We start from the raw sequence: 112,621 nt of genomic DNA, 5'->3' as shown, positions 1-112,621 counted from the left end.
ACGGTCATTCTCTGTAATTTCGCCATCATGCTTGTCAGTTTGTAAATAATAAACTGTCAACCTATATCAGGACAAGACATTACCCCAGACCTGTCCTTGAAAACCTGTTCCTTCAACCCCTTTCCATTCGTGGATTACGCGATAAATTCGGTTCTTATTTACATGGTACTGATCGTATGAAAGTTCATCGAGAATATATAGGGTAATCAATAGACAGCAAGCCATCCCAATAGATAAACCCGCAATATTAATGGTCGCGTATCCTTTGTTTCGCCACAAGTTCCGCCAAGCGATAGTGAAATAGTTCTTCAGCATATTAAGGCAATTCTCAACAAGGTTGCCAAATTTATAACTTGTTTATAATAAGTTTGTTGCATGTTTATTGTTTTGAGAAGTGTTCATATTCGAACACCTGTCGTTCATATACGGGCAATGTTTATTTGGGAAATATATTGACACCTCCCCGATTTCAACCTTGTTCTGTGCATAAAGATCAACCATTGATATGATCAAGGTAGGTAACAGGAAGTATTTATACATATGGATAAGCACTTATTTAGGAAAGATAAGTAATTTAGGAGACTTTGATAGCGCTGGGCTATTTACTCAGAAGCAGATGGTAAGGCTCCTTAATGGCGCGGCTTTAGAAGTGGAGTATTACGTATGTTTACGAAATTTTGGTGATGCAGTTGAAACCATATAATACGTATAAATCGGCCACCATGTGATGTAAACAAAAGACGAAATATGCTAACGATTAGACAATGGACAAATCAAACGGTTATGATAGTATAGCGAGAACTTTCATCGAAGTTCGGGGACAAGCCGTCGACGGTATCGGTACATCGTCCGTGCGTAAATGGGCACAGACATTTGCTAAAGGATCTACCGTGTTGGACTTGGGTTGTGGAACGGGTATGCCGATTTCCAACGTCCTGCTAGACGAAGGTCTGACGGTTTATGGCATTGATGCATCCGCTACTATGATTGAAGCTTTCAAGGAGAACTTTCCCGATTCTTCCGCTGCCTGCGAAGCGGCGGAAGAATCGACCTTCTTTAATCGCCAATTTGATGGAATTATTGCTTGGGGATTACTGTTTCTGTTGTCAGCTGAAGTGCAAAAAGCGCTAATACCAAAGGTAGCCAAGGCTTTGCAAATTCGCGGTAAATTTTTGTTTACCGCACCATCGGTCGTTGCCGAGTGGGAAGACACGCTGACGGGGCGACGGTCTGTGTCACTTGGAGCAAAGGCATATCGGGAAATATTAACGTCATCCGGATTATCCTTGATAGACGAGTTTGAAGACGAACGTAATAATCACTATTATCATGCTGTTAAAAAGTATTAACAGAAGTCAGTTTTTATCTTTCTTTTCTAAGTACGAGCATTATACAATAAGGCCCTTACCGTCTCGGTATATTTCAAGTCAACTGAACCCTTTTTGGATAGGCAGTCTAAGCCTTCTATGCATGTATGAAGAAAAGCTGTAGAAAATCCGTTCTCTTTTCTATGTATTCCTCTTTTTTCTTGGAACGCTGTAATGGCAGTGGTTTCTGCTCTAGCCACACCGGTCGCCGTTGTTTGCCGCAGGAAAGTAAGGGGCAAGAGAGAACCATTAAAGTTAATTATTCAACTTGGGTTGCACAAGAAGAAAGCATATTATAATGGCATTTGGCGTTTTGAATTTTGCGAATTGTGAAACGCAAAAATATTTGCAGCTGTCCGAAACCGTACAACCGTTGTTCGGTTTCGGACAGCTGTCTTTGTCGAATCATGGAAAACAACCGCGTAAACTGCTTTTTGTTGCTGGCCGGTTTATTGTCGTGATGATCCTATCTAAATAGACCGTATTATGATCAAAGCATATCTGACCATTTTTTGGCGAAATTTTAAGAAGAATAAAGTTTTCTCCCTCATTAACATATTAGGACTTGCTATTGGCATGGGCGCCTGCCTCCTTATCTACACCTATATTCAATTTGAATGGAGTTATGACAACTTTCATGAACGAGGAAAGCGGATTTACCGGCTAGCAACCGATTTGAAACTTCCAATGGAGACCATTCATGAAAGTGCTACGCCTGCTGCACCTGCCTATCAACTGGCACAGGATTTTCCCGAGGTTGAGCAGTTTGTCCGCCTAATGCCCTTTAGTTTACTGGTACGTAAAGATGATCTGAAGTTTCAGGAGTCCAATACGTTGTTTGTCGATTCTTCTTTTTTCTTGGTCTTTAGTTTCCCCTTAATAAAAGGAAATCCTACAACGGCATTGAAAGAGCCGTTTAGTTTAGTACTTTCTGAAACGGCGGCCAAAAAATATTTTGGTGAAGAGGACCCGATCGGCCAGACGTTGCATGTTATGGCCGACGGCAAACCGGTAAAGGTCACTGCGGTGATGAAAGATATACCTGGTAATTCGAGTATATCATGTGATCTTTTAGTTTCCATGAATACTTATGAGCCCATTTTCAATACGTCATTAAATGACGAATGGGGAAACTTTGGTATGACTTCTTTTCTTCTCGTAAAGGATGGCGCTAATGCGCAGCAATTGGCAGCTAAATTCCCTGCGTTTTTGAAGGAGCGTTTGCCGCCCTACATCCGGCAAACCAATATGTCTTATTCGTTCTTTTTAGAACCTTTGCAGGATCTCTATTTACGGTCGGACCGCGTGGTAAATAAGGCTTTTCGAACCGGGAATGTTCAGAATATCTATATTTTTTCTGCAGTGGTACTGTTTCTCCTAATTATTGCAGGTATTAACTTTATCAACTTAAGTACGGCAAGGGCGATAGAACGGGCGAGGGAAGTAGGTATAAGAAAAGTGGCCGGAGCCCACCGCTTTCAGTTGATGGGGCAGTTTTTGGGTGAAGCTTTGATTATTAGTGTGTTGGCTTATGTGTTGAGTGCCTGTTTGGCGCAATTGCTGTTTCCCGTGTTTAATCAGTTGGCCGGTAAAGTGATCGGAAAATCCATTTTTGATGAGCCGATATATCTCCTTAAACTTTTTGTGGTTGCGGTTTCTGTTGGGTTGTTGGCCGGTCTGTACCCTGCTTTGGTGCTTTCGGGCTTTAGCCCGATCGGCACGTTAAAAGGGCGGTTTTCATCGGCCGGTAGAGGCTTATGGTTGCGAAAAGCCTTGGTGGTTGGGCAATTTACCGTTTCGGTTGTATTGATTACCGTAACTATCGTGGTGTATAAGCAATTAAATTACATGCGCGGGCAACAGCTGGGGTTTGATAAATCGCGGACCTTGGTGGTCGAAACCCGGTTCGACAATAAGCAGGAGGCGTTTAAGCAAGCACTGGCCGATATTCCCGCCGTTTCGTCTACCACACTTTCCAGTAGTGTGCCGGGTGGTGAAAATGGTAATCTCTACAGTGAGTTTGAAAACAGAAGTGGAGATAAGCAAACCGGAACGATCGATCAATATATGGTTGATTATGATTTTATTCCGCAATATGGCATTAAGGTTCTGGCCGGAAGAAATTTCTCCAAAGATTTTCGTACAGATAGTGCCCATGCCTTATTGGTGAACGAAACCATGGTGAAATCGCTTGGCTATAAAAGCCCTGAAGAGGCGATAGGTAAGCGTTATACGTTAGGGAATGGTGCTCATGGTGCAATTATTGGTGTCATCGCGGATTTTCATTTTCAGTCGCTCCAACAAGAGATAAGCCCCCTAGGCTTACAATTGCGTGCCGATGGTTTTTTTGCCAATTATATTTCGATCAAAATAGCCGGTGGAGACCTTCGGACTACCATAAAAGCGATCGAAGACAAATGGCAACAGACCATTCCAAACAGGCCGTTTAATTACTTTTTTGCCGATGAATATTTTGATCGGCAATATAAAGCAGAAGGCCAGTTTGGCAAGCTGTTCTTAACCTTTACCTTGCTTACCATTTTTATCTCCTGTCTTGGTTTGTTAGCCCTTACCGCTTATAGCACTTTACAGCGCCAAAAAGAAATTGGTATCAGAAAGGTACTTGGGGCCAGGGTAACCGGTATTGTTCGCTTGCTCACTGCCGATTTTCTCCGACTGGTTTTTATCGCTTTTATTTTGGCGTCGCCAATTGCCTGGATAAGTATGAAACATTGGCTGTCGGAATTTGCCTATCATATTCGACTGGAATGGTGGATCTTTATGATTGCGGGTAGCACGGCCGTGATGATTGCTTTTTTAACTGTTTCCTTTCATGCGATACGCGCTGCCATAGCCAATCCCGTTAATAGCTTAAGGGATGAGTAACTTTTAAGCTGAGCTCTATTACGGCTCTTTTAAAACAAAGGCCTGAAAAAATCAGGATATCCTTGGTCAGTAACCGCGCTGTTTCATGGCGGTGAAGTGACCTCCTACGAGCATGTCTGTCCAACGTTCTCTTCGCGGCCGTATAAGAGAGGACGGCGTTTTTATAATGTGTCAGTGTGTTCCACCAATTCTTTATTGATTATCGCTCCGGTAAAATTTCCGCTGGCCACCGCATTGGCAACCGAACGCATCGGCGATACATTATCGCCACAAGCGAAGACACCTGTCACGGAAGTTTTTTGAAGCTGATCGACCTGAATATGGCCCTGCTCCGTTAAAATGCATCCCAAGGATTCGGGAATAGGGCAGTGCTGAACGAAAGGAACCGAAGCGTATAGCGCATCCAGCTCGAGCATGTTTCCATCCTGTAAAAGCAAACTGTCTAAGTGGCCGTTCTGATGCAGGATTTCGCTGACTGGCTGTTCGATAATTGCAATTTGCCGTGCTTTTAAACGGTGCAACTGGTCGTCAGTAAAATCGGCATCACCATTGGTGAAAATGGTGAGATCGGCCGTCAGATTGCGGATCAGGGAAGCCATATGAAGAGCACGTTCGCCATTAGCCATTAAGCCGGTCTTCCTGTTACGGAACTCATAGCCGTGGCAATAAGGACAATGGACAACGGAGATACCCCAACAGGCAGCAAAGCCAGGAATATCGGGCATTTCATCTTTTATTCCGCTTGCAAAAAGCAGCTTTTTCCCCCAGAAGCTTGCTCCCGACCCCACAGTAATTTCGAAGCCGCCATTTTTTTGCGTTCCCAACACAGCCAATCCATCATGAAATTGAACGCTGGGATATTGTTCTACCTGTCGTCTGCCCGTCAAAGCAATTTCTGCGGGACGTTTCCCGTCCTGCGTCAAAAAATTATGCGAATGGGGCGTCTGCCTGTTGCATGGTTGACCGCTATCGATCACCAAGGTGCTCCTTAAGGAACGCCCCAAAGCCATTGCAGCAGAAAGTCCGGCGTAACTGCCGCCTATAATAATCACGTCAAAAATTTTTTGTTCTGTCATTGTCGTTACTTTTTCGGTAGACAAATATATGCATCTTTATTATTAATGTAACTGTGTTGCACTTAAAAGTAACGCCAATTAGCAAAAAACACTTATCGATATATCATTTTTTCTATACTTTTTGACGGGCACCATACCGAGATGCGTCATGATTTTTGCTTAGTGATCATTCAGACACAGATGATGTTGCAACACTTGGCACAATTTCGTTTTTTGGATGTTCCGACGCTTGCGTCTGAGCGATTTTGGTTTTCTTTTTCAATTGATTGTGGAAGTCTACAAATAATTTGGCATTTGGAAATTGATCATTCGGAAGGATTTTGATGATTCGTTCCGACCAACGCAACACATCTGCCAAAGCGGGGTCTTCCGGGTCTAAAACCTGATCGAGTATATGGGACGCTTCATAGAGATGGGTTACAATCTCGCCGGTGTACTGGTTGACGATAAATGCTTTCTCTTCCTGGAAGTCTGCCTGTGTACTGTCTAGCTCGCCGGTACGGAAAGGCTGCATGATTTTCTCGTAACGCCGTTTATCTTCTGCACGAATACTGTCCAAGGAGATGGAAAGAAACGGTTGTACATACGCATAAGCCGCTTTCTTGGCTTCCTCTTTATTTTTAGTCTTTTGCGCGTGATGCAATTGCAATCGATAGAAATAGGTTTTTTGTTTTTCCGCGATGTAAGGGATAAAGACCGATGCCTGCTGAAATAAGTCTTTTACTCTGGAAGGGTCGGCTTGTTGACAGGCAGTCTCTATATCCGTTAAAAGTACGGCGTACAGCTTGGGCGCAGCCTCCTGCTTTTGTTTGGTATTTAGTAACGGATATTGGTTCTGCATGAAACGGAAAGCCTTCGCCTGCGTGCTACTAAGATTTTGAATAAAGAAATGTTGGGTAGCGCTGTCCGTGCGCTCCTGTGGTGTGCTGCTTTCAAAATATAGATCTAAAGCAGGACTGGTTTCCAATTCCAGTGATTTTTTGACTTCAATATAGTGTTTTAAGAAGGCCTTATCGTTCTTTTTTTGTTCGTATTGCTTTTCTAGGCCAGACAATAGCCCGGTCTTATTCTTTTCGAGCGCTTCTTGTGCGATATCGATAAAGCGGGACGGTTCTTGGTAATCCAATATTCTTTGCAACAAATTGCCATTTGGGTCGAAGTAAAGGTAGGTGGGATAAGAGTGGATCTTGTATTGCTTCACCAAAGCGGGGCCTTCCTCTTTCTCGGCATCCAGCTTATAATTGATGAAGGCGTTATTATACGCTTCACTAACGTGTGGCAGCGGAAATACTTCCTGATCCATCCTTTTACAGGGTGGGCACCAGTCGGTATATACGTCTACAAAGATGGGTTTGTTCTCCTGCTTTGCTTTTTGTAGTAATGCGGTCCAGCTTCCCTCGAAAAACTGAATCCCTTCTTTGGGCTTTTCTTGGGCGAATAGGTATATAGGTAATGCGACTACGAGTGTGATAGTCAGGAACTTTTTCATAATCACTAACGAAATTGGTCGCCTAAATATACAATATTTAACTGAATAACAGTTTCTTATTTGTAATACAACGCTGCCGCTGCCTCATCGGTATACGCTTTTTGTCGCGATGGCGATTTGCGTATATTTGAGGGTGCGCTAAAGTCTTACAGTAGTAAGAAAAATAACAGGTAGGTGTCCCCGTTTTGCCGTTTCAGTCGTCAATGGGATAAACAATAAAAACGCTAAAAATGAAAGAATTTGCATTAATTTTCAGACTGAAAGACATTGCGGACTTCCAGCCGTCGCCAGAACAGATGCAGGAACGGATGAATTGGTTAGGAAGCATTGCTGCACAGAATAAGCTGGTAGACAAAGGGAATACATTGCTGCCGGCCACCGGAAGTGCCAAAACCGTAAAGCCAGACAACGTGGTAACAGATGGGCCTTATACCGAAATCAAAGAGTTTATCAGTGGCTATATTGTGGTAAGAGCGGAAAGCATTGATGAAGCGGTAGCAATGGCTAAAGGAAACCCGATTTTTAAAATCGGCGGGAACATTGAAGTTCGCGAAGTTTTAAATCGCGGTTAGTTTTGAAGGACGCGCAATCATATCACGAACTTTTACCGCATTTATTCCGACAGGAATATGCGAAAATGACGGCTGTTTTATGCCGTCATTTCGGTTTAAAGCATATAGAAATCGCCGAAGATATCGCCAGCGACACCTTTCTGAAAGCATCCGAACATTGGGCCATTAACGGCGTTCCGGAAAACCCAACGGCTTGGCTTTATACGGTTGCTAAAAATAGGGCCAAAGATTATTTTAAACGCTTATCGGTGTATGAGCGACAAGTCATTAATGAAATTGTTGCCGATAACATTCAAGGCGAGTACGATTTCGAACTTGATGGCCCTGCTTTAGCTGATAGCCAGTTGGCGATGATTTTTGCCGTTTGCAACCCGGCAAATTCAAGCGCATCCCAAATCTCTTTAGCACTTCAAATTCTTTGTGGTTTCAGCGTAGAAGAAATTGCGAACGCGTTTTTGGCCAAACCCGAAACCATAAAAAAGCGCTTACTTAGAGCAAGAGCCAATCTTCGGAATGACAATTTTCGACTAACCATAGGGAATGAAACGGACATCCACCCAAGAATGGACAACGTTTTAAAAACTTTGTATCTACTGTTTAATGAAGGTTATTTTTCTAAAACTAATAACCAGCATATCCGAAAAGAGCTCTGTTCGGAAGCCATAAGGCTTACTTTACTGTTAACGGAACACCCTTTAACCCATACTGCTCAAACGTATGCCCTCCTTGCGCTTATGTGTTTTCAAAGCTCCAGGTTGCAGGCAAGGGCAAGCGATAAGGGCGAAACGATCCTTTTTGAGGCGCAAGACAGAAATCTATGGGACCAGTCGCTCATTCAGCGAGGCAATTACTATCTCATAAAGGCTACTGATGGAAACGAGGTCTCCAAATATCATTTGGAAGCGGGTATTGCTTATTGGCATACAACACCTATAGACGAAAACAAGTGGCAACACATTTTACAGTTGTATAATCAGCTTATGCTTATTGAGTACGCTCCGATGACCGCATTAAACCGGGCCTTTGCTTTTGCAAAAGTTTATGGAAACGAAAAAGGAATCCACGAAGCCGAAAAACTAAAGTTAACCGAAAATGCTTATTACCATGGCTTGTTAGGCTATTTATACGCTCCTATTAAAACCGACCAAGCGATTCATCACTATCGACGAGCTGTACAATTGACTAAATCCAAAATGGAAAAACTGACGATCGAGAAAGAATTACAGCGTCTGATTAGTTAAAGCCTTCAATTTTTTTTCTGCTTGAAGGCTTTATTATGCTAATCAACGTTGTAGCATCGCTTAAGACATCCTTACTTAGTATTAATCCTTTTTTTTCCCGAGATTCAGTGGGATTGAGGTTCCCGCCTGGGTAAATATCCCTTCAATGGAATCTTGTTGAACAACTTTGCCTTCGTAAACGCAACGGAGGTTCACGAGAACAAAACGCAATTGGTCGTTTTCAAATGTCAAGGTGTCAACTGGCAGCCCAAACTTCTGCTGCTTCGGACTGTCGACAGTCGCTTGATAGGCACCATCCGCGCCATTTACATGTAAAACCAAGGGAAGTTCGACTTGCGGGACCTGGATCAATCCGGACCACGTGCCGTTTATTTCTTGTGCTCCAGACGTTAACGTGCTGCCCGCTAATAGGGCAATAATAAACGATGCAGTCTTGGTAAATTTTTTAATGTACATAATGTTTGATTAAAGTGGATAATATGAATAGTTTAATTGTTCTTTTATCAAATAGCTGTAATCGGCTTCCGAATGACGTCAATTCAACCAAAGTGGCTTCGATAGGGTATATGATGAGGCATTTCGGTTTCAATAAAAATAAGTTTTATTGCGCTATTTTTAAAATGTTATTGAGGGAAAAACGATAATTCAGAAATAATGACGTTAATGTCAAAAAATTGAAATCATATTTGCCAGGAGTTTGGATTTAAATCTATTCCCACGTCATTGATTTGATCCATCTACTTAAATCGTGATAAATCAGGTAATGCTGCCTCGATTTTGATCCGAACGTTTTGTTGCGTGCGAATATAGCCGGTTACGAGAAAAATAAGCTGAACGACCTTGCTAGGGTTTATCTCGGCAGTATCCTGCCAACGATAGCATTTGAAAAAAAATAATAAAAAATTTTGCAAGTGTGTATTTATTACACTATCTTTGTGTCATCATAATTTAGGTTTATAATTGGTTAGTTAAAAGACTTCAATCTCCCCGGTTGAAGTCTTTTTTTTTGTCACTAAATGAAGTGGCGTGAGAATGTCGATATTGTTTAATGATTGTGATATATTGCGGGCAAGTGCAGTAAATCGCTTCCGATCAGGATGTGTGAATTTTTAGTTAAGTTTGCAATAACTATGGAAAAAGCGGTTAATGCGGATGAATTTGTAGCACGATTTATGGTGGGCAATATGGACCACCTTCGCTATAAGCGTTCGCCGGTGAAGGTTTTCCGGCTCAGCGATATCGCGCCTTATCTCAAAATCCCCATACCACCCATCCTCTTTGGCTATAATTTATTGATCCATATAACGGAAGGCTCTTTTGAACATCAGATAGGTACAAAGGTCTATACGGTGGAAGCACCCGCTGTACTCATCAGCCCTTTCGGTAATATTTCGGCCATCAAATCGGTAGATAAATCGGCTAAAGGGCATTGTGTGTTGATAAACGACAGTGCCATGACGTCTATCTTTCGGGAGCAAGAGATTCTAAACATCTTTACAATCTCTCCGCTCCTTAATTTATCAGCAGCGGTAAGTGATGGCCTCGATCAACTCCTTCGGCTGCTTTATGAGGAGCTTCATACAGCCGAGCCTTATAAAGAATTGGCCGAAAGTTTGCTCAAATCTTTGTTGTTGAAGATTATTAAGCTTTCGGCATCTAACCATACGCTTTCCAGGACGCAAGAGATTGCCACGCTATTTAGGCAGTTGGTGCATAAGCATTGCCGGGAACACAAGCATATCGGTTTCTATACGGACAAACTCGCTATATCGGCGAACTATTTAAACAGATGTGTATCGGCGGTTTATAATAAATCATCCAAACAACTCGTTTTGGAAGTGTTGGTGATGCACGCACAGCTGATGTTGGCCGAATCGAGTAAAAGTGTTTCCGATATTTGCTATGAGCTCGATTTTCCGGATCCATCTTACTTCTCGCGTGTTTTTAAAAAGCTGGTGGGTGTGTCGCCTACGGCCTATCGCCTGAAGGCCATGTAGCTAATTTTGGTCTATGCACGATTTGTCCTAGTCTCTGCACAGAATCAAACAGCTTCTTACGCTTTTGCCAATTAGATTTGTGAAAGTTGATTGCAAATATAACATGTAACTATGATGAATATAGAACTGCCCGCAAGTGAGGTCCAGAATTTTGATCTCTTTATTAACTCGTTTAGGAAAAAATTAGCAAGCCTGTTTCGTACTGAATACGACTATAATACCCTTAGCTTAAATAGGGGCCTGCCGCCCAGTTTCTTGAGTGAAATTATGGATATGAAGCCGCTTTCGGTGGCTATCCCCGAAAGCTATGGAGGGCGCGGCGCAATTGTGAAGGAATGCTTAAGCGTGTTATCGGCGGCTTCTTATGAGTCATTATCACTTTCGCTCATTTTTGGAATTAATATCGCCCTCTTTCTGGAACCTTTTGCCAAATATGGGCAGGTGGGAATAAAGGATGACATCTTTAAACAGTTTTTGGAGAACAAGGCGATGGGGGGACTGATGATTACCGAGCCGGATTATGGAAGTGATGCACTCAACATGCAAAGCTATTATACCGAACAAGCCAATAGCTACCGGATTAAGGGAGAGAAGCATTGGCAGGGCCTAACGGGAGCGGCCGACTTTTGGCTGGTAGCGGCACGGAGGAAGAATGAGCAGGGTGAACTGGTGCGCGATATTGACTTTTTCTTAACGGATAACAGTCGTGCCGAACAGCAAATCGAAGTAAAAGAACGTTATAATAGTTTGGGGCTTTATGCCATTCCTTATGGCCTGAATCATATTGATGTGGAAGTGCCGGCCGCACAGCGCCTGTTGCCCGAGAGTACAGGACTCAAATTGATGTTGGATATGTTACATCGCAGCAGGCTGCAGTTTCCGGGAATGGGTATGGGCTTTATTAAACGATTGTTGGATGAGTCCTTGCAGCACTGTAAAACAAGGCAGGTTGGTGGTTTGCCTTTGCGTGAAATGGATGCCGTGCAGTTTCAGTTATCGCGCATTCAGGCCGCTTATACCATCTGCTCGGCGATGTGTTCTTACGGCTCGAAGGTCAGCTCCATCGAACAGGATGTGTCTGGAAACGGCATTGATGCGAACAGTGTAAAGGCTTTGGTGACCGATTTAATGCACGAATCGGCGCAGATAGCGCTACAGCTGTCGGGTGCCAATGGCTATCGCTTAGATCATATAGCGGGTAGGGCGGTAGTGGATAGTCGGCCTTTCCAGATTTTTGAAGGTTCGAATGAAATGCTCTACACACAAGTGGCGGAATCGGTGGCTAAGCTCATGCGGAAACGCAAGGAGCGAAATCTATTGCGCTATTTGAAAACTTATGCACTGACGGCACATGCTGCACCTTATTTTGCCAAAAGTTTGGATTTCGATTTTCCGGAGCAACCGAAGAAGCGTGATCTGGTAACCCTGGGGAGAATCATCGCCCGGATCATCTGTTTTGATATGGTGTTGGTATTGCAGGATGCCGGATTTAACCGCGAGCTGGTTGATATTACCTGTCAACATGTACGTATGGACGTGGATATGCTGATGGGGCAACTTGTTAGCAATAATGGGGCGGTAGCGCTGATGGACTATGAGGAAGGTGCCCTTTGGGCGGATTTCGTTTAGGCACCATCAGCGGGTTTATCCGGTGTGATGGTGTCCCTGTGTACAGTGCTTTCTTAAAAAGATGCACGAAGGCTGAAAACAAGGTTTCTTCCTGCTGAAACGATACCCGACGAATAGGTGCGGTACATCCGATCTGTTAAATTTTCCAAGGCTGCATGTAGTCCAAAGGTTTTATTGAACTGATAGGAGGTTTGGATGTTCCAGGTTGTCCAAGCGGGCGAGAAAGGATTGCCTTCTTCATCTACAGCATACATATAATCCTTCTCACGTTCAGTAGGAGCAAGGTCTTTGTACGGAACTGACGCGTTGTATATCACGTATAAATCTCCACGAAGGCCTTTGTACTGATAGCTTAAACGGGTATTGCCAAACCACGAAGGACCGACATGTCTGAGCGGAGCCGTTGTTTCATCATCCAATTCTTCTTTACCATGCTGGTAAGTGAAACGACTACTTAGCTGTAGGTGAAACGGTAGTTGATACTTTAAACCTGCAGTAACGCCATAAACATCGGCGTAAGCTGCGTTCTGTATGGCCTCCACTGTACTGAGCTCTCCGCTATATTCAATCTCGCTTTGTCCGTTCAGGGTAAAGGGGCGCCGTACCATGGCTTGATCGAGGTAGGTATAATAACCGGTCAGCTCAGCCTCTAGCCTTCCTATACGCTTTGCGGCTCCCAGCTCGACATTTGTGGCATGCTCTGCGGCCAGCGCCGGATTCGGTACCACCACAGCGCCGGGAGTGGATTCGAACACTTTACCAATATCATCGATGTTCGGTGCGCGGAAGCCGGTGGAAACATTAAACCGGGTTTGCCATGAGTCGGTCGGGAGGTAAACAAAGCCAATGCTTCCTGTCAAAGCGCCATCGTTCAACTTTATTTGACTGAAGGGAAAGGGGTAAAAGCTTTGGTCTAGTTTTCCGCGGATATTGAAAAAGTTGTAGCGCAAACCGGATTGTAATACAAAGCGCGTGCTTGGCTGAAATTGATGGGTCAGAAAAAGTGCTTGCGAGGTCCAGGACGAGCCATCAGGATAGCGGCTTGGGCCGTTATCTTCTTCCCCGGTGCTGATGTCTTCAACCGATCCGAAAGAACGCACTTTATTATAGATGCTCTCTAAACCGTAGTTTAAACTGTTTTTGGTGCCGAGAGATTTATAAAAATCAACATTGAGGGAATAAGCATGTACCTTTTCGGTGTTGTGAATTTTATTCGTTTGATTTAAGTCGCGATCATGCCGGCTTTCTTTAAAGTATTGATAAGCGAGGTTGATCTTCATACGGTCAAAAAGCGCCTTTGGTGCCTCATGTACGAGAGCGAGATGGTTCATCATCCATTCTTGTGGGCCATAATACCATTCTGCAGAACGCGGCAACCCGTTTCGGTAACGTAGGTGCCGATCGTATCGCGCGTTGTCTGAACTGGTGGAATAATGAAATGCATATTGGAGGGTCCAGGCTTCGCTGGGCTTATAGTAAATTTTTTGCAGCAGGTTTAATTGCTGATAACCGGTTGGTATTTGTTTGTAGGGGTCGGTGTTTTGTACAACCACATCTTGTTGGTTTTCACGGATGACATATACTGGCCGAAGGTAGGATGGTTGGCCGCCGTGTTTGCCCATTTTTAAGTCGTCAAAATCGGTTGCAGTAATACTGGTAACGCTTGCCCATTTTCGCCAGCCGAGTCGGAGATCAATATGTCCTGTTTTTTCTTGATTGGCGGAAGACCAGCGGGTTAATATATTGCCTTTTGCCAATGTAGTGCCCGATTCACTGAAATAGGGGGTTAAGGTGTGGAAATTCATCACCCCGCCGATCGCATCACTGCCGTAAATCACTGATCCGGGACCGAAAAGCACCGAGACGTCTTGCGTTGACAGCGCGTCTAAGCTGATTATGTTCTGTAAATTTCCGCTTCGGAAAATCGCGGTATTCATCCGTATATCATCTACGGTGATCAAGACCCTATTGGTTGCAAATCCTCTGATCATGGGACTTCCTCCAGAAAGCTGGCTTTTTTGTATGAGTAGCTCGCCTGTGTGCCCTAAAAGGTCGGCCGTAGTCTGTGGTTGAAGAAAGTTTATGTCATTTTGATTAATACGTGTGATTTTTATCGGTAAGTTTTTGTCAAGCTGTTGCAATCTGGTTGCGCCAATGAGTACCGGATCTAAATAAATGGAATCTGTTTTATTTGTTTTTTCGTCCTTCTCACGGGATAAGACGGGTTTTTTTCCGATGGTGAGTAGTGATATAGCTGTTATTATGATATTCAATGTGATTTTGCAATCTATTTTTCGGTTTATGTTGTTTTTGATTCTCATAATTTTATTATAAAAGCAAATTTGTATGTTATTCTCAATGCAAAAGACGTTAATTTTTGTTTAAAAAAATGCTTTTATGTGTTTAATACTTGGTTTATGATATAAATATTATGGTGTATATGTGCTTTTTTGAAAAATTTTACTACAAACACAAATCTTTTGTCGATTAAAAAAGAATATATTGTTGTTTATTTCAATAAAATTGATAAAAATTACTGAATTAATACTATTTTTCGATAAAAAATAAAATATATCTAATATTGTGCAGTACAAATTATGAAATAATCAATACTGACAATATTTGCCGCACTGTTGTTGGTTTTGGTTCTAGCAAATATTTTTAACCATACATTAATATGCTTTTTATGAAACCGAAACTAACTCTCCTCTGCTTCTTGCTGCTATTCGGCCAACTGGCGCGCGGCCAAATGAAAACCATTACAGGAATCGTTGTCGATGGAGGCGATAATAGCGCCTTGTCCGGTGTGAGCGTCCTGATAAAGGGGACGACGCAGGGAACGAAAACAGGAACTGATGGCAAGTTCCAATTACAGACCAACGTAGCAAACGCAGTGCTGGTATTCAAATTCCTCGGTTATGAAACAAAAGAGCTAAGCGTAGACAATCAAAGCCAAATAAGTGTTCAGCTACATGCTACAGAGAATTTAATGGAAGAAGTGGTGATTACGGGTTACGGAGGTGCCCAAAGTCGACGGACGGTTACCAGTGCCATCTCGCAGGTTAAAGCAGAGGAAATTGCCAATATTCCGGCATCCAGTAGCGACCAACTTTTACAGGGCCGCGCTTCGGGGGTACAGGTGAGTTCTAACTCGGGTACACCCGGAGGGGGCGTTTCTGTCCGTATTCGCGGTACGTCATCTATCAATGCGTCCAGTGAACCTCTGTATATTATTGACGGAATCCCGATGCAGTCAAACAACCTTTCAGGCCTAAGCATTGGCGGCGGTATTACGAATCCGATGGCCGATATTAATCCAGCGGACATCGAGTCAATGGAAGTGTTAAAAGACGCCTCGGCAACAGCAATTTACGGTGCAAGGGCGGCCAACGGCGTAGTGCTGATTACGACTAAGCGGGGAGCGAACAAGAAGGCTGTAATCAACATCGGTGCCTACATGGGCGGGCAGGAAATCACCAAGAAGCCAGGAGTAGTGGATGGTCCTTCTTTTGAAATGTTGATGAACGAGGTGGCTGAGAATGCCGGAAATCCGGCGCCTTATAGTAATCCGGCCAGCGCGTTGAATACCGATTGGGCTTCGCCGATCTTAAGGACAGGGCAGCTCCGAAACGTCGATCTATCCATCAGCGGTGGAGGAGAGAAAGTACGCTATATGATTTCCGGTAATAATTTTTTGCAAGAGGGAATCATGAAGAATTCAGATTTTAGCAGAACAACAACCAGGGTAAATCTCGACTTTACACCGATCGATAAACTTAATATGGGAACGAGTATACTTTATTCCCATAACTCTCGGAAGCGACTACGAAACGACGATAATATCTCAGGGGGCTTAGAGGGAACCTTCTTTTATCCGCCCAACCATGGTATTTATAATGAAGACGGGTCGTATTTTAAGATTCCTACTTTTGAGAATCCACTCGCGGCGATCAATGAAACCACCATTGGTATGCTTACCAATCGATTCTTGGGTACCGTGTTTGCCGAATATGAGTTTATTCCTAATTTGAAATTGAAATCGAATTTCAGTTTCGATTATAGCAATGTAGCCGAAAGCGTATACGATAACTCCAAAACCAATAATGGTTCGGCGGTGGGAGGCGTTGCGCAAAGGCTGGGTACCAATAATAGCAACTGGATTCAAGAAAACGTGCTGAGTTATCGTTTTACTGCTGCCGGGCATAACCTGAATGCCTTGATAGGAACGACCTTTCAGCAGTCGCGGACTGATGTGGCAACATCTACCGGACAAGGTTTTCCGTCCGATGCCTTTCAAGAGATCGTAGCTGCTGCTGTGCTGCGCTCCTCCTCAACCAGTACAAGCTATGGCATCGCTTCTTTCTTTTCGCGTGTCGACTACAACTACCAATCTAAATATTTGTTTACGATGAACTTACGCCGAGACGGTTCTTCCCGCTTTGGTTCGGAGAATAAGTGGGGCACCTTTCCGTCAGTCGGACTGGGTTGGGTGCTTAGTGAAGAGTCGTTTATGCAAAACCTTGGTTTCCTAAGTACCGTTAAACTTAGGGGAAGTTACGGTGTTACCGGAAATCAGAGCGGCATCAACGATTTCCAGTCACTGGGTCTATGGGGAGGGGGCGCTTACGCGGATTTGGCGGGTATCGCCCCTACCCAATTGGCCAATCCCAACCTGAAATGGGAAACGACGAACCAGTTGGATCTGGGAATTGAGTTTGGCCTGTTTAAAGACCGCATGCACATCGATATTGATTATTATAACAAACATACCAAAGATTTATTGCTAGCCGTATCGATTCCGCGTACGACAGGTTTCGATCAACTTGTTCAAAATTTTGGCGAAATGCGAAATAGAGGCGTAGAGCTGGGTATTAATGCCGATGTTCTAGGGCCTAGCAGCGCGTTGAAATGGGATTTAGGTTTTAACATTGCCACTAATAAGAATAGAATTTTAAAACTGGCGGCACCATTCAATGTGTATAACCGGGATATCTATCGTTATGAAGAGGGAGGTGAAATGTTCTCTTTTTACCTACACCCGCAAACAGGGGTGAACCCGCAAACGGGAGCGATCGAGTTCGAAGACGTCAACGGCGACGGCGAATTCGATGTAAATAATGATCGTCGTATTGTGGGGTCGGCCAACCCCGATTTCTTCGGCGGTATTACCAATAGCTTTAAGTGGAAGGGCTTCGATCTGAGCGCTTTCTTGCAATATACCTATGGAAATGATCAACTGAATTGGAATCGATTCTTTCAGGAACATGGAGGAACCAGAAGCACTAATTTTTCTACGAGTCAGCTCGACCGCTGGCAGCAACCTGGTGATATAACAATGATTCCGCGGATGACGGCTGATAATTATGCTTCGGATATACGTCCTTCTCGTTTCCTGGAAGATGGTTCGTATATGCGACTGAAAAACATCACTGTCGGTTATAGCCTGCCTGCTTCTTTTGCCAAGAAGATCGGTATGTCGACCGCGAGGGTGTATGTGTCTGGACAGAACGTGTTCACGATAACGAATTACACGGGTTTAGACCCCGAATTAACAGGTACTGCCTCGAATACGCTAACACAAGGTATCGAGTTTTACAGTATGCCTCAACCACGTACGTTTATGGCCGGTGTTAACCTTAATTTTTAAAGAGATGAAAATGATCAATCATAAAATTGCTAAGTGCATGGTGCTTTTAATCTGCACCGCTAGTAGTGTTTTGACCGCTTGCGATGGTGTCTTGAATCAAGATCCCCGTAATGAATTGAGTGAAGGAATTGCTATTTCTGATGCCCGGAGTGCACAGGCGGCCGTAGCCGGTTTGTATAACCAGCTACAGGGCGGGAATTATTATGGACGGAATTTTTTGATCATGAGCGATGTGTCCAGCGATCAGGGACAGAGTATCGGTACCTGGGATTTCTATCGTGAAATGGATACCTACCAAAATTCTACCGGAAATACAGAAATCGGTTATTTCTATAGCCGCGCTTATCGCACCATCTATGTGGCAAATACCATTTTAAATTTAGCGCCGGGAGTTAGCGACTTGACAGAGACACAACGGAGCACCATGCTGGGCGAGGCCTATTTTGTACGGGCTTTGGCGTATTTCGACTTGCTGCGTACATTTGGCGGGTACCCTGACGTGGTAGGAACTTTGGGTTTTGCGCCGGCCAGCCAGGATGAAAGAGGCCAAGTGACCAATCCCGCGCGATTGCCGTTGATGGAGAGCTACGCGATGGTGGAAGCTGATTTGCTTCAGGCGGAAAATTTGCTGCCTCGCTCGGCCGATCGCTCCAGGGCCTCGAAAGCGGCAGCGCAAGCCTTATTGTCGCGTTTATATCTTTATACAAGGGATTTTGCTTCTTGTATTCGTTATGCCGACCTGGTAATAGACGACGGTAATTATGCTTTGAACCCATCGTATACCGATATTTTTGCCACCAAATTAAGTACTGAATCTGTTTTTGAGTTGAGCTTCAACAACGCAGATCAGAGTGGTGTCCGGAACTGGTATTTTCCAACACCGCAGGGAGGACGTGGCGACTTAGCTTGCCATAATAGCTTCGTTGAAAAAGCACAGGCAGATGCCAATGATATTCGAGGTACGCTCTATGCCGTGGAACCGAGCCAAGGAGTCTATTATCCTACCAAATACAATAAAACAGGCAATATCGATAATATTCACGTCATCCGCATCGCCGAAATGTACCTTAACCGAGCGGAAGCGAAGGCTCGAAGTGAGAGCGATCTGGCTGGTGCTTTGGCCGATCTCAATCTGATTCGTAGCCGTGCGGGGGTGTCTCAATTAGCGCTGACTGACGCAGCGGCGCTTACCGAAGCAATCTGGGCGGAACAGCAACTCGAATTCGCTTTTGAAGGGCACAGTTTCTTTGATTTGGTGCGTACTGAAAAGATAGTTGAAAGGGTGCAAAACGTCCCCCGTCTCAATTCCCCGACCACTATCAGCTTCACGGATATTGAACGGGCATTATTTCCAATACCTTTATTTGAAATGAACGCCAATAGCAATATGGTGCAAAATCCGGCTTATCAATAAACCCTTAAATCTAATATATATGAAACCAAGCGTAAAAAAGCAACAGCCTAACGGATGGCTAAGGGGAAGCAGTCTCTTAACACTGTCTATATCCCTGTGCCTAATGACGGGCTTTTTCTCTGTCCAAGGGCAGGATATTCCCGCCGCTAAGCAGGAACTGCTGAAATCCATGGAATGGCGAAATATCGGCCCTAATAGAGGTGGACGCTCCCTCGGGATAGCGGGAAGTACGAAACGTAAAAATGAGTATTACTTTGGTGCTGTCGGGGGTGGGCTCTGGAAGACCCTTGATGGAGGAATTACTTGGAAGCCGGTGACGGATGGGCAGCTTAACAGCTCTTCGGTGGGTGCGGTTGCGGTTTCGGAAACGAATCCGGACATTGTTTATATAGGTACAGGTGAAACGCAATTCCGGGGTAATATCATGCAGGGCGATGGTGTTTATAAATCGACCGACGCAGGTAAAACCTGGCAGCATGTCGGCCTTAAGAATACACAGGCTATTGCCAGAGTACGGATTCATCCAATGAATCCGGATATCGTGTATGTTGCTGCTTTAGGGCATCCGTATGGGCCGAATGAAGAACGGGGTGTCTTTAAAACAATAGATGGTGGTAAAAGCTGGAAAAAGGTTTTGTATAAAGGGGATAAAGCAGGAGGTGTTGATTTGATTATCGATCCCCAAAACCCGGAAACCGTGTACGCTTCTATTTGGCAGGTGTACCGTACGCCATATAAAATGTGGGGTGGGGGTGGCGCCTCCGGGCTTTTTAAATCGACCGATGGAGGGGAAACATGGGAAGAGCTGACCCGGAAACCTGGTATGCCGCAAGGGACAGTAGGTAAAATTGGGGTTACGGTGTCTCCAGTGGATGCCAAACGCGTATGGGCAGTTGTGGAAGCAGATAATGGGGGGGTATACCGCTCGGATGATGCGGGCGCAACTTGGAAGTTGGTGAACAACGAAAGAAAATTGCGGCAACGCGCTTTTTATTATTCGAGGTTGGTGGCCGACCCAAAAGATCGCGACGGGGTATATGGTTTAAACGTAGGCTTTTATAAATCTACAGATGGAGGAGTGACCTTTGATAAGACCATTAAACCGCCGCACGGAGATAACCACGATCTTTGGATCGCGACGGATGATCCGAATCGCTTGGCAGAAGCCAACGATGGAGGAGGCACGATCTCTGTGAATGGAGGCGATACGTGGACGGATGAGGATTTTCCGACGGCTCAGCTTTACCACATCACCGTGACAAAGGATTTTCCTTATCATGTTGCAGGTGCGCAACAGGATAATACCACGATTGCAGTACCGAGTGAGGATTGGACCCATATGACCACGCGTACGAATTCTATTAAGCCGGGTATTGGTTACGCCTATTCGGTTGGCGGTGGTGAAAGTGGCTATATTGCACAGGATCCAAAAAATCCGGATATCTTTTATGCGGGAAGCCAGGGTGCGCTTTTGACGCGAATCGATCGGACTACCGGCCAAACGCGCGATGTGCAGGTGTACCCACGTTTCTTTTCGGGGGAAGAAGCTAAAGTGTTGCCCGAACGCTGGCAATGGACCTTTCCTATCGTTTTCTCACCGAAAGATCCGGACCGACTGTATACCTGTTCGCAGCATGTTTGGTTTACAGAAAATGAAGGGCAATCTTGGACAAAAATTAGTCCCGATCTGACGTATGCAGATACGGCGACCTTGGGCGTAAGCGGCGGTGTGATTACGCGCGACATGAACGGACCGGAAATTTATGCAACGGTGTTTGCCCTGGCACCTTCTAATCACGACGTCAATACAATCTGGGCCGGATCGGACGACGGGCTGGTGCATATTACACGCGATCACGGCAAGAACTGGGAAAACATTACGCCTCCGGATATGCCCAAAGACACCCGGGTAAGTATCATTGACGAGTCGCCCCATCACGCAGGTACGGCATATGTTGCGGCTAAACGTTATCAAATGGACGATCGTGCCCCTTATATTTGGAAAACCAAAGATTATGGTAAGACTTGGACGAAGATAGTGAATGGTATTCGTAGTGACGATTATGTGCATAGTGTTCGGGAAGATATCAAGGTGCCCGGCCTGCTTTATGCGGGAACGGAGCATGGTATCTGGGTGTCATACGACGACGGCGTGAATTGGCATTCTCTTCGGTTAAATATGCCAGATACGCAGGTGGCCGATTTGATCGTAACAGAAAAAGATTTGGTGGCCGGTACGCACGGGCGGTCGATCTATGTGCTGGATGATATAGCACCCATCCGTCAACTGGCGTCGCTTTCTGCCGATAAAACGTATCTTTTTGAGCCTTATGCAGCCATCCGGCGTGTAGAGGATGCCTTAATTCAGTATTACCTGCCTAGCGCTCCGGCTGATTTGACCATCGAGATTCATGACGATAAAGGTGAGCTTGTGGCGTCTTATGCGGGAGAAAAAGAGGAGAAAGCGGATAATGATGAATATGCCGCTTATTTCCGGACACAGAAAATGCCCAGCATGAAAGCCGGACTGAACGAATTTAAATGGAATCTTCGGTACCCCGGTGCAACGGCCTTCGAGGGGATGATCATTTGGAGCGGACGACCACAGTTAGGCCCTTTTGCGCCGCCGGGAAGGTATCAGATTACGCTTAAGACGGGAGAACAGCGCTTTACCAAAACCTTGGAAATCAAGCTCGATCCGCGTCTAAAAGGCGTTACCGAAGCGGATGTTAAGGAGCAATTTGCCCTTGCGATGGATTTGCGTAATAAAACGAGCCAGGCAAATGAAGCAGTTATCAAAATCCGTAAAATCAAGAAAGCGATAACCGATGCGAAGGCAAAAGATAGTAAGACGATGGCTAAATTGAGCGAAATAGAAGAAAATCTATACCAAGTTAAGAACCAAAGTTCGCAAGACCCGCTCAATTTTCCGATCAAACTTAATAACCGTTTGGCGTCTTTATGGCGTAGCGTAGAAACGGGCGATGCTAAACCTACTGCCGGTGCTTACCTGGTGGCGGAGGAGCTTACAAAAGAGCTGCAGGCCCATTTAGCTGCACTGGACGTTTTATTGGATTCCAAGGAATTGAAACCATTTATACAACAATTATAAGATGAGATATTCTGCAAAAAGCTATAAAAAAACACTTGTTTTCTCGCTTATGCTCTTGCTGCTTCTTACCGGCAGCAGGCAGGAAAGTGCTGCACAACAAGGATTTCCCGTACATTTTTTCGATAGCCTGAAATTTCGCAATGTAGGGCCCAACCGCGGAGGGCGGTCCTTAGCTATCGCCGGAAGTCCACAACGACGTAACGAGTATTATTTCGGTGCAACCGGAGGCGGCTTGTGGAAAACTGCCGACGGAGGCGAAACATGGAAACCGGTAACGGATGGGCAGATAAAATCGTCGTCCGTTGGGGCGGTTGCGGTTGCTGTCAGCAACCCGGATATCGTGTATATCGGAATGGGTGAATCAGAGTTCCGCGGTAATATTATGCAGGGTGATGGCGTGTATAAGTCGACGGACGCGGGTAAAACCTGGCAGCATATGGGGCTTACCGAGACACAAACCATTGCCCGGATTCGTATACACCCAGCCAATCCGGACGTTGTTTATGCTGCCGCCTTAGGCCATCCTTTTGACAAGGATGAAAATCGCGGGGTTTATAAAAGTGTGGATGGGGGAAAATCGTGGAAGAAGATTTTATATAAAGGCGATCAAGCCGGAGCGCAGGATTTAATACTGGACCCGAAAGATCCAAATACGCTCTATGCTTCGCTTTGGGAAGTTTACCGCACTCCTTGGAAAATGTGGGGGGGCGGGGGTGCTTCTGGCTTTTACAAATCTACCGATGGGGGCGAAACTTGGGAGGAGCTAACGCATAAGCCGGGTATGCCCGAAGGTCCTATCGGAAAAATCGGCGTAACGGTTTCGCCAGTGAATAATCAACGGGTTTGGGCCATTGTGGAGGCCTATGAGGGGGGCGTTTTCCGTTCGGATGATGGCGGAAAGAGCTGGGAAAAAACCAATGGCGATCGAAAGCTACGGCAACGTGCTTTTTATTATACCCGTATTTATGCAGATCCAAAGGATGTCGATGGTGTTTATGTGTTAAATGTGGGCTTCTTTAAGTCGCTAGATGGTGGGAAAAAATTTGATAAGACAATCACTGTGCCGCATGGGGACAATCATGACTTATGGATCGATCCGAATGATCCGTTACGTATGGCGCAGGCTAATGATGGTGGCGGTACTATCTCTGTTAACGGCGGGGAGACCTGGACAGACGAAGATTTTCCAACGGCTCAGCTTTATCATATCATTGCGACCAATGACTTTCCTTATCATGTTGCGGGCGCGCAGCAGGACAACTCGACTATTGCCGTGCCGAGTGAAGATTGGGAGCATATGGTGTCGCGAACGAACTCTATTCAGGACGGAATGGGCTATGCTTATGAAGTGGGAGGCGGTGAAAGCGGTTATATTGCACAAGATCCGTTAAACCCGGATATTTTCTACGCGGGCAGTTATTCGAACACTTTAACGCGAATTAACCGCCGTACGGGAGAACGTCGGAGAGTAGAACCCTATCCGCGCTATTTTATGGGCGAGGCGGCTAAGACCCTGCCTGAACGGGTACATTGGACTTTTCCGATTGTCTTTTCGCCGGTTAACAAGAAGCGACTCTATGTTACCTCGCAACACGTTTGGGTAACGGAAAATGAAGGACAAAGCTGGAAGAAAATCAGTCCGGATTTGACGCTGGCAGATACAAGTACCTTGGGGGAAAGTGGCGGGGTGATCACTAAGGACATGAGCGGGCCGGAACTTTACGGTACGGTGTATACCTTGGCTCCTTCGTTTCAGGATGGAAACGTTCTATGGGCCGGATCGGACGATGGCTTGGTCCATATCACCCGGAATCATGGCGGCGAATGGCAAAATATTACACCTAAGGATATGCCTAAATATACGAGAGTGAGTATGATCGAGGCTTCGCATTTTAACGACGGCACTGCTTATGTAGCTGGTAAGCTCTACCAATTGGGTGACCGCCGGCCTTATATTTGGAGGACCACCGACTACGGAAAAAGCTGGACAAAAATTGTGACGGGTATCCCCGGCGACGATTTTGTTCATGTGGTAAGAGAGGATATCACTAGGCCCGGTTTGCTATATGCAGGTACGGAGCATGGTTTATATGTTTCTTTTGACGATGGCGACCATTGGAGTAGCTTACAGCTCAATTTGCCGGATACGCAGGTGCCGGATATCGCTGTAACTGAGAAGGATCTGGCTATTGCTACGCACGGTCGTTCCATGTATATCCTGGACGATATTGCACCTATACGTGAATTTCAGGATGAACTATTGAACAAGCCTGTACATTTGTTTAAACCTTATTATGCCGTGCGCCGTGTACAACAGGCAACTTTTCAATATTACTTGCAGCAAGACGTTGATTCGCTGTCCTTGGACGTGCTGGATAGTAAAGGGGCTCTTGTTCAGCATTTCGTGGGTTCGAGCGATACGACCGCTAAAAGCAAGCTTTCTGCCAAGGCAGGTTTGAATACCTTTAGCTGGGACTTGAGGCATCCGGGCGCGACGCTCTTCAAAGGGATTATCTTGTGGGCCGCAAGACCGCAAATGGGGCCGATGGCCTTGCCGGGAACTTATACCGTACGCTTGACTGTGGGCGATCAAATCCAAGAGCAAATGTTTGAGGTGCGGCTAGACCCAAGGTTGACAGACATCACAGAAGCGGATATCCAAAAGCAATTTGAGCTGGCTATGCAGATACGCAATGAGGTAAGCAAGGCGAACCAAGCGGTTATCGATATCCGTGCCATCAAGGATAAAATAAAAAAGCAAAGCAATGAGAAAAGATACGCTACGACGGTAGAAGAATTATCACGGATAGAATCAACTATCTATCAGGTGAAGAATCAAAGTAATCAAGATCCCTTGAACTTTCCTATTAAACTCAACAATAAACTGGCATCCTTGCAAGGAATCGTAGAAAGTGGGGAGGCACGGCCAACGGATGACAGTTACGTTGTTTTTGAAGAGCTCAAAACCGAGCTGGGACAACTACTGAATGCTTTGGATGAAATCAAAGCGAATCGCGGTATAAAAAAACTTTTAATGCAATAACAAAGGAGGATGTCTTCTATAAAGCGCTGAATTTTATCATTTCAGGCGAAGACATCCTTTTATTCAACCCTTTAATCTGTTTACCCTTCATTCAAATCTATATTAAACCATGGGAAAAGACGTCGTATTAGTTATCGGGGCAAACGGCCAAGTGGGCTCGGCCTTAATACCACGACTCATTGAAATTTATGGAAATTATGCTGTTATCGCATCCGATATCCGGCCGAATATTGACAACTTGTCGTGCCGTTTTTTGCTGTTAGACGCCACGGATCCAAAAAGGGTATATGAAGCTGTCAACCACTATAATGTGACGATCGTTTATCATCTGGCTGCTGTTCTTTCGGCAAATGCGGAAAGAAGCCCGGTGGCGGGGTGGGATCTCAATATACGAACGGTGTTAAATGTGTTAGAAGTAGCAAAGACCAGGAGGTTGGCGAAAGTGTTTATTCCAAGCTCTATCGCTGTTTTTGGCCCCAGTACTGCACAGCAAGAAGCGCAGCAATTCAGCTACCTAGACCCGACTACAGTTTATGGAATTAGCAAGGTGGCGACCGAAAACTGGATATTTTACTATAATAGAAAACATCAGCTTGATGTCCGATCCATCCGGTATCCGGGTGTTATTGGCAGTGAGACGATTCCAAGTGGAGGCACTACGGATTATGCGGTAGAGATGTTCTACAAGGGGTTGGCAAATGATGTTTATACATGCTATCTGAAAGCAGACACCGCGTTACCTATGATCTACATGGAGGATGCGATACGGGCAACAATCGAGTTGATGGATGCACCAAAAAAAGACTTAAATATTCAGAGCTCCTATAACGTAGAAGGTATAAGTTTTACTCCTTCTGAGCTCGCACAGGCCATAAAAAGTCACATACCGAAGCTTAAGGTTTATTATGAACCCGATTTTCGGCAACATATAGCTCAATCTTGGCCTTGTGCTATCAACGATCAATATGCAGCAGCCGACTGGAATTGGAAACCGAACTTCGACTTATTCAATACCGTAAAGCGCATGATTGAAAAAGTGATACTTGAGCTGGAAAAAAAGACAAATTAAAAAGCTAATGGTGTGTGTGTACTTGATTTCTTTTAAAACAAAGGTACTGTTGAGTGTCCCGATGTTGTCTAAACGGCTTAATTTGTATTTTACGAAATCATGGTAGGCATCTAAACTGTCAATGTTAATCTTGAGCAAAAAGTCGACGCTTCCCGCCATATGATAACACTCTTGTATCTCCTCGAAACCTAAAATCTCACGCTCGAACATCTCTATGTAAGCTTCATTATGGTAACGCATCGATACTTGACACAATGCAGTAATCGGCTTATTCAGTAGTTTTTTATCCAAAATGGCAACATATTGCTTTATATACTTAAGATTTTCCAACCGTCGTATACGTTCATATACGGGTGAGATTGTTAAATGCAATATATTAGCCAACTCTTTTGTAGTAATTTTGGCATTTTCCTGTAGTTTTTTTAAAATGATTTTATCGATGTCATCTAATTCTTCCATAATTGGCTATAGTAAGAACAACGTTTGTTTGTTTGGCATCTACGGTTAAGTCTTTATTGGTAAATTTACTGAATTTTAACCATTTTTTTAATGCATTATGATATTTTTTTTATTAATTTTAAGAAAAACGTGAAATATATAGTATAATAAAAATAGATTCATGGTGAAATTGCCTAAAGGAAAACTTCTTAACCGAAAAATACATAACTGGGGCTCAGTTATTATCGGCTTACCCTTGTTTGTTTTGCTAGTTACTGGGATTTTATTGCTTTTAAAGAAGGATATTTCGTGGATTCAACCGCAAACGAAGCAGGGGCGTAGTACTGTTCCGTCTATAAGCTTCGCTGAGTTGCTCACTTCGCTTCAACAGATTGAACAATTGCATGTGAAATCTTGGGAAGATATTGCTCGTATTGATATACAGCCGGAGAAGGGGATTGCAAAGGTGAGTACGCAAAATTCGTATGAAGCGCAGGTTGATTTGGAAAATGCTGCGGTTTTGCAAGTCGCTTACCGACGTTCTGACTTGATTGAATCGATCCATGATGGCACTTTTTTTCATAAAAAGGCGAAGTACTTCTATAGTATGCCGGTAGCGGTCACCCTGTTGCTCTCTTTGGTAACGGGTATTATTTTGTTTGTCCAGCCCTATATGGTAAAAAAGAAGCGAAGGGCAAAACAAAGGGGTTTAATTCGGTGAGGAAAACCGTTTTACTTCGATTTTTTTCTCTTGGGCCTTCAGCACGAACAGCGGTCCGGGGTTCAGTTTGCTGGCCACCACCCTGAGCGGCTGTACCGGTGTTTCGACTATTACATAACGTGGCAAACTGCGCTCGGCGACGCGGATTTCGTAATCACCCGGCGGAAGAAATAACACATAATTGCCTTCGGCATCGGTAACGGTTTCCGTTACCTGGCCGCGCTCGTTGGTGGCTTCGATGGTTAAGCCAGCGAGCGTCTTGTCGATCTCGCGGCTTAACCGTTCGTTGTATTGATATTGGACGTGGCCATTAACAGTGCCGGAACGTTGTAAAGGGACGGCGTACTTCAGCTGCTTGCTGTTTAACTGCAAGACGGATTCATCAGCATGCCAGCCGCCCTGTGCCGGCACGCTGATTTTATACGTGCCATGGGGCACGTGGCTATACTTTACCGTTCCGTCGCTTGCGGTTACGAACGCGGTTTGGCCAACTAAGAGCATGATATTACCGGCGGGACTGTCGCCTTCATCGTAAATGCCGTTGTGGTTGTGGTCATAATAAACCGTAAGCTCAATATTACCTTCTTTTGGACGGTTCGGTCCGCGGCTATCGGGTAAGGCCATTTGTATTCCCAATTGCACATTGACGTTAGCTATACGCCCGGCATAGGGCGTGTTGTACTGGTAGTACTGGCCCGTAAACAGGAAAGCTGCTTTTTTGGTGAAGGCATAACGTAGTCGGCCACTAGCTGTCCGGTTCTCGCCCGAAAAGCTGTCTTTATAATAGCTTAGACTAATTTCTGCCTGGGCTTTTTTGCGTAAAAAATAGCGTTGTGCCGAAGCCGAAGCACCTATGCGGTAGGGGTGTTCGCGTCCGAAATACAGATTGTTTGCTGCTTCCATCAACGACATGTTTCCTCTTTGTGCATTGATATTGGCATTGAACCAAGCGTAGCTATAGGAAAGGCTGGCCCGTAGCTGTGTGCGAGAACCTCCGGCGAGCGATGGGCGGAATTGCCCAAGCCCCGATTCCAACAGCAAATAGCCTTGTTGTTTATAGTCGCTGCTGCGCCAGTTGATGGTGGTATTCAAACGATAGGAGTTGAGACGCATTCCGTCGTCATCGGCGGTGGCGCCGAATGTATAGGAGCCGCGCTCGTATTCATGAAGGGGCACAAACGATAAGCTCAGTGAAGTTGTTAAAGGAAAAAGCAGGCCCGCTTCGGCGCGCGACACCAAAAAATAGCTGCGGTATTCGCGTTGATTTTCGAGGTATTTCGGTGCATACTCATTCAGGCTATATTGCATCCATAAATTTGTCCGCTTAATAGAGCGGCTAATGCGTTGGTTTAACTGCAATACACCTCGGCGGGCGCCGGGATAGTAGCCGGTACTGTAAAAGTTATTGCTGGTGAGGGTGTAAGAAGGACGAATGAATTGCAGTTGCAAGCCGGCCGCCATGGCGGGAAAAAAGGTTGCACCACCCGCTGCGGAAGTGTCGAGCTGGCGAGTGGCCGCAGGGGCGATATCGGCAACCAACCGCAAGCTGTCGCTCGAAGATTTAAGTAGGTCAACCGTATGCATATATAAAAAGCTCTCCCGGTTTTCGATGGGCTTGCGCTCATAAATGGCGGTGCCGGTATAGTTCCTTTTCTCTGGCTGCCCTATGCTACCTGTGGTTTTCAGATAAGCGGTGAAGCCATCGGCATAGCCCGCTGAGCCGCTGTTGCCCAGCAGATCAAAGGAGTGATCTACAAGCCCTCCCTCGAAGCTTCGGTTATGTAAAGAGTCGTTGAAGTGCACCTTGACGCCCCGCCCGTTTACAAAGGTCTCGAGGCTTTCGGAAATGTTTCCGGCCGTTACATCGATCTGCTTTGAGCCATAGCGTATCCAGGTGTTATATAGGACAGGCCGGCCATCCAAACCGCCCCATTGGTACGCGTCGGCATTGAAATCCAGCGATCCATTGCCCAGTGCATAGCTCCCGCGGCCATTAAGCTGCCACCATTGTTGATCGGATAGCGGGTTACGCACCTGCAGCGACACGCTGTTGCGCGGTTGATATCCGCGGTTCACGCTCGCTGTGGTAGGATCCATATACCGCCTGTTGGCGGCGGCGTTCTGGACGTTCACTGCGGTGTTGCCGAACAGCTCGTTGTTGGCGTAGAGGCCGGTCACGTTAACGGTGAAATGGCCCAGCTCCATCATCGAGCGGTCGACGACATAGCCGAATACCACGGTGGTATCGACGGCAGCCTGCAAATCGACGTCGCGACTCGTGAAAAGCCTACCTCGTTGCGGGTCAGGAATGGATGCAACAAGTTTAATGCGCTCGTGGGTATTGCCGGCATTGCGCACCGCGACCCGAACTAGCAGTGAGTCTCCTGCATGCCTGATCAGTTCGGTTGGCTTGGTTGCTTGTAGCCAGACCGCTCGTTTCGGCAGGATGGTAAGCCTTGTGTCGGCTTGTTGTAATCGTCTTCCGGTACTGTCTATCCATTGCAGGGAAATCGGATAGGTGCCCGCCCTGGCGCTCGCTGAAACATGGACTTTTAAAGGTAAGAATTGTTTGCTTTTGGCAGCTAAATGTACCGTGGGCGTGGCTGTGCCAAGTAGCTTCAGTTCCGGAGGCGAGGTGATTTTTAGCCATCCCCGACTGGGTTCTTCCGTATGGTTGTACAGGGCCACGGTTGTACTGACGATTTCGGTATTTGTGCCATTTAATACGGAGTCTACCGTCAAAACATGAGGCGCTAGCGTTTCATGTTTTTCCTGCGCTTCACTATAGGTCGGATCCAAGCATAGGACGAGCAGACCCGCTAAGGAAATCGGACAAAAAACGAACCGTATGTCTAAGGGTATATTCACGAATAGGGTACATTACAACATCACCGTGGCATCAACTGATAGATGATGGTGGTAGTATAGACGCCTTGCACGGCATTTAGCAACCTATTGTCGTTGCCGTCTATACGGTACACGATATCAAAAAGACGCGCTGAACTGTGGCCGCTGTTGGCTCCAAAGAGTGACTGATTAGAGACAGACAAGGGGATTTCCTGATAAGCGCCACCGGACGGAGCTAAACTGCCGGGCTGCAGACGTAGCTTGATCGCGCCAACGGGGATGCTGGCCTGGCCACCGGTGGTTTGTGTCAGCTCTGGACCAATGGTACGGGCCGTAATGGCGTAGGCGGTGCTGGAATTCACCCGCAGTCCATCATCGTTAACCAAAGAAATCCCTTCGGTATAATGCCTGGGACTGCCCAACTCCAACGTGCAGTTGCGTGCGTTGCCAAGTACTTCAAGACTAAACTCGGTCACCGTGGGGCCACCAGACAGCGTTTGGTTCACCTGAATATAATACATGGCGTCCTGATATCCCAGTATAGTGCCGTCTGCCCGATATAGTGTAAACGTGAGCGGCACTGCATAGACAATCATTTGGTACGCTTCGCTGTTTCGCATACGGTTGAGGTAATCGCCCCCCTCAATATCGACGGCGAAATAGAGGTGAAACTGCATGTGGCTATGGTACTGACTTCGATGGGAAATAGCCGCATTCGATTTTGGGATGAGCGGGGTCTCAGCGGCTGCGTTTAGCGGAATATTGGCCATGCTCGCGCCGATAGCCGCCAGCGTTGGATGGTTTCCGTCGTCGTGCGTAAAACGGAAGCGGATCTTTTCGGCTGGAAAAGACTGTCCCGATACATTATTGCCCGATATGGGACGGATCGGTCCATTTAATCGAGCTTTGATGCCCCAATGGTGCTCTTCAATAAATGTACCGTCATACTGAATGTGAAATTGATGACTGCCCTCAGGACTGATGTATCCGCTATAGTCGGTAATATTGAAATAACCCGCACTGTACACGTTAAACCGAAGCTGTGCTCCAACTACGAAGGGTAACGCAGAAACAAATAATAGGATGAGCGTAAAACGATTAGCTTTCACCATGGCCAAATTCAAGCTCCGCGATTTTTACGATGTCGGCATCGCCATAATTGATGATGGCTGTGGCGATATAGCGTGACGGCCGGAGGTCTGCTGGCAAGCTGATAGCTTGCAACCTGCGATCGCCGGGTAAGGTGTAGAATAATCTGTCAGGCAACTCGATTTTAGTTCCTGTTGACTGATCGAGTAGTTCAATATTGAGATTCCCGTCGGCCCAAGTAGTACCGGTATTGTCGAAAGCGAGTACCAGTTCAGGCGTTTCCGACTTTTTATAGTAGAAGTTGGTGATTTCAATGTCAGGGTGCGGCGTCCCGGGTAGGCGCTGATACAGCTTGATGCCGGTGCGCACGGCCGTACGGATATTTGCACCGTTTTGGTCTTTACCATCCCGCGGGTTGAGCTGTGTAATATAGAGGATTGCCGTGTGTACAGGCACGCTGTCGCGGTGTGTTGCGGGCATTGCCATCCGTATGTCAAGTGTCTTGCTTTCGCCGGGTGCCAAGGAGAAATAAGCCTCGGATACCGAGATCCATGCGGCACAGGAAGTAGGTAGTTTGCCTGCGTCGTACATTAAATTTTCCCCGGATTCGCTATATGCCCAATCGTCAAATGAAATACCCATTTCCATGGTGTAGTCCTTACTCGGATTGGACACCACCAATTGCTCTACATGGCTTTGGCCGGGGCCAATTTCGAAATAGAGGCGGGGTGAATCGATGGAGACGCCTACCTGGGCCTGCGCCGGTATCCAATGAGCGGCCAGTATGCTCCATACAATAAGGGATTTACGATAAATAGTTGCTAATGTTTTCATAGGTGGTTCTTTTTTCTGGAAGTGTCTACTTCAAAAGGTCGTGAAGAACCTTTATGGCACAGTTATGCCTGTTGCTGATCACGATCGATCAAGAAGACCTTGTTCGGTACGGTCGGCGGACTGAGCCTGTTTAAGTGGGCTCAACCCGCTGACTGGCTTGGGGGAGGTAAATTAATCTGTTACCAGTGTATAGGTTACTTCGACAGTAAATCTCGTCAGGTCGCGACCTGCGGCATTTACGTATTCGTCGTTTCCGGCTGCTTGGTATACCAGTCCATATGATTGACCAACCACGCTTTTATCACCATGAAGGAGTTCGGCACCGTTTCCGTTAGCCATGCTGCTTACGCTCCGTGCCGGATTACCTACAATACCGACAGTGACCCGCTCGCCACTAATGCTTCCGGCACCTGAGCCGGCTCTTTTTTGTAAATCGGAGGTATTCGTTTTTGCATATAACCTAAATCCGCCGCCGATGTTCGTAATGGAAAGACCGTTGTCAATGGTTTGGGAAACACCGTTTTTGTAGTCTTCAGCGGTCTTGTATTCCAGGTCGACCGCCGTGTGGTTCACCGTTAAGCTCCGTACGGGTTTTAATATTACGTTGAGGTTTACCTTAGTTTCCGAATCCTGCGCTTGCGCTGCAATTGCAGTAGCAAATGCGAAGACGGTCAAAACGAGTTTTTTGATTTTTTTTTGCATAATTTGGATCATGACTTTGTAATTAAAAATGTAATAGCTAACTTAGTATCAGATAACGATTAATCTGATGGTGCAAAGGTAGGTAGGGCTACCTGGTTAGTGAATACTAAAAACTGCACTTTACTTCTGCATTTCTGCATAGGTAGCACTCTTACATTTTAGTGACATTCTGTTTTTCAATCTGTTTCACTTTGCGGAATTCACTAGGTCGCCTTCCCGCGTTTTTATAGAAAAAGTCACTAAAGTTGTGTTCGCCGCTGAATCCGAGCGATGCCGAAATTTCCTTCATGTTGTGATCGGTGTAAGCTAGTAGCTGTCTGGCTTTCTGTGTGATGCAGCTTGTGATTACATTCTTTGCGTGCACGCCTAACTCTTTCATGGTGGCTTGGTTTAATCTGCGTGCGGTAACATTCAGCTGTGCAGCGTAGAACTGTACGGATTTTTGGGTAGCGTAGTGCATATTGACAAGCGCTTTATAGTGGGTTACCAGGGTGCTATCGCGATTTGCTTCGTAGTTGGCGCTTACTACGTTATAGTATAAACTGCCGATGATAAGAACCTGTTCAAGCAGGTTGTGCGCTAGATCCATGCTCAGCATGTTTCTTGTGAGGCCGCTAATTGCCAGGTCGAATAGGCGTATAAACACTTGGCTATACAGCACGCCGTCATCTGACAAAGTCATATAATAGACATTCGTATGGTCGTTGAATAGGGGAGTCTGCTGGAGGAAATGCATTAATCGCGTCGACCGTGCAAAGAACTTGGCACCGAATAGCAGTATATGTGCATCGGGCACAGCGCTGCGGTCAAACTGCGAAGAGCGTCCGGCACCGAGAAACAGAATGGCATGGGGTGGAAGCTCAATCTTCTGGTTCCCTACATAATGTGTCAGTCCCATAGGCCCGGCGAGAATAATCATATAAGCTTCCTTGATGGAAGCGCTGTACATGTCAGGCAGGTATTGTTCTAGATCTGCCATGCTGTAAATTCCGAAATTCACCATATTGACAATATTAAATCAACATCCAGCGATCGGCTTCACGAATTTATCCGTTGCCTTTAGTGGCGGATAAACGTAGATGTAATGCCAAAGACGCTAATGCATACGTACAATCAAAAATCCTAAACGATTGTTTATTTCTGAGAACTTATATTATCATAAATAAACCGATAATAAGTAAAGTTGGATGCAGGCAGGTAACGTTGCCGGTCGATTTTTGTTCTATTTGTAACAAGTATAATGCAAAGTGTTTATTCAAACAAATTTGTTTAACTGATTTTTGCATGAAAACTAAAGACCGGCAGGCTGCATGTACAGCACTTCTCCAGTGATTTAAATCCAGCATGTGCTTTAAATAATTTTGGTAAAAGGTCTTATACATAACGAGTGCGATTATTTTGCATAAATTAGACAATAAATTTCTGAAAGCAATGTCATAATTGCTTATAAATAGTAGATCACTGATCCTTTATTGGCCGGAGCAGGCGTGGCCCGCGTGCTATTCTGAGGGGAAAAATCACCATGTTCGGGGAAATCCTTGAAAAGCATAGAAAGGGGTCTGAGGTTCAGGTTAGACATATTTCTGTTCGGATTAGTTGTTTGACAAAGCGGGCTATGCCGTGTATGCTCAACAAAGATAATACAAAATTGAAAACCAAACAAATATGTTTGGTTGCTTTTTTGAAATTATGCGGTGATTAGTGTGTGAAATGTATGAGGAGTTAGAGAATTTTAAGGTCAATTTGGGGAAACGGATAAAGGCACTCCGCGAAGAACGCAAGCTCACGCAGCCCGAGTTAGGCGCCCTCATTGACAAGGACTATCAAGTTCTTGGTCGGATTGAAAATGGCAGGGTAAATCCCTCATCGTTCATTGTGTACCAGATATCGCTGGCATTGAAGGTCACCATGAATGACATCTTCGACTTTTCGAAGCTGCAGAAGTAAGCCATCGACACAATTGCGTGGTGCAGGAAACAACTTTTGTTCGGCATCCTGCAGAACAGGGCAGCGTTAACGTGCGGCTGGTCCTGTATAGGGTTGCTTTTGACTAGCCGGATGCACGACTGTCCCCACAGATGGGAGGCTAAAATTTGGTCTGAACGATTTATAGCGATGTTTTTTCCTTCACATAAAGTCAATATAACCGTAATATTTATTTATTAGTTTTGTATAACCTGCGAAACAAATAACTATGCGCTACAGCTTTGCCTTTCTGATACTTATATGTTCTTGTAGTAACGATAATAGATCTATTAAAGTAAAGGGCTCGGATACGGAGGTGAATTTGGCGGTGACGCTTGCTGAACATTTTTATGAAACCAGTCCGACGTTCAGCGTAGCGATTTCGGGCGGTGGATCGGGCTTGGGAATCGCTTCTTTATTAAACGGACAAGCAGACATTGCCAACTCGTCGCGCGACCTGAATGCGGAGGAAGACAGCCTATTCAAAGCCAGAAAGATAAAATTGCATACGGTTGTTTTTGCCGAAGATGCAACGGCCTTTATCGTTCATAGGAATTTCCCACTGGATACAATTGATATACCGAGCTTGGCCAAGATCCTGAGCGGCGCATATAGGTCATGGAAGCCCCTAACGGGCGTCGACATGCCTATTAATATTTATGGGAGGCAGAGTAATTCGGGAACACATGCGTTTGTGCAGGGAAAGCTGGGTGTTCAGTTCAGCAGAAATGCAAAGGAAATGAACGGAAATGCCCAGATTATGGAAGGGGTTAAGATGGATCGGTCGGGCATCGGTTATGTTGGCGCCGGATACATTGCGCATGGGGGTAAAGAGCAAGATGTAAAGGTTCTCTATATCCGCGATCTGAAAAAAGGTGAAGCGGTTTCGCCGCTGGACGAACAGGCCATTATGGAAAGGCGTTATGCTTTTCAACGCCCCTTGTATCAATTTATCCCGAGCACCTCCTGGGAAAAGGTCAAGACCTTTATCGATTTTGAAAAAAGTGCAAAAGGCCAGGCAATTATCAAAGCGTCAGGCTATTACATTACCCGATAAACTTCCGACTTATGCAATTAAGTGCTAAAGAAAAAATAGATCTCACTGCCAAATGGCTCTTTCAGGCAACGGGAATTCTGATTATTGCGATCCTCGGCGGTATATTTTTTATGCTGCTATGGAACACCATCGCTTTTCTGATCCAGGTAAAGCCCCTGGACTTTATAACCGGTACGCAGTGGAATCCCTCGGGCAGCCCCGCCACCTATGGCATCTTGCCCTTATTGGTAAGCACGTGTCTGGTGACGCTGGGTGCGATGCTGATCGCGATACCTGTTGGAATTGGTACGGCGGCTTTTCTTTCCGAGTATGCCAGTAAACATGTGCGGAATATATTGAAGCCGGCTATTGAGATGTTGGCGGCTGTTCCGTCGGTAGCCATTGGCTTTTTAGGGATCGTTGTGCTGAGTCCGCAGTTGGGCGAACTGTCTAATCAGCCGAATGGCCTCAATGCATTGAACGGCGCCATACTATTGGCCATCATGGCGCTACCGACCATTATTACGGTTACCGAAGATGCCTTGCACAGTCTGCCACCGTCGTATAAGGAGGCGAGTTTTGGCTTGGGGGCAAATCGTTGGCAGACGTTATGCAAAATCACCATCCCGGCAAGCGCTCCAGGTATTTTGGCAGCGGTGATGCTTGGGGTTGGTCGGGCTTTGGGCGAGACCATGACGGTGCTGATGGCGACGGGCAACGCGTCTGCTTTCCCGAAGGGCTTTTTTCACTCGGTGCGAACCATTACCGCTACCATTGCAATTGAAATGGGAGAGGTGCCCTATCAAACTACGCATTATTACAGTTTATTCGCCATCGCGACCGTTCTGTTTCTGTTTACCTTGATTGTCAACCTGATCGGGGAATATTATGTTAATAAATTTAAAAAATACCAAGCAGCCTAAGATGAAAAAGCTGACACCAATTATCGAATGGGGCACCTTACTTTTCTGTACTGGCCTGGTTTGTTTCTTTCTGATCCTTATTATCGGCGATATTGTTGGCAAAGGTTTGTCTGTGCTGACATGGGAATTTGTGAGTACCTTGCCGAGTAAGGGCATGACGAAAGGAGGGGTTTTACCTGCTATCATCGGGACGGTGATGCTTACCTTGATAACAGCGCTTGTTGCGGCTCCTTTTGGAATAAGCTGCGCGGTTTATCTGAACGAGTATGCCCCCAACACCTGGCTCACCCGACTTATCCGGGCCTCGATCCGCAATCTCGCTGGGGTGCCTTCTATCATTTACGGTCTTTTTGGTTTAGCACTCTTTGTTCAAGGGCTTCATATGGGGACTTCACTACTGTCTGCCGGCTTTACGCTGGGTTTATTGTCGTTGCCTTATATCATTACAACCACCGAGGAGGCGCTGCGCCGCATTCCCGCAAGCACGAGGGAAGCCGCTCTTGGCGTGGGTGCTACCCAGTTTGAATCCATTCGCGACATGGTGTTGCCTACCGCGCTACCAGGCATTCTTACCGGCTTGGTGCTCACCTTATCTAGAGCGGCGGGGGAGACGGCTCCGATACTTTTCACGGGCGTCGCTTTTTACATTAATAACCCAACGGGTTATCTTAACCAGGAGTTTATGGCTTTACCTTACCATCTCTATATGTTGTCTACCCAGCATCAGGCGATCGAAGAGGTAAGGCCTTTGGCTTATGGAACAGCATTGGTGTTGATTTTAGTGGTCTTTATTTTGAACAGCACCGCCTTTTATATACGTTATAAACACAGCAGAAATGAAGGATAGTCAGATTAAACTTGCTGCCTCAGAGGTAAATCTGTGGTTCGGGTCTAAACATGTACTCAAGAACGTTCAAGTCGATTTTGAAAAAAATAAAGTAACCGCGCTTATCGGTCCGTCGGGTTGCGGAAAAAGTACGCTATTGCGTTGCTTCAATAGAATGCACGACCTGAGTCCGGATGCTCGGATAGAAGGCCGGTTTCTGTTGGACGGAAAGTCTATTTACGATGCCGATTTTCCGGTTACCCAGGTGAGAAAACGCATCGGTATGGTTTTCCAAAAGCCGAATCCCTTTCCAAAGAGCATCTATGAAAATATTAATTATGGCTTAAGGATCAATAATGTTCAAAAGGAGCAGAGAGCGCAAATCGTTGAAAATGCATTGAAAGAAAGCTTTATCTGGGAAGAAGTAAAAGACGATCTATTAAGGCCTGCTACGCGTTTATCCGGAGGGCAGCAACAAAGGCTATGCATAGCAAGGGCCGTAGCCCTGCGGCCGGAAGTGATACTGATGGACGAGCCCTGCTCTGCCCTCGACCCGATCAGCACGCTGAAAATAGAAGAACTCATCGTGAAGTTGAAGGAGTAGTACACCATTGTGATCGTTACGCACAATATGCAGCAGGCACAACGTGTTGCCGACAAAACGGTGTTTATGTACTTAGGGGAAGTAATAGAAGAAAACAAAACCTATCAGCTGTTTAATGAACCGAAGAGCGAACTTACCGCAAACTATGTGCGCGGAAAATTCGGCTGATCGTATTCATCAAGGTAATTATTGACCTTAAGGCCCATCGGGATGTTGGTGTGCCTGTAGGATGGATTGCAATTTCAAAACAGCTTGATCTGTCCATTCGGTCGGCATATCGCCTTTCAAGTAGCCAAGATCTTCGTCCATGTATAATTCTTTTCCTTCCGACCATATTTTGAAGCGTTGACCGGACGCTTCATCTTCGACAATTTTGTAATTGAACGATTGTTCCTTTTGTCCGATCGTGACCGGTATGTCTAAATATTCCTTTTCCATGCCATTTAAAAGTTACCTATCATTAGCTTTTGCATATTCGTCATCATAACAATGCTTAAGCCTAAAATGTTATATTTTTTTTACGTGCATTGCATATCGGTAGCCGAAAGTGCTTTTTGAAGGACTTCGTTTCCACCAATTAGGGAAAAATGAAAGGCACTGCTTTCTAAGGCATTGTTTTCAGCTTCTTCATGAAAGAAGCGATGGCGGGAAGCAAATCCGCGAACAGCGGGTGATTTTTATGCTTGAGCATTACTTCGGTGAATAATTTCAGTCCGATGGCAAATTCGGCAGTTTGATCCTTGTTGTTAAACAGGTCTTTTGCTTGGAGCCTTTCGATAATGGCAAAGATGTCGTCGTGGTTCTCTACCGCCAATTCAACCGGGGCTACATCCATGCTTTCACCCTTTACGTTTTTCAAATAGGTCAACGTTAATTTATACTGATGTGCTTTCTTTTCCATGAGTTTATAGCTAAGTAATAGAAGACTCAAAAATAGCTAATTTCTTTGAGCTTCGCGAAGCGGTGTAAGTGCGCAGTCGCGTTTTTTGAATTCGTAACAAGATAAACAAGTAGGAATTTTATAATAAAAATATTGTCACATATTGAAAATAGATTAACTTCTTGTGAAGTTATTAACTAAATTTGCAACATCGTCTTTTTGTAAAAGCTGTATCAATATTGACAATAATAAAAAAGCCGATAAAGAGGAGGCCGTAGGCAGTGCCATTATAAGCAAATATGGGAGAATCGAAACTTTATAACAAGACGCACGTTCTTGAGATCATGGCACTTTCGGATGTGCCTATGGCGGTTTATAGCACAGAGGAGATGATTATTGAAGCGGCCAATGATGCTATGATAAAGCTTTGGGGCAAGGATAGCAGTGTAATCGGTAAAAGCATCGATAAAGCGCTTCCTGAACTTGGCGACCAACCTTTTAAGGATATTTATTTGCAGGTACTGCGCAGCGGCGAAAGCTATACGGCTACCAATATGGCCACTGAACTGATGATGGGCGATCAACTTCAACTGTTTTATTTTGATTTTACTTATAAGGCTGTTAAAGATGGGCTGGGAAAGACCTACTGTGTATTGAACACGGCCAGTGATGTAACCCACCGCTACCTTAATGAACTTGCTCTAAAAGCGTCTGAAATCCGCGAGCAACAGTTAAATGAAGAATTAAATGTTATTAACCAGCAGCTAGCGCTTACGGTACAGGAACTGTCGACCGCCAATAGCGAATTGAGGCGGTCGAAAAGCGAAATAGAGAAGCTATATAAGATTTTACAGGAGAGCGAAGCGCAGCTGAAGTTTGCAATCGATGCGGGAAGACTGGCTACCTGGGACCTGAACCCCACGACGATGGAATTTTCCGGGAACGAGCGGTTGTACAGGTGGTTTGGACTTAGTCCGGCTGATCAATTTCCACTGAAGAGGGCAACAGAGGTGATTATCGAAAAGGATCGAGCCCGCGTACTTGCAGCAATCGAAAGAGCCCTGCAATATGAATCGGGAGGTCGCTACGATGTTATTTACACCATTGCTGTTCCGGAAAGTAATAAATTGAGAACCGCACATGCGAAAGGAAGGGCAGTTTTTGATGAGCATAAACGCGCAATTCGCTTTAGTGGCATCTTACTGGATATTTCGGAACAGGCGGAAGAGGAGATGCGCAAAAATGATTTTATTGGCATTGTAAGTCATGAGCTAAAAACGCCGATGACTTCAATAAAAGGCTATCTTCAAATTCTGGAAAGAGAGGCGCGTAAGGCCGAAAATCACTTTGCAACACGAATTTTAACGAATACCGATAAGGTCGTGAACAAATTGGTGGCTATGATTAATAGTTTCTTAGATGTCTCTCGTTTGGAAGCGGGAAAATTACACCTCAATAAGGAGGTCTTTGATGTCTTCGATTTAGTACGGGAAACCACAGAGGACAATCTCTTACTATTTACGGGCCGTCAGATCCACTTGAACGAATGTGGTGGCGTGAAGGTCTTTGCCGATAAAGACAAGATCAGGAATGTGATAATTAATTTTTTGAGCAATGCGGCCAAGTATTCACCGGCCGATACCAGCATTGACGTTTCATGCGAAGAGCAGGATGGCTGGGCACGTATCATTGTCAGTGATCAAGGAAAAGGAATCGAAGCCAAAGATCTTGGACGTATTTTTGAACGCTATTACAGGGTAGACGAGGATAAAGCGGTGTCTGGCTTTGGGATCGGACTTTATCTCAGTGCCGAAATTATTAAATTACACGAGGGAAAGATAGGTGTCAAGAGCGAACCAAAAAAAGGAAGCTCTTTTTGGTTCGCTTTGCCGGCTGTGACCGACTAATTAGTGGTATTCAATAAATAAAGTCCGGATTTAGTACTAGAAAGCTACCGCTGATCGTTCGGTTTTGATGATCGGCTCTTCCATGTAACGTGATACATAGCGGCGCTTTGTGCTTATTAAACGCGGTAACACGGCAGTGAAAAAACGCGTTTTCGCCATTTGCACATTTTCGCGCTTTTCTGATGACAACCGGAATATCTTCGGCACTGATCATTTCCAGCCAGTTTTTGGGTTCAATAAAGACTAGATTATGTCTGGAAAAGCCCAAAATGGCGAGCAGCTTGCTGTCCAAGCGCAACGTATTGTCTGCATAATCCCACGTATATGAGCCCATGCATATCCGGCGCAAAGAAGTACTGTCTTGCTTACGGTGCCAGGTTCCCTTTAGCCATTGTTTGAATGGTGGCAACCACCCCCTTTGCCACGGGAGCGTTGTGTCGATAGCATTCATGATACAATTATTAAAAGTTTAACCTCTGCACTAAGCTACTTGGCTAATACACTTCTCTGGCTGCGCTTCCATCGAAACTAAGGATGGCATCGTTACCGAAGATCCCGTGTAGTATACCCGCATATCGGTTCTGATCGTGCACACATTATAACAAAACTTAGCGAGCGCTGCTATCTGTTCACGCGTCTGGTCAATAATAGTGGGGTGATAACAGTCGGGCCGGATACAAATGCCATGATAATAAGAGGTGCCTGATTTGTATAATAAGGCATAGCCTATGATTTTTTCGGGTTCATATTGTGACCGAATGGTGTAGGGCGCTTTAGCGAGCCATAGCAGTCGCTGAGTGAAACCGCGGCCTCTTTCTCCATTAAGACTTAAATCCTGTAAGAAGTTGCCAAATACGATCGCTTCCTGCGAAAGTTGGAAAATCTCCTCGCATTCTTTCATAGCAAGCCTCTTAAGCAGAATGGCTGTTTTTTTTCTGTTTTTCATAGATAGACTTTAAAAAAATATATGTAGATGATGTATTACTGTTCCGATTTGCGAGGCCCGGTAGAAGGTGGCCTCGAATGAATCCGACGGTTTGTACTATGCAAGGAGCATGCCATTATACGCGAAATTTCCCAAAAAAATCACATTTTTCTATTTTGTGAAAACAGCGACGAAGGAGTAAGGTTTTAGGTTTAGGGCTTAAAGTGAAAGGCGGTAAGGTGGAGCTAAGGTGGAAGGTTTAAGGCGTAGGGTTTAAGGTGGAAGTGGGGTGGAAGGTTTAAGGTGCATACCAAAACGAGCTGGGCTCGTGTATGAACATCGCTAGCCCAAGCCTGCGCGGATTGGTAGCTGTTGGAGTCGATGAAGCCCGGAAGCATCTTCGATACCAACAGCCCTTCTGTTCAGTTATGATGTGTTTAATTTAATGCCATATGTCTTATGGCGCTTATTGTATTTTCTGTTTCCGTTCCGCCATTCAGTTCACCGTCTACTACGAGATAACCGAGGCCGTTTCTGTAGCAATAATCTTCTGCTTCGTCCCAATTGCGCGCTAAAATATTAGGGCCGGTAAAAAATTGCAGTTCCTGTGTGTCCGGATTGATGGCTTGGAGATGGGTTGTAAAAGCTTTCATAAACTTATGCTCTTTAGACGTGCAATATGCCTACTTAAAGGTTGATGTGAGGTTGATTAAAATTATAAACTTGATTAATGCAATCGTTGTTTTTATGTTGCAAATATAGAGAAAATCTGAGCAAAATGACACGAAGAATGTTGTCTTTTTGTAATAATCTTCTCTTTTTGTTTTTGAGGGAAATGCATTGCCTTTGGCTCGCGTAATTTCGGTCGGAGAGGAGTATCCGCCCGCATCGTTAATTACTGAAAATAGTACTTTGCTTCTAATGCCGGAAATGCTATCGGCAACTAAGGCTGCGTTGTTCTTGGATTTACTCATTAGGATTAATATGGTTTAAAGGATAACAAGTTTGTATCCGAAAAGTTCATTCGCCGGTTCGAAAGCTTGTTCGGCGAAGCCGTAAATATCCGGACACGAGGTTGGACTGCTTTTTTAAAATGCTTATATTTAGCCTGTTTACTTATCCGGTCGGAAATGACGTAGCGGTTAATTATTCAATTAGAAAACGGGATAGACCTATAAATCTAAAAACAATGATGCAGAAATCAGCCTTTTTATTATTACTCCTGTCTATTAGCCTGCTTGGATGGATAGGAGAGGTACATGCTCAGCCTTTTATGAACAGAAAGAATACAGAGGTTAATGTCGCCAAGCCGAATATCTTGATCATTATGGCCGACGATTTAGACAGTCGACAGCTTAGCTGTTATGGTGGGCAGAATATCCAAACGCAAAACATCGATCAGTTGGCCCGTGAGGGTCTTAAATTTAACCAGATAATAGCGTCGGAAGCCATGTGCGTTCCAACCAGAGCGTCACTTTTTACGGGTCTTTATCCCGCAAGACATGGCGCTTATCAAAATCACAAAGCGGTCTATAATAACTTGAAAAGTGTGGTGCACGATCTGAACGATTTAGGCTACCGGGTGGCGCTGAGCGGCAAAGATCATGTTACAAAGCCCGAAGCTGTTTTTCCTTTTCGCATCTTGCCCGGACTTGAGCCGAACTGTGTAGCAAGCACTGATCACTATTTTCTTGATAGTATTGCGGCATTTATCAACAACCGGGAAAGCCCCTACTGTCTATTCTTGATGAGTATCAATCCGCATGCACCTTGGACGGTAGGCAATCCCTCCGAGTTTGATCCCGAAAAATTGAGGCTTCCGTCGCATTGGGTCGACACAGATACTACGAGGAAGCAGTTTGCGAAATATTTGGCGGAGGTAAGACGATTGGACGATCAAGTTGGCGATATTATGCAGATGCTTGTGCGGAGCGGACAGGCGGATAATACTATTGTAATCTTCCTGGGAGAGCAGGGGCCACAATTTCCGGGCGGCAAATGGACTTTGTGGGACAATGGGCAGAAAAGCTCGATGATTGTCAGGTGGCCGGGGAAGGCAAAACCGCAAGCGGAAACTAACGCACTTGTACAGTATGAGGACATCGCACCAACGCTGATAAGTATTGCAGGCGGCAAAGCGCGCGAGGATATGGACGGACGTAGCTTTGTGTCGGTTATTGAAGGCAAAAAGAAGCAGCATCGCGCCTACGCTTATGGCATTCATAACAATTTTCCAGAAGGGCCAGCATATCCAATTCGAAGTATTAGGAACGGCGATTTCAAGCTGATTTTAAATTTACAGGCAGACAGTGCTTATTACATAAAGTATATGATGAACCCAAAGGATAATAGAAGTGTCTATGCTTCTTGGCTGGAGAAGGCGCAGTCGGATACGCTGGCGAAAAAGCTGGCAAACCGTATCGCTCTGAGACCTGCGGTGGAGTTCTATGATTTGAAAAATGACCCTGAGGAGCTGAATAATTTGGCTGATGAGTCGGCGTACAAGGACAGGATCGGCAACATGAGCAAGGAATTAAGGGCTTGGATGAGGCGACAAGGCGACCGAGGGATCGCAATGGACGTGCCTTTTGACAGAAAGTAAGCGCGGCTTTTTAGCCGCGCTCTGCTTCCGTTACCCTATTTCCTACCCCGTTTAAGTAAGAGTACTAAATAAGCGGCTACAGCTGCAGCTGCGACCGCCTTTTTTATGACTCCGCGTTGGTTGTATTTCCATTCCGCTTTATAGCCCTTCTCGGCAAGGATATTAGGGACGTGGCCCCTGCGCAGATCTTCGATCAGTCCTTCTACCATGTCGATCCGATCGGCCAGGATTAATGGCAGCCAATGCCGATACCGGTTTTCGCTGTACCTGAAGGCAAATCGCCTAATAGCTCCACTTAATCCTTTCGGTGGTAAAGTATTGCCGAATACGGCACTTACGTTTGGCCTTTCATTTGAATGCAGCACTTCTACGTCGATAGGCTGTAAGGACGGTCGCTCCCATCGGCTTTGAGCATGGTCGTCGCCTGTGTACTTCTTAATGGGATAAGTCGGCTCATTCTCTGGATCGATGTCGATGCCCCAACCTTTTATATGCGAATAATCTTTCGTCTCTTCCATATTACATAGTTGCTTTTGGTGGTATGAGTACTGTTTTAATGCAGTCGTCTAGCTTCGCTGAAAACATTCGGTAAGCGTCGGATATTTCTTCGAGCGGTAAACGGTGCGTAATGATTCCTTTTGGATCTAATCGTCCCGCAAGTACGTGATCTATCAGCTTGGGCAACACGCGCTTTACGGAGGCTTGGTTAGCGCGGATGGTGATCCCTTTGTTGACGACATTCCCGATCGGTACGAGATTATCTGTTGGCCCGTATACGCCTACAATAGATACAATGCCCCCTTTTTTTACGGCGTTGATAGCCCAATGCAGCGCGGTGGCTGAGCCGGCCTGGAGTAGTGTTTTACGGCCCGTAATGGTTTGCAGGGCATTGCCCGCCGCATCACCGCCGACCGCGTCGATACATACATCTGCACCGAACCAATCAGTCGTCTTTTTGATGAAAAGAACCGGATCTTCCATTGAACGGAAGTTATAGGCCTCACATTGGGCGTAGCTCTTAACGAATTCGAGTCGGTATTCGAGATGATCAATCACTATGACGCGACCGGCCCCAAATAGCCATGCGCATTTAGCCGCCATAATGCCGATAGGCCCGGCTCCGAAGATGACTACGGTATCGCCTTTTTTGATGCCACCCATTTCCGCTGCCTGATAGGCCGTCGGAACCACGTCTGCCAGTAATACGGCATCGTCGGGATCCATTTCCGGCGGAATCCGTGTCGGTCCGACATTGGCGTAGGGTACACGTACGTATTCTGCTTGTCCGCCATCAAAACCGCCGGCGGTATGGGAATAACCAAAAATGCCGCCCACTGCAGTTGCTTCCGGATTCGACTCGTGGCAATTGCCGTACAATTCCTGTTTACAAAATGCACATTTCCCGCAGGCGATATTGAACGGTACAAGCACCTGATCGCCCACCTGTATTTCGGTGACTTCCGGCCCTACTTCCTCTACAATACCGATGAATTCATGACCGAACGTACTGCCAACCCGGGTGTCGGGCACTAAGCCATGGTAGAGATGTAAGTCGGAACCGCAAATGCACGAGCGGGTAACGCGAATAATCGCATCCTCTGGATGTAGAATCTCTGGATAAGGCTTCTCATCTATCCGGACCCTGAAGGGCCCGCGGTAATTCATTGCTAACATATAATAGGTGTTAAATAATAAATTTCAGCTTATAGGACTTAACAGCAAAAGAAAAACGAGGTTTTTTTTAGCTCATAAATCCGTATTTATACGGGTTGGGTATAAATACGGGAGGGCGCGGGATGCCGTCTGATATGTTAAATAAATTGCGTAACGAAACAAACATCTTCATAAATTCGCTGTTATAAAAATTAAAACCAAAAAGTGCTTCTCACTATCGATCAACGGAAGAGAAGAACGAACTTAAATTATACAAAGATTGTTAATAGCCAGGTGAAGCTGAGATAAACAATTTTCGTAGCTTATTTTCTTACTAACGTGTTGCCATGGAAATCAATTTGGATAGAAAACTGATTGATGAGCTCATTATACAGGGATACACTGTGTTGGTTTCTGAAAAGTGTTCTGCTGGGAACTACTGCTTGGTTAAGCCAAAAAAATGGGATCTGGAAGCGTGGAGTTGCCTGCCCTCTATGAAGAGCCAAGGAGATGAAGAGATTATCTTTTTGGACGATTTGTTGTTTTTTAACTGTAACGAGTTCAGCTATTATCGAGTGGTGAGCTGATTGCGGCGGCAGCGCTTCTACACCGATATTTGCAGCTGTAAACAATTCGGTTGCACTGCTTGTTTTTATCGAAAATTACCAGCTATGGACTACTTTGATGTCACCGTGGATAATAACGTGTATGTTATTAAGCCCGCGCTTAACGGATCGGAACTCTCTTTTACTACCGATGTCGATAACAGCGAGGTGCTGTTTAAAGATAATGGCGACGGCATAACGGCCATCACCACCAATGCCGACCTGGATCTTTCGCTACTCGAAAAAATTGCAAAGGAGATAGAAAGCTACACGGGATCCTAGTTGATTCTTCTCTAATGTGTTAATCTTTGCTTTGAGGAGCAACCGGTAGCTCTCTACGGCTCTATTTATTGTTAGCCCTTCTTTTGACGGGCTTTTTTAGAATCTCCCGGTTTTTTATATAGACATGTTTGATTTTTGAATTTTCAACATTCTTTTCGTCGATTTCAAAATGTTGGTTCAAAGATTTAAAAAATGGTGTTAATTTACTGAAGCCGTAAATACGGGGATCGAAATCGGGCTTTCTTTTGTTCAGCAAAGCACCCAGCTCAGCAAGGGAAGCCCAACCGCTCTCATCAGCCACATCGTCTATGGTATTCTTTATCAGTTTCAGAAAATTATTGCTGATGCTTTCGGCCTCATTACCGCGCAAAGCTTCCTTATCGGTCGTTTCTTTTCCTCTGGCCGGACCCTGTGCCGTCGCAGCGGCGGATTCATGGTTGTTGTAAAGAATCTCAATATAAATAAATTTATCACAAGCAGCGATAAAGGGCTTTGGTGTTTTCTTTTGGCCGATACCTAATACCACCTTTCCTGATTCTCTTAAACGAATGGCGAGCCTTGTGAAATCACTATCGCTGGAAACGATGCAGAATCCATCCACTTTTTGTGTATGCAGTATGTCCATGGCATCGATAATAAGCGCTGAATCGGTTGCATTTTTTCCGCTTGTATAACTGTATTGCTGTATTGGCGTGATTGCGTGGGTAAGCAAGGGTTCCTTCCAGCCAGCCACATAGTTGCTTGTCCAATCGCCATAAATCCTTTTGATAGAGGGAGTCCCATGTCTTTTAACCTCATCCAGAATGCCTTCTATCTTGGTGCTGGAGACGTTGTCGGCATCTATCAGCACAGCAATATTTAAGTCGGCACTTTCTTTTTTTACGCCCATACAGTTTTGTTTTATGTTAGCTACTTTCACTTAACAAAGAGCCATTTGTTCTTGTTGGTTCTTTTTCCGCGACTAGACAAATATATCATATTCTTTATAATAAGGTATAGGGTGTTGGGAGTGATTAGTTATCAGTTGTCAGTTGCCGGTTGTCAGTTATTAGTTGTCAGTGATTAGCTAACAACAGGCAACGAATAACCAACAAGGTGTAGGGTGTAAGGTTTAAGGCTTGGGGGCACTGGCATAAAAAAAACCGTGTTAATCTTACATTAACACGGCTTAAAACAATATCGCGAGTTGGATTAGGCCAACTTAACATTTACTGCGTTTGGACCTTTTTGGCCTTGTTGTACTTCGAATGAAACGTCGTCATTTTCACGAATACGGTCTTTCAATCCGGAACTGTGAACAAAAATCTCACGTCCGCCATCTTGTGGAGTAATAAAACCGAATCCTTTGGTTTCATTGAAAAATTTTACAATGCCTTTTTGCATGGTGTAATAAAATAAAATAAAAAAATAATATTAATTGCTATAAAGATAGGTATAAATATTTGATATACAAGTTTTTTTGACTTTTTATTTTGGCCGGGCAAATGAGATCGGCTTGATTGCAAGCGATTTTGCATCGCGTGCTGTTCCTTCCAGCTATAAAGCTTGCTGCCACCTTACAGACGATAGCGCAGTGAGATGGAATGCCAAATGGCCTGGGCGAAAGCCGGATCGTCGTCTGAGCCGCTAAACCGCCAATGCGATGGCGCTTTTTCTAAGGTTTGTACGATTCCGTCCAATAGGATTTTGACCGACGTATCCGTCTTTTTGATGTCTTTGTTCAGTATTCTGACTTCGTAGTCGATGTTTTTGAAAGTTACCCGTAGGGGTTGACTTTTGTAAGCGTATGTCTCGTCAGGTAATATAGTATCTTCCATAAAGCAAGCACAAAAATAATTTTTTCCTGAGTTTTTCCTCAATTGTTTTTAAAATCGTATACCTAGTTATTATTTTTGATGATTAACGGTGCCTCATTCTTTTTTTAATTTTCTGCTAAAAAGAATTTTGCGCAGGAGATGAAAGCCGTTTGTTAGCTTTCCGCTTTTTCTTAAGACAGGCAGGCTGAGCACAGCGAGTAAGGAGATCGCAGCAGCGGTGCCTAAAGCGCCGCCGTATCCGTTGAAAAAATTACTGGTATTAAGATACACGGTGCAAAAAACGATTCCGGCCGCCCCAATTAACAGGTAGTTCGAGATAAGGCGTGCGGAAACCATGCCTATAAATGAAGATCCGATGAAAACCAGCGGGATGTTTTTAGTGAGGTAAGGCGACAGAAGATTCGGAAAGAAAAAGAAGAATACGGCAACCACCAAGGAAAGTAAGGCGGATGAACGTACCGGCCCCTGTTTTAAACGCTCATTGAGGTAAAAGGTGCTTAGGGATGCTGTAAAGCTCACGATAAATAATAGCAAAAGGTTCATTTAGAATAATAGAAAAAACAGTAATGATGTAATGGTAACGCCGGCGAAAGCCAGCACGCCCAACTTGCCTCCAAGTCCGGAAAAAAGGCTTTTGGAAAGGATCATAAGCATAGCAGTGAAAACGCTTGCCGCCAATATAAAGAGCATGCCGGATGCTACGCTGGTGCTCGACATGCCAATAAAGGCTCCGCAATAGAAAGCGGGAGGAAGCTGCTTTAAATAGTGCGAACGTTTATTCAGGATTGGTAGAAATGAGGCGCTCGTGCCAACAATACTTGCTGCCAGGACCGGCCCCAGGTGGAGTATATTGTTGAGGTAATAAGCGCACAAGGCGCCTACAGGGATCCAAAGCACCACAAAAACGTGTTCGTATGCATGTTCATCGTGATGAAGGGGCGCTTTAAAGTAGCTGAGAATAAGGGCTAAGGAAATCAATATTATGAAGACGGGGATAAAGACGGTCTGATTATGCTCGAGAAGAATGGCGATAAGGAATAGGCTTTGAAGCGTTAATAGAAAGAGGATGAACGATATTCTAATGATTTTCTTCCAGTTCATTAAAGGATTTGTTTTATTGCGGTGCAAAATTAAGATAAAAACGACTAAAGACGGCCAGACTACCGTCATTCTCGCTTCTTATTATCAATTTGTTGTGAACAAATAGGGTGTCAAGTAGGTTTAAAAAACGTGGTTCGCAGATTGCACTTGCGTGGAATTACGACTCAAGTGTTATCGAGTCTTGAACAAATAAGCAATGTCAAAAGATCCAATTATGTGGTATTCACGAGGGATAGAAGATGTTCTTCATGAATTAAGGGTTAAGCCCGACGTGGGGCTTTCTGCTGCCGAGGCAAAGCGCCGGTTAGCGGAATATGGACCTAATGAAATAGAGCAGCATCGTAAGAAAAGCGTTTTTAAATTGTTTGTTGACCAGTTAAAGGACTGGTTAATTTATGTGCTGATGGCTGCCGTGCTGATCACGCTTTTTATGGGCGAGTATATCGATGCTATTATCATTACAGTGGTTATTCTATTGAACGCCGCTTTAGGTGTTTTTCAGGAGGTGAAGGCGGGTAATGCAATTGAAGCTCTTCAACGGATTGCAGCGCCGAAAGCATTGATTAGGCGCGATGGTGTGACAGTTGAGGTAGAAGCGAAGGAACTGGTGCCCGGCGATATAGTGGTATTGGATGCTGGGCGTGTGGTTCCTGCCGATTTGCGTCTGTTAACGAGTGTGCACTTGCAGATAGAAGAGTCGGCATTCACGGGCGAATCTTTGCCGAGTGAAAAGAGGGCCTCTGAACGGCTGACAGCGGCGGATACTCCCCTCGGCGACCGGATTAATATGGCTTATATGTCCACTTTAGTAAGCGCGGGCCGTGGTACGGGTGTGGTGGTTGCGACGGGCATGCATTCGGAAATGGGGGCAATTGCCAAACTTATAACAGCGCAAAGCGATGAAAAAACGCCTTTGGAGAAACGGCTCGATCACCTCGGTAAAATGCTGGGTAAAATAGCAATTGCCATTTGTGTAACGATTTTCATCATTGCGCTACTGCAACAGCGGGACGTCGTAGATATGTTTCTGCTATCGGTGTCGCTGGCAGTTGCGGCTATCCCCGAAGGCCTGGTGGCTATCGTGGCTATTGTGCTTTCCATAGGTGTGACGCTGATGTCGAGGAGGAATGCAATTATTCGTCGCCTGCCGGCAGTTGAAACGCTCGGTTCGGTAAACGTTGTCTGTTCGGATAAAACGGGTACCTTAACGCAAAACCGAATGACCGTCAGTCGGCACTTTGCCTTTGCTGAAGATGGAAAAGTGCCCGCTGAGCTGGCTAAAGCAATGGTCCTTTGTAATGACGCGACGCTTGCAAACGAAAAAGCGACCGGCGATCCAACGGAAGTGGCTTTGCTGTTATGGGCGGATACGCTTGGACTAAATCGAAAGGAGCTGGCTGCCGATAATGAGCGGATTGCTGAGCGGGCTTTTGATTCGGATAGAAAGCTCATGTCCACGCTCTATAAAAATGGCAATGATTACACGGTTTATACAAAAGGGGCGATTGATAACCTGATTTTGCATTGCAGCCACGTGCTTGAGGAGGGAGAGGTGCTGCCTTTAACAAATAAACATCGAGCGCAAATAGAAAAAGCGACATCCGAAATGTCGGCGAGTGCTTTGCGCACGTTAGGGGCTGCGTTTAAGGTGACCAATGCTTCGATCGGACCCGGAGAGATGGAGGAAGGATTGGTGTTATTGGGCTTGGTTGGCATGAGCGACCCGCCGAGGGAAGGCGTAAAAGAAGCGATTGCCACAGCGGGCAGCGCGGGTATTTCGACGGTCATGATCACGGGCGATCATAAAGCCACCGCTTTTGCTATTGCGAAAGAGTTGGGAATTGCTTCCCGTCAAGAGCAAGCCATAACCGGTCAAGAGGTGGAGGAGATGGCGGAAGACACTTTTGTTCAGGAAGTGAATAATTATCGTGTATTTGCGCGGGTGTCGCCCGAACATAAAGTGCGCATTGTGCGGGCCTTGAAAGCGAATGGAAATATTGTATCCATGACGGGCGACGGGGTAAATGATGCGCCGTCGCTGCAAGAAGCAGACATCGGCGTAGCGATGGGAATTACCGGAACCGATGTGGCTAAAAGCGCTGCCGATATCATTCTCACCGACGATAACTTCACAACGATCGTTAAAGCGATTGAGCTTGGACGGAATATTTACAGTAATATCAAAAAGTCGGTGGTGTTTTTATTGATGTGTAATTTAGGCGAGGTGATCGTGATGTTTTTGAGTTTTTTTGTTGGATGGCAGGCTCCTTTAATCGCTACCCAATTGTTATGGATTAATCTGCTGACCGATTCGTTACCCGCCGTTAGCCTAGGTATGGATCCCATCGACCACGATGTGATGAAAGAACAGCCGCGTAGTCCGAAAGAAAATTTTTTTGCCGGTGGCGCCGGCCTGCGGGTTTTGATAGGTGGATTATTGACGGGTACGGTCACAGCAGCGGCTTTTTGGTATGGGCACTATAGTCGCGGTGAAAGTCCCTTTCACTCTTCGGTGCCGGAGGAAGTACTGCGTTACGCACGAACGATTGCCTTTATGGTGTTGGTAGGCTGTCAATTGTTTTTAGCTTTTACCGTGCGCAGTTCGACAAAATCTGTATTTCAAATTGGCCTCTTTTCTAATAAATACCTAATCGGATCCGTTATTTTAGGCTTTTCACTGCAAATGCTCGTTTTATTTGTCCCGTTTTTAAGAGAAGCCTTTAAGCTGCAAATGATCAGCATCCAAGATGGATGGCTTATTGTCGGATTTTCTATATTACCTATGTTGTTGAGTGAGTTGAGAAAGTTAACTAAGAAGTTGTTTTAATTTATTCCTTTTATACTGTGTATGCGGGAGCTCCCGCACTTAGGGGCGATTGTGAAACAGGGATTGTCATTCGAATGTCTAATCGGTAAAAAGTGTTTGGCAAAGTGTGTCTTGTACACTATCTTTGTGTCATCATAATTTAGGTTTATAATTGGTTAGTTAAAGGCTTCAATCTCCCCGGTTGAAGCCTTTTTTTGCTTATTCCGGTATACTCACTTGCGACCGAGGGTTTTTTCTTTTGATCCTCCAAAGTACTGACCGACCACTATTGCGAAGTCTTTTCTTCTTTGAGTGACCGAATTACGCGACAAGGGTTCCCGGCAGCAAAAACATCGGAAGGAATATCTCTGGTTACGACACTGCCGGCGCCGATAATGGTCCGGTCGCCAATGCTTACGCCGGGGCAAATGACGGCACTTCCGCCGATCCAAACATCGTCGCCAATTGAAATCGGCTTGGCCGACTCTAATCCGGAAGCGCGTACTGCATAATCTGTGGGATGTGTAGCTGTGTACAGCTGAACATTTGGTCCGAAAAGGGTTCTGTTGCCTATGCGAACGTAGGTTACATCCAGTACGACACAATTGAAATTGAAAAACACATTTTCTCCCACAATCATATTTTCACCGTAATCGCAGTAGAAGGGCGGCTGTAACCACAGGTTCGCTCCGGCGTTTGGTATCAGCTTGCTTAATATTTCCTGTCTTTTTTCGGGTTCATCTTCCCGGCTGTTGTTCAGTTCCAGTAGCAATAAACGGCTGCGGGTCCGTGCGGCCACCAGCTCCTCATCAAGCGCGTTGTAGAGGTCGCCATTAAGCATTTTTTGTTTTTCTGTTTGCATAAAAACGGTTTGTTTTGGTGTTTAACCCAGAACACGCATTAGCTGATGAACTGCAATGAAATGCTCCTTTATATCCATTTCAATAGCTCATTCGCCATACCCCGGTATGTCTCGTTCTCTATTTCATGCCTGTTTGGATCATTCCCTTTCGTTTTAATTCCTAACGCGTAATCTGGGTTTAATTTGCGTATATAGGTAGTAACACTAGCCTGTAGCTTTTGGTTGCGAAAGAAGCACTTTTTGTGCGCAATATATTCGCAGTGCGCGGCTATGATCTTCCCTTACTTACTCGATTCCCTAAATGCCCAGGGCGTAGGTAATAATATTCATGGCGAACTGGGTATTGTCCTTTGCCAAGAATCGTTTGTTTCGGAAGTCGTAATCCCACTCGCATCCGTAATCTTTATTGCTGTATAGCACGCCCATTCGATCGTCAATGGAAATGGCTTTCAGGTAATCGTGTATCAGATCATCACCCCAACCATTTAACTCAAAACTCGTGTTGGGCGGGCCGTCCTTAAATTGGAAAAAACAGGAATATAAAGGATGATCATTGGGGATTTTTTTGAGCGACCCCGGTCCGAATAGGCTTTCCATCTGTTTTTCGAAGGATTGCGCAAAAAGACCGTCGATGTCGTGATTGCAATCGTCTACGAATACGAATCCGCCCTGTTCAACATAGCGTTTGAAATTACGGCCTTCAGCCTGATTGAATTGCACCAGTTTATGACCGCTCAGATAGCAAAAGGGATAACGGAAGAGCTCATCGCTGCTCAGATCGATCACCTTTTCTTCCAGATCAATGGGAATGGTGGTATATTCCAACAAGGAGTTGAGGATATTGGCAGGCATTCTCTGATCGGTGTCCCAGTCTCCGGATTGGTATTTGAGGCGAACAAAGGTGAACTTAGATTGCAGCATTTATATGTTTTTTGGTAAAACTGATTAAAAGTCGATATTTTTTTAACGTTTAACTGTAATTTTTTTGATAAAATTGACAAAAAATCGATTTTTTTGAGAATATGTTGTGGGATTAAAGCTTCTTTTCGATAATTTTAGCTCATACTTAAATTTTTGAGCCTTGAACGTATCAGAATCAGCCATCAAAGACGCCGTAGCGAGACTTCCTTTATTGAAAGACGAAATCCAAAAGGTTATTGTCGGACAGGATGAAATTATTGAAGAAATTATAATTGGTATGCTGGCGGGCGGCCACTGCCTTTTGGAGGGTGTGCCAGGTTTGGCCAAGACGCTATTGGTCCGAACAATGGCACAGGCGATGGATCTCTCTTTTCGGCGGATACAGTTTACGCCCGACCTGATGCCCGCAGACATTGTGGGCACTGAAATATTGGAAGAAGAGCGGGAAACGGGAAAGCATTTTTTTAAGTTTGTTCCCGGGCCGCTTTTTGCCAATATCGTGTTAGCTGACGAAATCAATAGAACACCACCTAAAACCCAGTCGGCCATGCTCGAAGCGATGCAGGAGTTTGAAGTCACCAACGCAGGCAAAACCTATCCGCTGGACAAGCCTTTCTTTATTTTGGCTACGCAAAACCCTATTGAACAAGCAGGTACCTATCCTTTGCCGGAAGCGCAGCTTGACCGCTTTTTATTATATGTTAAAATTGGTTATCCCTCGGCCGAAGAGGAGGTGAGGATATTGAGCAATACAACCGGTACGAAAAAGGCCGAAATACGGGCAATTATCGGTAAAGAGGAAATCAAATTACTGCAGCAGTTGGTGCGGGAGGTAAGTATAAGCGATCAGCTGATTGGCTATGTAAGTGAGATCATTCGGGCAACGCGCCCTGCAACTACAACCGTCCCATTTGTAAAGGAGTGGGTCGAGTGGGGTGCGGGGCCACGGGCAGGGCAGGCATTGATTCTGACGGCTAAGGCCCGCGCCTTATTCCATGGGCGCTATGCAGTAAGTCCGGCTGATATCGATGCGATGGCTTACCCGGTGTTGCGTCATCGCGTGCTAATGAATTTTCGCGCAGCTTCAGAAAATAAAAGCAGCGATTACTTAACCGAACAGTTACTAGGTGCAGTGGCCAAGTCGGCATTATCCTAATAGCGCTGTTATGAAGTATATTCCAGAACCAAAAACCATGGTGGCCATAAAGGATCTCTCTTTAGCGGCAAAGATGACCTTGGATAATTTCATGGCGGGATTGAACCGGAGTCGGGTGAAGGGAGAGGGAACGGAGTTTAGTCAGTACCGTCAGTACATGTCTGGAGACGACTTGCGTAATTTGGACTGGAAGGTACTGGCCCGGACAGGCCGGCACTATATCAAGCAGTCTGAACCGGAACAGAATATCGCCGTACACCTGATGCTCGACGCCAGTGCTTCCATGAAGCATGATTGTGGCAGCTACCAAAAGATTGATTATGCACGGTATCTTGCTGCTTGCTTGGCGCTGTTGGCTTATCGGCAGGGAGATAAAATTGGACTGTCCTTTTTTAATGAAACCGAGATAAAGCGGATCATGCCACAACAACATGCGCAGCAATTGCAGATCATTTATCAGTCGCTGTCTGCCCTGCAGGCAAATGGGCGCTTTGAAAACCGCGAGGGTTTTAAATGGTTGCTAGGGGCAAAACAGAAAGAGCTCATGGTTTTTATTACTGATTTTTATGAGCATGATGACGAGATTATGCGCTTAATCAAACTCTTTGTTGCCCTTGGGCACGAGGTGGTTATGCTGCACCTGATGGCTGCGAATGAGTTGGACGGCAGCTTTAAAAGCTATGACGCGTTAGAAGACGCTGAGACCGGTGAAATTGTGGTTCTGGGTTCGATTTCTCCTGAGAAGCATAAGCAATTGGTGGAATCCTACCTGAGTCGAAGTCGGCAAACGTTGCTGGAAAACAAGGTACATTACTGTATGGTTAATGCCAACGATCCGCCCGAGAAAGCACTGCGCGAATTTTTAATTTATAGAAATAGTCTAACAAGGCGATAAGCAATGCTTATGGAGTTTACATATCCTTTGGCGCTTCTCACAGCTTTCGGTATCCTATTGCCCATACTGATTCATCTTTGGAATAGGAAGCTGCATAAGGTCTTGGTGGTGGGAAGCGTGAAATATTTACAGGAAGGGAAAAAGCAACAGGTTAAGAAGTGGTATATTAAGGACTGGCCTCTCTTTCTATTGCGTTGCGCCTTGCTTTTGTGTCTGAGCTTGCTATTGAGCGATCCGAGAGTTAGTCGCGATGAGCAATGGAGCGGCGGAAAAGGTTGGGTGCTTTTAGGAAAGGGATACCAACAAGGACTGGACGAAAGGCAGCGGAAGCAGGTGGATTCTTTGCGGGAATTGGGATACGAATTAAGGGCCTTTGAAGACGGTTTCCGATCCCTTGAAGAGATTGATAAGGATACGGTAAAAGGGGTGCACGATGAATTTGCGCTGATCCAAAAGTTGGACGATCGCCTGCCGCGAGGCCATGCGGTATCGCTGTTTACAGCAGCTAGGGCAAAGGATTTACAGTCGCCGCTACCTGCGGTAAGTGTAGGCCTCACTTGGCAAAGTTTTGGGCGCCCGGACACTGCGGAACGTATCTGGGTGCAGAGGGCTTGGCAGGGGGTCAACGACACGATTATGCTGCTGCTGGGCCGTTCGTCTGTTGTTGGGACTTCCTTTGAATTGCAGGCGCTTCAGGAGGATGGCCGTCACCAGGGAATCGACCTGCAGGTAACGAACGGAACGCCGCAAGTAAAGTCGGCTATACAGAACGAGTGGATCGCTGTGGCGCAAGAACCCATGCGGATACAGCTCCTGACGGAGGCCGATAGATCCGACCGCCGTTATATTGAAGCGTTGGTGGCCTCCTTCGAGGCTTATACGTTTATGCCGATTACACTATCAGCCTACGCATCAGGAGAAGCGTGCGATTTTCTTTTTGATTTAAGAACGGAGGCCGACTCCTCGGCAGAATATGAAGAGGCCAAAACAGTGTTTCGTTATGCGAGGGGAGCGGAAGAGCAAGAGCCGCGGCTTGGCAATAAACTGCTTTACGCAAATCGCAGCGGGAACAGTGATTTTCCTGACTTATACAAATTTATCCCGCATGCTGATACAGCGAAGGCACTTTGGAGCGATGTATATGATCGCCCCGTGCTTACCGCCACGGAACGGAAAGGCCAATTGATGCTGACTTTTTACGGTCGCCTTGATCCGCAATGGACCAGCTTGGTTTGGTCGAAGGATCTGGTGGACTACCTCATCCCGCTGTTATTTCCCGAAAGTGTGCTGGCTGGTGTTCCCGAAGATAAGAGGATAAGTCGGTACGATTTGGGGGCTTATCAGGGACATATTAATCTGCCGACGGCTACTGCTAAGCGGAATCCGCCTCCTAGCTGGGTGTCACTCCGCGGAGCCTTGGTCTGGATAGCTTTGTTTTTATTCGGATGCGAGCGCATCCGAACGTATCGTAAAAAAAGAAAGGAGGTAGAAGATGGAATACACGCTGGGTAAACAGTGGCTTGAACACTATCGAGGGCGGCGGCGGATCTATCTGCTGCTGGCGCAAGCGCTCTACGCTTTAGGTGCTGCTTTGTTGTTAGCCAGTGTTATTGGTTTTGTCTATCCATTGCCTTGGTGGACGGTGTCACTTATGTTTTTGCTGGCGCTTGGGCGCTGCCTCTTCTTTTCGCGCCTGTGGAAAGCAACATTATTGGAGGTAGCTTTTTATCTGGACGCCAAGTTTCCGGAGCTGGAATACAGCGCCTCCCTTTTCTTGAAGCCAGGCTCCTCTTTGGGACTCTTGCAGCGTCTCCAGTTGCAGCGCCTGGAGGAGCGCATCCCTGCGCTGTCGCAGCGGCCGGAGGATGATTATAAAATGCTGAAGGTTCCCTTGCTGATCGCTTTAGTGGCAATTGGCCTGTATGCCCTGGGTAGCTCTTTTCAGCAGAAAACGCAGCAAGTTGCTGCCGAGCGGGAATTGGCCGTGCCAAAAAGGCGGGCAATGCCGGCGCCGGCGGCTTTTACCGATGCTTCGCTGCAAATTCGCTTTCCCCTTTATACGGGACTGCCGGAACAAAGGCAACATGATTTTGGCGTTTCGGCTCTGAAAGGATCTGTAGTGACGTTGCGCTTGCGGGCAAATAAACGGATGAAAACCGTTAAGTTATTGTTTAATGCGAAGAAGGAGGTGTTGCTTCATCAAAAGGATAGCCTGCATTGGGAGACTTCCTTTAAGATGGAAGCAAGCGGCTTTTACCAGATACAGTACGAAGGGAAGGCTTCTGCACTCTATCCCATTGACGTGATACCCGACCGGCCGGTGAGTATACAGGTGACGCAGCCGAACGCACATACAACCATTGAACCGGGCTATCCGGCTAAGGTGGGATTGGAGGCCTTGTTAACAGACGATTATGGCATTAAAGATGCAGCATTGGTGGCCACCACATCCAGCGGTAAAGGTGAAAGTGTTCGTTTTAGCTCCAGGGAGATTGCACTGAAGGGCGCGGGTGGAAAGCAGTTGCGCGCCAAACAGACGATTGGACTGCAAGCCTTGGGAATGAAACCGGGCGATGAACTTTACTTTTACATCCGGGCAAAAGACCTGGCTGATCAGGAAAGCCGATCGGATATGTATGTCGTGACTTGGCAGGATACTACGGAACTGATGAGTTTATCGGGTATGGTCTCGGCGTCGGATGTGCAGCCGGAATATTTCAGAAGCCAAAGGCAGATTATCATCGATATTGAGAAGCTCTTGGCCGAAGCTCCAAAGCTTAGTAAAGTCGTCGCGCAGCAGCGGAGCAATAACATCGGAATCGACCAGAAGTTGCTGCGTTTGCGCTATGGACAATTTTTAGGGGAGGAAGCGGAAGAAGGCGGCGGGGGTGAGCATGAGCACGAACATGACCATGGTGCGGAGGGAGAAGGACATGAGGAAGCGCATGGCCAACAGGCTGTGCCGGAGGATATTGAAACCTTGAAGGACCAGTTTACGCATCATCACGACCGTGCAGAGGATGCGACCTTTTTTACGCCCGGCCAAAAGACGCAATTGAAGGCTACCTTGACTGAAATGTGGAATGCCGAACTTAAATTGCGCACCTATGAGCCGCAAGAGGCCTTGCCTTATGCTTATAAGGCGCTGCGTCTGTTAAAGGATCTGCAACAGCAATCGCGCACCTACGTCGCAAAGGCTCCCTCCAAGCCAACCGCTTTGAAACCGGAGAAAAGATTAACGGGCGATTTGGTGGATATTGTTGAACCGATGGTTAATAAAGGGCTGCCGCCTAAGGACGAAAGCACTTTGGTGCAACAGCGCTTGAGAAAAGCCTTGGCTTATCTCAGTAACCGGCGAGAGGCTGGTGTATTGGATAGGGAAGGGCTTGCTTTGCTTCATGCTGTTCAAGGTGAACTGATCGATGGCGCCAGCAGGGCACCGGGAAAATACCTCAGTGCACTGAAAGTGCTACGCGAGATCGATGAAAAGGAGGGGGTGTATGCCCTTGGCGATATACGGGTTTTGGCCACTGCCATACAGGAACTTCTTCCCTTGATGCCGTATCAGCCTGCCATGAAAAAGGTAACACAACGAGAAAATATATATAATAGCTATTTAAATTTAATCAGTAACCCATGACCTTGACGCTGCCCGCCATCCTTTTTATAGCTCTTGTCGTCGTCCTCCTCGTTTATATCGTGTTGAAGGAGCGGACAATGGTGAGCCGCGTTCCGCTGGCCGTGCGCTATGCTGCGGCCGCGGTGGCTTTGGCTTCTTTAGTAGGGCTTGCACTTCCTTTTCGGTATCAGAAGCGGGTATCACAGGCGACTGACCATCGGGTACAATTGCTTACAACCGGCACCGATGTGTCTCTTGTGGATAGCCTGAAGGCGTTGGGAGATTGCTATACCACCGATGCAATACTGGCTAAGGAAAAGGCTTTGCCCTTTGTTGCCGATTGGCAGGAATGGACGGCTGCGCATAAAAATGCTCATATTTCCATACATGGCTTCGGATTGCCGCTTACAAGATTACGGCGTATCCATCCGGAACATGGAGACTATCGGGACGGGCCGTCACCGGCAGGCTTGCTTTTTGCGCAGTGGGATCAGGAAATACCTAGCGGTGGTGATTGGGTGTTACATGGGAGGTATCGGAATGCTACTGGAGAGCAGGCGAAACTCTATCTGTTCAGCGCAGCGCAGGCGGTGGATTCGGTGATATTACCTCAAGGACAGGAAAGCGTCTTTGACTTGTCTTACCAGCCCAAACAGGAAGGACGGACCTTGTTAGATCTTGTTGCGGTTGTGGGAAAGGACACCTTACAGCATGAACAGGTGCCGCTGCTTGTGAAGGCGCCGCAGGCGGTTTCGGTTCTCTTAATGGCGTCTTCGCCATCGTTTGAGTATAAATTTCTCTATAACTGGCTTCGCGATAGCCGGTATGAAGTGATCTACAGAGCTAGAATCAGTAAGGATAAATTCTTGTATGCGTCTACTGCGGTGCTGCCTGAACGGGAGAGAAAGATAGACGCCCGTATGTTGGAAAAGACGGATCTGCTGGTGATCGATGAGACGGAATGGCAGCAGCTGGGGGCTTTGGAGCAAGCGGCGGTAGGACGGGCTGCGGCGAAGGGCATGGGGATTATCTTGATGATCGGAGAGGAATCGCCGCAGACGAAAATGGGAAAATTATTTGCTTGGAAGGGTTTAGTGAAAGCCGGCGAACAGCGGTTGCGTCTAAAAGATCGGAATGGAGTTGAAACGCGCCCTTTATCGACCAGCGACATAGTGGCTTTATCTAACGATGGACGGGCGCTGCCTTTATTTTATGCTGATGGACACATAGTGGCAGCTGCGCGCATGCAGGGGGCGGCCCGCGTTACGGCACTCACCTTGCGCGATACCTACAGCTGGTGGTTGCAGGGGGAAGAAAGAACGTATACAAAGTTTTGGAGTCAGCTGTTGTCTTCCAGTTTGCCCGAGCAAAAGAATGTTGTAAACTATATACAATGGCCTGCCTTACCGAAGAGCCAAGACTGGGCGCGCTTGGTGGTAAAGGGCGTGGAAAAGGCAAGTTTGGCTAGCCTGGAGAGCTATAACGCGCCCATGGTTTCGGACCCCTGGATTCCAAGCACACGCGAATTTGCCTTTTGGTCGAACGGTAGCGGGTGGCAAGAATTGGCTGTCGGAAAGGATACGCTTGCTTTCTACGTGTTTAAGGATGACGACTGGCAGGCTTGGCAATACAGTGAGCAGATTAAGCAGAATAAGAATTACTTTTTTAAACGTTATGAAGAAGGGTCGACCGAAAATTCGGTGAACATTGTCGATGAGGAGGTGCCAAAATGGATTTTTTATGTGATTTTCTTTGTTGCGGTGGCGTTTTTGTGGTATGCTTCGCGTAATTACAACTAAAATGTTATTTTTATTGTGTACTTATTGTGATAAAAAAGCAATATATTGGGATAGATTTTGAAATTTATTGCCTTGAACGGGAATTTATGGTTTAAACTATATACTAGACATAAAAATTGAATAGAAAAAATTTTATTAGGGCATCAGGACTAGGCCTAGGTGCTTACCTGTTAGGAGATTTGCCTGCTTTTGGAAGAACAATTGCGCCGGAAGCTGCGTTAGAGCGATTAGAAGTTGGTAAAAAGAAGGAGTTGGCAGATATTGCGCTGCAGGAGGCTCGGGCGAAGGGCGCCAGTTATGCCGATGTACGAATTGGTCGTTACCTGAATCAGGCAATTTTTACACGAGAAAAACAGGTTAGAAACATGGCGAATACCGAGTCTTATGGAATCGGTATCCGGGTGTTGGTAGACGGCTGTTGGGGTTTTGCAGCGACCGACAGGATGAGCAAAGAGAGCATTGCCCAGACGACCGGATTAGCAGTTGCCATAGCCAAGGGCAATGCGCGTTTTATGACCGAACCGGTGCAATTAGCGCCGCAGAAGGGAGTGGGGGACGTCTCTTGGAATACGCCTATCGAACGGAACGCGTTTGAAGTGCCTATTGCGGATAAAATTGACTTACTGATGGAGGCAAATGCGGCGGCCATGAGTAACGGCGCCAGTTTTGTGACCTCTACCTTGATGATGGTGAACGAGCAAAAGTATTTTGCAAATACAGACGGCTCCTACATCGATCAGGACATTCACCGTATTTGGCCAACCTTTACAGTGACGGGTGTCAATAAGGCGTCGGGAAAGTTTGAAAGTAGGGACGCACTCAGTGCTCCGCGCGGTATGGGCTATGAGTACCTCACTGCCGGTCGGCCTTACCAAGTCGGTGGCAGTCCGGTGGCGCTTTATAAAGATCACTACGATCTGGTGGCCGATGCTGTAGCGGCGGCTAAGCAGGTGAAAGAAAAGTTCAACGCCAAATCGATACAGCCAGGGAAATATGATTTGGTTTTGGATCCTACCCATCTGGGCCTTACTATCCATGAATCAACCGGCCACCCGACAGAACTGGACAGGGTGCTGGGTTATGAAGCGAATTATGCAGGTACGAGCTTTTTGACGCTTGATAAATGGAAGTCGGGCAAGTTCAATTACGGAAGCAAGTTGGTAAACGTTGTTGCTGATCGCTCTCAGAAGGGATCTTTGGGCGCAGTTGGATACGATGATGAAGGTGTGCCGGCGCAGCAGTGGGACATTATTAAAGATGGTATTCTGGTTAATTACCAAACCATTAGAGACCAGGCTCATATCATTGGCTTAGCAGCCTCACAAGGTTGTTGCTATGCAGATAGCTGGAATAGCATCCAGTTTCAACGTATGCCAAATGTGTCGTTACAGCCGAATCCTCAGCAGCGTTCTGTGGAAGATCTGATCAAGGACGTAGAGAAAGGGATTTACATCATGGGGAGAGGCTCTTATTCCATCGATCAGCAGCGCTATAATTTTCAGTTTGGCGGACAGCTGTTTTACGAGATCAGTCAAGGAAAAATTGTAGGCATGTTGAAGGACGTGGCTTATCAATCTAATACACAGGAATTCTGGAACTCGATGGTGGATATTGCTGATAAGGAAGATTATCGTCTTTTCGGAACCTTTTCGGACGGAAAAGGGCAGCCCTCGCAAGCGAGCGCTGTATCACATGGCTCGTCAACGGCTCGGTTCAACGGGGTTAATGTCATCAATACGGCGCGTAGTATTGGTTAACTGAATGAAAGCTTCCAACGGAAATTACCATCACAATACAAATGAACAATTATGAAAAGGAAAGATTTTCTTTATTACTCTGCCTTGGGCATGGGCTCCCTGTTGTTGCCCAACTCGAGTCTTTTTGCACGGCCTATTGATCCTTTGGAGGCCCTGAATGAAAGGATCGATGTTGCTACAAAAAAGGAACTGGCGGATGTGGCGCTAAATGCTGCTAAAGCGAAAGGAGCTACTTATGCCGATGTGCGGATTGGCCGTTACCTGAATCAGTACGTATTTACGCGCGAGAAGCGTGTTCAGGGCATTTCGAATACGGAGTCCTACGGCGTAGGCATCCGCGTGATTGCCGACGGCTGCTGGGGTTTTGCGGCCAGTCACCGCGTCACCAAGGATGACATTGCGCAAACTGCCGCGCTGGCGGTGGCGGTAGCAAAAGCGAATGCAAAACTACAAACAGAGCCAGTAAAGTTGGCACCGCAGGAAGGATATGGGGAAGTGAGTTGGAAGGCTCCCATAGCGGTCAATACGTTTGAGGTGCCCATTAAGGACAAAGTAGATCTATTGATGCAGGTGAATGATACAGCCATGCAAAACGGGGCGAATTTTGTGAATTCGATGATTGCGGCGGTAAACGAGCAAAAATATTTCGCCAGTACCGAAGGATCCTATATTGATCAGGATATTCACCGTATTTATCCGAATTTCAATGTCACCCGTGTAGATCGGCAATCGGGTAAATTTCAGACGCGAAATGCCTTAAGCTCCCCCATGGGTATGGGTTATGAGTATCTGCAACCACGGCCGGAAGATAAGGTGGCGGGTTTGGTTACCCGCTACAAGGGACGGTACGATATGTTGGGCGATGTAAGGGAGGCGGCACAGAACGTAGCTGAAAAAATTAAGGCCAAATCGGTAGAGCCTGGTAAATATGATGTCGTGCTCGACCCTTCGCACTTATGGTTAACCATCCATGAATCGGTTGGCCATCCCACTGAATTGGATCGGGTATTGGGCTATGAGGCGAATTATGCCGGAACGAGCTTTCTGACTCTTGATAAATGGAAGTCGGGCAATTTTAATTTCGGCAACGAAAAAGTGAATATAGTAGCGGATAAAACGCAAGTAGGATCGCTCGGTGCTGTGGGCTATGATGATGAGGGGGTGAAGTGCAAGCAGTGGGACTTGATCAAGAACGGTATTTTAGTGAATTACCAAGCTATTCGTGATCAGGTGCATATACTGGGTGGCACAGAATCGAACGGTTGTTGCTACAGTCAGGGCTGGGACGATGTTCAATTCCAGCGTATGCCGAATGTATCCTTGATGCCGGGCAAGGAAAAATTGTCGGTCGATGATATGATCAAGGATGTGGAAAGAGGAATTTATATTGTGGGGAACGGTAGTTTCTCGATTGATCAGCAGCGCTATAATTTTCAGTTTGGCGGACAGCTGTTCTATGAAATCAAGGATGGTAAGGTTGTAGGCATGCTTAACGATGTTGCCTATCAATCGAATACCCAGGAGTTTTGGAATTCATGCGCAGCAATCTGCGATGAATCAGATTATCGCTTAGGTGGTTCGTTTAATGACGGGAAGGGACAGCCATCACAGAGCAGTGCCGTGTCGCATGGAAGTGCAACAACACGATTTACAGGAGTTAACGTAATTAATACAGCAAGAAATATTTAATATCATGGCTATTTTAAGTAAAGAAGAAGCGCAAGCAATCTTAAAGAAAGTGATTGGCTATTCCACTTCTGATGAATGTATGGTTTCATTAAGGGGTGCACAGGAAGGCAACATTCGATATGCGCGGAATGCCGTTTCTACAGCGGGTGAGTCCAGTACCATGGATTTGTCGGTCAGTGCTGTATATGGCAAACGTGTGGGAACGGCTTCTATCAATGAGTTTGATGATGAGTCTTTGCAGAAGGTGGTGAAACGGGCCGAAGAGCTTGCTAAATTGGCTCCGGAAAATCCGGAATATATGCCGGCGCTCGATCCGCAACAATATGAAGAGTCGCCGACATATGTGGAAAGTACGGCGGCTATCGATCCTTTAAAAAGGGCGGAAATGGTGGGGGACAGTCTGGCCGTATCCAAGGCCGACAGTTTGGAAGCTGCAGGTTTTTTGAACAATAGCAAGGGCTTTCGCGCTATTATGAATTCAAAAGGTCTTTTTGCCTATAATAAAAGCACAGACGTTTCTTTCTCGGTAACGATACGAAATCAAGAGGGAACCGGTTCAGGTTATGTAAGCAATAGCTTCAACGATGTGGCTAAGCTGGATACGGGAGCTTTGAGTAAAATCGCGGCCACCAAGGCAAAAACATCGGCGGGCGCGCGTGCTATTGAGCCCGGAAAATATACAGTGATTCTTGAGCCGTTAGCGGTTAGTGATATGGTGGGCTGGCTGGCAAGAGGCTTTGATGCCCGTAGTGCCGACGAGGGGCGCAGCTATATGAGTAAAAAAGGGGGCGGCACCCGCTTGGGCGAGCAACTTTTTGATGAGAAAATATCGATCTACACCGATCCGACGAACCCTGAATTGCCATCGGCGACTTGGGATATGGAGGGCGTGCCTGTGAAGAAAACGACTTGGGTTGAAAATGGCGTGGTGAAAAACTTGGAATACTCCCGGTATTGGGCTGCACAACAGGGCGTTGAACCGCTTCCTTTTGGTGCTGGCGGACGTGGTTTTGGTGGTGGCGGTGGACTAATTATTCCGGGAGGCAGCGCTTCCTTGGAAGAAATGATCAGTACGACAGAACGTGGCGTTTTAGTTACCCGCTTCTGGTATATCCGATCCGTTGATCCGCAGACGCTTTTACTTACCGGGCTTACCCGCGATGGTACTTTTTACATTGAAAACGGTAAAATACAGTTTCCGGTAAAGAATTTCCGTTTCAACGAAAGTCCCGTGATTATGTTGAACAATGTGGAGGAGCTCGGAAAAACCGTGCGTAGCGGCAATATATTGGTTCCGCCAATGAAAATCCGCGACTTTACCTTTACTTCTTTATCGGATGCGATTTAAGGAATAACCGGCAGGAGGTAAAGGGCGCTGTCACCATGTTTGTCGAAGACAAACTCGGTGACAGCTTTTTTTATATTTATTAGGCTGCATTGTAGCATGCCTTGGGATTTATGATTTTTCCAGTTCCTGCACAAAGTCTTTTCCCCAGTAGCTTACGTCAAAGTGAGATACGGCTTCGAAGGAACGTTGTATCCGGATTTCTTTTTCCTGTACATCCATCATCAGGGCTTTTAGTAGTGATTCGATCATGCTTTTCCGGTCGTAAGGATTAGTAAGGATGGCATAAGGTAGTTCTACTGAGGCTCCGGCGAATTCGGATAATACCAGTGCGCCGTCGAAATCCTTCAGCAATCCCTTTGCAGCGATGTATTCTTTTGCGACCAAATTTAAGCCGTCCCGTAAGGGAGTGATCCAAGCAATATCACTGATTCCATAGTAAGTTACGACTTCGTCAAAGGGTAACGAGCGGTAGAAATATTGGATAGGTAGCCAATCCATTGTAGCGTATTTACCGTTGATTTCACCTATGGCCTGATTCAGTTGGTCTCCGATTTGATCATAGATTTTCATGCCTTGCGAAGGAGGTGTACAGATATTGATCAGTTCAATTTTACCTCTGTATTCGGGATAATCTTTCAGGAACTGGCCAAAAGCCTTTATTTTTTCCAACGGACCCTTTACATAATCCAAGCGCTCCACCGAAAGAATGGTTTTTATGCCTTTGTTTTGCTTGTTTTCTTGCATGCGCTTGATGTTCTGTTTGACTTTAGACACAGCCAATGAGCGTTTGATGCTCGCCATATTGACGCCAACGGGTTGGGCGCCCAAGCGGATTTTTCGACCTTCTACTTCAATGATTTTGGTCATGCTCTCTACCCCTAAAGCACAGCTATAGGTGAGGAACTGTTTAGCGGCTTTGATCGATTTTACCACTCGGAAGGGGACGTGGCTCCTGAGTACATCGATGAAATTTTCGACATAACGCGGTATATGGAAACTGATAAAATCGCAAAGCAGCAGGGAGCCCACTATTTCCCTTCGCCAGGGCAGGATATTGAATACATCCGCACCTGGAAACGAGGTGTGATGGAAAAAACCGATTTTTAAATCGGGCCGTAGGGGTTTTAAATAGGCAGGAACCATCCATAGATTGTACTCGTGTATCCAAACGAGCGCGCCATGGTCGGCTTCGCGCGCAATGCGCTCGGCAAAAATTTTGTTGATGTGCAGGTAGTGGTTCCAGTCCTCATGATTAAACTTCGCTTTATCCACAAAGGAGAAGATGGTGGGCCAGAAGGCTTCTTTTGAAAATACGCGGTAAAATTGATCGATATCTTTCTTCGACAAGGAGATGGTAGCACTCCAAAGCTTCGGATACTTCTGTTCGTCGATAAGCTGGTTGGCGATTTCTTTGTCGTCTTTCTGCTGTACTTCTTCGCCGATCCAGATCCCTGATCGTCCGTTCTCAAAAAGTCCCAATAGTGAAGGGATGATGCCATTCGGGCTTTTAGGTGCATGCCGTACAGTCTGGCCTTTGATGACGGACTTTTCATAGGGCAATCGGTGGTATACGATAACCAATTGGTTTTTTGCTGTTTTCGGTTTTGCTTTTGCTATGTTCTGCTGTGAAAACAGTTTACGAAAAGCATCTAGCCGTTGCATTGCCTCGATAATACCACCGGCCCCTTGTTGCTTCGCGTGGTATACATCCTTATTGTTGCTCGTTGCTTCGGTCAAAGCCGCTTCGGAAGCGCCAACGGCGACGCCCTTACAACCTATTTGGAACATTGCCAGATCGTTCATGGTATCGCCCGCTACTAAAACCTCTTCGTCAGCTACGCCTAACAGGTTGATCAATTTACGGAGCGTACTTCCTTTGTTTACCCCTTTGGGAAGGAAATCCAAGTATTTATCGACGGAGGTGATGACGTCCAGATTCTTCTTTTCTGCAATGTCCATCACCATTTCTAAATCGGTTTCTTTCGAATAGTAAAATGACCTTCTGCGTTGCTGCGGAACTTCCTGCACTTGAATGCCCTCAACCTGCGAAAGTTGTTTCTGTAAATCGAAAACTTCGGTCCAATTACGCTCAATTTCAGATTGAATAGGTTCGATTTTATCCAGTGTGTGTCCGTTAACTATGGTGGCGCCTACATCGGCAATGATGTAATCGGGAGTAGGGATAAGGGGGTCGTTCAGTAAAGGGATAACCGTTTCAAGTCCCCGTCCAGTAACGAATACAAGGGTAAAACCCTTTGCTTCCTTAATGAGCCGATAGAGCTCCATTCTTTTATCCATATCTCCACCTAAGAATGTTCCGTCTAAGTCTGTTGCTAATATCATGCTATTTCAGTTTTTGTTCTAATAATTTAAACTCAGTTAATACGGGCATATATTTGAATAACACGCGATAGGCGGTTTGCAAAATCGGCAACTGGCAAGGCAGCTCTTTTGTGAGCTGATAGAGCCCACGTGTGGCCCGGTAACCTTCGGCCACCATCTGCATCGCGCCTTTTGCCTTGTCTACACTGTAACCTCTACCGATCATCTCGCCGAAACTGCGGTTGCGGCTGTGCGCTGAATAAGCGGTCACCAAAAGATCGCCGGCATAAGAAGAGTTAAGGAGCTCCGACGAGCGGCCCATCTGTTGGAGGACGTCTTTCAGTTCTTGCAAGGCATTGGCAACTAACACAGCGAGGAAGTTGTCGCCATAATGAAGTCCTTTTGCCATTCCGCAGACTAAACCCACTACATTTTTGTAAATGGCTGCGTATTCTATTCCAGCTATATCATTGGCCAAACGGACCTCGATGTAGTCGCTGACAAAACAGCCTCGTAATAGCTGTTGTACCTCGACATCCGGAGCGGCGACTGTTAGATAAGTTTTTTTTCGATGGCCAATTTCTTCGGCGTGGCAAGGGCCGGCAAGAATGCCCTGAAGCTTTTCCGGTATACCCAGTTGTGTGGAAATGAAGGCGCTCGGTATTTCATGCTGATCGCCGACGGTTCCCTTTATGGAATTTAAGACGATTTTTCCGTTGATCCATGCTGCATCAAAATCTTCCAACAAGTTGGCCAGTTGACCGCTCGGCACGGCGAAGAGTATTACCGGACTCTTTCGTGCTACCGTTTGCTTGTCGGAGCTACATCGGATATATTGGGTATCTAAGTGGACGAAGTTTAAGTAATCGGGATTGCTGCCAGTTTCTTGGATTGCGTTTGCTTGCTTCGCCCTTCTCAAATACCAATTAACTGTTATTTTATTGTCTGTTAAAATTTTTACAAGTGCAGTAGCCCAGCTGCCACCGCCAAAAACGCCAAATTCAATCAAATTATTGGTTTTTTAAATTAAAGAATAACAAAGCCATGTAGTCATACGGCCAGACGGGATGCAAATATACGGGTTTTAGGAAAAATAAACAACTATTGGTTAATTTTTTAGCTGATATATGTTTATAAATATCTGTTAATCAGATCATTTTGCGATTTCTGTTCTTCAGAGCTTGTGATGTGGTTTAGCTATTTACATGGGCTACGGCGCGGTTTACACGGGGCGATACATCGGTAACTGTTGCCGTAACTCGTCTTCTCCGATTAAATGAGGGGCTTGGAATTGCATTTGAATGAGTTCCAGTGGAAAATGTAACACGCTGTTTGTAGTTTGAACCACCGCTTCATCTTTGTTAAAATAGTGACTTTGATATTCGCCAATGAGGGAATCTATCTCCTGCAAACGAATAATCAGCTCATGAATCACAAAAACAGGCGCCTGTATACTGCTTGCTTTATTCATATTAACATTAGATTATCAATTATTTAATACAATTTTAACCATTTAATTTTGATTTTAGAAATAAAGATCGGCGCTTCCTATATTTTAAGTAGGGGTAGCTTTTGCTGAGAAGACCGTTTATCCACATTTTTTGTTAAAATGGGTAGAGAAGTTGGTGTTAACCGGGAATGCCTTTAACTTCGTATATCTTTAAATTAAAAAATATGGCAAAAATTGTTCTGCTTTCTGCAAGTATCAGACAAGGTCGCAATAGTCATCGTGTAGCCTTGTATTTTCAGCGTTATATCGAAAACAATCAGTTGGCTGAGGTGGAGATGGTCGACTTAAATGCCTATAATTTCCCTCTTTTTGAAGAGCGTTTACGTTTCTTGAAAGATCCGTCCGACAAGATACTGGATTTTGCATCAAAAATTCGGACGGCGGACGGCATTTTGTTGGTAACTCCGGAGTACAATGGGGGCTATCCCGCGAGTTTAAAAAACGTAATTGACTTGTTGTATGATGAATGGCGTAAGAAGCCTATAGCCATTGCTACCGCGTCTGCCGGAAATTTCGGCGGAGCGCAGGTTACGACTTCCTTGGTGTTCAGTCTATGGAAAATAGGCGTGATGCTGGTTCCGGCAATGTTTCCCGTAGCGAAGGTGCAAGAGGCTTTCAATGAAGAGGGTGAACCACTTGATAAGGCTCAGACAGACAAAAGAGCACACCATTTCGTGAACGAATTATTGTGGTGTATCGAAGCGAAAAGAAGAATGTTGGCTGGGGCGTAGTACGGCGTTTTCCTGCCGCCACAGGCATTTCACTATCTTGCCATTGATGACGATTAGCAGGCATACGGCATCGGTAATAGAAGTATCAGTAGGTGTAATAACCTACCAATACTTCCACTGGATGGCATAACGGCGTGATCTTTGCATCGATGTCGTTAGCCTGTTAGTTGTAACCCGGATTCTGAGGAAAGCTGCCTGTGCCTCCTTCTGTTCGGTCGATCTGATCCTGGGGAATGGGACGTAAAGAATGATATTCTTTTACATTTCGCCCGCCGTCAGGGTTATAAGCTTGTACCCGGGTGACGAGTTGACCGGTTCGTACCAAATCATACCAGCGGAGCTGCTCGCCGAGTAGCTCCCTGCCGCGCTCTTCCAGTATGAAATCGATGTTTAGGTCGGCCGCCGTAATCAACATGGCTTGACGGTGTGCTGCGTCTTCCGTTTCATCCAGGCCGTTATAAGCGGCCCGTGCCCGTACCCTATTCATATAAGTAACGGCTTTATCCGTATCTCCGGCATACATAAACGCTTCGGCGGCGATTAGGCAGGTTTCGGCGAGTCGAAACGCCAGAAAGTCGCGGGATCCGAATTCATAATTGATATCGGGGCGTTCCGGATCTAAAAACTTAATCAAGGTAGGATATAGTTTTTTTGTATAAGCCTGTGGCTCGATTACCATAAAGTTTTTCGAAGCTTTCACTGCGGGGTCTAATTGATAACCGGGGAGCCAAACGGCGGTATCTCCTAGGGCGTAGGTGACTTCCTTGCCGTTTACATTGTAAGTTCCCGGCCTGCTGCAATAAAATACATCTTTGAAGCTCTTTTTATAGCGGGTATCGTTCACCCGATCGGCAAACAACACATCCAGTGTATAGTTGGTAGGCATAAAACGTTTCCAGGGTTGGCCGTCCCGAATGTTCCTGTTCATGCCTGGTAATACGTCGTATTCCATTAAAAAATAGCGATGTGCCGCATTGCCGGTTCCATCGGCATCTGAGTCGGCGCCATTGGTAATGGCATTTTTAGTGTACTGAACGGCCCAGATCACTTCGTCGTTGCGCTCACCGGCACCTTGTTCAAAAACCGAGGCAAAGTCATCGAGTAAGCGGAAATTATAGCCAGTGATGACCTGTTCGGCCAAGGTGGCGGCCTCTTGATAATCGCTGTCCTGCGCCGCTTCGGAGCTTGCTCTTGTAAGCAGCACCCTGGCCAATAGGTGCTCGGCAGCAGGTTTGGTAGCGCGGCCATAGTCGCTCTGCTCAACAGGCAGGTATTGGATGGCCGACCGTAAGTCGTCTTCTACAAGTTGGTAGATGTCGGGCAGTGGCGCCCGCGAAGCTACAGTAGTTGCCTCGGTCGTTTCGGTGGTGGTGAGATGTACCGCACCGTACTGTTGGATCAAGGTGAAATAATAATAGGCGCGCAGAAACTGAGCTTCGCTTTTGCGGATATTGCGCTGCTCTTCGGCTAGCTCGGTAATGCCGTCGGCACGGCCGATGACGGCATTGCATGTATTGATGCCTACATATAAATTATTCCATAAGTCGCGTACATAAGCTGTACGGGGATCAAATTGAGAAGTATACTCATTGATAAATTTATACGATCCGTCGGAGCCCATGGTGTAGGTATCGGTGCCAAAAACGGTCATGGTCATACCCAGTTCGTTGGCATGAAAAGTACGAAGGGTTGAATAAGCGGCTTTAACGCCATCTTCAAAGCCTTCAGGGGTAGAAAGGTAATCGTCGCTTACTTGCGAGCGGATTTCTTCATCAAGCATACGCTTGCAAGAACTAAACAAGGTAAGCGTCAGTATGGATAGCATGAATAGTGTTCTCATTGTTGTTAAAATTTAACGTTTAAACCAAAAAGCCAAGTACGGGTGGGGGGTGTATCTACCGGTAGGTTTTCGGCATCTGCATTGAAATCGATCCCTTCGGGGTCAACGCCTTGGTGTTTGTTGACATACGAGGAGATAATTAATGGCTGTTGGGCACTCACATAGAGGCGGAGCGATTCGGCACCTATTTTTGACGCCCAGCTTTTCGGGAAATTGTAACCCAGATTAACGTTTCTGATTTTGACGAAGGAGCCGCTAAAGTAGGCCATGGTGGTGTTATACACAGGCCGTTCTTGGTTTTGATTGGGCCTTGGATAAGCATTAGTCGGATTATTGGGCGTCCAATAGTCGACATTCAGGTTATTATATCGCCCAAAAAGGGTGTTGTGTACTTCGTGAAAGGAACTATAAATCATGTTTCCGAAATTGAAATAAAGGAAAACTGATAGGTCGAAGCCACGATAAGCAAAGCGGTTGGTTAATCCTCCGGTAAGAGAGGGTCTGTTATTACCCAGAATAACCCGATCCAGGTCGTTAATGACACCGTCCTCGTTCTGGTCTCGGATCTTTATTTCGCCCGGTACGCGGCCATAACGGGCGGCTTCTTCTGCTTCGTTGCTTTGCCAGATGCCCGTCTTTTCAAAGTCGTAATAGACCTGTATCGGTTGTCCAATAAACCAGCGGTTACCTACATCGTCTTGTTTTCCACCGTACAATTCGGTGATGCTTTCTTTGTTTGTTGCAAAGTTGAGATCTGTGTTCCAGCTAAAACCGTTCTCATCTTTCGGTTTAATATTCGTGGACGATATACTAAATTCAAAACCCGTGTTTTTGGTTGATCCTACGTTTTCCATAATGGATCCAAAGCCGGTTGTGAACGGTAGTTGGCGTTCCATAAGCAGGTCGCGGGTTTGTTGAGTATAGAATTCAGCCGCGCCCGACACGCGACCTCCGAGGATTGCATAGTCTAAACCAATATTGAATTGACGCGTCGTTTCCCATTTCAGATTATCGTTTTGTAACTGGTTGGGCCGGAAGCCAAATCCCGCTGTCTCGTCAAAGGCGTAAGTGGTGCGCCGTAAGAGCCCTTGTGTGCCGTATGGGTCGATACCGGTGTTGCCCGTTTCACCGTATGATGCGCGTAGCTTTAAGAGGTCAAAGATTTTATTACCTTCCATAAAGGATTCGTTGCTCATTGTCCAGCCTAAAGCGAGCGAAGGGAAAAATCCATAACGATGGTTTCTTCCGAAGCGGGAGGATCCATCGATCCGGGTAGTTATCGTGGCCAGAAAGCGATCGTCAAAAATGTAGTTTACACGGCCCATATAAGAAATGATATCCCATCGTTGAAAATCACTTCCCGTGCCCAATATTTCTTCTGCCGCACCAAAATTGAAATACTGCATTTCTTCAACCGGAATGCCCCTGACGCTGATATCGGTGGCTTCGAACTGCCGGTGTTGCAAACCAAATAGCCCCGTAACTTCCAAGGCGTGCTTTTCGGCAAAAGTTTTATTGTATTTTAAGATGTTTTCCAGCGTATAATTGAACACTAAGTCTTCGTTTCCCTGCGCAGCAGCGGATCCTCCCAAACGCGTATTCGTATACCGGCCCTGAAAATTGCCGACGCGATTTTGAATGAGATCCGGACCGAAGTTGAGGCGAAACGTGAGTCCTTCGGCCAAGGTAGCTTCACCGTAGATGCTGCTGAATAGACGCATGCGTTTGTTTTTATTGAGCAGGGCGCCCGGGACCAATTCGCTTAAGGGATTGCTACGCAGTCCGTCGGTTGTGGGCAAAAATATAAGATTACCTTGCTCATCGTAGGGAACACCTAGCGGGTTTTCTAGCAGTGCATCGTCATAAGGATTCAGATCTTGACCATTTGTGATGCTATAGTTGCCCAACATGGAAGTACCAATGCGTATCCGGTCACCGATCTGGTGATCGAGGTTGACCCGCATGGCATAGCGGCTAAAGTCTTGGATGGGTATAATCCCTTTGTCGTTCATGTAATTGAAGCTTACATTGAAGCGGGTCTTTTCTGATCCACCCAATATGCTTAGCGAATGGTTCATGCTGTGCCCTGTTTGGAGCATGAGATCTTGGTAATCGGTGCTTCGGCCCTGTGCAATGGAGGTGAGTTCTACCGGGTCGAATAGCCCTGGTGTATTTTGATCGGCATTTGGGTCATTATCGTCATAATTCCCGGTTGCCCGTCGGGATTCCCTTTTAAATTCGGCGAATTGCTCGCCATTCATCATCTCAATCTGTTTATACGCACTGGAAAAGCCAAACCAATTGTCGTAGCTAACGGTGGTTTTACCTGCGGTTCCGCGCTTTGTTGTGATGATAACGACGCCGTTCGCTCCACGCGAGCCGTAGATGGCGGTAGCAGAGGCATCTTTCAGCACTTCCATAGAGGCGATATCCTGTGGGGGGATATCTTCCAGTCCGCCTGTAATCGGAATACCATCTATTACATAGAGGGGGTCGTTGCCCGCAGAAAAAGAGCGGTTTCCGCGGATACGCACGGTTGCGGCACCCCCTGGTTTATTGTTTGTGTTGGTTACAAACACACCTGCTGCCCGACCTTGCAGCGCTTGAGACGGTTGTGTTACCGGTACCTCGGCAATGGATTGTGCGCTGACCGAAGAAACGGCACCGGTTACATCCTGCTTACGCTGACTACCGTAGCCCACTACAACGACTTCATCGAGCGCGGTATCGTCATCAGGTTTTAACGTGATAACGATCTGTTCCGATTGGCCCGCTCTTAGTATCTGTTCGGCCGGTTCGTATCCGATAAAAGAGATGATTAATACATCGGTTGGGGCGCTAGACTGGATAACGAATGCGCCGCTTTCATTGGTTGAAACTTTTTTTGTTGTCCCTTTAATCGCCACAGTAGCTCCTTGCAGAGGCTTTTTGTTTTCGTCTAGTACCCGGCCCTTGATTTCACGTTCCTGAAAATCGCTCGATAGCTTGCTGTGGGGTGGAGCATGAAAGGCAGCGAATGAGCTGGACGCCAGCCAGGGTGAATACAGTAGGGACATGAGCAGTATCCCCTGCTTAAGTTGTTTTTTGGCTAAACTGGTTTTCATTGAAAATAATTTATTATTGTTTATAATTGACTGGTTTATCAATATCTCGGATGCACGGAACACCACGCAAAAATGGGTAGGAAGCGGTTAATATTATTTAACGCTTACTTTTTGCGGAACTGAATGGTTCGCTTGATATATCGTTTGATGTTGATTAACAAGTATTACATTGGCTCTTTAGGTCTGTAGAGTATCAAACAATAGAAGCTTTCATCTAAGAATTTAATTATTTTACGGTTCATAATTACTTTATTTAAGTTTACGTTCAAAATTGGTCTCTGGTTTCACTATAGGGTTTCGCCATAGCTACTGTTACATAATCAACGGCAAAGTGCAAAGAATATGTTTGGATTGGGGTATCTGATCCCCAGTTTTTTTACGATAACGTTATCGTAAGCCGATTTATAGAAAACGGCCCATTTCTTGTAGGAAGTTCTATTTTAGTGGGTGTGTTTGCGCTACATCTGCCCTTAGGGTTTCAAATGGAGTACGTCGGCGCCCAAATCCTCTTCAAATACCCTTTCAAATTTTTTTTCGTGCGGGATAATCATAATTTCCAAAGATCCTGTACCGACTGTTCCGTCGAGAATATGGCCTCCATAGGCCTTGAAATCTTTGCCCGCTACCACACCGTGTAAGTGTATGCTAGGCTTGCCTTGCTGCCAAGCGATAGTTCCCTGCATACTGGCCAATTCCACATCTTTAAAATGTTGCGGGTCGAATTTCTTCTTTGCTGAATCGAAGAAACCAAAGGTGATGTTCACAAAGCCCATACCGGTAAAGTTGGCAGATGGGATGTGCTCTTTTTGGGCGAAGCGCTCGAGCTGTTCGATCACATTGTCTCCTTGTCTCAACACCATTAAGTAACCGCTTTGTACTTTAGTGTACCGCAGTGTCGAATCCTTCTCTTGCGCAAGCGATGAGCTGACATCAAAGAAGCTCAGACAGATAAATAGGAGAAAGGTTGCATGTACTTGACCTATTTTCATGATGTTTTATTGTAGGTGCTAAGGTGGCCGACCAGCGTTCTTTTTTAGTCGGTCATTACTTATTATCAGTTACAATTTTATCCATGCTTTGTTTATTTTAATTTATAGTGGCCAAGCGTGGGGTGCTAAAAAGTCGTTCGGTATATCGCTAATCCACAACTGAAATCGCGATTGGCCTGCGCATTTTTTTAAAACGCGAAAGTGGGTGACTTTTTAAGGGTTCGTGCCGGCAAAGGTATGCGGTGGCAACCGAAGAGAAGGCTATCCTCGACGCAGTTTTTTTATCAAGGCTATTTGGATAATAATGTAGTAGGATTTTAGCAACGCTTTTGAAATAGCGTTTTAAGGGCTTATTGATTTTCATATCTTTGGAGCCGATTAACTTCTCTTTATAATGCATAGGGTAGCGACCTTACAGGAATACTATAAAAGAACGTGCAGGAAAATGCCCGACGATCACTTCTTGCCATTGATTACCTACACAACCACCAAGCCGCGTATGGGGGATAGACCATTCGGTGCCTCCGTATTAGTTTTCTAATCTTAAAAAGCGAGAGGTACGATGAAGCTATATAATAATAAGTATGAGAAAATAAGCACCGTTTCCACCTTTGTTTTAGTTCCTTTATCGGGTTTGGTTACCGATATTTACATTCCCTCGTTTCCCGAGATGCAGTCGGTTTTTCAAACGAGTGCTGCGGGCATCCAGTTTACCCTCTCATGCTTTTTGATCAGCTATGGTATTACGATGTTTGTCGCCGGAAGCATAGTGGACAGTTTTGGAAGATACAAAATTGTGTTGGGTGCGTTATTGCTTTTTGCATTGAGTAATTTTTCGATAGCTTATATGCAAAATCTGTATTTCCTTTATATCGTACGCATCCTGCAAGGAATACTGACAGCCCTTATAGTAGTTGCGAAGCGTGCTTTTTTGGTAGACATTTATACCGGCGAAAAGTTAAAACATTATATGGGCTTGTTGTCGGTAGTATGGGCGCTTGGCCCGATCACCGCGCCCTTTTTAGGGGGATATTTGCAATCGTATTGGGGCTGGACATCCAATTTTATTTTTTTAGGCTTGTATGCGCTGTTATCCTTTATGTTAGAATACCGTTATTGTGGGGAAGCGATGCGCCACATACAGGCCTTTCGGATGTCCGCGGTTGTGAGGAATTATCGTAAGGTGCTTGGAACGCCCGACTTTTCGCTCGGACTCTTTGTGTTGGGAGCGACCTACGCGATGGTCTTGATTTTCGGTATGACTGCGCCTTTTATTATTGAAGAGCAGTTTCACTTTTCATCGGTAGTAACCGGTTATTGCGCGCTCATTTCGGGCCTCGGGCTTTTTACGGGCGGCATGGTAGCGAAGCGACTAACAAGTCGGCCTTTATTGACTAAATTGCGTATTGCTAATTTTTCCCAATGTTTTATTGCCCTGTTCATGTTTTTGGTGGGCATGTTTACGGCCGATATCTATGTGCTCATGTTGTTTGTGTTTAGCATGCATGTTTGTTCGGGTTTTATGTACAATGTTTATTTTACTTTTTGTTTAACACGTTTCCCGCAAAATGCCGGTATATCGAGCGGTATAACCAGCGGGGGGTCTTATTTAATAACCTCTGTACTAAGTTATGGTATGGTAAGTCTGGTAAAAGTGAGCAACCAAAGCACGCTCGCAATCTGCTACTTCGTTATGGCTTCGCTAACCTTCGCCTTGTTAATCGTTTTGAGAAGGATACGGCTTCCCGTATAGCAAAATTATCGCTTTATAGGTTTTAGCTTTGCGTTTTCATCGTAACTATTAAATATCTTTGTGATGAAGGCTATTCCAGTTGCTTGAAGCGGAATACGGGAATGGTAACAAAGTGAACAAGTAAGAAACGATTAAAAAATAATAAAAGGCCTTATGGTATTTATTCTCAGTGCGGCATTGCTGCTGACTGTCGCAGTTTTTCTTTATGTCCGACAGGATAAGTTTGGTAAGGCGCCGTCCGGCGAGCGCTTGGAACGGCTAAAACGATCGCCCAATTATCGGGATGGAAAGTTTCAGAATGAACATTTCACTCCCAATCTTACTAAAGGGTATTCTTTTATCGGCGTGCTTTATAATTTTCTTTTCCGAAGGGATCCAAGAAATAGACCCGTTGACGAAATTCCATCCATTAAAACAGATTTAGTTCAGCTGAAGGCTGAAAATGATCTTTTGGTTTGGTTTGGACATTCTTCCTACCTGTTACAGTTGGACGGTAAACGATACTTAATAGACCCGGTATTTTGCGGTAATGCATCGCCGATCCCTCGTTCGAACATCAGTTTTAGAGGAGCCGACCGCTATACAGCGGCCGACATGCCGGCCATTGATTATCTACTGATAACGCATGATCATTACGACCATCTTGATCACGAAACTGTGTTGGCGTTGAAAGGCAAGGTGGCACAGGTGATTTGCGGTTTGGGGGTGGGGTCGCATTTGGAACATTGGGGATTTGATGCCGATAAGATTATTGAAAAGGATTGGAATGAACGGATGGAGCTAAGCAACCATGCGGTGTTATACACAGCACCTTCACGGCATTTTGCAGGTAGAAGTTTTAGCCGGAATAATACCCTTTGGCTTTCGTTTTTGCTGGAAACCCCCAAACGACGGATTTACATGGGAGGTGATAGCGGTTACGATACACATTTTGCTGCCATAGGTGAGCAATTTGGGCCGATTGATTTAGCGATCCTCGATAATGGCCAATATAACAAAGCATGGCAAGCTATACATATGCTGCCCGAAGAGGTGATTAAAGCAGCCGAAGCGCTGCGGGCAAAGCAGCTTTTTCCAGTGCACTCGTCAAAATTTGCGCTTTCATTGCATCCTTGGGATGAGCCTTTGAAAAGGATAAGTGCACTTGCGAAAGCCGCAAAGCTTCCTTTGCTTACTCCCAAAATAGGCGAAGTTGTATACCTCGGCGATCGTTTACAGTCGTTCCAGGAATGGTGGAACGGAGTGAATTGATGCCGGAAAGTAAATCGTTTTCTTTGAAACAATCTCGCGGCCTAACTGTTGACAAATAGTTAAACGTGTAAATCAGAAAAAAATGGGACTATTTAGAACACTGTTATTAGGTGCAGCGGCGTACGGTGCCTATAAATATGCGACGAAAAAAGATGCAAACGGCCGGTCTATGGTAGACGATATAAAGGACAAAGCGCCTGAATGGAAAGAAAAGATAATGCGGTTTAAAGACGATGTGGGGCGAGATTTTAAACATAAAGCAAAACAGTACGAGTAAGCCTGTAGGCTTTGTTTTTTATTTAAAAAGTTACAAGCAGGAAAAACAGCGCCTAAATTTGTGTTTAATTTCGGCGCTGTTCGTCATGTTTTGAGATTTTCTGCTAAAGATTATCGCTAATATCGATCACTTCAATTTCAAATACCAAAGGAGAATTGGCTGGAATTTTTTCATTAGCTTTATCGTCATAGCCCCAAGGCGAGGGCGTAACAAAACGGATCTTAGAACCCTTTTTCAATCCGGAATTCGTCAACCCAAAGGTGGGAATGCTTTGCGTCCTTTATATTTGACTTCTACCGTGGGCGCAACAATCTGGCCAAGGGAGTTCAGTTTGTACGTATATGAATCAGATTGCCCGGCAGCCAAGACCTCGTACCAAATACCCGTGCTATCATTGCGTCTCGGGTTGATCCACCCATTGCCTGGGTCTTGAACATAAGCCCGTAAGATCGGTTCCTGTTCAGCAAGGGCTTTTTGTATACGTGCTCTGGTGATTGAATCCTGTCGTGCGTTTTCTCGCTGGATTTCATCGAAATCGTTCTTATCGCATGCTGAAAAAACAATAAGCGCCCCGAAAAGTAAAAATAAAATTTTGTTTGCGTGTTTCATTTGTCTGAAGGTTAAATTTTTCTCTTGTGTTACTGCAAGTGAGTTTAAGTTCGTCGTTTTAACGTTGGTTGACGAATTTTCGCTACAGTAGTTCTAAACTGCTTTTTAATGGGCTGTCGGCTTCTGCCTCTCCCGAAGATGGCTTCGGAGATTAGCCCGATCTTCATGCAGACTTGTTCGGGAATCCTTTTTATTTTTTATGGTATTATCATGGGCATTGTTTATCAAAGCGGTGTGTAATTGTGTGTAAAATCGACAAAAAGGCCTCATTCGCTGCCTGTTAAAAGCTCGATGCGCGAAAAATTGTTAATTTAGTTTGTCAGTATTAAAATAACCTATTATGTATACAAGAAGAATAAACCACCATCAACGAAATACCAGAAGGAGATCAAGACATGGTGTTTCGTTACTTGAAAAGCAAAATGCCTTGGATTTTTCCAGTATTCTACTTTTTTCTTTCGTTATAGTGGTACTGGTTGCTCTTTTTTCCGTAGACGATTCGGCTATCATAGCATGGCTGAACACCTTTACCAAGCGGTAGCCGGGAAGGGGCGGGTTCGATATGAACGAATGCCCCTTTTAAGAGACATCCGCTCGCTCCTTTTGGAGTCTTTGATCTTTAAAGAAGACCAGGAACAGGACGAAAACCACTGCAGCAATAATTGCAGGAGATATCCATAAATATTTCCAAAAGTTAACAACCTGTTGTACTTTTAAGTATTCAGCAATAAAACCGGCTACCCAGAAACCGATCAACATGCCTATACCGTACATGGCGATCGTTACTAAGCCCTGTGCGGACGACCGATAGCGTTCTCCCGCAATGGTGTCCGTATAGATTTGTCCTACTACAAATAGAAAATCATAACAGACTCCGTGTAAGAGTATAGCTGTAATGAACATAAAAGATAGACTTCCTGCGTCGCCATAGGCAAAAAGGAGGTAACGGATAACCCAGGCCGCAATGCCTACAAGAATCGTCTTTTTGTAACCTAATTTAGCAAAGAAGAAAGGAATAAAGAGTAAGCACAGCGCCTCCGAGAATTGGCCTAATGCCATTTTAGCGGTGGGGTTGGATAGACCGACGGCCGTTAAAAAAGGATTGGCATTTTGATAATAGAAGGCTAAAGGTATACAGATTAATATAGCTGAAACAAAGAAAATTAAAAAGTCTTTCTGTTTTAATAAGCCGAGGGCGTCAAATCCGAGTAATGACAACACGTCGTTTTTAGCCCTTATACCGGTGTTGACGGGGGGTGTCTGAGGCAAGGTGAAACTGAATATAGCTAAAAGCAGTGATGAAAAACAGCCCAATAAAAAGGTCTTTTTTAATGCGCCGGCAGCAATTGCCTCACTTTTGTCCCAATGAAAGACGTAGCTAATCGCAATGCCGGCGATGATCCATCCGACGGTTCCCCATACGCGGATGGCTGGAAATTGTTTTCTAGGCTCCGCTAAATGCCGAAAGCAAATAGCGTTGCTTAGTGCGAGTGATGACATATACGCAATGAAATAGGCCAATACATAAGGGTAGAAGTCGGCAGCACTGTCGGATCGATACATCAGAAACAATAATAATGCACCAAACAAGTGAAGGACCCCCAGAAGTTTCTCGGCATTAAAGTACTTGTCGGCAATGAGTCCTATAAAGAAGGGGGCGGCAACGGCTCCCAATGAATGGGTGGAAAATATATTGGCAATTTCGAAACCGGAGGCTTGTAAATTATGGGTTAAGTAAGTTCCTAAGGTTACAAACCAGGCGCCCTTTATGAAATATTCAAAAAACATCATAAAAGACAGCTTGAAGCGCAGGGAAAAATTCATGTAGGTCTTTCTGTTTAGTTTTCTAAAGTAGTGAAAGTTTTTAACTATCTTATTATACACTTTAACGAGAAAGGGAAAACCAACAGCCTATAGCAGGTTCGCCATTGTTTTTTTTGTGTAAAAAAAATATGAATTTGACTTTTCGACCGTCTTTATAAAAGGATTAAGACGTCTATGATGATTTATCGGTAAGCTCGCTCTGTTAGGTTATTGTTAAGCATTTATGGTTTTCTGACCGATTTGCGTGCCAAAATAAGCGTTGTATGGCGTTTCTTTGCGGTCGAAGTTGACGGAATAATGTTTCCGTACCAAAATTTACAGGTTTTCATTTAAAGGAAAGTTTATCTAAGTTTGTGCGCTTAAGAAATTTATAGAAAGAATATGGACTTTGCAATAATTGCTGCCGGTGAAGGGTCGCGCTTGGCGAAGAGTGGTTACCCCTATCCGAAACCTTTGGCTAGGTTAAACGGCATCCCTTTAATAGAGCGGTTAATCGCCATTTTTGCAGCAAACGGGGCGGAAACAATCCATATTATCGTTAATGAAGAATCGGCGTCATTGGTAGACTTCTTAGCTTCCTACGGCGGCAAAGTGCCTATTCGTGTGGTGCAAAAAAGTACGGAAAGTTCTTTGCATAGCTTCTATGAACTTTTAAAGGACATACCGACCGTTAACGAGTTATGTGCGACTACTGTGGATACTATTTTTAGGGAAGAGGAGTTTAGAAGCTATTTGCAAGCTTTTCAAGGCGATAAAAAACTCGACGCCCTAATGGCGGTGACGCCCTTTGTAGAAGATGAAAGCCCCCTATATGTAGAAGTGAACGAAACCGGTGACGTTGTTGCCTTTACCGATACGAAAGCAGGAGAAGCCGGTATCCTTGTTTCGGGAGGGATTTATGCCTTGCGAAGGAAGGCGTTACAATGCGTGGATAAGGCGATTAATAACAAGGTAGAACGCATGCGAAACTATCAACGGCTGTTATTAACAGAACGATTGAGCGTGAAAGCGTTTATTTTTAATAAAATAATAGATATCGACCATTTAGCGGATCTGCACTTAGCGGAAGAGTGGTTAAACGAAGAAAAGATATCGCAATAAACAGCAAGTGAAAAAGATCAAGATAATCGGTGTTCGCCGCGGGCGGACATTTTCTCCAAACCATATAGGAAATGACGAAGCAATCTTTTTGCTGAGCATGGACGCTTTAAAAAGGGAGGGCTGTGATGTTCGTATCTACAGTGAGGAAGAGTTTTTGCAAGATGATGCGGTTAGCGCGGATTCATGCGTTGTTTCCATGGCGAGAGAGAAGACGGTGATTAAAAAATTGCAACAGCTGGAAGCGCAGGGCGCCTGTGTGATCAATTCAGCTTTTGGCGTAGAAAATTGTTTCCGTACCAATATGACCAATTTATTGGTGAAAAATCAAATTCCTTATCCAAAAAGTATTATTGTATCTACCGATTGTCGGGATGAACGACTATTTAATGAGTTCCCACAGCCGGGTGTCTGGATAAAACGAGGTGATTTTCACGCTATCCATAAAGAAGACGTAACCTTCGTTTCTTCACGCGAGGAAGGGTTGGGAATTTTAAGGGAATACGCCTTGAGGGGAATTCCAGATGCGGTGATCTCGAAGCATTTGGTTGGCGATCTGGTAAAGTTCTACGGTGTAAGGGGAACCGATTTTTTCTTTTGGTTTTATCCGTATGAACACAATCATCACAAATATGCACATTACGAGCAGATAAACAGTAAACTGGTTTATAACCAGTTTGAAGAAAACGGGCTGAAACAAATAGCATTGAATGCTGCGCGCGTTTTGGATGTCCATATTTTTGGAGGAGATGCGATAATCGATCCCGAGGGCAACATTACCATTATAGATTTGAACGACTGGCCGAGTTTTGCGCCTTGCAGGGAAAGTGCCGCTTCTTCTATTGCGCAGCTATTAATAAACACATTTCAGAAACAGATTGATGGAATCATTGCAAGTGAAAAATAAGAAGCAAGAGAACAAAGAAATCTTTGAAAATTCGTTGAAGTCTAATGATACGGAGGAGAAGATCGACATTCATTTTTATCGTCCCATAGGTCTTCAGATTGCATTTTTTTGCCAAAAAGTAGGCTTAACACCAAACGCGGTAACTATTATCAGCATCTTTTTCGGTGTAGCGGCAGGTGTTCTTTTTTATTATCCGTCTTTGAGTATCAACTTCGTTGGTATGTTGTTATTAATGTTCGCCAACTCACTTGATAGTGCGGACGGCCAGCTGGCACGCCTCACAAACAACAAAAGTAGATTTGGTAGGATTTTAGATGGCTTCGCGGGCGATTTTTGGTTTGCTTCTATTCATATCGCTATTTGTTTACGCGCTATGAACGAAGGCTGGACTGCCGCCATCTGGATCTTCGGTATCCTCGCTGGTATCTCACATATGGTTCAATCAGCGATGGCCGACTATTACCGAAATGTACATCTGTTCTTTATTAAGGGAACAAGTGGAAGTGAGTTGGATAACAGCAAGGATTTACAGGAAGAATATGATCGTTTAACATGGTCGCAGCATGCTTGGACGAAATTTGTTTCCAAGGGCTACTTGAATTATACGAAAATGCAAGAACGTTTTTCGCCTAAGTTACAAAAGCTTTTAGGTGTTATTCGTAGTGAATTTAAAGACGGCTTGCCTGCCAATTTAATCAAGGACTTTCGGTATATGAATAAACCCCTTATGAAGTATACCAATATCGTGCAGTTTAATACGCGTGTGATTTTCCTTTTTTTGTGGCTCGTTATCGATTATGCCTGGATTTATTTCTTTTTCGATTTATTTGTGCTGAATCCGATCCTGATTTATATGTGCAATAGGCAGGAAAAAGTGAGTGCACATTTTTATGAGCGCATTAACGAGTACAAGGTGTAGATGGCTAGCAAGTTATATAAACTTTTATTTTTCGTTATTGGGATAGCTACCTTATGCTACATGGTATACGCCTTGGGCATAGACGTTATTTGGGATAATATAAAGAAAACAGGTTGGTGGTTTTTACCAGTACTTGGGAGTTGGCTTGTTATCTACCTCTTTAACGCGATTGCTTTTAAAGCGATCATTCAGGAGCCCGCTATACCAGCCAGCAATTTGCCGTTCGGCTCCGTGCTAAAGTTGACCATCACTGGTTATGCTATCAATTATATCACACCTTTTGTTGCACTGGGGGGTGAACCGTATCGAATTATGGAACTGAAACCTTACTTGGGCATCCAAAAGGCCAGTTCTTCGGTTTTGCTATATAGCCTTATGCACATGTTCTCGCATGTATTGTTTTGGCTCGCATCCATCGTCTTGATTTTAATATATGTACCGGTTAATGCCATTATGGTAACGGGATGTGCGATTATGTTTGTTACCGGCGTGGTTCTTTGTTACTGGTTTAGTCGCGTTTATAAAAAAGGATTTACGTTAAGCACCTTTAGGGTATTGGCTAAAATTCCTGGCCTGAGGAAAAAGGTGAGCGTTTTTGTGGCGGAAAAACGGCAAAGTCTTGAAGAGATCGATTATCAGATCACCGAATTGTACGCGAGACGAAGGGAACGGTTTTTTAAAGCTTTGACCTTCGAGTTTATCGCAAGGGTAGTGGGCTGCATCGAAATTTTTTGTACGGCAAAGGCTATAGGGTTGAATATGAGTGTTGTTCAGTCGCTTATTATCAGTTCCGGTTCGTCGTTATTCGCTAATTTAATATTTTTCTTTCCTATGCAGCTCGGAACGCGGGAAGGTGGTTTGGCCTTGGCATTGAAAAGCGTTGGCATGCCAGCTTCGTCCGGTATTTTTATTGGAATTATTATGCGGATCCGGGAGGTCTTTTGGATTATTATAGGCCTTGCGCTGATGCGAATTTCGAAAAGCAATGTTGACAAATCAGGCGAAGTATTGGAAGAAGTTAATGATAATATGAATATACGTTAAAATATGATTAAAGGCTTGTTATTCGATTACGGCGGTACTATCGACACAAATGGTAGGCATTGGGCGAATGTTATTTGGGAGGCTTATCAAGCGGTAGGCATCATGCTGACTTACGAACAGTTTTTGGAGGCCTACACGTTTGGCGAAAAGTCTTTGGCCATTAATCCGATTATCAAACCGCACCATATTTTTAGCGAAGTATTGCATTTGAAAATTCAGCAGCAATTTTTGTATCTAAAACTGGATGCGGATTTTGAATCGAAAATAGCAGCGATTGTCGGTCATTGCATGAAGCTTGTTCTCTCTACTGTTGAGAATGCGAAAAAAAGCCTTGATGTACTGGCCGATCGTTATCCGATGGTGTTGGTTTCGAATTTTTATGGTAATATTCAGTCGGTGCTGACCGATTTGGGGTTGATTGGTTATTTTAACGATATTGTGGAATCTGCTGTGGTAGGCGTGCGCAAACCGAATCCTGCGATTTATCAGCTCGGAGTGGATCGGATCGGGCTGGATGCTGCTGCATGTGTAGTAATTGGCGATTCGTTCAAGAAGGATATTATTCCTGCTAAAGAAGTCGGTTGCAAAACGATTTGGCTTAACGTGGACGGTATTGAAGAAGATTTGGTATTAGCGGGAAACGGGTCTGCGGATATACAGATCGACGATTTCGGAGCGCTTCCTAAAGCGCTGCAAAAGATGAGCAATGCCTTTTCGCTATAACATTTTTAAGCCTTTCTTTCTGTTGCCTTTGCATTAGGCGGCGCTAGCGGTTGAACCCGCGATAAAAAGAAAAGAACGAAAAGTTGATTATACTATATCTGTCTGCTCCAAATCGAGTAGCCGCTTCCATTCCGGGTGTCTTCTGATGAAAGCGACGACGGCGGGGCAGAGGGCAACCAATTTATAGCCGTTTTGGTCCAAATAGGTGAGTGTTTTTTCAATGAGCGCAGCGCCCACACCTTTTCCTTCAAGCTCCTTGGGTACTTCTGTGTGTATCAAATAGACCTTTTTATTACGTTCCTTGTATTCGATAAAAGGTTGTTGATCTTCTACCAAAAGCTCGAAACGGCTGTTTGCCGTATTTTTGGTTAGTTCGAGGGTGCTGAATTCTGCTTTCATTCGTTTGTGTATTATGTAATGGGCTGATTTGATAAGATAAACGCTTTTTTTTTTTAGATCATTTTTTATCGTCCATATCTGGGCTATATCACTCGATACTCCACCTTCCAAGTTCTTTAACAAATCTACAATTTTGGTTTTTGCTTTTACAATTGTTTTTCGCCTTTTCCAGTAAATATTTGTTCCGATTCTGTTCGCGAATACTGTGCATTTTGGCTAAGTTTGTTACTTAATTGTTTAAACTTAATCCATATGTACCATAAATTACTTAGCGTATTTGCTGTTTTACTATTGTTTGGCCATCTATCGGCTCGAGGGCAAAACGAATTCTCGGTTATTGCTTATTACACGGGAGATGATCAAAAGATAGATCGTTTTGAGGTCGATAAATTGACCCATATCATTTTTAGCTTTTGTCACCTCAAGGATGGTGAATTACATGTGGATAACGCACAAGATTCTACAACCATTAAATACCTCGTTTCTTTAAAAAAGACCCATCCAAAATTGAAGATTATGCTTTCATTAGGTGGATGGGGAGGTTGTGCTCCATGCTCGGAAGCGTTTTCAACGGCGGACGGCCGAAATAAATTTGCTCGTTCGGTAAAGGAAGTAAATGATTATTTCAAAACGGACGGAATTGATTTGGATTGGGAATACCCTACTATAGAAGGGCATCCCGGGCATTTATTTCAAGTTCAAGATAAGGAGAACTTTACCGCCTTAATTCAAGTGTTAAGGCAGACGCTCGGTTCTGAAAATGAGTTAAGCTTTGCTGCAGGGGGCTTTCAAAAGTATTTAGACGAATCCGTAGAATGGGAGAAAATCATGCCGCTGGTCGACCGTGTAAATATCATGAGTTATGATCTGGTAAACGGATATGCTACGGTGACCGGACACCATACCCCGCTGTTCAGCACGCGAGACGAGGAAGAATCAACCGACAGAGCGGTGAAGTTTTTATTGGGAAAGGGCATTCCAGCCAATAAGTTGGTGATCGGGGCTGCTTTTTATACGCGGGTTTGGGAAAATGTTTCCAGCCTCAGTAATGGATTATACCAAGCCGGTAAACATAGAAGCGGATACGACTTTAAATCCTATGCTGAGAACTTGACTTCAGCGAATGGATGGGCATATTTTTGGGACAAGAAAGCGAAAGCGCCTTATTGGTACAACAAAGAAGAGAAACTTTTTGCTACGGGCGACGATCTGCGTTCGGTGAAGGCTAAAACGAAGTATGCGCTGGATAACAAACTGGGTGGTATCATGTTTTGGGAACTTACATTGGATACCCATCGAGATGGACTGCTTAAAGGTATTGATGAGGTCGTAAAACAATGAAAGAAATACACTTAAGGAATGTCAACGTAGTAAGATACGTAACGCCTTTACGCGAGGGTGGATCCATGCCCGCTATTATTGAGGCAGATGACGACTTTCTATACGTCCTTAAATTTCGAGGGGCGGGGCAAGGTACACGAGCGCTGATTGCGGAATTGATCGGCAGCGAAATTGCCAGGGCACTACAGCTAAAAGTACCCGAACTGGTATTTGCCCATCTGGAACCTGACTTTGGGCGATTGGAGCCGGACGAAGAAATTCAAGATCTGCTGAAATTTAGTGTGGGACTCAATTTGGCAGTACATTATCTGTCGGGTGCCATCACCTATGATCCCATTGCCTATACGGTGGATGCCCAGCTGGCCTCGAAGATCGTGTGGTTAGATGCGTTACTTATGAACGTCGATCGGACGGCTAAAAATACCAACATGTTAATGTGGCATAAGGAGCTCTGGTTGATTGATCAGGGCGCTTCTTTGTATTTTCACCATAGTTGGCACAATTGGAAGGAGCAGGCTCTTAAGCCATTTGTACAAATTAAAGATCATGTGTTATTGAAACAGGCAACGGAACTGAAAAGTGTAGACGCCTTTGCAAAGGAAGTGCTGAATGCAGAATTTATTCAACAAGTGGTATCGCTCATTCCAGAAGACTGGTTGGAAAACGAACCTACCTTTCAGTCGGCAGACGAACATCGCTCGGCCTACGCTTACTTCTTACATTCACGGATAGAAAACTCAGCAATTTTTATAAATGGAGCTAACGATGCAAGAGCGGCACGTGTTTGAATACGCAGTGATACGTTTAGTGCCGCGCGTTGAACGGGAGGAGTTTCTAAATATCGGTGTAGTACTGTATTGTGCAAAACACAAATTTTTACAGATGCGCTTTCATGTGAACGATGCAAAATGGCATATGCTGGATAGGGAAGTGGATGTTGAGGACCTAAAGTGCTATTTGGAAGCATTTAATCGGGTTTGCTTAGGAGGTAAAACTGCCGGTATAATTGGTACGTTAGAGCCAGCCGAGCGGTTTAGGTGGTTAACAGCGGCACGCAGTACCATCTTGCAGACCTCAAAAGTGCATTTGGGTTTATGCGCCAATCCGGAAGAAAAATTGGATCAACTATTTGAGCAACTGGTTTTATAACAGGCCCTTTTTTGAAAAGAACAGAAAAAGATCTATTTTTGCGTGCCATGATTCGACTTGTTACCAGCAGTCCGCTTACACCACCTTGATTTTCACCAAGAGTTTTTCATGGTTAATTTGTGTGTTGCAATAGGCAGAAAGTTTCTATTCTCGCCTTATGTTTCCCTTTTATTTTTGTTCTTCCTTTATAATTTTTCTTATGTTTCTGAGTTTATTTAATTTTAATCAGAAGGTCGACTATAAAAACGAGATTTTAGCTGGTTTAACGGTTGCTATGACCATGATTCCAGAGTCGTTGTCCTTTGCTATCCTGGCCGGTTTTTCTCCTTTAACCGGTCTGTACGCAGCTTTTATAATGGGCTTAGTGACCGCTGTGTTCGGTGGACGGCCCGGTATGGTTTCGGGTGGGGCCGGAGCTACCGTCGTGGTGCTAATCGCCTTAATGCAGTTACATGGAATCGACTATGTTTTTGCTGCGGTGAGCTTAGCAGGTCTGCTGCAAATCCTTGTAGGCGTATTTAAGCTTGGTAAGTTTATTCGACTGGTGCCGCAACCTGTTATGTATGGGTTTGTAAACGGTTTGGCCGTTATCATTTTTATGGCACAGGTGGAGCAATTTAAAGTCAGCGACGGACCTGTAGACGTTTGGCTCAGCGGAGCGAGCTTGTATATTATGCTCGCTTTGGTGCTGCTTACCATTGCAATTGTTTGGCTTTTTCCCAAAGTAACGAAGGCCGTTCCGGCCTCGCTGGTGGCTATTGTGGTTGTATTTTTATTGGTGTTGGGGTTTCATATTGACACGAAAACGGTAAAAGACATCGCTTCAATCAGTGGTGGCTTTCCGCCTTTTCATATTCCCGCCGTACCGTTCAATATGGAAACATTGAAGGTGATTTTTCCCTATTCGTTGGTAATGGCCGGTGTAGGTTTGATAGAGACCTTATTGACCCTCAATGTGGTTGATGAAATCGTTGGTAATAGAGGGAAGGCCAATAAAGAAAGCGTTGCGCAAGGAGCGGCGAATATGTTAAACGGCTTCTTTTCCGGAATGGGCGGTTGCGCCATGATTGCACAAACCTTTGTAAATCTGTCGGCAGGCTCGCGTACGCGACTCGCCGGCATCATCGCGTCTTTGACCATCCTGTTGGTTGTTTTATTTGGAGCGCCGCTTATAGAGCGGGTTCCTATGGCGGCCTTAGTGGGGGTTATGATGATGGTTGCCATTGGAACTTTTGAATGGGTGAGCTTGCGTATTGTAAACAAGATGCCTAAGTCGGATATATTCGTAGGCGTGTTAGTGGCCGTCATTACCGTGCTTTTGCATAATCTGGCTTTAGCCGTTTTGATTGGCGTTGTGATTTCTGCTTTGGTTTTTGCTTGGGAAAGCGCCAAGCGAATCCGGGCGAGAAAGTACCTGGACGACCACGGCGTAAAACATTATGAGCTGTACGGACCGTTGTTTTTTGGCTCTGCAATGGCTTTTATGGAGAAGTTTGACATACATAATGATCCGGAGGAAGTGGTAATCGACTTCAAAGAAAGCCGTATTGCCGACATGTCGGGCATTACTGCTTTAGATAAATTAACCGAAAAATATAAGCAAGCCGGAAAAAGGCTTCAGTTGAAGCATTTAAGCGAAGATTGCAGAGCGCTTTTGAACAACGCCCAAGATGTGATCGCCGTGAACATCTGGGAAGATCCGACCTACCGGGTCCCTTCTGATAAACTCTGATGTTGTACGCATTGCATGTCAGCACAAGTGGGTGGAAAAATGTTAATGACGAATTCGTATATTCGCTATTCATTGTGGACCAGTTAATAAACCTAAAGACATGAAATACCTTAACGAATTTATCGGTACCTGGGTTCTAGTAGTACTCTATTGTAGTGCTTCTTTAGAAGCGCAGGCCCAGTTGGCATGGAAGCTCCAGTGGCAGGACGAGTTTAATGGGATAGGCTTGCCCGACAGCAATTTCTGGACGTACGACGTAGGGGGACATGGATGGGGTAATAATGAACTTCAATATTATACGCAGGCGGATACATCGAATGTTAAAGTGGAAAATGGCTGCCTTTTACTCACCGCAAGAAAAGAAGATTTGGAAGGGAAAAATTACACTTCGGCCCGTATGCTCACAAAGAAACAGGTGGGGATAAAGTATGGGAAACTGGAAATTCGAGCTGTTTTGCCAGTGGGCCGAGGTCTATGGCCGGCCATATGGATGCTGCCAACAGAATCATGGTATGGCGGTTGGCCGAGTAGTGGCGAGATAGATATTATGGAACATGTAGGCTTCACTCCGGATACGGTTTACGGAAGCGTACATACCAAAAGATTTAATCATGTTATCGGTACGCAAAAGACGAAAGGAATTTTTATCAAAGATCCCTATACCGAGTTTCATACCTACGCCATCGAGTGGGATGAGCAAGGTGTTCAGTTTTTTGTAGATAACCTATGCTATTACCGATTTGACAATAGCAAAAAGGGGCATGACGAATGGCCTTTTGATCAGCCTTTTCGTTTGTTGTTAAATATTGCTGTCGGTGGAAACTGGGGTGGAAAAATGGGGGTAGATGAAGCTATTTTTCCAGCCACTATGAAAGTTGATTACGTGCGGTATTACGTACATGACTAAACGGAGCACTTCTCCCCGGTTACATCAGGAAGCCCGGGAGAAGCGCTAATAAAAAAATAACTGCGTTCAGTATAGCCCTCAGCGTTACAAAGACGGCGTTCTGCCACCATCCACAGGAATATTGGTGCCGCTTATATAAGATGCTGCCGGCGTGGCAAGAAAGGCAATCACATTGGCTACTTCCTCGGCTGTGCCAAATCTTTTCATCGGGATGCTTTTAAGCATTTCCTCTTCAATCTGTAAGCTCGTTTTCTCCTGCACTTGGGCGCTGTCCTTTATCAAATCTAATAACCTGTTGGTTTTTGTTGCGCCGGGCAAAACATTATTTACCGTGATGTTAAATGGGCCTAATTCATTAGCGAGTGTTTTGGCCCAAGACGCCACCGCCGCCCGGATCGTATTTGAAACACCCAAATCGGGGAGAGGCGTTTTTACCGAGGTTGATATGATGTTGATAATTCGGCCGTAGCCAATTTTCTTCATGCTTGGCAGCACTGCTTGAGCGAGAAGCTGGTTGCATAAAAGATGTCTATGGAAAGCTTCGAGAAAATTTTTGGAGGAGGCCTTTAAGAGCGGGCCCGGAGAAGGCCCGCCGCTGTTGTTTATTAGAATGTGTATATCTGAATCTGCTACCAATTGATCAATGGCAAGTTCAACTTCAGCCAGTTTATTAAAATCCGCCAAGGCATACCGATGTTCCTGACCGGGTACCTTATGAAGACTGGCCACAGCTGTCTTCAATTTCTCTTCGTTGCGGGCAAAAAGAATGCAATTGGCCCCTAAACCCGACAAAACTTGCGCTGCAGCTAACCCGATGCCGTCACTGCTGCCGCAAACTAATGCGTTTTTATCTTTCAGTGAAATATTCATCATAAACTACGTAACTAAAGAGGTATAGACAACAATGGGATGTCCAAGCCCGCGGCCATCATCCTCGTTTTACTTCTATGCACAATGGAAGCCCAAAAACCATACCGATTGGGAACCATAACCAGTAAATCGGGTCGATAGCTTTCAATTTCACTTTTTATCTCTTTAATGATAGCGTTTGATTCAACGTTTTTATAAAAGTACTGGATGTTTTCCATCTGTCCTTCTAAAAGGTGAGACGGGTGCATTTCTGCATCCTGCAAGTCGGCGATCTTTTCCTGGACATTAAAAACCTCCACCTCGGCATTCCAAAGGCCCGCGGTATCCTTAATTCGATCTAAAATCTGTTTTTGGATACCTCGTACCACATCGCAAGCATATAAAATTCTTTTTATTCCGTTGAAACTAACGCCCAATGGTACAGCTAGAACAGGGAACTTGAGTTTTTGAATGACGTTGGTTGTGGTATTGCCTAGTAAATCCTGTTCTAACGAACGTTGCGCCATGCCCATAACAACCATTTCTGCATCATGATGTGTTATAAGCCGTTCAATCTCGTCCTCTACATTCAGTAAGCTCGATTCTGTGTGCACTTCTATAGCGTATTTTTGTTGTAGTTCAGAGGCCCTTTTCTTTAAGGCAGCTATGCTTTTGTCAACTAAATGCTGCACGTTTTCTACAGAAAGAATCGTGTTGGATGCGTGTAATGGTAACTTAAAGGAATTGAAAAGAATAATTTTCGCCTTAATAATACTTGCACCGGCGGCGGCATATTCAACGGCATTTTCAGCGATATCAGAAAAATCTGTCGCGACAATAATTGTTCTCATATTTAACATATTTATACGTTAAATTTACACGTTAGAACGGTTTACAGCACTTTTATTCCGGAATATTACTTCGGAATAACATTCCGCAGCTTTCTGTCTTAACTGTTGGTTTGCATTACCTGTCTATTTTAAATTCATTGCCACAGTTTTTACACTTATAAACGCTTTTGTAATAGATAGGAAAGGTAGTCATCAAGAATGAGACGATAGCCGATAACAATCCTTTTGTACCCTTCATGGACTTGTAGTGATCGTATAGGTCGGGCGACCCACATTGGGGGCAAGTAATTTGTTGATCATTTTCATCAAGGGAGGGAGCTCTGTCGACTTCTTGGATGATCGCTTGCGCCGCTTCTAAATCGGCTGACCGGATCATCAGTTTAATTCCTCCGACGGCGTAATTATATAAAGGATTAAGGGAAACGATGTGTTCGTCTTTAAGAAAGCAAGGGATTCCCTCACTTTCAAGCTTTGTCTTGAGCAAGTGGGCTTCTATGGGATTGTCAAAAGCTTTCAAGATTAAAAAGTCCATCCATAAAGATAGGAAACTTAGCTTGATTAAAAAACTGAACAGGCATCAGCGGCAAATAGGAGGCGTAGCTATGTTCAGTGTTTTATTACGATATGACATTAGCGTAGTATGGATATACCTGTTAAGTAAAATACAGTTTTCGATTAGAAGATATCGCATTTATTGCTTTATAGAGGGCAAAGCGCATCCCAACATAATGCCACAATCTGATGAACCAGTATTTATGTGCGTGTTCTTTTCGGTACGCCGTATATAGTTCTTTACGCAATCGAGCGACTTGCTGTGAGTAGGATGGGGAACAGCGGATATTGATCGGTCCTTCTTGAACGATGGATGAATGGGTTTTCATAGCGAATTAGCAATAAGTGTTATGCTAAGATCGTAATTTCTGTCGAAAGTTTGCCATCTAAGTAGTCATTGTTGGGACATCCGGAGCAGGCATCCAGTGAGTCGGCCTAAAAAGGTGAGTCGCTTTGGCCCGAAACGGGCGAAAAAGACCGTCCTTAATATGTACGCCATGAATGATGGGCGGCTGGCCCGTGCGAGGTATGCGCTCGTCTGCAGGGTTGTCCAGTTTGGTGAATAAACATTCTTGCATTTCTTTCGGAATACGTTCATTTAACGCTATCCATGGACCTATTTCGCTCCGGAGCGGCGTTTCTTTTTTGTCACGAAAAATGTACCGAGTCCGGTAGGGCAAAGACCGGGAAAGAAACGGGTTAAAATCATCGATATCCACCCATTCTTCATTTACTTCTGCTTGCAACACTTTGAAAACCTGTTCGGATCCAACGGTGTCTCCGTCAGTCAATTTTAAGTTACCCTGGTATAGGCAGGGCAGGTCATGGTGGTCGGTACGTTGAAGATAGGTTCCGTCCGTTTTATTTATGGCGATATAGTCGATTGTCTTGTCCACGATGTTAACTAAAAAAATCTAGTTTACCCTTACATAGGTAACGGTTGAGGTGAAATATTTGTTGTCGTTTAATTCATCTAAATCAGGCAGTGGCAAGGGACCGGAAAAAATCGTCAAAACGTTTTTTCCTTTGAATTCTATCGTCATTTCGGCTTCGGCATCTATGTTGTCTATTTTAGTAATCAGTTTACTGTCGGTAATCTGATAACGGCCTTGTTGATCTTCAAGTCTTACAACAGTGATTGAGTCGGCCTCTGTTGTAGCATACCTGCCTTTAGAGGTAAAGCGTCCGTCGGCATAGAATTCCATTATGCTGACATTATTGTCGTCAGCAGTATGCATGTAAGACTCCTTCATGTCTCCGTCTTCATATAGCTCGGTGATGGTGTTGGTGCTCTGCCATGATCCAACAATCTTTTGTCGGATGGTATTGTCTTTTTTCTGGCAAGAGCCAAACGCGGTCGAAGTCAGGATTAAAATAAATATTGTTTTGAACGATATCACTGTATGCATATCAATTGCATATTTAATAGTGTTATAGGTTAACGATTTATGCGTATATGCCGGTTGTTGACTGCAAAACGAGCAAATTAAATGAGGAGTTGCTACAATCGTTTGTTATATGGCGGTTTTTGAAGCGCTTTTGCTCTGTGTAACCTGAACGTTTCTTTAAACATGAAAAAGTGTAATCATCGGGATAAAGATACGCAAAGTTGTTAATAGCAAACTTATTTTGCCGATTTTTTATTTACGGATACGCGAGTAAGATTGCCTCTTGGTAGATCTAAGGGAAGGGTGTAAGAGTCTTTCTTAGTGGGTATTCTGTAAGCGCGCTTAAATCGGCTGCTTCCAATACGCTTACAGAATTGATGGTCGTCGTTTCGCCTTTTTCAGAAATAAGTATTTGGTTGGATTCCAGGTTATTGTTAATTTCAACATGATGATACCGATAGACCTCATTGTTCGCTTTGATATGCGAGAAAAACAGCGGAATTGCAATGTTAAAGTTCTTTGCATTTATTTTTACTACCAACAGGCCATTCAACTGGGGCAGATGGTCATCACTCAGTTGTCGGATAACTGTCTCCGTGCTGAGGTCGTATAGCAGGATAATCCGCTTATCTTGCTTGGTGATAAAAACGAAGCCGGTATGGATGACCATTGAATTTATTCTTTGTTCAAACTCCGGGGCTTCCAAAGATTGGTTTATGATGTGATATATTTGGTTAAGGTCTTGGCCGTATAATATATCGGCTATTTCCTTATATTTCATGTTTTTAATTGTTAAACTTATTTCTCTTTTTCGAATCGATTTTCAGCCAAAGCAAGCTCGTTATAGAGCTTTTGATTTTGACGTACCAAATCTCGATAATTAAAGATTGTAATCTCAAGGTTTCTTTATCTTGTAGCTTAAAAAGTGTAAAACGCGAAAGACTGTGCCTGTGGAAAAAGCTTTTTTCACTAATTCCTCCGCGTTACCGGTCGGGGTTCGCATCTTTGTACCTTGGAAAACTAGTTCAGTAGCAGCCAAATGGTCTTATAACCGATCCACGACATGAATATAATTACGACCACGCCTGCGGCCGTAAGCCAGGTCGGCTGTTTATACTCGCCTACGATACGCGTTTTATATGCGGCAATAAGCATTAGGCTAAGTGAAATAGGCAGTATAAGGCCGTTCAGTGCACCAGCAATAATCAGTGTCTTTACCGGTTGCCCGACCGCCAGGAAAATCGCGCCGGAGGTTAATATGAAGATGATGACGAAAAGGTTATGAAATCGATCGATTTTAGGGTGGAAGCTCTTTATGAAGGAAATAGACGTATAGGCCGAACCAATGACCGACGTGATGGCTGCCGACCACATGACCAGTCCAAAGAGTCTGTATCCGAATTCGCCACCAGCCAACTTAAATACAGATGCGGGGGGATTACTTTGGTCTAGCATTAATCCTTTGCTAACCACGCCGATAGCGGCCAAAAATAGCAAGGTGCGCATGAGCGATGCGATGCCTATGGCACTAGCCGCCCCTTTGTTTACCGCCTTAAGTTCATCAGTACCGGAGATATTTGCATCTAGTAGCCGGTGTGCGCCAGCGAAGGTGATGTAGCCGCCCACGGTTCCGCCTACGATGGTCAGTAAAGCATTAAAATCAAATTTTGCAGGGATAATAGCGTTTACAGCAACTTCCCTTAAAGGCGGATTACTTGTAAGCGCTACATAGAGCATCAGGACAATCATAAGCAGCCCGAGAATTTTTGTGAATAGATCCATCGCTTTTGTAGCTTCTTTATATGCGAATATGGCAAGTGCTACGACCGCACTCAGCGCCGCTCCATATTTTGTATCGATGTTCAGCAAGGCTGTTAGCCCGAGACCAGCACCGCCGATATTCCCTATATTGAATGCTAACCCACCAAGAAAGACTAAAGATGCGATAAAATAGCCTAATCCGCCCACCAGTTTGTTGGCGATTTGTTGTGCTGGCAGCCCTGCTACGACGATAACGCGCCAAATATTGAGTTGGACAATAATGTCCAGAACAATAGAGGTTAAGATGATAAAGCCAAAGCTGGCGCCCAGTTGTGCTGTAAAAACAGCGGTTTGCGTTAGAAAGCCTGGGCCGATGGCTGAAGTGGCCATGAGAAATGCGGCACCTAAGAGCGCTTGCCATTTAGTTTTCTTCATTTTACGAAGCCTTTATTGAGATCCCTTTCCAGGGATTGAGGTGGTCGAACATAGTATATTTATTGCAACGGCAAGCCTTTTTAGCTCTTTTTCTTGGTTAAGGTAAAGTTTTTCAGCCTCAATGCGGCTAATGGCCGAAAAATGAATCACATCGCCGGGCTTTAATTGGGCGCATAGCGGAATGTCGATTTGAGCCACCTGCGCAATACGAGGGTAACCACCGGTAGTTTGGCTATCGGCCATTAATAGCATCAAGGAACCATCGTTGGTGACCTGTATAGTGCCAGGCGCAACGGCTGTGGACAGCAGCTCGGTTTGTACAGAGCGTGACAATCCTTGCCCGTTAAAACGATAGCCCATACGATTGCAATCGCGGCTCAATGTGTACGACGACGATAAAAAACTAAGCAGCGAATCCGCACGGAACCAGGTAAACTCTTTCCCTGGAACGACCCTGATGGTTTTCTTCGCTAATGCCGTAAAGCGTTCCTTATGGACGCTCCAGGACGGAAAGTTGATATATAGGCCTTTTAAGGATGCCAGGATACGCTTATTGCTTTGGGTCAAGTTTTCTGAGCTACGCAGCTTATCGCCCTTTTTTAAGCAACGGCCTGACAGACCTCCAAATTGCGCTTCTAAATAGGTGCTTTTGCTTCCTAAAACGGGTCGTACGTCCCATCCACCGAGAATGGCCAAGTAAGTTCGCGAGCCTGACTCCAGGTGGCTAAAGTCTAAGTATTGTCCTGCCGGAATAAAGAGTGGGCGGTTAGCGGGCAATGCCTGCTTACCGGCATAAAGGAGGCAGCTTTCTCCGGAATAAGCGATTAATAAGTCCGTTTCAGCGAATATCGATACATCGGCGTAAGTGATTTCAATGACGGCCTCCGTCGGGCTATTGCCGAGGCTGAGGTTGGCGATTCGCATGGAAAGTGGGTCCATCGCGCCAGCGGCCGGAATTGCTTGATGGCGGTAAAAGTGTCTGCCGAGGTCTTGTACGGTGCTTAGTATGCCGGGTTTTATGACAGTGATTTCCATGAATTGCTATTTTTGATTGCTTCGAACTCTTCGAGGTCAATTACTTCGAACATGATTTCATCGCCGGCGCTCAATAAGGCGGGGGACGGTCGTTCAATGTCGAACAGCCGTAGGGGACTGCATCCTATGATCTGCCAACCTCCGGGAATAGGGAAGGGATAGATTCCGGTTTGTGCTCCGGCGATGCCTACAGAACCGGCCGGAACCTTTTTACGTGGGACGGCTTTTCGTGGAGTTTCCAATAACGAGTTCATACCCCCTAAATAGGCAAAACCTGGAACGAAGCCGATCATATAGACTTTGTAGGGAACGCTGCTATGCAAGCGGATCACTTCAGCCGGTGAGATATTGTGATAAGAGGCTACATAGTTTAGATCGGGGGCCAGCTTACCTTCGTAACATACCGGTAATCGGATCGTTTTTCTGGTATTCTTTTCAATTGCTGTCATTTGTGTATGGAGCTGAACCAGGTAGCCTGAAACCCGCTCAAAACCGCTAATACCGATAAGGCCGTTTTTGGCGTTTATAACGATTGTTGCGTCGTAGAAAACAGTTAAAGAAACATATGCCGGCACCGTGCAGAGCAGACCTTCGAAGGGTCGGGCATTTAGCAGTTTATTAAATTGATGCACCTTGTCAAAGGTGGCTTCGTCTATTTTCTGACCAAATTCGATCGTTATTGCATTTTCTGATAAGAAATGAATGCTAAAAGAGGATGAAAACGGCTGAGTCGAGGTACCAAACGGAATCATATATGTTTAATTTAGTGCTGGCCTTAACGAAGGTACTAAACCAAAAATTTTATAAAGAAGAAAAATGTAAATTAAGACCTAAGCTGGTAGAAAATAGCTGAAACTTATTGCCGCCCGAATTGTTAAGAGAACGATTATTGACCGTAGCACCGATACATATGGCAGAATTTGACCTGAGTGACTTAGAGAAAATTGATAAAAGCGAAGAGATACTAGATTTTCTCGTAGCCAAAGACATCATCAAAGAAAAGAAGTTTCGTAAGCAACTCGCTTATGAAAAGGAGCTTTCAGCTTTACAGCTTGAACTGCTTCGACTGCAACAGCACATCGTTGAAAATAAAAAGCGTTTGCTGCTGATTTTTGAAGGGCGTGACGCCGCTGGTAAAGGAGGGGCCATTAGTAGGATGATTGCTAAATTGAATCCCAAAAAGACGAGGATAGTCGCGCTCCCTAAGCCGACGGATGAGGAACTTGGTCAATGGTATTTTCAGCGATATATAAAGCAGCTGCCAAATAGGGGAGAGATCGTGTTTTTTGATCGTAGCTGGTACAATCGGGCGACAGTAGAACCGGTCTTTGGCTTTTGTTCCGATCAACAATATACCTTGTTTATGGAGCAAGTCAACCCTTTGGAACATTTGCTCATAGATGAGGGAATCATTATGATGAAATTTTTTCTAAGCATTTCTAAAGAAGAGCAGCGGGATCGGTTGACAGATAGACGGGAAGATCCATCGAAACAGTGGAAAGTTGGCGATCTAGATGAAAAGGCACAGGAGAAATGGGATGATTATACCTATTATATTCGACAAATGCTGAAAAAAAGCAGCACGGAGAAATCTCCATGGATTGAAATAGTTACAGACGATAAGAAAGAAGCTAGACTGGAAATCATGAGATACGTGCTTTCGAATGTCGAAAATTTCTCTTCAGCGCATATCTCGAAAATCAACAATAAGATCATAAAGGTTCATCGTTGATCTTCTTCACACGCCCTGCTTGCGATCAGAATTTTTTTGTTTCTTTTTATGAAAAATACATCTTTTTAATAAATTTGCTCCCGCATTTCGAATCTCAGTCATTTACTAAGCTTGGCTGATCAGTTGACCAACACTTAGTATCAACGATTTGAAGGCCTAACCACTTTGTACTGTTAGTGTTAAAAATTATAAAATGTTTTTTATGTTAGCGCGTGCAAAACGATTCTATCCGTTTTTAATTAGTTTATCTTTTGTGTTGGGCTTGTTGCCCTTTAGCTTTTATGAAGCTTGTCTAGCTCAAAGTCTCTCGTTGTATACACCGTATACGAAGGTTTCCGTTCCGCCAGGTGAATCGATTGAGTACTCCATTGATTTGATCAATAACAGCAACGCAATAAAAACAAGCGATATTACTGTTGTTGATCTACCAAAGGACTGGACTTATGATCTTAAATCCGGCAATTGGGATATCGTCCAGCTGTCGGTTCTCCCGAAAGAAAAAAAGAATCTAACGCTGAAAGTGAATGTACCCGCTAAAGTTGACAAAGGGGCTTTTCGTTTCCAAGTACAGGCGCGCGGCTATAGTTCTTTGCCATTAACCGTGCTGGTTTCAGAACAAGGAACGTATAAAACCGGTTTTTCGTCTGATCAACGAAATATGGAAGGGGCCGCCAATTCGCTGTTTACTTTCAACTCAACCTTGCGAAATCAGACAGCAGAGAATCAGGTTTACGCCTTAACAGCGCAGGCGCCTCCTGGATGGAATGTGGCTTTTAAAGTTAACGGCAAGCAGATTTCGTCTGTAGATATGGTGGCAGGGCAGACCCAAAATGTTACTGTAGAGATAGACCCGCCAGACGAGATGAAGGCAGGCGCTTACAAAATACCGGTATTGGCGCGTACCGCGAATACGTCGGCCAATTTGGAGTTTGAGGTCGTAATCAAGGGTTCATACAAAATGGAATTGTCCACGCCATCCGGTCTATTGAGCACGAAAGTTACCGCAGGGGACGATAAAAGGATACAGTTGGCGTTGAAAAATACCGGTTCCGCAGATTTACAAAACATTGAGATGAAATTCTCAGCACCAACCAATTGGGACGTGGTTTTCGAACCAGCTAAGATCCCACTACTTAGGCCGGGGGCCACATTGGATGTCTTTGCCACCATTAAAGCCGACAAAAAGGCGATCGCTGGCGATTATGTGACAGACTTGGAAGCAAAAACGCCGGAAATTTCGTCGAAAGCGTCATTCCGTGTTTCTGTCGAAACTTCCTTATTATGGGGCTGGGTAGGTATTCTTATCATTATAGGCGCTCTTGGAAGTGTATATTACTTGATTCGCAAGTATGGAAGGAGGTAAACTGTGGTGGAAGACGTTATCGAACTTCGGGGCGTTACAAAGTGTTACGGCTCGCTAAAGGCGGTCGACAAGTTAGACCTGAATATCCGTAAAGGCGAAATATATGGCTTATTAGGCCCCAATGGTGCGGGCAAGTCTACCACCATATTAATGATGTTGGGCTTAACGGAACCAACTGAAGGCCTTATTCGGGTATGCAATATTGATTCGACCCTTAATCCAATTGAAGTCAAAAGGCGGGTAGGTTACCTGCCCGATAATGTGGGGTTCTACGACAATCAAAGCGGACTTGATAATTTGGTCTTTATTGCCCGACTCAATAGCGTTCGCGAGACGGAGGCAAGGCGGCGGGCCTTGGAGCTATTAAGTCGCGTTGGACTATCGGGGGTAGCAAATAAAAAAGTAGGTGCCTATTCGAGAGGCATGCGCCAAAGGCTCGGCTTGGCAGATGTTTTGATTAAGAAGCCCGCGGTGATTATTTTAGACGAGCCTACGCTCGGCATTGATCCGAGCGGTGTCAAAGCATTTCTAGATTTAATTGTTCAATTGAGTAGGGAAGAGGGACTGACTGTTTTGCTTTCATCCCATCACCTGCATCAGGTGCAACAGGTCTGCGATCGCGTAGGAATTTTTGTCAGCGGTAAATTGATAGCCAACGGTACTATATCCGAGTTGTCAGAACAACTTTTTAGTAATGAGGCTTTCACAGTGGAAGCGGCTATAACTCCGGCGGACGCCGGGATTATACAAAAGCTGTCCTCCACTTTGGAGGATATGCAGGGGGTTAGTCACGTTAAATACGAGCAGGGACGATTACTAATCAGTTGTGCTATAGAAAAAACTGCGGCGATAGCGCGCGCTATTGTCGACGCTAACTTAGATTTAACCTATTTATCACCGCGGGAATACGGACTTGATGAAATTTATCAGCGTTATTTTGAAGGAGAACACAAGCATGTTTAAGTTACCTGATTCTGTTTTTGTTTCGATGGACAAAGATCGTACAAGCTCTTCTCATCCTTTTTGGATACTGGTGGCAAAAGAAATTGCCGATCACATCAAGAGTTGGCGTTTTATCATTTTACTTTTCTTGATTCTTTTAACTTGCGTTAGTTCCTTATATACGTCCCTAAGCAGCATAAGTAAAGCGGCGGTGAAACCAGGTAATCCAGATGACGCTTTTTTATTTTTAAGGTTGTTTACGCACTCAGACGGTTCATTGCCACCATTTCATGTATTCGTTGGCTTTTTGGGCCCACTTTTAGGCATCAGTTTGGGGTTTGACGCAATTAATTCCGAGCAAAACGGTGGTACGCTTAGTCGAGTCATGGCTCAGCCTATTCATCGTGATTACCTTATTAACGCAAAATTTATGGGGGCACTGATTGTAATAAGTGTGCTTTTTCTTGCTTTGGGGATGATGGTAACGGGTTTCGGAATCATAATTGTCGGTATACCGCCAACGCTAGAGGAGTTGCTGAGAATTATGTCTTTTTTATTTTTCAGCATCGTGTATGTTGCCTTTTGGCTAAATCTATCTATATTCTTTTCTTTGCGATTTAAGCAAGCGGCTACATCTGCGTTAACCGCAATCGCTGTTTGGCTATTTTTCACGGTCTTTTATCAAATTATTATCAATGTTGTGGCTAAGGCACTATTACCTACGGCGTCCGCCGATGCGTATCAGGTTTTAACTTACCAAAAAATCATCAGCAATTTGCTTCGCATCGTGCCTAGTCAGTTGTACAGCGATGCTACAACGACGTTATTGATGCCGTCCGTTCGCAGCTTAGGTCCGCTCACCATGGAACAGGTTTACGGTGCAATACCAGCTCCTTTACCGTTTAAAGAGAGTCTAATGATTGTATGGCCACAGCTTACAGGCCTCACGGCAGCTACCATACTGTGCTTTGCGGTTTCCTATTATTGTTTCATGAGGACAGAAATAAGGTCCAGATGATCTTGACTGATGAGGCGCTTAGTTCTTTGTTAGCTACAGCCAAAGGATACCATAAGCTGGCTATATTGATGTCGCAATCTATTCTCAATGATTCTATTTGCTAAGAGCTTTTAGGCGCAGGTCTATTTTATGCGTGCTCTAATGCCATCGTATTTTTAGCGGCTTTATTCCCGTTCTTTTTTTTAGCAAACTGTTTGTATCGAATATAGGAAATAAGCGCGACCACAAATATAGAGATCACCGTGATATATACCCACGACGGAATTGGAACCGGATCTCCTTTTGCATAGGAATGGAGGCCGGAAAGGTAATAATTCACGCCGAAATAGGTCATGATGACGCTGGAAAAGCTAAGAAGAGACAATAAATTGAACAAGAATTTGCCGTTCAACCCCGGTATTAAACGCGTATGCAAAACGAACGCGTAAATAATAATGGAGATAAAGGCCCAAGTTTCTTTCGGGTCCCAGCTCCAGTAGCGGCCCCAACTTTCGTTTGCCCATATACCGCCCAAAAAGGTTCCTACGGTTAACAAAAATAAGCCGACTGTGAGCGACATCTCATTTACAATTGTCAGCTCGTTTAGCGAAGAATTAACCTTTTTTTCGATTGTTTTATTCTTAATGATATGCAGGATGAGTGTTACCAAACCGATGAGGGCGCTCAAACCGAAAAAGCCATAGCTTGAAGTGATAATAGCCACATGGATCATGAGCCAATAAGACTTGAGCACCGGTACCAAAGGTGTGATTTGGGGGTTCATTTGAGAACCACCATGCGCAAACCCCATTAGGATCACGGCAATTAGGCAACCTGCTGCTGGGATAAAAGCATTGCTGTTGCGATATAAGATAAGACCGGATAGAATACCTATCCAGCTAATGAACATCACCGCTTCATAGCCGTTGCTCCATGGTTCGTGCCCTGAGATATACCACCTTACGCCAAGACCGAGCGCCTGCAAACAGGCGGCAGCCGTTACAATGACAAGTAACACCGATATAAGTCGGCTCACCCATTTCGAATCTGAAAAAAGTTTGATGAAGGCTAGTGCTAAAATTACTGTTCCCAACAAAGCGTAGGTAATCATTAGCTTAAAGAAGACATTCCATGAATTATAACGAATCTCCCAAGCGATTTTGGCTTCAGAGGGTATGATTTTCTTGCTTATTTCTTTCTGTAACGATTTCAGACTTGCCAACTGTTGATCTGCCTGCTGCCAGCTTTGCGTGCTTTGCGCGTATATAACTTCTTTTAAATAGGTTGCAAAAGGGTTCTTTATATCCGTGTTGTGGTTTGCGTGCTCGCTGCCCCATGCCACCCAAGTGTTGTTCGGGTCGTTTGGTATGGGCAAAACGCGAAGATATTGACCACTGATAAGGTATTGCATTACTTGCAGTTTATCGTTTAACTCGATAAGTTCCTTGTCATAACTGTTCTGGTCAGCCGGTTTTTTTGCGAAGGCTTTCTGGTAGTCGTCTTCCAGAATAAAAATGGCTTTATCATCGGTAAGTGTAATCAAATTAATAAGCGAAGTATATCCTTTCGCATCGACCTTTACCCGGTTTAGCAATTCGGGGCCGCCCTTAGCATTTACTTTGATTAACGGGATTTGAGCCCAATCGAAGGGTTGCGTAGAAACGGATAAAAGGAATTGATTCGCGTCTAAACTGTAAAATGTATCCTTATGATAAAGTTTTCTTAGGATTTCTAAGGCCAACGTGTTAACCGGTTCGATCCTGCCATCGAAATTTTGAACCAATAAACTTCCAAAATTCGCTGCATGTTCTTTACTAATCTTTATGGATTTGGCAAACTGCTCCGGATCCTTTATAGCTGAGGAAGAGGGCATGGAAAGATGGGGTATTTCCGCTGCATGGGAACTAGAATCGTCGATATGCTCATGGTTATGCTCATGCTCGTGCTCATGGCCATCGTGGGGGCCATGTTCATTACTTTGCATAAGCTGATTACCCTCCGAAGGCCCGTGCATGTCAATCCCTTGAGCGTAAGCGGTGGTCCCCAGCGGCAAAAGCGAAATTAGCAAAAGGAGCGCTTTTTGCTTGGAAAGTGCTTTGAGTTGTTCATTAAGCTTAGAGAAGCGGGTTCCCTTCCAAAAGAGGGTGACAAACATGCCTAAGAAAAGAAAAGTATAGCCTATGTAGGTTATAGTGGTACCCCAATAGTCATGATTAACGGATAACACCGTGCCTTTTTCGTCCGGATCAAAACTCGACTGAAAGAAACGATATCCCGCATGGTCCAAAACATGGTTCATATAAATGGTATAAGGTTTTTCCGATTGTTCTTCTACGATTGCCAGATCCGAAGAGTAGGAAGCAGGACTGTTACTGCCCGGATACTTTTCCATTTTAAATTTACGAAGTTTAAGTTCAAATGGGGTATAATAGATTTTTGAACCATATCCGATGGACACGGTTAGACCGCCAATTTCCGATTGGTGTTGGAAGCTGGTAATACCTCTGCCGCCGAAAAAGGATACTGTGTCGACTGCGTTATCGGTCGACAGTTCCATCGTGACGAGGTCGGCATCATTCTCATGTGTGCGCTTATCGCCTTCGAAATGCACCACTTCACCCCGGCTGGGTGCTTGTGGGGCGACAAATGTAAGTCCGGCTACAGTATACAGACTACGAAGATGAAACGTTTGCTTCTGTGTCGCCTCGATTTCACCTTTTTCCTGAGAAGCCATCACCATGTAATTTCCGGCCATAGGGGAATGGATGGTTAACTCGCCGGCTTCGTCTTCTATATTAATGGCACCCGCCGTTTCCTTGTTGTAGCTCACCAACATATTCTGTATGAGTTGGACGGTGCCGGATGGAATGTATTTATTCTCCCTTTTGCCCTCGATCAGGGTCACTAAGTGTAAAATAGCTTTCCCGTTGGGAGATGCGACCAAAGAGTCCTGCGTTCTCGGAATGTAATCGAGCACCCGCATTTTCAGTCGTCTCCCCATGAAATCATATTCAGCGGTATATTCTTTTCTGAATGGCTTCAAATAAAACGGAACTTGCTGGGATGTTAATATTACAGGGACATCATTGTACGCCAAGGCATCTTCACCATTGGTAATCTGTACCTTAAAAAACGAAGCATCTGAAATGATCTCATTATTGGATTCTCCTTCACGAATGTGCATCGAGCCCTCAAAACTAATGTATCGGGTGATGGCACCTCCTATGAAAATTAAAACGAAAGCGAGGTGAAAAACCAATAGCGGCCATTTTTTGCGCTGTAAGAGCTGATATCGTCTTATATTGCCTATAAAATTTAGTACGAGTATAATCATAATCAGCTCGAACCACCAACTATTATAAATCAGCGCTTTTGCCACAGGAGTGCCGTAGTCATTTTCAACGAAGGTTGCGACAGCCATAGACAGCGCATATAATAATAGCATAAAACCCGTGGTGCGGGTGGAAAAAAGTATCTTTCCGATAGTTTTCATCGATGAATATTTATAGGTGAGCAGCAGATATTGAAATAAAACAGTCTGTAGAGTGTTTTTATTCGCTACTTGTAAATTCTAAAAAAGTTGGTTGACAAATAACCGCGGCAAATATCTCGCTTTTATGAGGGAGAAAAGTAAGGACAATATAATTTTTTTGTAAAAATAGAGTAGCTGTTTGGTTCTTGTCGGCATGCGAAAGCCCATTAATTGATGACCTTTCTGAATTCCAGCTAGGTTTTATATAGCCCTTTTAAAGGTTGCCAATAAAATCTATACGTTCCAAATAAAACTCGATGAATACGCCTTCCTGATAATAGTAATACGTAACAATAAACGTCTCTCCATCATAATACGTCTCTCTATCCTCGGGCGGCCCCCAAAACTGCTCCACCATATCAATTCGATGTCCAACCTGAGGCCAATAGCTATCTGGTGTGTAATTGTCTTTTTCGCAGCCGGATAACAAGCACCAAGTCGTAAAAAGCAACACAGCGAAACGATCTTTAAAAAGGTGTTGAAAAGGAAAGCAATTTCTCATATACGCTGTTTTACTGGATAAATTTGAATACAACCTACAAATCTATAATTTTATCCCGACGGTGGCTTAATGAAGCGAGTTTTATTATTTATTTGGAGTTGAATTTATCAGAGGTGGAAGGAATTAGATTGTCAATTGATTTTTACCGACAAGAAAACGTGCAGGATGTTGCATCACAATTATTGGGCAAAGCACTTTTTACAAGCATTGGAGGCGAAATTACCGGAGGAATGATAGTGGAGACAGAAGCCTATAACGGTATTAGCGATAAGGCGTCACATGCTTATGGTGGACGTATGACCGAAAGAAACCGTGTTATGTATTCCGAAGGTGGTATATGCTATGTATACTTATGTTATGGAATCCATTATCTGCTCAACGTGGTAACAGGACCTATGGGTGTTCCCCAAGCTGTTTTGATAAGAGGAATTGAGCCCATAGCGGGTGTGGATATTATGCTGAAAAGGCGGAATCTGTCTCGTTTACAGGCAAGAGTGTCGGCTGGACCGGGTGTTTTAGCACAAGCCATGGGTATTACCAGCATGTTTAATGGAAAAGATTTAAAGGGGAACGAAATATGGATCGAAGACCGAGGGGTGTCGTTTGTGCAGTCGGAGATCGCTGTTACGACGCGTATAGGCGTCGATTATGCAAAGGAAGACGCCCTTCTGCCCTGGAGGTATTATATCAAGGGCAACGATTTTGTAAGTAGGAAATAACGTACAGCGGTTAGAGGTTGATGTATTCCCAAGCGCTATGATACGCTTGTTCTTCCTCTGTATATCTTATAAATTCGGCATAAAAAAATGATGATGAGAGTGTTAGGCTGTCGCCTATTATAACCAATTTCTTCTTTGCCCTTGTCATCGCTACATTCATGCGGCGGATATCGGCCAAAAAGCCAATCTCGCGACGAGGGTTGCTCCTTGTCATACTAATCAATACAATATCTCTCTCCTGCCCTTGAAAGCCGTCAATGGTGTTTATCGCGATTTTTTCTTTGTAGAGAAATAGGGGAGATGTTTCAAATAGTGTAATGAGTTGATTCACCTGCGCAGCGTATGGAGAAATAATTCCAATACTGGGATAATCATTGGGCGAATAGTGAAGGGCTAAATCATTTAAAAAAGTGGCTAAGTATTGAAAGAGGAAGGATGCTTCTTCTGGATTGGAAATACTACTTTCTTGATGCTGTTCGTAGAATCCACATCCCGCAGTATCAATAAATTGTAGTGGCTTGTCGGTGGGAAACAATCGTGCTGTTGCAACTGAAGGATGTGCGGTCAGGTTCTCGTTGTAGAATTTAAGAGAAGGGAAGTGCATGATGGATGCATGCATACGGTATTGTTCTGTTAACGTAATTACGGATTCTGGATATAAGTGTACACACTTTGCCATTAGCGTTTCCGTTAAACCTTGTTCAACAGCTTTTTTTGACTTAACGGTTGGAGGTAATTGCTGATGATCTCCCGTTAATATTAGTTTTTCGCCTTTTAATATGGGAATCCAACATGCAGGTTCGAGCGCTTGTCCGGCCTCGTCTATAATCACTGTACCGAAAGTCCGTTTATCGAGCGCGGAGTGATTTGAACCTACAAGGGTAGCGGTAATCACCCGTGCGCTGTTAAGGACAGATTGAGTAGCTGCCTGTTCGAGCCTATTTGCTTCTTTCATGAGATTGACGGCTTCTGAAAAGAGCGCCTTGCGCTGTTCCCGTTCTGCTTTTCCGAAGCTACGCTTATACTTTTGTGCCGTCTCTCGAAATTGATTGGCACGTTTTCTGATTTTCTTAGCGTCGGTCATTTGTGTCTGTTGGGCAACTTGTGCATCTAACGTTGAGTACAGTAAGCGTGGAGTAATCCGTAACGGATTTCCAACTCGAACGACCCGGACTTGTGCTTCCATGAGCTTTTCGGTAAGTAAATCTACAGCAGTATTGCTTGGAGCTACGATTAATAATTGGCGCGCGTTTGCTTGCAGTAGTGCTTTAGTGGCTTCTATAAGTGTGGTAGTCTTACCGGTTCCGGGAGGGCCGTGGACGATTGCAATATTTTCTGCGGAGACTATTTTTTGAATTGCAGACTTTTGTGAGTCGTTTAGGCTTGGTGAATAAACAAGAGGGGCATGCGGGGTAAATGTCGGTTTTTTCGCTCCCGTAATAACTTGAATAAGTGGTTTTAGATTTCGCTGATCAGAAGCGTTGTCAAGCGCCTTTTGCATTTGGTCGTAACTGTACTCATCAAATAAAAGGTCGACACCAAGTTTGCCTTTCTGTGTCCAATCTGGAAGTTCATCGATCCGAAGCGAAATTTTCATCGTGTTTTCGAGTAGGCTGGATACATGACCCCAGATGCGGTGGTTGAGTGGATCAATATTCGAAAATATAGCTACTTGCATACCGAACCTGAAATGATGAATGATTTCATGATGGCTGGGACGCTCTATTTCAATGGAGAGGTATTCGCCCATACCAATTTCAACGGTTTTAATGATTATTGGGTACCAAGTGTTTCCGTCGATTCTTCTCTGGTTGATGGTTGTCGTGGCTAGCGTATTATAAAAGAGTTGTTTATCTTCTTCGCGTTCCATACTTAGTAGTGTGGAGAGCTTCTCAAAGTAGTTCATGTCGCAAAGGTAATACTTAATCTACAGGCGTTAAAATAACGGATAGGAGTTAACCGTAGGAGCGATTTGCGGGGCGTGGGCGTTTGGAAATACAGAGTACAAAAAAAAATCGGGCTGATTGTTAGCCTGTTGCAGCCGTCCTGCGGAAAACAGCTGCGGGATATTTGCAGGTACGGTAATAATGCGTACCTTTGCCGTCCCATCAGGGAGGCGGGCATTCCGCAGACGGGAGATGGGGTCGTTTTTTGAGGGCTGCGGAGAGTGAGAGAAAGAGGGAAGGCAGCGGGGTGCGGACAGCGGAAAAGGGAGGAAAAAATATTTTAAAAAATATTTTGGAGAAAAGAAAAAAGCTGTTACCTTTGCACTCCCAATCGGAGGCAGACAGGCCCCGGAGGGGGAACGGGCGCGATGCCCGGGAGGGTGAAAAAAACAGCGATGTACCGGAGGGGCGGCCCGAAGGATGCAGCGGAGGCCGAA

Annotated in this window: 98 protein-coding genes and 1 pseudogene; 52 read left to right on the top strand and 47 right to left on the bottom strand. The window is 45.1% G+C overall.

The annotated features are described in order from the left end of the window. Positions 1–66: 66 nt before the first annotated feature. Positions 67–315, bottom strand: a complete 249-nt coding sequence (locus tag EPX21_RS20875) for an ABC transporter permease (protein WP_134091598.1) — start codon at positions 313–315, stop codon at positions 67–69. A gap of 449 nt (positions 316–764) precedes the next feature. On the opposite strand from EPX21_RS20875, the gene EPX21_RS20870 reads away from it, so the two are divergent. Both EPX21_RS20870 and EPX21_RS20865 read left to right on the top strand, forming a co-directional pair. Beyond that, positions 765–1,349 (top strand): trans-aconitate 2-methyltransferase, encoded by a 585-nt coding sequence (locus EPX21_RS20870; RefSeq protein WP_134091596.1) that lies wholly within the window; start codon positions 765–767, stop codon positions 1,347–1,349. A 504-nt stretch (positions 1,350–1,853) separates the two neighbouring features. Continuing rightward, positions 1,854–4,253, top strand: coding sequence for an ABC transporter permease (locus tag EPX21_RS20865; RefSeq protein ID WP_134091594.1), 2,400 nt, complete (start codon positions 1,854–1,856; stop codon positions 4,251–4,253). A 161-nt stretch (positions 4,254–4,414) separates the two neighbouring features. Here the strand turns inward: EPX21_RS20865 and EPX21_RS20860 are convergent, their stop codons facing one another. Next, positions 4,415–5,329: an NAD(P)/FAD-dependent oxidoreductase gene (locus tag EPX21_RS20860; RefSeq protein WP_134091593.1), complete on the bottom strand. Its 915-nt coding sequence runs from the start codon at positions 5,327–5,329 to the stop codon at positions 4,415–4,417. Between the two features lie 166 nt (positions 5,330–5,495). Beyond that, complete coding sequence (locus EPX21_RS20855) at positions 5,496–6,818, bottom strand: thioredoxin fold domain-containing protein (RefSeq protein ID WP_134091591.1); 1,323 nt, start codon at positions 6,816–6,818, stop codon at positions 5,496–5,498. A gap of 230 nt (positions 6,819–7,048) precedes the next feature. Here EPX21_RS20855 and EPX21_RS20850 point away from each other — a divergent pair, with 230 nt between their 5' ends. Together EPX21_RS20850 and EPX21_RS20845 are read left to right on the top strand one after the other, a co-directional pair. After that, a complete protein-coding gene (locus tag EPX21_RS20850) occupies positions 7,049–7,390 on the top strand; it encodes a YciI family protein (protein ID WP_134091590.1) in 342 nt (113 codons plus the stop codon). A 2-nt stretch (positions 7,391–7,392) separates the two neighbouring features. After that, positions 7,393–8,631, top strand: coding sequence for an RNA polymerase sigma factor (locus EPX21_RS20845; RefSeq protein WP_206106126.1), 1,239 nt, complete (start codon positions 7,393–7,395; stop codon positions 8,629–8,631). A gap of 81 nt (positions 8,632–8,712) precedes the next feature. Here the strand turns inward: EPX21_RS20845 and EPX21_RS20840 are convergent, their stop codons facing one another. Further along, positions 8,713–9,087, bottom strand: a complete 375-nt coding sequence (locus EPX21_RS20840) for a hypothetical protein (RefSeq protein WP_134091589.1) — start codon at positions 9,085–9,087, stop codon at positions 8,713–8,715. A 674-nt stretch (positions 9,088–9,761) separates the two neighbouring features. On the opposite strand from EPX21_RS20840, the gene EPX21_RS20835 reads away from it, so the two are divergent. After that, positions 9,762–10,628, top strand: coding sequence for an AraC family transcriptional regulator (locus EPX21_RS20835; RefSeq protein WP_134091588.1), 867 nt, complete (start codon positions 9,762–9,764; stop codon positions 10,626–10,628). Positions 10,629–10,739: 111 nt separating this feature from the next. Continuing rightward, entirely contained in the window at positions 10,740–12,257 is a 1,518-nt protein-coding gene (locus tag EPX21_RS20830; RefSeq protein ID WP_206106124.1) for an acyl-CoA dehydrogenase family protein, read from the top strand. Between the two features lie 53 nt (positions 12,258–12,310). Here the strand turns inward: EPX21_RS20830 and EPX21_RS20825 are convergent, their stop codons facing one another. Then, positions 12,311–14,578, bottom strand: coding sequence for a TonB-dependent siderophore receptor (locus EPX21_RS20825; RefSeq protein ID WP_134091587.1), 2,268 nt, complete (start codon positions 14,576–14,578; stop codon positions 12,311–12,313). 365 nt (positions 14,579–14,943) lie between these two features. Here EPX21_RS20825 and EPX21_RS20820 point away from each other — a divergent pair, with 365 nt between their 5' ends. The 5 genes from EPX21_RS20820 (at position 14,944) to EPX21_RS20800 (ending at position 26,542) form a co-directional block, all read left to right on the top strand. After that, positions 14,944–17,904: a TonB-dependent receptor gene (locus EPX21_RS20820; RefSeq protein ID WP_134091586.1), complete on the top strand. Its 2,961-nt coding sequence runs from the start codon at positions 14,944–14,946 to the stop codon at positions 17,902–17,904. Between the two features lie 10 nt (positions 17,905–17,914). Continuing rightward, positions 17,915–19,318, top strand: coding sequence for a RagB/SusD family nutrient uptake outer membrane protein (locus EPX21_RS20815; protein WP_206106123.1), 1,404 nt, complete (start codon positions 17,915–17,917; stop codon positions 19,316–19,318). Between the two features lie 19 nt (positions 19,319–19,337). After that, entirely contained in the window at positions 19,338–22,430 is a 3,093-nt protein-coding gene (locus EPX21_RS20810) for a hypothetical protein (protein ID WP_206106122.1), read from the top strand. A gap of 1 nt (position 22,431) precedes the next feature. After that, entirely contained in the window at positions 22,432–25,473 is a 3,042-nt protein-coding gene (locus EPX21_RS20805; RefSeq protein WP_206106121.1) for a hypothetical protein, read from the top strand. A 109-nt stretch (positions 25,474–25,582) separates the two neighbouring features. Next, positions 25,583–26,542: an NAD-dependent epimerase/dehydratase family protein gene (locus EPX21_RS20800; RefSeq protein ID WP_134091585.1), complete on the top strand. Its 960-nt coding sequence runs from the start codon at positions 25,583–25,585 to the stop codon at positions 26,540–26,542. On the opposite strand, the gene EPX21_RS20795 is transcribed toward EPX21_RS20800, so the two are convergent. Then, a complete protein-coding gene (locus EPX21_RS20795; protein ID WP_134091584.1) occupies positions 26,477–27,001 on the bottom strand; it encodes an Lrp/AsnC family transcriptional regulator in 525 nt (174 codons plus the stop codon). The genes EPX21_RS20800 and EPX21_RS20795 overlap by 66 nt on opposite strands. Positions 27,002–27,161: 160 nt before the next feature. Between EPX21_RS20795 and EPX21_RS20790 the strand changes: the two genes are divergently transcribed. Next, positions 27,162–27,701 (top strand): PepSY domain-containing protein, encoded by a 540-nt coding sequence (locus tag EPX21_RS20790; RefSeq protein WP_134091583.1) that lies wholly within the window; start codon positions 27,162–27,164, stop codon positions 27,699–27,701. Here the strand turns inward: EPX21_RS20790 and EPX21_RS20785 are convergent. The 5 genes from EPX21_RS20785 to EPX21_RS20765 all read right to left on the bottom strand — a co-directional run bounded on the left by EPX21_RS20785 (position 27,690) and on the right by EPX21_RS20765 (position 34,176). After that, entirely contained in the window at positions 27,690–30,569 is a 2,880-nt protein-coding gene (locus EPX21_RS20785; protein ID WP_134091582.1) for a carboxypeptidase-like regulatory domain-containing protein, read from the bottom strand. The genes EPX21_RS20790 and EPX21_RS20785 overlap by 12 nt on opposite strands. Positions 30,570–30,589: 20 nt before the next feature. Then, positions 30,590–31,660, bottom strand: a complete 1,071-nt coding sequence (locus tag EPX21_RS20780) for a hypothetical protein (RefSeq protein WP_134091581.1) — start codon at positions 31,658–31,660, stop codon at positions 30,590–30,592. Then, positions 31,647–32,471, bottom strand: coding sequence for a molecular chaperone (locus tag EPX21_RS20775; RefSeq protein WP_134091580.1), 825 nt, complete (start codon positions 32,469–32,471; stop codon positions 31,647–31,649). The genes EPX21_RS20780 and EPX21_RS20775 overlap by 14 nt, the downstream gene beginning before the upstream one ends. A 171-nt stretch (positions 32,472–32,642) precedes the next feature. Further along, positions 32,643–33,173, bottom strand: a complete 531-nt coding sequence (locus tag EPX21_RS20770; protein WP_134091579.1) for a hypothetical protein — start codon at positions 33,171–33,173, stop codon at positions 32,643–32,645. Positions 33,174–33,324: 151 nt separating this feature from the next. Further along, entirely contained in the window at positions 33,325–34,176 is an 852-nt protein-coding gene (locus tag EPX21_RS20765) for a helix-turn-helix domain-containing protein (protein ID WP_134091578.1), read from the bottom strand. Positions 34,177–34,883: 707 nt separating this feature from the next. Here EPX21_RS20765 and EPX21_RS20760 point away from each other — a divergent pair. The 5 genes and pseudogenes from EPX21_RS20760 to pstB all read left to right on the top strand — a co-directional run bounded on the left by EPX21_RS20760 (position 34,884) and on the right by pstB (position 38,695). Next, complete coding sequence (locus EPX21_RS20760; RefSeq protein WP_134091577.1) at positions 34,884–35,120, top strand: helix-turn-helix transcriptional regulator; 237 nt, start codon at positions 34,884–34,886, stop codon at positions 35,118–35,120. Between the two features lie 247 nt (positions 35,121–35,367). Next, positions 35,368–36,195 carry a substrate-binding domain-containing protein gene (locus EPX21_RS20755; RefSeq protein WP_134091576.1) on the top strand — a complete coding sequence of 276 codons (828 nt, stop codon included), beginning with the start codon at positions 35,368–35,370 and terminating at the stop codon, positions 36,193–36,195. An 11-nt stretch (positions 36,196–36,206) separates the two neighbouring features. Then, positions 36,207–37,097, top strand: coding sequence for a phosphate ABC transporter permease subunit PstC (pstC, locus tag EPX21_RS20750; RefSeq protein ID WP_134091575.1), 891 nt, complete (start codon positions 36,207–36,209; stop codon positions 37,095–37,097). Between the two features lies 1 nt (position 37,098). Then, on the top strand, positions 37,099–37,944 hold the full coding sequence (gene pstA / locus EPX21_RS20745; RefSeq protein ID WP_134091574.1) for a phosphate ABC transporter permease PstA: 846 nt from the start codon (positions 37,099–37,101) through the stop codon (positions 37,942–37,944). After that, positions 37,934–38,695 (top strand): annotated as a pseudogene (gene pstB, locus EPX21_RS20740) (phosphate ABC transporter ATP-binding protein PstB). The gene pstA and the pseudogene pstB overlap by 11 nt, the downstream one beginning before the upstream one ends. Before the next feature lie 27 nt (positions 38,696–38,722). Here pstB and EPX21_RS20735 read toward each other — a convergent pair. Continuing rightward, positions 38,723–38,965, bottom strand: coding sequence for a hypothetical protein (locus tag EPX21_RS20735; RefSeq protein WP_134091573.1), 243 nt, complete (start codon positions 38,963–38,965; stop codon positions 38,723–38,725). Between the two features lie 166 nt (positions 38,966–39,131). Further along, complete coding sequence (locus EPX21_RS20730) at positions 39,132–39,428, bottom strand: DUF3861 domain-containing protein (protein WP_134091572.1); 297 nt, start codon at positions 39,426–39,428, stop codon at positions 39,132–39,134. Between the two features lie 278 nt (positions 39,429–39,706). Here EPX21_RS20730 and EPX21_RS20725 point away from each other — a divergent pair, with 278 nt between their 5' ends. Beyond that, positions 39,707–41,314, top strand: coding sequence for a HAMP domain-containing sensor histidine kinase (locus EPX21_RS20725; RefSeq protein WP_134091571.1), 1,608 nt, complete (start codon positions 39,707–39,709; stop codon positions 41,312–41,314). A gap of 10 nt (positions 41,315–41,324) precedes the next feature. Here the strand turns inward: EPX21_RS20725 and EPX21_RS20720 are convergent, their stop codons facing one another. From EPX21_RS20720 to EPX21_RS20710, 3 genes are all read right to left on the bottom strand, one after another. Then, a complete protein-coding gene (locus EPX21_RS20720; RefSeq protein WP_134091570.1) occupies positions 41,325–41,765 on the bottom strand; it encodes a hypothetical protein in 441 nt (146 codons plus the stop codon). 30 nt (positions 41,766–41,795) lie between these two features. Next, entirely contained in the window at positions 41,796–42,260 is a 465-nt protein-coding gene (locus tag EPX21_RS20715) for a hypothetical protein (RefSeq protein WP_134091569.1), read from the bottom strand. A gap of 416 nt (positions 42,261–42,676) precedes the next feature. Then, positions 42,677–42,892, bottom strand: a complete 216-nt coding sequence (locus EPX21_RS20710) for a hypothetical protein (RefSeq protein WP_134091568.1) — start codon at positions 42,890–42,892, stop codon at positions 42,677–42,679. Between the two features lie 536 nt (positions 42,893–43,428). Between EPX21_RS20710 and EPX21_RS20705 the strand changes: the two genes are divergently transcribed. Continuing rightward, positions 43,429–44,841, top strand: a complete 1,413-nt coding sequence (locus tag EPX21_RS20705) for a sulfatase (RefSeq protein WP_206106120.1) — start codon at positions 43,429–43,431, stop codon at positions 44,839–44,841. Positions 44,842–44,876: 35 nt separating this feature from the next. Here EPX21_RS20705 and EPX21_RS20700 read toward each other — a convergent pair whose 3' ends face one another. Both EPX21_RS20700 and EPX21_RS20695 read right to left on the bottom strand, forming a co-directional pair. Further along, complete coding sequence (locus EPX21_RS20700) at positions 44,877–45,359, bottom strand: hypothetical protein (RefSeq protein ID WP_134091567.1); 483 nt, start codon at positions 45,357–45,359, stop codon at positions 44,877–44,879. Between the two features lies 1 nt (position 45,360). Next, positions 45,361–46,515 (bottom strand): zinc-dependent alcohol dehydrogenase, encoded by a 1,155-nt coding sequence (locus EPX21_RS20695; RefSeq protein ID WP_134091566.1) that lies wholly within the window; start codon positions 46,513–46,515, stop codon positions 45,361–45,363. Between the two features lie 326 nt (positions 46,516–46,841). On the opposite strand from EPX21_RS20695, the gene EPX21_RS20690 reads away from it, so the two are divergent. After that, a complete protein-coding gene (locus tag EPX21_RS20690; protein WP_134091565.1) occupies positions 46,842–47,081 on the top strand; it encodes a hypothetical protein in 240 nt (79 codons plus the stop codon). Between the two features lie 84 nt (positions 47,082–47,165). Next, positions 47,166–47,381 (top strand): hypothetical protein, encoded by a 216-nt coding sequence (locus tag EPX21_RS20685; RefSeq protein WP_134091564.1) that lies wholly within the window; start codon positions 47,166–47,168, stop codon positions 47,379–47,381. 61 nt (positions 47,382–47,442) lie between these two features. Here EPX21_RS20685 and EPX21_RS20680 read toward each other — a convergent pair whose 3' ends face one another. The 5 genes from EPX21_RS20680 to EPX21_RS20660 form a co-directional block, all read right to left on the bottom strand. After that, positions 47,443–48,270 carry an NYN domain-containing protein gene (locus tag EPX21_RS20680; RefSeq protein WP_134091563.1) on the bottom strand — a complete coding sequence of 276 codons (828 nt, stop codon included), beginning with the start codon at positions 48,268–48,270 and terminating at the stop codon, positions 47,443–47,445. Between the two features lie 302 nt (positions 48,271–48,572). Further along, positions 48,573–48,764, bottom strand: a complete 192-nt coding sequence (locus EPX21_RS20675) for a cold-shock protein (protein ID WP_134091562.1) — start codon at positions 48,762–48,764, stop codon at positions 48,573–48,575. Between the two features lie 173 nt (positions 48,765–48,937). Next, the gene (locus EPX21_RS20670) at positions 48,938–49,198 is read right to left on the bottom strand and encodes a hypothetical protein (protein ID WP_134091561.1); all 261 of its coding nucleotides are present in this window, start codon (positions 49,196–49,198) and stop codon (positions 48,938–48,940) included. Positions 49,199–49,291: 93 nt separating this feature from the next. Further along, entirely contained in the window at positions 49,292–49,741 is a 450-nt protein-coding gene (locus tag EPX21_RS20665) for a hypothetical protein (RefSeq protein ID WP_134091560.1), read from the bottom strand. Beyond that, positions 49,742–50,299, bottom strand: a complete 558-nt coding sequence (locus EPX21_RS20660) for a hypothetical protein (protein ID WP_134091559.1) — start codon at positions 50,297–50,299, stop codon at positions 49,742–49,744. 214 nt (positions 50,300–50,513) lie between these two features. Between EPX21_RS20660 and EPX21_RS20655 the strand changes: the two genes are divergently transcribed. Next, on the top strand, positions 50,514–53,126 hold the full coding sequence (locus EPX21_RS20655; RefSeq protein WP_134091558.1) for a cation-translocating P-type ATPase: 2,613 nt from the start codon (positions 50,514–50,516) through the stop codon (positions 53,124–53,126). Between the two features lie 265 nt (positions 53,127–53,391). Here EPX21_RS20655 and EPX21_RS20650 read toward each other — a convergent pair whose 3' ends face one another. Beyond that, a complete protein-coding gene (locus EPX21_RS20650) occupies positions 53,392–53,967 on the bottom strand; it encodes a sugar O-acetyltransferase (protein WP_134091557.1) in 576 nt (191 codons plus the stop codon). Positions 53,968–54,264: 297 nt separating this feature from the next. Further along, positions 54,265–54,888, bottom strand: coding sequence for a DUF4159 domain-containing protein (locus tag EPX21_RS20645; RefSeq protein WP_134091556.1), 624 nt, complete (start codon positions 54,886–54,888; stop codon positions 54,265–54,267). A gap of 160 nt (positions 54,889–55,048) precedes the next feature. Between EPX21_RS20645 and EPX21_RS20640 the strand changes: the two genes are divergently transcribed. The 8 genes from EPX21_RS20640 to EPX21_RS20605 all read left to right on the top strand — a co-directional run bounded on the left by EPX21_RS20640 (position 55,049) and on the right by EPX21_RS20605 (position 67,151). Then, positions 55,049–56,044, top strand: a complete 996-nt coding sequence (locus tag EPX21_RS20640; RefSeq protein ID WP_134091555.1) for a MoxR family ATPase — start codon at positions 55,049–55,051, stop codon at positions 56,042–56,044. Positions 56,045–56,054: 10 nt separating this feature from the next. Then, the gene (locus tag EPX21_RS20635; RefSeq protein WP_134091554.1) at positions 56,055–56,939 is read left to right on the top strand and encodes a DUF58 domain-containing protein; all 885 of its coding nucleotides are present in this window, start codon (positions 56,055–56,057) and stop codon (positions 56,937–56,939) included. A 9-nt stretch (positions 56,940–56,948) separates the two neighbouring features. Further along, positions 56,949–58,451 (top strand): BatA domain-containing protein, encoded by a 1,503-nt coding sequence (locus EPX21_RS20630; RefSeq protein ID WP_166670839.1) that lies wholly within the window; start codon positions 56,949–56,951, stop codon positions 58,449–58,451. Further along, on the top strand, positions 58,432–60,579 hold the full coding sequence (locus EPX21_RS20625) for a DUF4175 family protein (RefSeq protein ID WP_134091552.1): 2,148 nt from the start codon (positions 58,432–58,434) through the stop codon (positions 60,577–60,579). The genes EPX21_RS20630 and EPX21_RS20625 overlap by 20 nt, the downstream gene beginning before the upstream one ends. Further along, the gene (locus EPX21_RS20620) at positions 60,576–62,357 is read left to right on the top strand and encodes a hypothetical protein (protein ID WP_134091551.1); all 1,782 of its coding nucleotides are present in this window, start codon (positions 60,576–60,578) and stop codon (positions 62,355–62,357) included. Before EPX21_RS20625 ends, EPX21_RS20620 begins: the two co-directional genes overlap by 4 nt. Positions 62,358–62,473: 116 nt before the next feature. Then, complete coding sequence (locus tag EPX21_RS20615) at positions 62,474–64,114, top strand: TldD/PmbA family protein (RefSeq protein ID WP_134091550.1); 1,641 nt, start codon at positions 62,474–62,476, stop codon at positions 64,112–64,114. A gap of 51 nt (positions 64,115–64,165) precedes the next feature. Next, positions 64,166–65,803, top strand: coding sequence for a TldD/PmbA family protein (locus EPX21_RS20610; RefSeq protein ID WP_134091549.1), 1,638 nt, complete (start codon positions 64,166–64,168; stop codon positions 65,801–65,803). 4 nt (positions 65,804–65,807) lie between these two features. Next, positions 65,808–67,151, top strand: a complete 1,344-nt coding sequence (locus tag EPX21_RS20605; RefSeq protein ID WP_134091548.1) for a TldD/PmbA family protein — start codon at positions 65,808–65,810, stop codon at positions 67,149–67,151. A 108-nt stretch (positions 67,152–67,259) separates the two neighbouring features. Here EPX21_RS20605 and ggpS read toward each other — a convergent pair whose 3' ends face one another. The 3 genes from ggpS to EPX21_RS20590 form a co-directional block, all read right to left on the bottom strand. Beyond that, positions 67,260–69,494: a glucosylglycerol-phosphate synthase gene (ggpS, locus tag EPX21_RS20600; RefSeq protein ID WP_134091547.1), complete on the bottom strand. Its 2,235-nt coding sequence runs from the start codon at positions 69,492–69,494 to the stop codon at positions 67,260–67,262. A gap of 1 nt (position 69,495) precedes the next feature. Further along, a complete protein-coding gene (locus tag EPX21_RS20595) occupies positions 69,496–70,482 on the bottom strand; it encodes an NAD(P)H-dependent glycerol-3-phosphate dehydrogenase (protein ID WP_134091546.1) in 987 nt (328 codons plus the stop codon). 213 nt (positions 70,483–70,695) lie between these two features. After that, positions 70,696–70,944: a hypothetical protein gene (locus tag EPX21_RS20590; RefSeq protein ID WP_134091545.1), complete on the bottom strand. Its 249-nt coding sequence runs from the start codon at positions 70,942–70,944 to the stop codon at positions 70,696–70,698. Between the two features lie 203 nt (positions 70,945–71,147). Between EPX21_RS20590 and EPX21_RS20585 the strand changes: the two genes are divergently transcribed. Further along, entirely contained in the window at positions 71,148–71,714 is a 567-nt protein-coding gene (locus EPX21_RS20585) for an NADPH-dependent FMN reductase (protein ID WP_134091544.1), read from the top strand. Between the two features lie 163 nt (positions 71,715–71,877). Here the strand turns inward: EPX21_RS20585 and EPX21_RS20580 are convergent, their stop codons facing one another. The 3 genes from EPX21_RS20580 to EPX21_RS20570 all read right to left on the bottom strand — a co-directional run bounded on the left by EPX21_RS20580 (position 71,878) and on the right by EPX21_RS20570 (position 77,647). Beyond that, positions 71,878–73,554 (bottom strand): RagB/SusD family nutrient uptake outer membrane protein, encoded by a 1,677-nt coding sequence (locus tag EPX21_RS20580; RefSeq protein WP_134091543.1) that lies wholly within the window; start codon positions 73,552–73,554, stop codon positions 71,878–71,880. A 5-nt stretch (positions 73,555–73,559) separates the two neighbouring features. Continuing rightward, positions 73,560–76,658 (bottom strand): TonB-dependent receptor, encoded by a 3,099-nt coding sequence (locus EPX21_RS20575; RefSeq protein WP_134091542.1) that lies wholly within the window; start codon positions 76,656–76,658, stop codon positions 73,560–73,562. A gap of 470 nt (positions 76,659–77,128) precedes the next feature. Continuing rightward, positions 77,129–77,647, bottom strand: a complete 519-nt coding sequence (locus EPX21_RS20570; protein ID WP_134091541.1) for a PPC domain-containing DNA-binding protein — start codon at positions 77,645–77,647, stop codon at positions 77,129–77,131. Between the two features lie 394 nt (positions 77,648–78,041). Between EPX21_RS20570 and EPX21_RS22825 the strand changes: the two genes are divergently transcribed. From EPX21_RS22825 to EPX21_RS20555, 4 genes are all read left to right on the top strand, one after another. Continuing rightward, a complete protein-coding gene (locus tag EPX21_RS22825; protein ID WP_166670838.1) occupies positions 78,042–78,188 on the top strand; it encodes a hypothetical protein in 147 nt (48 codons plus the stop codon). Between the two features lie 21 nt (positions 78,189–78,209). Continuing rightward, positions 78,210–79,400 carry an MFS transporter gene (locus EPX21_RS20565; RefSeq protein ID WP_134091540.1) on the top strand — a complete coding sequence of 397 codons (1,191 nt, stop codon included), beginning with the start codon at positions 78,210–78,212 and terminating at the stop codon, positions 79,398–79,400. 153 nt (positions 79,401–79,553) lie between these two features. Continuing rightward, positions 79,554–80,651 (top strand): MBL fold metallo-hydrolase, encoded by a 1,098-nt coding sequence (locus tag EPX21_RS20560; RefSeq protein WP_134091539.1) that lies wholly within the window; start codon positions 79,554–79,556, stop codon positions 80,649–80,651. Positions 80,652–80,733: 82 nt separating this feature from the next. After that, complete coding sequence (locus EPX21_RS20555; protein WP_134091538.1) at positions 80,734–80,928, top strand: YtxH domain-containing protein; 195 nt, start codon at positions 80,734–80,736, stop codon at positions 80,926–80,928. Positions 80,929–81,031: 103 nt separating this feature from the next. Here EPX21_RS20555 and EPX21_RS23560 read toward each other — a convergent pair whose 3' ends face one another. Together EPX21_RS23560 and EPX21_RS20545 are read right to left on the bottom strand one after the other, a co-directional pair. After that, positions 81,032–81,166: an FKBP-type peptidyl-prolyl cis-trans isomerase gene (locus tag EPX21_RS23560; protein WP_166670837.1), complete on the bottom strand. Its 135-nt coding sequence runs from the start codon at positions 81,164–81,166 to the stop codon at positions 81,032–81,034. A gap of 11 nt (positions 81,167–81,177) precedes the next feature. Then, positions 81,178–81,537 carry a hypothetical protein gene (locus EPX21_RS20545; RefSeq protein WP_134091537.1) on the bottom strand — a complete coding sequence of 120 codons (360 nt, stop codon included), beginning with the start codon at positions 81,535–81,537 and terminating at the stop codon, positions 81,178–81,180. Between the two features lie 340 nt (positions 81,538–81,877). Between EPX21_RS20545 and EPX21_RS20540 the strand changes: the two genes are divergently transcribed. Then, positions 81,878–82,078, top strand: a complete 201-nt coding sequence (locus EPX21_RS20540) for a hypothetical protein (RefSeq protein ID WP_134091536.1) — start codon at positions 81,878–81,880, stop codon at positions 82,076–82,078. Between the two features lie 38 nt (positions 82,079–82,116). On the opposite strand, the gene EPX21_RS20535 is transcribed toward EPX21_RS20540, so the two are convergent. After that, positions 82,117–83,361, bottom strand: coding sequence for an MFS transporter (locus EPX21_RS20535; RefSeq protein ID WP_134091535.1), 1,245 nt, complete (start codon positions 83,359–83,361; stop codon positions 82,117–82,119). Positions 83,362–83,742: 381 nt separating this feature from the next. Between EPX21_RS20535 and EPX21_RS20530 the strand changes: the two genes are divergently transcribed. From EPX21_RS20530 to EPX21_RS20510, 5 genes are read left to right on the top strand one after another with little or no spacing between them, the layout of a single operon-like run. Further along, positions 83,743–84,462 carry an NDP-sugar synthase gene (locus EPX21_RS20530; RefSeq protein WP_134091534.1) on the top strand — a complete coding sequence of 240 codons (720 nt, stop codon included), beginning with the start codon at positions 83,743–83,745 and terminating at the stop codon, positions 84,460–84,462. A gap of 7 nt (positions 84,463–84,469) precedes the next feature. Then, a complete protein-coding gene (locus EPX21_RS20525) occupies positions 84,470–85,366 on the top strand; it encodes a hypothetical protein (RefSeq protein WP_134091533.1) in 897 nt (298 codons plus the stop codon). Next, positions 85,341–86,285, top strand: a complete 945-nt coding sequence (locus tag EPX21_RS20520; protein ID WP_134091532.1) for a CDP-alcohol phosphatidyltransferase family protein — start codon at positions 85,341–85,343, stop codon at positions 86,283–86,285. The genes EPX21_RS20525 and EPX21_RS20520 overlap by 26 nt, the downstream gene beginning before the upstream one ends. Next, positions 86,286–87,329, top strand: coding sequence for a lysylphosphatidylglycerol synthase transmembrane domain-containing protein (locus tag EPX21_RS20515; protein WP_134091531.1), 1,044 nt, complete (start codon positions 86,286–86,288; stop codon positions 87,327–87,329). Positions 87,330–87,332: 3 nt separating this feature from the next. Continuing rightward, entirely contained in the window at positions 87,333–88,052 is a 720-nt protein-coding gene (locus EPX21_RS20510) for an HAD family hydrolase (RefSeq protein WP_134091530.1), read from the top strand. 87 nt (positions 88,053–88,139) lie between these two features. On the opposite strand, the gene EPX21_RS20505 is transcribed toward EPX21_RS20510, so the two are convergent. Then, positions 88,140–88,451 carry a GNAT family N-acetyltransferase gene (locus EPX21_RS20505; protein WP_134091529.1) on the bottom strand — a complete coding sequence of 104 codons (312 nt, stop codon included), beginning with the start codon at positions 88,449–88,451 and terminating at the stop codon, positions 88,140–88,142. Positions 88,452–88,703: 252 nt separating this feature from the next. Here EPX21_RS20505 and EPX21_RS20500 point away from each other — a divergent pair, with 252 nt between their 5' ends. The 5 genes from EPX21_RS20500 to EPX21_RS20480 all read left to right on the top strand — a co-directional run bounded on the left by EPX21_RS20500 (position 88,704) and on the right by EPX21_RS20480 (position 93,580). Further along, complete coding sequence (locus EPX21_RS20500; RefSeq protein ID WP_134091528.1) at positions 88,704–89,792, top strand: glycoside hydrolase family 18 protein; 1,089 nt, start codon at positions 88,704–88,706, stop codon at positions 89,790–89,792. Then, complete coding sequence (locus EPX21_RS20495; RefSeq protein ID WP_134091527.1) at positions 89,789–90,580, top strand: HipA family kinase; 792 nt, start codon at positions 89,789–89,791, stop codon at positions 90,578–90,580. Before EPX21_RS20500 ends, EPX21_RS20495 begins: the two co-directional genes overlap by 4 nt. Continuing rightward, positions 90,558–90,941, top strand: coding sequence for a DUF3037 domain-containing protein (locus EPX21_RS20490; protein ID WP_134091526.1), 384 nt, complete (start codon positions 90,558–90,560; stop codon positions 90,939–90,941). The genes EPX21_RS20495 and EPX21_RS20490 overlap by 23 nt, the downstream gene beginning before the upstream one ends. Positions 90,942–91,140: 199 nt before the next feature. Next, complete coding sequence (locus EPX21_RS20485) at positions 91,141–92,673, top strand: SulP family inorganic anion transporter (protein WP_134091525.1); 1,533 nt, start codon at positions 91,141–91,143, stop codon at positions 92,671–92,673. Between the two features lie 100 nt (positions 92,674–92,773). Beyond that, entirely contained in the window at positions 92,774–93,580 is an 807-nt protein-coding gene (locus EPX21_RS20480) for a family 16 glycosylhydrolase (protein WP_134091524.1), read from the top strand. An 84-nt stretch (positions 93,581–93,664) separates the two neighbouring features. Here EPX21_RS20480 and EPX21_RS20475 read toward each other — a convergent pair whose 3' ends face one another. The 9 genes from EPX21_RS20475 to pxpB all read right to left on the bottom strand — a co-directional run bounded on the left by EPX21_RS20475 (position 93,665) and on the right by pxpB (position 101,203). Then, a complete protein-coding gene (locus tag EPX21_RS20475) occupies positions 93,665–94,453 on the bottom strand; it encodes an SDR family oxidoreductase (RefSeq protein WP_240768750.1) in 789 nt (262 codons plus the stop codon). A gap of 11 nt (positions 94,454–94,464) precedes the next feature. After that, the gene (locus EPX21_RS20470) at positions 94,465–95,280 is read right to left on the bottom strand and encodes a universal stress protein (protein ID WP_134091523.1); all 816 of its coding nucleotides are present in this window, start codon (positions 95,278–95,280) and stop codon (positions 94,465–94,467) included. Between the two features lie 115 nt (positions 95,281–95,395). Beyond that, positions 95,396–95,812, bottom strand: a complete 417-nt coding sequence (locus EPX21_RS20465) for a DUF2007 domain-containing protein (RefSeq protein WP_134091522.1) — start codon at positions 95,810–95,812, stop codon at positions 95,396–95,398. A gap of 406 nt (positions 95,813–96,218) precedes the next feature. Further along, positions 96,219–96,728, bottom strand: a complete 510-nt coding sequence (locus EPX21_RS20460) for a DUF551 domain-containing protein (RefSeq protein WP_134091521.1) — start codon at positions 96,726–96,728, stop codon at positions 96,219–96,221. Between the two features lie 18 nt (positions 96,729–96,746). After that, positions 96,747–97,241, bottom strand: a complete 495-nt coding sequence (locus tag EPX21_RS20455; protein WP_134091520.1) for a hypothetical protein — start codon at positions 97,239–97,241, stop codon at positions 96,747–96,749. A gap of 271 nt (positions 97,242–97,512) precedes the next feature. Then, positions 97,513–98,001 (bottom strand): hypothetical protein, encoded by a 489-nt coding sequence (locus EPX21_RS20450; protein ID WP_134091519.1) that lies wholly within the window; start codon positions 97,999–98,001, stop codon positions 97,513–97,515. 239 nt (positions 98,002–98,240) lie between these two features. After that, entirely contained in the window at positions 98,241–99,416 is a 1,176-nt protein-coding gene (locus EPX21_RS20445; protein WP_134091518.1) for an NRAMP family divalent metal transporter, read from the bottom strand. A 12-nt stretch (positions 99,417–99,428) separates the two neighbouring features. Then, the gene (locus EPX21_RS20440; protein WP_134091517.1) at positions 99,429–100,451 is read right to left on the bottom strand and encodes a biotin-dependent carboxyltransferase family protein; all 1,023 of its coding nucleotides are present in this window, start codon (positions 100,449–100,451) and stop codon (positions 99,429–99,431) included. Continuing rightward, a complete protein-coding gene (pxpB, locus tag EPX21_RS20435; protein ID WP_134091516.1) occupies positions 100,433–101,203 on the bottom strand; it encodes a 5-oxoprolinase subunit PxpB in 771 nt (256 codons plus the stop codon). The genes EPX21_RS20440 and pxpB overlap by 19 nt, the downstream gene beginning before the upstream one ends. A gap of 158 nt (positions 101,204–101,361) precedes the next feature. Between pxpB and ppk2 the strand changes: the two genes are divergently transcribed. The 4 genes from ppk2 to EPX21_RS20415 all read left to right on the top strand — a co-directional run bounded on the left by ppk2 (position 101,362) and on the right by EPX21_RS20415 (position 105,506). Next, the gene (ppk2, locus tag EPX21_RS20430) at positions 101,362–102,183 is read left to right on the top strand and encodes a polyphosphate kinase 2 (protein WP_134091515.1); all 822 of its coding nucleotides are present in this window, start codon (positions 101,362–101,364) and stop codon (positions 102,181–102,183) included. A 202-nt stretch (positions 102,184–102,385) separates the two neighbouring features. Continuing rightward, positions 102,386–103,546: an NEW3 domain-containing protein gene (locus EPX21_RS20425; RefSeq protein WP_134091514.1), complete on the top strand. Its 1,161-nt coding sequence runs from the start codon at positions 102,386–102,388 to the stop codon at positions 103,544–103,546. A 3-nt stretch (positions 103,547–103,549) separates the two neighbouring features. After that, positions 103,550–104,509: an ABC transporter ATP-binding protein gene (locus EPX21_RS20420; protein WP_240768749.1), complete on the top strand. Its 960-nt coding sequence runs from the start codon at positions 103,550–103,552 to the stop codon at positions 104,507–104,509. Further along, positions 104,463–105,506: an ABC transporter permease gene (locus EPX21_RS20415; RefSeq protein ID WP_240768748.1), complete on the top strand. Its 1,044-nt coding sequence runs from the start codon at positions 104,463–104,465 to the stop codon at positions 105,504–105,506. Before EPX21_RS20420 ends, EPX21_RS20415 begins: the two co-directional genes overlap by 47 nt. Before the next feature lie 127 nt (positions 105,507–105,633). Here the strand turns inward: EPX21_RS20415 and ccsB are convergent, their stop codons facing one another. Both ccsB and EPX21_RS20405 read right to left on the bottom strand, forming a co-directional pair. Further along, complete coding sequence (ccsB, locus tag EPX21_RS20410; RefSeq protein ID WP_134091511.1) at positions 105,634–108,978, bottom strand: c-type cytochrome biogenesis protein CcsB; 3,345 nt, start codon at positions 108,976–108,978, stop codon at positions 105,634–105,636. Between the two features lie 253 nt (positions 108,979–109,231). Beyond that, the gene (locus EPX21_RS20405; RefSeq protein ID WP_134091510.1) at positions 109,232–109,519 is read right to left on the bottom strand and encodes a hypothetical protein; all 288 of its coding nucleotides are present in this window, start codon (positions 109,517–109,519) and stop codon (positions 109,232–109,234) included. Positions 109,520–109,632: 113 nt separating this feature from the next. On the opposite strand from EPX21_RS20405, the gene EPX21_RS20400 reads away from it, so the two are divergent. Continuing rightward, on the top strand, positions 109,633–110,238 hold the full coding sequence (locus EPX21_RS20400; RefSeq protein ID WP_370451037.1) for a DNA-3-methyladenine glycosylase: 606 nt from the start codon (positions 109,633–109,635) through the stop codon (positions 110,236–110,238). A 10-nt stretch (positions 110,239–110,248) separates the two neighbouring features. Here EPX21_RS20400 and EPX21_RS20395 read toward each other — a convergent pair whose 3' ends face one another. Continuing rightward, positions 110,249–112,144 carry an IGHMBP2 family helicase gene (locus EPX21_RS20395; RefSeq protein WP_134091509.1) on the bottom strand — a complete coding sequence of 632 codons (1,896 nt, stop codon included), beginning with the start codon at positions 112,142–112,144 and terminating at the stop codon, positions 110,249–110,251. 191 nt (positions 112,145–112,335) lie between these two features. Here EPX21_RS20395 and EPX21_RS20390 point away from each other — a divergent pair. Continuing rightward, on the top strand, positions 112,336–112,621 hold a 286-nt coding region (locus tag EPX21_RS20390), incomplete at its 3' end, for a hypothetical protein (protein WP_134091508.1).

Source organism: Olivibacter sp. XZL3, assembly GCF_004368405.1.
Taxonomy (GTDB): domain Bacteria; phylum Bacteroidota; class Bacteroidia; order Sphingobacteriales; family Sphingobacteriaceae; genus Olivibacter.
This window is presented reverse-complemented; position numbering and strand designations above follow the sequence as displayed.

What these genes read in the sequence shown, in the direction of transcription:
- EPX21_RS20775 (WP_134091580.1), bottom strand. Translation starts at nt 32,471, where the DNA reads ATGAAAACATTAGCAACTATTTATCGTAAATCCCTTATTGTATGGAGC.
- EPX21_RS20805 (WP_206106121.1), top strand. Translation starts at nt 22,432, where the DNA reads ATGAGATATTCTGCAAAAAGCTATAAAAAAACACTTGTTTTCTCGCTT.
- EPX21_RS20795 (WP_134091584.1), bottom strand. Translation starts at nt 27,001, where the DNA reads ATGGAAGAATTAGATGACATCGATAAAATCATTTTAAAAAAACTACAG.
- EPX21_RS20735 (WP_134091573.1), bottom strand. Translation starts at nt 38,965, where the DNA reads ATGGAAAAGGAATATTTAGACATACCGGTCACGATCGGACAAAAGGAA.
- EPX21_RS20530 (WP_134091534.1), top strand. Translation starts at nt 83,743, where the DNA reads ATGGACTTTGCAATAATTGCTGCCGGTGAAGGGTCGCGCTTGGCGAAG.
- EPX21_RS20675 (WP_134091562.1), bottom strand. Translation starts at nt 48,764, where the DNA reads ATGCAAAAAGGCATTGTAAAATTTTTCAATGAAACCAAAGGATTCGGT.
- EPX21_RS20665 (WP_134091560.1), bottom strand. Translation starts at nt 49,741, where the DNA reads ATGAACCTTTTGCTATTATTTATCGTGAGCTTTACAGCATCCCTAAGC.
- EPX21_RS20540 (WP_134091536.1), top strand. Translation starts at nt 81,878, where the DNA reads ATGTATACAAGAAGAATAAACCACCATCAACGAAATACCAGAAGGAGA.
- ccsB (WP_134091511.1), bottom strand. Translation starts at nt 108,978, where the DNA reads ATGAAAACTATCGGAAAGATACTTTTTTCCACCCGCACCACGGGTTTT.
- EPX21_RS20725 (WP_134091571.1), top strand. Translation starts at nt 39,707, where the DNA reads ATGGGAGAATCGAAACTTTATAACAAGACGCACGTTCTTGAGATCATG.
- EPX21_RS20520 (WP_134091532.1), top strand. Translation starts at nt 85,341, where the DNA reads ATGGAATCATTGCAAGTGAAAAATAAGAAGCAAGAGAACAAAGAAATC.
- EPX21_RS20395 (WP_134091509.1), bottom strand. Translation starts at nt 112,144, where the DNA reads ATGAACTACTTTGAGAAGCTCTCCACACTACTAAGTATGGAACGCGAA.
- EPX21_RS20790 (WP_134091583.1), top strand. Translation starts at nt 27,162, where the DNA reads ATGGTGAAATTGCCTAAAGGAAAACTTCTTAACCGAAAAATACATAAC.
- EPX21_RS20470 (WP_134091523.1), bottom strand. Translation starts at nt 95,280, where the DNA reads ATGAGAACAATTATTGTCGCGACAGATTTTTCTGATATCGCTGAAAAT.
- EPX21_RS20630 (WP_166670839.1), top strand. Translation starts at nt 56,949, where the DNA reads ATGGAGTTTACATATCCTTTGGCGCTTCTCACAGCTTTCGGTATCCTA.
- EPX21_RS20860 (WP_134091593.1), bottom strand. Translation starts at nt 5,329, where the DNA reads ATGACAGAACAAAAAATTTTTGACGTGATTATTATAGGCGGCAGTTAC.
- EPX21_RS20475 (WP_240768750.1), bottom strand. Translation starts at nt 94,453, where the DNA reads ATGATGAATATTTCACTGAAAGATAAAAACGCATTAGTTTGCGGCAGC.
- EPX21_RS20440 (WP_134091517.1), bottom strand. Translation starts at nt 100,451, where the DNA reads ATGGAAATCACTGTCATAAAACCCGGCATACTAAGCACCGTACAAGAC.
- EPX21_RS20505 (WP_134091529.1), bottom strand. Translation starts at nt 88,451, where the DNA reads ATGAAAGCAGAATTCAGCACCCTCGAACTAACCAAAAATACGGCAAAC.
- EPX21_RS20660 (WP_134091559.1), bottom strand. Translation starts at nt 50,299, where the DNA reads ATGAACTGGAAGAAAATCATTAGAATATCGTTCATCCTCTTTCTATTA.
- pstC (WP_134091575.1), top strand. Translation starts at nt 36,207, where the DNA reads ATGCAATTAAGTGCTAAAGAAAAAATAGATCTCACTGCCAAATGGCTC.
- EPX21_RS20730 (WP_134091572.1), bottom strand. Translation starts at nt 39,428, where the DNA reads ATGGAAAAGAAAGCACATCAGTATAAATTAACGTTGACCTATTTGAAA.
- EPX21_RS20620 (WP_134091551.1), top strand. Translation starts at nt 60,576, where the DNA reads ATGACCTTGACGCTGCCCGCCATCCTTTTTATAGCTCTTGTCGTCGTC.
- EPX21_RS20645 (WP_134091556.1), bottom strand. Translation starts at nt 54,888, where the DNA reads ATGCTGCAATCTAAGTTCACCTTTGTTCGCCTCAAATACCAATCCGGA.
- EPX21_RS20445 (WP_134091518.1), bottom strand. Translation starts at nt 99,416, where the DNA reads ATGAAGAAAACTAAATGGCAAGCGCTCTTAGGTGCCGCATTTCTCATG.
- EPX21_RS20605 (WP_134091548.1), top strand. Translation starts at nt 65,808, where the DNA reads ATGGCTATTTTAAGTAAAGAAGAAGCGCAAGCAATCTTAAAGAAAGTG.
- EPX21_RS20510 (WP_134091530.1), top strand. Translation starts at nt 87,333, where the DNA reads ATGATTAAAGGCTTGTTATTCGATTACGGCGGTACTATCGACACAAAT.
- EPX21_RS20515 (WP_134091531.1), top strand. Translation starts at nt 86,286, where the DNA reads ATGGCTAGCAAGTTATATAAACTTTTATTTTTCGTTATTGGGATAGCT.
- EPX21_RS22825 (WP_166670838.1), top strand. Translation starts at nt 78,042, where the DNA reads ATGCATAGGGTAGCGACCTTACAGGAATACTATAAAAGAACGTGCAGG.
- pstA (WP_134091574.1), top strand. Translation starts at nt 37,099, where the DNA reads ATGAAAAAGCTGACACCAATTATCGAATGGGGCACCTTACTTTTCTGT.
- EPX21_RS20650 (WP_134091557.1), bottom strand. Translation starts at nt 53,967, where the DNA reads ATGCAAACAGAAAAACAAAAAATGCTTAATGGCGACCTCTACAACGCG.
- EPX21_RS20575 (WP_134091542.1), bottom strand. Translation starts at nt 76,658, where the DNA reads ATGAAAACCAGTTTAGCCAAAAAACAACTTAAGCAGGGGATACTGCTC.
- EPX21_RS20480 (WP_134091524.1), top strand. Translation starts at nt 92,774, where the DNA reads ATGAAATACCTTAACGAATTTATCGGTACCTGGGTTCTAGTAGTACTC.
- EPX21_RS20810 (WP_206106122.1), top strand. Translation starts at nt 19,338, where the DNA reads ATGAAACCAAGCGTAAAAAAGCAACAGCCTAACGGATGGCTAAGGGGA.
- EPX21_RS20455 (WP_134091520.1), bottom strand. Translation starts at nt 97,241, where the DNA reads ATGCATACAGTGATATCGTTCAAAACAATATTTATTTTAATCCTGACT.
- EPX21_RS20450 (WP_134091519.1), bottom strand. Translation starts at nt 98,001, where the DNA reads ATGAAATATAAGGAAATAGCCGATATATTATACGGCCAAGACCTTAAC.
- EPX21_RS20425 (WP_134091514.1), top strand. Translation starts at nt 102,386, where the DNA reads ATGTTAGCGCGTGCAAAACGATTCTATCCGTTTTTAATTAGTTTATCT.
- EPX21_RS20590 (WP_134091545.1), bottom strand. Translation starts at nt 70,944, where the DNA reads ATGAATAAAGCAAGCAGTATACAGGCGCCTGTTTTTGTGATTCATGAG.
- EPX21_RS20840 (WP_134091589.1), bottom strand. Translation starts at nt 9,087, where the DNA reads ATGTACATTAAAAAATTTACCAAGACTGCATCGTTTATTATTGCCCTA.
- EPX21_RS20765 (WP_134091578.1), bottom strand. Translation starts at nt 34,176, where the DNA reads ATGGTGAATTTCGGAATTTACAGCATGGCAGATCTAGAACAATACCTG.
- EPX21_RS20465 (WP_134091522.1), bottom strand. Translation starts at nt 95,812, where the DNA reads ATGGACTTTTTAATCTTGAAAGCTTTTGACAATCCCATAGAAGCCCAC.
- EPX21_RS20405 (WP_134091510.1), bottom strand. Translation starts at nt 109,519, where the DNA reads ATGAGAAATTGCTTTCCTTTTCAACACCTTTTTAAAGATCGTTTCGCT.
- EPX21_RS20865 (WP_134091594.1), top strand. Translation starts at nt 1,854, where the DNA reads ATGATCAAAGCATATCTGACCATTTTTTGGCGAAATTTTAAGAAGAAT.
- EPX21_RS20760 (WP_134091577.1), top strand. Translation starts at nt 34,884, where the DNA reads ATGTATGAGGAGTTAGAGAATTTTAAGGTCAATTTGGGGAAACGGATA.
- EPX21_RS20780 (WP_134091581.1), bottom strand. Translation starts at nt 31,660, where the DNA reads ATGGTGAAAGCTAATCGTTTTACGCTCATCCTATTATTTGTTTCTGCG.
- EPX21_RS20625 (WP_134091552.1), top strand. Translation starts at nt 58,432, where the DNA reads ATGGAATACACGCTGGGTAAACAGTGGCTTGAACACTATCGAGGGCGG.
- EPX21_RS20565 (WP_134091540.1), top strand. Translation starts at nt 78,210, where the DNA reads ATGAAGCTATATAATAATAAGTATGAGAAAATAAGCACCGTTTCCACC.
- EPX21_RS20635 (WP_134091554.1), top strand. Translation starts at nt 56,055, where the DNA reads ATGAAGTATATTCCAGAACCAAAAACCATGGTGGCCATAAAGGATCTC.
- EPX21_RS20695 (WP_134091566.1), bottom strand. Translation starts at nt 46,515, where the DNA reads ATGTTAGCAATGAATTACCGCGGGCCCTTCAGGGTCCGGATAGATGAG.
- EPX21_RS20415 (WP_240768748.1), top strand. Translation starts at nt 104,463, where the DNA reads ATGAAATTTATCAGCGTTATTTTGAAGGAGAACACAAGCATGTTTAAG.
- EPX21_RS20670 (WP_134091561.1), bottom strand. Translation starts at nt 49,198, where the DNA reads ATGGAAGATACTATATTACCTGACGAGACATACGCTTACAAAAGTCAA.
- EPX21_RS20580 (WP_134091543.1), bottom strand. Translation starts at nt 73,554, where the DNA reads ATGAGAACACTATTCATGCTATCCATACTGACGCTTACCTTGTTTAGT.
- EPX21_RS20715 (WP_134091569.1), bottom strand. Translation starts at nt 42,260, where the DNA reads ATGAAAAACAGAAAAAAAACAGCCATTCTGCTTAAGAGGCTTGCTATG.
- EPX21_RS20490 (WP_134091526.1), top strand. Translation starts at nt 90,558, where the DNA reads ATGCAAGAGCGGCACGTGTTTGAATACGCAGTGATACGTTTAGTGCCG.
- EPX21_RS20710 (WP_134091568.1), bottom strand. Translation starts at nt 42,892, where the DNA reads ATGAAAGCTTTTACAACCCATCTCCAAGCCATCAATCCGGACACACAG.
- pxpB (WP_134091516.1), bottom strand. Translation starts at nt 101,203, where the DNA reads ATGATTCCGTTTGGTACCTCGACTCAGCCGTTTTCATCCTCTTTTAGC.
- EPX21_RS20770 (WP_134091579.1), bottom strand. Translation starts at nt 33,173, where the DNA reads ATGCAAAAAAAAATCAAAAAACTCGTTTTGACCGTCTTCGCATTTGCT.
- EPX21_RS20705 (WP_206106120.1), top strand. Translation starts at nt 43,429, where the DNA reads ATGATGCAGAAATCAGCCTTTTTATTATTACTCCTGTCTATTAGCCTG.
- EPX21_RS20700 (WP_134091567.1), bottom strand. Translation starts at nt 45,359, where the DNA reads ATGGAAGAGACGAAAGATTATTCGCATATAAAAGGTTGGGGCATCGAC.
- EPX21_RS20830 (WP_206106124.1), top strand. Translation starts at nt 10,740, where the DNA reads ATGATGAATATAGAACTGCCCGCAAGTGAGGTCCAGAATTTTGATCTC.
- EPX21_RS20555 (WP_134091538.1), top strand. Translation starts at nt 80,734, where the DNA reads ATGGGACTATTTAGAACACTGTTATTAGGTGCAGCGGCGTACGGTGCC.
- EPX21_RS20535 (WP_134091535.1), bottom strand. Translation starts at nt 83,361, where the DNA reads ATGAATTTTTCCCTGCGCTTCAAGCTGTCTTTTATGATGTTTTTTGAA.
- EPX21_RS20485 (WP_134091525.1), top strand. Translation starts at nt 91,141, where the DNA reads ATGTTTCTGAGTTTATTTAATTTTAATCAGAAGGTCGACTATAAAAAC.
- EPX21_RS20685 (WP_134091564.1), top strand. Translation starts at nt 47,166, where the DNA reads ATGGACTACTTTGATGTCACCGTGGATAATAACGTGTATGTTATTAAG.
- EPX21_RS20690 (WP_134091565.1), top strand. Translation starts at nt 46,842, where the DNA reads ATGGAAATCAATTTGGATAGAAAACTGATTGATGAGCTCATTATACAG.
- ppk2 (WP_134091515.1), top strand. Translation starts at nt 101,362, where the DNA reads ATGGCAGAATTTGACCTGAGTGACTTAGAGAAAATTGATAAAAGCGAA.
- EPX21_RS20870 (WP_134091596.1), top strand. Translation starts at nt 765, where the DNA reads ATGGACAAATCAAACGGTTATGATAGTATAGCGAGAACTTTCATCGAA.
- EPX21_RS20835 (WP_134091588.1), top strand. Translation starts at nt 9,762, where the DNA reads ATGGAAAAAGCGGTTAATGCGGATGAATTTGTAGCACGATTTATGGTG.
- EPX21_RS20755 (WP_134091576.1), top strand. Translation starts at nt 35,368, where the DNA reads ATGCGCTACAGCTTTGCCTTTCTGATACTTATATGTTCTTGTAGTAAC.
- EPX21_RS20610 (WP_134091549.1), top strand. Translation starts at nt 64,166, where the DNA reads ATGAAAAGGAAAGATTTTCTTTATTACTCTGCCTTGGGCATGGGCTCC.
- EPX21_RS20560 (WP_134091539.1), top strand. Translation starts at nt 79,554, where the DNA reads ATGGTATTTATTCTCAGTGCGGCATTGCTGCTGACTGTCGCAGTTTTT.
- EPX21_RS20570 (WP_134091541.1), bottom strand. Translation starts at nt 77,647, where the DNA reads ATGAAAATAGGTCAAGTACATGCAACCTTTCTCCTATTTATCTGTCTG.
- EPX21_RS20820 (WP_134091586.1), top strand. Translation starts at nt 14,944, where the DNA reads ATGAAACCGAAACTAACTCTCCTCTGCTTCTTGCTGCTATTCGGCCAA.
- EPX21_RS20500 (WP_134091528.1), top strand. Translation starts at nt 88,704, where the DNA reads ATGTACCATAAATTACTTAGCGTATTTGCTGTTTTACTATTGTTTGGC.
- EPX21_RS20545 (WP_134091537.1), bottom strand. Translation starts at nt 81,537, where the DNA reads ATGAAACACGCAAACAAAATTTTATTTTTACTTTTCGGGGCGCTTATT.
- EPX21_RS20855 (WP_134091591.1), bottom strand. Translation starts at nt 6,818, where the DNA reads ATGAAAAAGTTCCTGACTATCACACTCGTAGTCGCATTACCTATATAC.
- EPX21_RS20875 (WP_134091598.1), bottom strand. Translation starts at nt 315, where the DNA reads ATGCTGAAGAACTATTTCACTATCGCTTGGCGGAACTTGTGGCGAAAC.
- EPX21_RS20585 (WP_134091544.1), top strand. Translation starts at nt 71,148, where the DNA reads ATGGCAAAAATTGTTCTGCTTTCTGCAAGTATCAGACAAGGTCGCAAT.
- EPX21_RS20800 (WP_134091585.1), top strand. Translation starts at nt 25,583, where the DNA reads ATGGGAAAAGACGTCGTATTAGTTATCGGGGCAAACGGCCAAGTGGGC.
- EPX21_RS20680 (WP_134091563.1), bottom strand. Translation starts at nt 48,270, where the DNA reads ATGGGCGTAAAAAAAGAAAGTGCCGACTTAAATATTGCTGTGCTGATA.
- EPX21_RS20825 (WP_134091587.1), bottom strand. Translation starts at nt 14,578, where the DNA reads ATGAGAATCAAAAACAACATAAACCGAAAAATAGATTGCAAAATCACA.
- EPX21_RS20720 (WP_134091570.1), bottom strand. Translation starts at nt 41,765, where the DNA reads ATGAATGCTATCGACACAACGCTCCCGTGGCAAAGGGGGTGGTTGCCA.
- ggpS (WP_134091547.1), bottom strand. Translation starts at nt 69,494, where the DNA reads ATGATATTAGCAACAGACTTAGACGGAACATTCTTAGGTGGAGATATG.
- EPX21_RS20850 (WP_134091590.1), top strand. Translation starts at nt 7,049, where the DNA reads ATGAAAGAATTTGCATTAATTTTCAGACTGAAAGACATTGCGGACTTC.
- EPX21_RS20495 (WP_134091527.1), top strand. Translation starts at nt 89,789, where the DNA reads ATGAAAGAAATACACTTAAGGAATGTCAACGTAGTAAGATACGTAACG.
- EPX21_RS20815 (WP_206106123.1), top strand. Translation starts at nt 17,915, where the DNA reads ATGATCAATCATAAAATTGCTAAGTGCATGGTGCTTTTAATCTGCACC.
- EPX21_RS20655 (WP_134091558.1), top strand. Translation starts at nt 50,514, where the DNA reads ATGTGGTATTCACGAGGGATAGAAGATGTTCTTCATGAATTAAGGGTT.